Source organism: Nonomuraea sp. NPDC004702 (assembly GCF_053601695.1).
On record NZ_JBSGCE010000028.1, the window covers coordinates 57,672 to 138,528 of the forward strand.

General features: G+C 70.5%; 75 protein-coding genes (1 of these 75 running past the window's edge). 26 read left to right on the top strand and 49 right to left on the bottom strand.

Going from position 1 to position 80,857, the window contains the following annotated elements:
* Positions 1 to 94 carry the beginning of an agmatinase gene (gene speB, locus ACWEJ6_RS30195; RefSeq protein ID WP_358283807.1) on the bottom strand. It extends 839 nt beyond the left edge of the window, so only the first 94 of its 933 coding nucleotides appear in the window; its start codon is at positions 92 to 94; the stop codon falls past the left edge of the window.
* A gap of 70 nt (positions 95 to 164) precedes the next feature.
* On the opposite strand from speB, the gene ACWEJ6_RS30200 reads away from it, so the two are divergent.
* Entirely contained in the window at positions 165 to 1,619 is a 1,455-nt protein-coding gene (locus tag ACWEJ6_RS30200) for a PucR family transcriptional regulator (RefSeq protein ID WP_364324372.1), read from the top strand.
* 10 nt (positions 1,620 to 1,629) lie between these two features.
* Here ACWEJ6_RS30200 and ACWEJ6_RS30205 read toward each other — a convergent pair whose 3' ends face one another.
* The 4 genes from ACWEJ6_RS30205 to ACWEJ6_RS30220 are packed head-to-tail and all read right to left on the bottom strand — an operon-like array spanning position 1,630 to position 7,500.
* Positions 1,630 to 4,356: a glycoside hydrolase family 38 N-terminal domain-containing protein gene (locus ACWEJ6_RS30205; RefSeq protein ID WP_452428116.1), complete on the bottom strand. Its 2,727-nt coding sequence runs from the start codon at positions 4,354 to 4,356 to the stop codon at positions 1,630 to 1,632.
* Positions 4,347 to 5,435 carry a Gfo/Idh/MocA family protein gene (locus ACWEJ6_RS30210; RefSeq protein WP_397162563.1) on the bottom strand — a complete coding sequence of 363 codons (1,089 nt, stop codon included), beginning with the start codon at positions 5,433 to 5,435 and terminating at the stop codon, positions 4,347 to 4,349. Before ACWEJ6_RS30210 ends, ACWEJ6_RS30205 begins: the two co-directional genes overlap by 10 nt.
* Positions 5,432 to 6,331, bottom strand: a complete 900-nt coding sequence (locus tag ACWEJ6_RS30215) for a TIM barrel protein (protein WP_452428119.1) — start codon at positions 6,329 to 6,331, stop codon at positions 5,432 to 5,434. Before ACWEJ6_RS30215 ends, ACWEJ6_RS30210 begins: the two co-directional genes overlap by 4 nt.
* The gene (locus ACWEJ6_RS30220; RefSeq protein WP_452428121.1) at positions 6,322 to 7,500 is read right to left on the bottom strand and encodes a CehA/McbA family metallohydrolase; all 1,179 of its coding nucleotides are present in this window, start codon (positions 7,498 to 7,500) and stop codon (positions 6,322 to 6,324) included. The genes ACWEJ6_RS30215 and ACWEJ6_RS30220 overlap by 10 nt, the downstream gene beginning before the upstream one ends.
* A gap of 225 nt (positions 7,501 to 7,725) precedes the next feature.
* Between ACWEJ6_RS30220 and iolC the strand changes: the two genes are divergently transcribed.
* From iolC to ACWEJ6_RS30245, 5 genes are all read left to right on the top strand, one after another.
* Positions 7,726 to 8,664, top strand: coding sequence for a 5-dehydro-2-deoxygluconokinase (gene iolC, locus ACWEJ6_RS30225; protein ID WP_387667613.1), 939 nt, complete (start codon positions 7,726 to 7,728; stop codon positions 8,662 to 8,664).
* Complete coding sequence (locus ACWEJ6_RS30230) at positions 8,661 to 9,566, top strand: Cgl0159 family (beta/alpha)8-fold protein (protein WP_358283793.1); 906 nt, start codon at positions 8,661 to 8,663, stop codon at positions 9,564 to 9,566. Before iolC ends, ACWEJ6_RS30230 begins: the two co-directional genes overlap by 4 nt.
* Positions 9,563 to 10,402, top strand: coding sequence for a 5-deoxy-glucuronate isomerase (iolB, locus tag ACWEJ6_RS30235; RefSeq protein WP_452428124.1), 840 nt, complete (start codon positions 9,563 to 9,565; stop codon positions 10,400 to 10,402). The genes ACWEJ6_RS30230 and iolB overlap by 4 nt, the downstream gene beginning before the upstream one ends.
* A complete protein-coding gene (gene iolD / locus ACWEJ6_RS30240) occupies positions 10,399 to 12,234 on the top strand; it encodes a 3D-(3,5/4)-trihydroxycyclohexane-1,2-dione acylhydrolase (decyclizing) (RefSeq protein ID WP_452428126.1) in 1,836 nt (611 codons plus the stop codon). The genes iolB and iolD overlap by 4 nt, the downstream gene beginning before the upstream one ends.
* Before the next feature lie 61 nt (positions 12,235 to 12,295).
* The gene (locus tag ACWEJ6_RS30245) at positions 12,296 to 13,300 is read left to right on the top strand and encodes an AI-2E family transporter (protein ID WP_397218698.1); all 1,005 of its coding nucleotides are present in this window, start codon (positions 12,296 to 12,298) and stop codon (positions 13,298 to 13,300) included.
* On the opposite strand, the gene ACWEJ6_RS30250 is transcribed toward ACWEJ6_RS30245, so the two are convergent.
* Positions 13,281 to 13,877 (bottom strand): PadR family transcriptional regulator, encoded by a 597-nt coding sequence (locus ACWEJ6_RS30250; protein WP_358283787.1) that lies wholly within the window; start codon positions 13,875 to 13,877, stop codon positions 13,281 to 13,283. The two genes, ACWEJ6_RS30245 and ACWEJ6_RS30250, sit on opposite strands and share 20 nt — an antisense overlap.
* Positions 13,878 to 13,942: 65 nt before the next feature.
* Between ACWEJ6_RS30250 and ACWEJ6_RS30255 the strand changes: the two genes are divergently transcribed.
* Positions 13,943 to 15,514 (top strand): FAD-dependent monooxygenase, encoded by a 1,572-nt coding sequence (locus tag ACWEJ6_RS30255; RefSeq protein ID WP_452428128.1) that lies wholly within the window; start codon positions 13,943 to 13,945, stop codon positions 15,512 to 15,514.
* A 3-nt stretch (positions 15,515 to 15,517) separates the two neighbouring features.
* Entirely contained in the window at positions 15,518 to 16,165 is a 648-nt protein-coding gene (locus tag ACWEJ6_RS30260) for an HAD family hydrolase (RefSeq protein WP_452428130.1), read from the top strand.
* A gap of 17 nt (positions 16,166 to 16,182) precedes the next feature.
* Here ACWEJ6_RS30260 and ACWEJ6_RS30265 read toward each other — a convergent pair whose 3' ends face one another.
* Entirely contained in the window at positions 16,183 to 16,683 is a 501-nt protein-coding gene (locus ACWEJ6_RS30265) for a DivIVA domain-containing protein (protein ID WP_358283780.1), read from the bottom strand.
* 191 nt (positions 16,684 to 16,874) lie between these two features.
* Between ACWEJ6_RS30265 and ACWEJ6_RS30270 the strand changes: the two genes are divergently transcribed.
* The 3 genes from ACWEJ6_RS30270 (at position 16,875) to ACWEJ6_RS30280 (ending at position 19,268) form a co-directional block, all read left to right on the top strand.
* Entirely contained in the window at positions 16,875 to 17,744 is an 870-nt protein-coding gene (locus ACWEJ6_RS30270) for an ABC transporter ATP-binding protein (protein ID WP_452428132.1), read from the top strand.
* Between the two features lie 113 nt (positions 17,745 to 17,857).
* A complete protein-coding gene (locus ACWEJ6_RS30275) occupies positions 17,858 to 18,529 on the top strand; it encodes a hypothetical protein (protein ID WP_452428134.1) in 672 nt (223 codons plus the stop codon).
* A gap of 31 nt (positions 18,530 to 18,560) precedes the next feature.
* On the top strand, positions 18,561 to 19,268 hold the full coding sequence (locus ACWEJ6_RS30280; protein WP_452428136.1) for an SGNH/GDSL hydrolase family protein: 708 nt from the start codon (positions 18,561 to 18,563) through the stop codon (positions 19,266 to 19,268).
* Positions 19,269 to 19,374: 106 nt separating this feature from the next.
* On the opposite strand, the gene rlmN is transcribed toward ACWEJ6_RS30280, so the two are convergent.
* Positions 19,375 to 20,475: a 23S rRNA (adenine(2503)-C(2))-methyltransferase RlmN gene (gene rlmN / locus ACWEJ6_RS30285; protein ID WP_352350343.1), complete on the bottom strand. Its 1,101-nt coding sequence runs from the start codon at positions 20,473 to 20,475 to the stop codon at positions 19,375 to 19,377.
* Between the two features lie 153 nt (positions 20,476 to 20,628).
* Between rlmN and ACWEJ6_RS30290 the strand changes: the two genes are divergently transcribed.
* The gene (locus ACWEJ6_RS30290) at positions 20,629 to 21,651 is read left to right on the top strand and encodes a suppressor of fused domain protein (protein WP_358283771.1); all 1,023 of its coding nucleotides are present in this window, start codon (positions 20,629 to 20,631) and stop codon (positions 21,649 to 21,651) included.
* Here the strand turns inward: ACWEJ6_RS30290 and ACWEJ6_RS30295 are convergent.
* The 6 genes from ACWEJ6_RS30295 to ACWEJ6_RS30320 form a co-directional block, all read right to left on the bottom strand.
* Positions 21,631 to 22,470 carry a phosphatidate cytidylyltransferase gene (locus ACWEJ6_RS30295; RefSeq protein ID WP_352323802.1) on the bottom strand — a complete coding sequence of 280 codons (840 nt, stop codon included), beginning with the start codon at positions 22,468 to 22,470 and terminating at the stop codon, positions 21,631 to 21,633. The genes ACWEJ6_RS30290 and ACWEJ6_RS30295 overlap by 21 nt on opposite strands.
* 57 nt (positions 22,471 to 22,527) lie before the next feature.
* Positions 22,528 to 23,085 (bottom strand): ribosome recycling factor, encoded by a 558-nt coding sequence (gene frr / locus ACWEJ6_RS30300; protein WP_352350337.1) that lies wholly within the window; start codon positions 23,083 to 23,085, stop codon positions 22,528 to 22,530.
* Positions 23,086 to 23,128: 43 nt separating this feature from the next.
* Positions 23,129 to 23,827 carry a UMP kinase gene (gene pyrH / locus ACWEJ6_RS30305; RefSeq protein WP_352323800.1) on the bottom strand — a complete coding sequence of 233 codons (699 nt, stop codon included), beginning with the start codon at positions 23,825 to 23,827 and terminating at the stop codon, positions 23,129 to 23,131.
* Positions 23,828 to 23,972: 145 nt separating this feature from the next.
* Positions 23,973 to 24,806, bottom strand: coding sequence for a translation elongation factor Ts (tsf, locus tag ACWEJ6_RS30310; RefSeq protein ID WP_452428139.1), 834 nt, complete (start codon positions 24,804 to 24,806; stop codon positions 23,973 to 23,975).
* A gap of 868 nt (positions 24,807 to 25,674) precedes the next feature.
* Complete coding sequence (rpsB, locus tag ACWEJ6_RS30315; RefSeq protein ID WP_452428141.1) at positions 25,675 to 26,595, bottom strand: 30S ribosomal protein S2; 921 nt, start codon at positions 26,593 to 26,595, stop codon at positions 25,675 to 25,677.
* Positions 26,596 to 26,837: 242 nt separating this feature from the next.
* Positions 26,838 to 27,452 carry an ArsR/SmtB family transcription factor gene (locus ACWEJ6_RS30320; protein ID WP_452428143.1) on the bottom strand — a complete coding sequence of 205 codons (615 nt, stop codon included), beginning with the start codon at positions 27,450 to 27,452 and terminating at the stop codon, positions 26,838 to 26,840.
* A 155-nt stretch (positions 27,453 to 27,607) separates the two neighbouring features.
* Between ACWEJ6_RS30320 and ACWEJ6_RS30325 the strand changes: the two genes are divergently transcribed.
* Positions 27,608 to 28,930 carry an MFS transporter gene (locus ACWEJ6_RS30325; RefSeq protein ID WP_452428145.1) on the top strand — a complete coding sequence of 441 codons (1,323 nt, stop codon included), beginning with the start codon at positions 27,608 to 27,610 and terminating at the stop codon, positions 28,928 to 28,930.
* 222 nt (positions 28,931 to 29,152) lie between these two features.
* Here the strand turns inward: ACWEJ6_RS30325 and ACWEJ6_RS30330 are convergent, their stop codons facing one another.
* Entirely contained in the window at positions 29,153 to 29,293 is a 141-nt protein-coding gene (locus ACWEJ6_RS30330) for a hypothetical protein (protein WP_452428147.1), read from the bottom strand.
* Between the two features lie 120 nt (positions 29,294 to 29,413).
* On the bottom strand, positions 29,414 to 30,652 hold the full coding sequence (locus tag ACWEJ6_RS30335; RefSeq protein ID WP_452428149.1) for a GNAT family N-acetyltransferase: 1,239 nt from the start codon (positions 30,650 to 30,652) through the stop codon (positions 29,414 to 29,416).
* A 175-nt stretch (positions 30,653 to 30,827) separates the two neighbouring features.
* Between ACWEJ6_RS30335 and ACWEJ6_RS30340 the strand changes: the two genes are divergently transcribed.
* Entirely contained in the window at positions 30,828 to 32,258 is a 1,431-nt protein-coding gene (locus ACWEJ6_RS30340; RefSeq protein ID WP_452428151.1) for a M23 family metallopeptidase, read from the top strand.
* A 1,609-nt stretch (positions 32,259 to 33,867) separates the two neighbouring features.
* Here ACWEJ6_RS30340 and ACWEJ6_RS30345 read toward each other — a convergent pair.
* The 13 genes from ACWEJ6_RS30345 to rpsP all read right to left on the bottom strand — a co-directional run bounded on the left by ACWEJ6_RS30345 (position 33,868) and on the right by rpsP (position 44,953).
* On the bottom strand, positions 33,868 to 34,980 hold the full coding sequence (locus ACWEJ6_RS30345) for a tyrosine-type recombinase/integrase (RefSeq protein ID WP_452428153.1): 1,113 nt from the start codon (positions 34,978 to 34,980) through the stop codon (positions 33,868 to 33,870).
* A 368-nt stretch (positions 34,981 to 35,348) separates the two neighbouring features.
* Positions 35,349 to 36,602, bottom strand: a complete 1,254-nt coding sequence (dprA, locus tag ACWEJ6_RS30350) for a DNA-processing protein DprA (protein ID WP_452428155.1) — start codon at positions 36,600 to 36,602, stop codon at positions 35,349 to 35,351.
* Positions 36,603 to 36,693: 91 nt separating this feature from the next.
* Positions 36,694 to 38,235 carry a YifB family Mg chelatase-like AAA ATPase gene (locus tag ACWEJ6_RS30355; RefSeq protein ID WP_452428157.1) on the bottom strand — a complete coding sequence of 514 codons (1,542 nt, stop codon included), beginning with the start codon at positions 38,233 to 38,235 and terminating at the stop codon, positions 36,694 to 36,696.
* Positions 38,236 to 38,589: a YraN family protein gene (locus ACWEJ6_RS30360; RefSeq protein WP_352350319.1), complete on the bottom strand. Its 354-nt coding sequence runs from the start codon at positions 38,587 to 38,589 to the stop codon at positions 38,236 to 38,238. It abuts the gene before it with no gap.
* A gap of 1,135 nt (positions 38,590 to 39,724) precedes the next feature.
* Positions 39,725 to 40,048 (bottom strand): DUF2469 domain-containing protein, encoded by a 324-nt coding sequence (locus tag ACWEJ6_RS30365; protein WP_026215037.1) that lies wholly within the window; start codon positions 40,046 to 40,048, stop codon positions 39,725 to 39,727.
* 39 nt (positions 40,049 to 40,087) lie between these two features.
* The gene (locus ACWEJ6_RS30370; protein ID WP_452428160.1) at positions 40,088 to 40,756 is read right to left on the bottom strand and encodes a ribonuclease HII; all 669 of its coding nucleotides are present in this window, start codon (positions 40,754 to 40,756) and stop codon (positions 40,088 to 40,090) included.
* Between the two features lie 50 nt (positions 40,757 to 40,806).
* Positions 40,807 to 41,403 (bottom strand): signal peptidase I, encoded by a 597-nt coding sequence (gene lepB / locus ACWEJ6_RS30375; RefSeq protein WP_352330985.1) that lies wholly within the window; start codon positions 41,401 to 41,403, stop codon positions 40,807 to 40,809.
* Positions 41,403 to 42,260, bottom strand: coding sequence for a signal peptidase I (lepB, locus tag ACWEJ6_RS30380; protein ID WP_387667740.1), 858 nt, complete (start codon positions 42,258 to 42,260; stop codon positions 41,403 to 41,405). The genes lepB (ACWEJ6_RS30375) and lepB (ACWEJ6_RS30380) overlap by 1 nt, the downstream gene beginning before the upstream one ends.
* A gap of 142 nt (positions 42,261 to 42,402) precedes the next feature.
* Positions 42,403 to 42,765: a 50S ribosomal protein L19 gene (gene rplS / locus ACWEJ6_RS30385; RefSeq protein WP_352350313.1), complete on the bottom strand. Its 363-nt coding sequence runs from the start codon at positions 42,763 to 42,765 to the stop codon at positions 42,403 to 42,405.
* A gap of 137 nt (positions 42,766 to 42,902) precedes the next feature.
* Positions 42,903 to 43,682 (bottom strand): tRNA (guanosine(37)-N1)-methyltransferase TrmD, encoded by a 780-nt coding sequence (trmD, locus tag ACWEJ6_RS30390; RefSeq protein ID WP_364389021.1) that lies wholly within the window; start codon positions 43,680 to 43,682, stop codon positions 42,903 to 42,905.
* Positions 43,682 to 44,182, bottom strand: coding sequence for a ribosome maturation factor RimM (gene rimM / locus ACWEJ6_RS30395; protein WP_358283744.1), 501 nt, complete (start codon positions 44,180 to 44,182; stop codon positions 43,682 to 43,684). The genes trmD and rimM overlap by 1 nt, the downstream gene beginning before the upstream one ends.
* Positions 44,183 to 44,256: 74 nt before the next feature.
* Entirely contained in the window at positions 44,257 to 44,502 is a 246-nt protein-coding gene (locus ACWEJ6_RS30400; RefSeq protein WP_020546537.1) for an RNA-binding protein, read from the bottom strand.
* A 1-nt stretch (position 44,503) separates the two neighbouring features.
* The gene (gene rpsP, locus ACWEJ6_RS30405; RefSeq protein ID WP_352329496.1) at positions 44,504 to 44,953 is read right to left on the bottom strand and encodes a 30S ribosomal protein S16; all 450 of its coding nucleotides are present in this window, start codon (positions 44,951 to 44,953) and stop codon (positions 44,504 to 44,506) included.
* Between the two features lie 254 nt (positions 44,954 to 45,207).
* Between rpsP and ACWEJ6_RS30410 the strand changes: the two genes are divergently transcribed.
* Positions 45,208 to 46,596 (top strand): hypothetical protein, encoded by a 1,389-nt coding sequence (locus tag ACWEJ6_RS30410; protein ID WP_452428164.1) that lies wholly within the window; start codon positions 45,208 to 45,210, stop codon positions 46,594 to 46,596.
* Between the two features lie 852 nt (positions 46,597 to 47,448).
* Here the strand turns inward: ACWEJ6_RS30410 and ffh are convergent.
* Genes ffh through ACWEJ6_RS30435 form a run of 5 tightly spaced genes read right to left on the bottom strand, consistent with a single transcriptional unit; the run spans position 47,449 to position 53,306 of the window.
* Positions 47,449 to 49,002, bottom strand: a complete 1,554-nt coding sequence (ffh, locus tag ACWEJ6_RS30415; protein WP_358283740.1) for a signal recognition particle protein — start codon at positions 49,000 to 49,002, stop codon at positions 47,449 to 47,451.
* A 57-nt stretch (positions 49,003 to 49,059) separates the two neighbouring features.
* On the bottom strand, positions 49,060 to 49,620 hold the full coding sequence (locus ACWEJ6_RS30420; RefSeq protein ID WP_352350493.1) for a GTP-binding protein: 561 nt from the start codon (positions 49,618 to 49,620) through the stop codon (positions 49,060 to 49,062).
* Positions 49,621 to 49,627: 7 nt separating this feature from the next.
* The gene (locus ACWEJ6_RS30425) at positions 49,628 to 50,020 is read right to left on the bottom strand and encodes a DUF742 domain-containing protein (protein ID WP_352350303.1); all 393 of its coding nucleotides are present in this window, start codon (positions 50,018 to 50,020) and stop codon (positions 49,628 to 49,630) included.
* A 5-nt stretch (positions 50,021 to 50,025) separates the two neighbouring features.
* A complete protein-coding gene (locus ACWEJ6_RS30430) occupies positions 50,026 to 50,448 on the bottom strand; it encodes a roadblock/LC7 domain-containing protein (RefSeq protein ID WP_352350301.1) in 423 nt (140 codons plus the stop codon).
* Entirely contained in the window at positions 50,445 to 53,306 is a 2,862-nt protein-coding gene (locus ACWEJ6_RS30435) for a nitrate- and nitrite sensing domain-containing protein (protein ID WP_452428167.1), read from the bottom strand. The genes ACWEJ6_RS30430 and ACWEJ6_RS30435 overlap by 4 nt, the downstream gene beginning before the upstream one ends.
* A gap of 390 nt (positions 53,307 to 53,696) precedes the next feature.
* Between ACWEJ6_RS30435 and ACWEJ6_RS30440 the strand changes: the two genes are divergently transcribed.
* The 4 genes from ACWEJ6_RS30440 to ACWEJ6_RS30455 are packed head-to-tail and all read left to right on the top strand — an operon-like array spanning position 53,697 to position 57,268.
* On the top strand, positions 53,697 to 54,683 hold the full coding sequence (locus ACWEJ6_RS30440) for an ABC transporter substrate-binding protein (RefSeq protein WP_358283734.1): 987 nt from the start codon (positions 53,697 to 53,699) through the stop codon (positions 54,681 to 54,683).
* A complete protein-coding gene (locus ACWEJ6_RS30445) occupies positions 54,683 to 55,459 on the top strand; it encodes an ABC transporter permease (RefSeq protein ID WP_358283732.1) in 777 nt (258 codons plus the stop codon). The genes ACWEJ6_RS30440 and ACWEJ6_RS30445 overlap by 1 nt, the downstream gene beginning before the upstream one ends.
* Positions 55,456 to 56,247, top strand: coding sequence for an ABC transporter permease (locus ACWEJ6_RS30450; protein ID WP_452428170.1), 792 nt, complete (start codon positions 55,456 to 55,458; stop codon positions 56,245 to 56,247). The genes ACWEJ6_RS30445 and ACWEJ6_RS30450 overlap by 4 nt, the downstream gene beginning before the upstream one ends.
* A gap of 16 nt (positions 56,248 to 56,263) precedes the next feature.
* On the top strand, positions 56,264 to 57,268 hold the full coding sequence (locus ACWEJ6_RS30455) for a methyltransferase (protein WP_358283726.1): 1,005 nt from the start codon (positions 56,264 to 56,266) through the stop codon (positions 57,266 to 57,268).
* 25 nt (positions 57,269 to 57,293) lie between these two features.
* Here the strand turns inward: ACWEJ6_RS30455 and ACWEJ6_RS30460 are convergent, their stop codons facing one another.
* From ACWEJ6_RS30460 to ACWEJ6_RS30475, 4 genes are all read right to left on the bottom strand, one after another.
* Positions 57,294 to 57,860 (bottom strand): GTP-binding protein, encoded by a 567-nt coding sequence (locus tag ACWEJ6_RS30460; RefSeq protein ID WP_352350291.1) that lies wholly within the window; start codon positions 57,858 to 57,860, stop codon positions 57,294 to 57,296.
* 7 nt (positions 57,861 to 57,867) lie between these two features.
* Positions 57,868 to 58,215, bottom strand: a complete 348-nt coding sequence (locus tag ACWEJ6_RS30465) for a DUF742 domain-containing protein (protein ID WP_352350491.1) — start codon at positions 58,213 to 58,215, stop codon at positions 57,868 to 57,870.
* A 71-nt stretch (positions 58,216 to 58,286) separates the two neighbouring features.
* Entirely contained in the window at positions 58,287 to 58,709 is a 423-nt protein-coding gene (locus ACWEJ6_RS30470; RefSeq protein ID WP_020546542.1) for a roadblock/LC7 domain-containing protein, read from the bottom strand.
* Entirely contained in the window at positions 58,706 to 61,528 is a 2,823-nt protein-coding gene (locus ACWEJ6_RS30475; RefSeq protein WP_387667756.1) for a sensor histidine kinase, read from the bottom strand. The genes ACWEJ6_RS30470 and ACWEJ6_RS30475 overlap by 4 nt, the downstream gene beginning before the upstream one ends.
* Before the next feature lie 630 nt (positions 61,529 to 62,158).
* On the opposite strand from ACWEJ6_RS30475, the gene ACWEJ6_RS30480 reads away from it, so the two are divergent.
* From ACWEJ6_RS30480 to ACWEJ6_RS30490, 3 genes are read left to right on the top strand one after another with little or no spacing between them, the layout of a single operon-like run.
* Positions 62,159 to 63,169, top strand: coding sequence for an ABC transporter substrate-binding protein (locus ACWEJ6_RS30480; protein WP_452428172.1), 1,011 nt, complete (start codon positions 62,159 to 62,161; stop codon positions 63,167 to 63,169).
* Positions 63,166 to 63,984 (top strand): ABC transporter permease, encoded by an 819-nt coding sequence (locus ACWEJ6_RS30485; protein WP_358283717.1) that lies wholly within the window; start codon positions 63,166 to 63,168, stop codon positions 63,982 to 63,984. Before ACWEJ6_RS30480 ends, ACWEJ6_RS30485 begins: the two co-directional genes overlap by 4 nt.
* On the top strand, positions 63,981 to 64,811 hold the full coding sequence (locus ACWEJ6_RS30490; RefSeq protein ID WP_452428174.1) for an ABC transporter permease: 831 nt from the start codon (positions 63,981 to 63,983) through the stop codon (positions 64,809 to 64,811). The genes ACWEJ6_RS30485 and ACWEJ6_RS30490 overlap by 4 nt, the downstream gene beginning before the upstream one ends.
* On the opposite strand, the gene ACWEJ6_RS30495 is transcribed toward ACWEJ6_RS30490, so the two are convergent.
* Positions 64,798 to 65,232, bottom strand: coding sequence for a pyridoxamine 5'-phosphate oxidase family protein (locus ACWEJ6_RS30495; protein WP_364324477.1), 435 nt, complete (start codon positions 65,230 to 65,232; stop codon positions 64,798 to 64,800). The genes ACWEJ6_RS30490 and ACWEJ6_RS30495 overlap by 14 nt on opposite strands.
* A gap of 82 nt (positions 65,233 to 65,314) precedes the next feature.
* On the opposite strand from ACWEJ6_RS30495, the gene ACWEJ6_RS30500 reads away from it, so the two are divergent.
* Both ACWEJ6_RS30500 and ACWEJ6_RS30505 read left to right on the top strand, forming a co-directional pair.
* The gene (locus ACWEJ6_RS30500) at positions 65,315 to 66,607 is read left to right on the top strand and encodes a flavin-dependent oxidoreductase (RefSeq protein WP_452428176.1); all 1,293 of its coding nucleotides are present in this window, start codon (positions 65,315 to 65,317) and stop codon (positions 66,605 to 66,607) included.
* A gap of 105 nt (positions 66,608 to 66,712) precedes the next feature.
* Complete coding sequence (locus tag ACWEJ6_RS30505; RefSeq protein ID WP_358283706.1) at positions 66,713 to 67,486, top strand: ABC transporter ATP-binding protein; 774 nt, start codon at positions 66,713 to 66,715, stop codon at positions 67,484 to 67,486.
* A gap of 48 nt (positions 67,487 to 67,534) precedes the next feature.
* Here ACWEJ6_RS30505 and ACWEJ6_RS30510 read toward each other — a convergent pair whose 3' ends face one another.
* From ACWEJ6_RS30510 to ACWEJ6_RS30535, 6 genes are all read right to left on the bottom strand, one after another.
* Positions 67,535 to 68,086, bottom strand: coding sequence for a GTP-binding protein (locus ACWEJ6_RS30510; protein ID WP_352350489.1), 552 nt, complete (start codon positions 68,084 to 68,086; stop codon positions 67,535 to 67,537).
* A gap of 7 nt (positions 68,087 to 68,093) precedes the next feature.
* Positions 68,094 to 68,498 (bottom strand): DUF742 domain-containing protein, encoded by a 405-nt coding sequence (locus ACWEJ6_RS30515; protein ID WP_055507219.1) that lies wholly within the window; start codon positions 68,496 to 68,498, stop codon positions 68,094 to 68,096.
* Positions 68,499 to 68,517: 19 nt separating this feature from the next.
* Entirely contained in the window at positions 68,518 to 68,940 is a 423-nt protein-coding gene (locus tag ACWEJ6_RS30520; protein WP_090935862.1) for a roadblock/LC7 domain-containing protein, read from the bottom strand.
* Positions 68,937 to 72,224 carry a sensor histidine kinase gene (locus ACWEJ6_RS30525; RefSeq protein ID WP_452428178.1) on the bottom strand — a complete coding sequence of 1,096 codons (3,288 nt, stop codon included), beginning with the start codon at positions 72,222 to 72,224 and terminating at the stop codon, positions 68,937 to 68,939. The genes ACWEJ6_RS30520 and ACWEJ6_RS30525 overlap by 4 nt, the downstream gene beginning before the upstream one ends.
* Positions 72,225 to 72,475: 251 nt before the next feature.
* A complete protein-coding gene (locus ACWEJ6_RS30530) occupies positions 72,476 to 73,873 on the bottom strand; it encodes an aminobutyraldehyde dehydrogenase (RefSeq protein ID WP_452428180.1) in 1,398 nt (465 codons plus the stop codon).
* Between the two features lie 18 nt (positions 73,874 to 73,891).
* The gene (locus ACWEJ6_RS30535) at positions 73,892 to 75,163 is read right to left on the bottom strand and encodes a glycosyltransferase (RefSeq protein WP_387667774.1); all 1,272 of its coding nucleotides are present in this window, start codon (positions 75,161 to 75,163) and stop codon (positions 73,892 to 73,894) included.
* 128 nt (positions 75,164 to 75,291) lie between these two features.
* Here ACWEJ6_RS30535 and ACWEJ6_RS30540 point away from each other — a divergent pair, with 128 nt between their 5' ends.
* Complete coding sequence (locus ACWEJ6_RS30540) at positions 75,292 to 75,897, top strand: TetR/AcrR family transcriptional regulator (protein WP_352350268.1); 606 nt, start codon at positions 75,292 to 75,294, stop codon at positions 75,895 to 75,897.
* Here the strand turns inward: ACWEJ6_RS30540 and ACWEJ6_RS30545 are convergent.
* The 4 genes from ACWEJ6_RS30545 to ACWEJ6_RS30560 form a co-directional block, all read right to left on the bottom strand.
* Positions 75,891 to 76,940, bottom strand: coding sequence for an ABC transporter ATP-binding protein (locus tag ACWEJ6_RS30545; RefSeq protein WP_364324487.1), 1,050 nt, complete (start codon positions 76,938 to 76,940; stop codon positions 75,891 to 75,893). The two genes, ACWEJ6_RS30540 and ACWEJ6_RS30545, sit on opposite strands and share 7 nt — an antisense overlap.
* Positions 76,927 to 77,733, bottom strand: coding sequence for an ABC transporter permease (locus ACWEJ6_RS30550; protein ID WP_357971186.1), 807 nt, complete (start codon positions 77,731 to 77,733; stop codon positions 76,927 to 76,929). Before ACWEJ6_RS30550 ends, ACWEJ6_RS30545 begins: the two co-directional genes overlap by 14 nt.
* Positions 77,726 to 78,484: an ABC transporter permease gene (locus ACWEJ6_RS30555; RefSeq protein ID WP_352350262.1), complete on the bottom strand. Its 759-nt coding sequence runs from the start codon at positions 78,482 to 78,484 to the stop codon at positions 77,726 to 77,728. Before ACWEJ6_RS30555 ends, ACWEJ6_RS30550 begins: the two co-directional genes overlap by 8 nt.
* Positions 78,485 to 78,591: 107 nt before the next feature.
* On the bottom strand, positions 78,592 to 79,713 hold the full coding sequence (locus tag ACWEJ6_RS30560) for a polyamine ABC transporter substrate-binding protein (RefSeq protein ID WP_357971184.1): 1,122 nt from the start codon (positions 79,711 to 79,713) through the stop codon (positions 78,592 to 78,594).
* Between the two features lie 545 nt (positions 79,714 to 80,258).
* On the opposite strand from ACWEJ6_RS30560, the gene ACWEJ6_RS30565 reads away from it, so the two are divergent.
* Positions 80,259 to 80,857, top strand: a 599-nt coding sequence (locus tag ACWEJ6_RS30565) for a hypothetical protein (RefSeq protein WP_452428183.1), incomplete at its 3' end; no start/stop codon positions are given.

Sequence of the window (80,857 nt, forward strand, 5' to 3'; positions counted from 1 at the left end):
CCCGCTCGACCTGGTCGAGCCGGGGCAGCCGGGCGAAGGTGGCGGGCCCGGCGAAACGCGGGACCCGAGAGGAGTCGACGGGACCGATATGCATGTTCGTCAGTGTTCGTCACGCTTCTGACCTGCGGCAATTGTTACTCTCACAAAGTAATACGGTGTGTGTTGTGGCTGACCACAAGCTGACGGTCGAAGACCTTCTCCGCTCCCCCGCTCTCCAGCTCCGCGTGCTCGCCGGCGAGGCCGGGCTGTCCCGCTCGGTCTCGTGGGCGCACGTCAGCGAGCTGGCCGACCCGACGCCCTGGCTGCTCGGCGCCGAGGTCATCATGACGACCGGGCTCGGCCTGCCGCGCTCGGCCGCCCGGCAGCGCGCCTACCTCGAACGGCTCGACGACGCGGGGGTCTCGGCGCTCGCCTTGTCGGCCCAGTTGCACGTCCCGCCGCTGCACCGGGCGTTCTTCGAGGCCGCCGAGGAGCGCGGCATGCCGGTGCTGGAGGTGCCGCTCGCGGTGCCGTTCATCGCCGTCTCGCAGGAGGTGGCGGCGGCGCTCCAGGAGGACGCCAGCCACCGGCTGGGCGCCCAGCTCCAGGTGTTCGGCGCGCTGCGCTGGCTGGCCGCCGAAGACCTCGACACCGTCACCCTGTTCAAGCGCCTGGAACGGCTGTCCGGCTACGACGTCTACCTGTGCACCCCGCAGGGCCGGCCGTTGCTGCCCGGCGTGCCGGTGCCCTCGCTCGACGTCCTGCCCGCCGAGCCCGACGCGCCGCCCACGATCCCGGGCGGCTTCGCGCTGCCGGTGCCGGCGCCCGGCGGCCCCGCCGGGTTCCTGGTGGCCTTCGAGCGGGAGGGCGCGCGGCCCGCCGGGCTGGCCGTGGTCCAGCACATCGCCACCGTGGCCGCCCTCCAGGTCGCCATGGCCAGGCACGAGCGCGAGACCCTGCGCCGGGAGGGCGCCGAGACGCTGGCCGAACTGCTCCAGGACGTGCTCGACCCGCCCGCGGCCCGGCGCCGGCTGGCCAGGATGGGCCTGCCCCTGGAGACCGGGTCGGTGCTGCTCGTCGTGCGGCACGCGCCCGACGACGCGCTGCGCCGGGCGGTGGGCGAGCTGCCGCACCTGCTGCTGCGCCGCGGCGACGACCACTACCTGCTGGGGCCGCCCGAGCTGGGGCCGGCGGTGGCCGCCGTGCCCGGGGTCAGCGCGGGGGTGAGCCGGCCGTTCCCGCCGGGCGAGTCGTTGCGGGTCGCCCAGCGTGAGGCCGTGTGGGCGGCCGCGCACGCCGCCGAGTCGGGCAAGGCGCTGGTCCACTACGGCGACGACACCACCGGCCGCTGGCTGCCCGACGACCCCTCCACGCTGTCGGCCCTGGTCGACCACGTGCTGGGCGAGGTGCTGGCCTACGACGAGGCCCACGACTCCCGGCTGCTGCTGTCGGTGCGCACGTGGATGGAGCGCAACCGCCACGTCGAGGACGCGGCGGCGGCGCTGCACGTCCACCCCAACACGCTGGCCTACCGGCTGCGCCGGTTCGCCGCGCTGAGCGGGCGCGACCTGTCGTCCAGCGCGGCGTTCGCGGAGGTCTGGCTGGCCGTGCGCGCGGCCCGCCAGCTCGGCCTGTGCTAGGGCTGCGGGGTCAGCGGAGCTGGACGGTGGCGATCTCCCACGGCCTCAGCGGCAGCCTGAGCGTGCCGTCCGCCGTCTCCAGCGGCTCGCCGGGGCCGCCGGTCAGGCCGGCCCGCCGGGCCCGGGTGAAGGCGCCCCGCACCACGGCCTCGGTGCCGGACGCGGTGAGCGCCACCAGGCGCAGCTCCTGCCAGTCGTCGCGGCGGCGCAGCGAGCTCATCGTCACGCCCTGACCGGACACCGACAACCCGTGCGCCGCCGGTGGCGGGGTCAGCTCGCGATCGCCGCCGCCCGGCACCACCAGCAGGTCGTGCCGGTACAGCTCCGCCTGCGGCGGCACGTCCCGCCAGTCCAGGTACGGCATCAGCGCCAGCGACACGGTGTGCGGGCCGCGTGACTGGGCGGCGGGGGTGGGCAGTTGCGGACCGGCCGGCTCGGGGCGCAGCCTGTTGTGGTTGCGCGACAGGTAGCCGACCGAGCGCAGCAGCGTGAGCGCCAGCTCGTAGCCGTCGTCCAGCAGCTCGTACTCGGTGACGTGCTCCAGCAGCGCGGCGACGCCGCCGGCGGCCACCCAGCCGGAGGCGGGGAAGGTGGGCAGCGGGGTCTCGCCGCAGCCGCCCTCGGCTTCGAGCTCCCGCCGCACGATCGCGAACTGCCCCTCGGCCAGCGAATGGTCGGCCCGCCTCGGCAGCGGCACGTGGAAGCGCACCCGGTGGTCCGCGCACCGGTTGTCGAACGACACCCGCAGCCGGACGAACGGCTCGCCCGCCCGCAGCTCGACCCGCATGGTGACCTCGACGTCCTCGGTCGCGCCGGTACGCGCGGGCGGCGGCAGCTCCGGCGTGTTCGGGACGGGCTCGCCCGCCGCCGGCCACAGGTAGACCCGGGTGATCTCCACGGAGGCGACGAGCGGGCCGCCTTCGATGATCTCCGTGTCGATCGAGATCGGCTCGGACACGACCAGGTCGTCGGCGGGGGGCGCGTGGTTGTAGGTGTCGCCGGAGTCGCCGCCGTCCTCGATGCGGCCCACGCCGGTGATCGTCCGGCCGTCCTCGCCGAACAGGCCGAGGGTGCCGTCGGGCTCGATCTCGACCCGCAGCAGCCCGTTGTCCAGCACCGTGGAGCTGGCCTTGATGGGCAGGACCCCGGTGTCGGAGGAGAGCCAGCAGTCCTGGTGGTGGCCGTTGTTGCGGATCTCCGCCCGCGGAGCGGGGTACGTGGGCTCGGGCGGGCCGGGGCGCAGGCTCGTGTGGCCGAGCGCGGGCACCTCGACGAAGGCGGCGACCGTGGACCGGGGCTCGGCCTCGACCCGGACCCAGGTCACGCCGTCGAGCGCGCGGCGCAGCTCGGCCTGGTCGAACGGCCCGCGCGGCTCCCTGCCCACGGTGATGAGGAGGATGTCGTCGAACACCCGCCAGTCGATGATGTGCTGGCCGTACAGCTCGGTGCCGTGCACGAAGCCGAGCACGGTGAGGGGGTCGATGCGCTCGTCCAGCAGCAGCACCGGCGCGCAGTCCAGGGGCTGGGTGGGCACCGCCGCGCCGGAGGGATCCACCAGCGGCCCGCTGCCGCCGGCCACGTCGGCGATCACCACGCCGCTGCGCACGGCCGGCGTCGGGTTGACGACGAGCACGCCGTCGGCCGGCACCGCCGCCGCCAGCCGCGTGGTCACCATGTCGCGGACGGCCTGCCCGAGCTGCTCGGCCTCGGCGATGCGGGCGGCGACCTGCTGGGCGGTCTCGTCCACGCCGCAGCCGGTGACCGAGTCGTGGCCGCTGGCCTCCACCAGCCGCCGCCAGGCCATGTCCAGGAACCGGCCGGGCCACGGGCCGCCCCAGAGCGTGGCCAGGGGCTCGGCGTAGCGCTCGACCATGCGCTCGGCCCGGCCCATGGCCTGCTTGACGGCGACGCGGGCGGAGATGACGCCGGGCAGGATGTTGGCGCGGGCGTGCGAGCGCAGCTCGCCGACGACCTGCGGCAACCCCGCGGTGTCACCCGAAAATTTCTCGATATATCCAGACAAGGTGTCCATGCGGGCGCCGACGGCCGCCACCATCTCCGGCAACCCGCGCACGGGGGCCGAGTGGTCGGCGCCGTACATGGCCAGCAGCTCGCCCTGCGGGCCGTGCCAGGCGCGCATGGTGGCGACGAACTCCGCCGCCCGCTCCTCCAGCCCCTTGACGTCGGAGAACAGGTGGGCGCCGTTGCCGTAGCCGCCCTCGGGCAGGTACTGGGTGCGGATCGCGGTGCCGTCGGGGGCCACCCAGGCGAAGGCGTCGGTCGTCACCGACGACGGCACCCCGCGGTAGACGCAGGCGTGCTCAAGCCCGGCCTGCCGCAGGATCTGCGGCATCTGGGCGGTGTGACCGAACATGTCCGGCAGGTAGCCCACCCGCATCGCGCCGCCGAGCGCGTCCGCGCCGGCCAGCCCGAGTTCGAGGTTGCGCACGATGTTCTCGCCCGAGCACAGGAACTCGTCGAGCAGGATCTGCCACGGCCCCACCGCCAGCCGCCCGGACTCGACGAGCGCCGCGACGCGGTCCCGGTTCTCCGGGCGCACCTCCAGGTAGTCGTCCACGCAGGCGAGCTGGCCGTCGAGGGTGAAGTGGTAGGCGGGCTCGCGTTCCATGGTGTCGAGCACCTCGTCGAGGAGGTCCACCAGCCGCAGCCTGAAGCGCTGGAAGGGCTCGTACCACTCCCTGTCCCAATGCGTGTGCGGTACGACCACTATGTCCATGCCGCCGCCTCCCCTCCGATGGGCAGCCGATGCTGGACGGCGTAGCGGGCGGCGATCCGCTGAGCCGTCACGATGTCCTCCAGTGCGCCGGCCGCGTCGGTGAGCGGCGGGCTGCCATCGTTCACATAAGCATGGAAGGCCGTCAGTTGTACCTCGAACGCCTCGGTCACCTGGCGGTGTTCGGCGCGGGTCTCGGCCCCGGAGACCACGGTGAGGGTGGTGGGCGCGTTCATCAGGTAGGGCGTGGGGAAGACCAGCTCCAGCGTGCCCCCGTCGTGGTGGATCGCGACGGTCTCGCGGTAGGCGGGGTAGCCGTCCAGGTAGTGCCAGCGGATGTGGAACCGGCCCGCCACGGGCAGCGGCCCGGAGATCTCCACGGAACCGGGCGCCGGCCCCCAGCTGTCCACGTACGTGATCTCCCGCGGCGCTCCGGTGAAGCGCCGCAGCAGCGACAGGTCGTGGCAGATCGAGCCCAGGGAGACCGCGTACACGTTGCGCAGCGACTCCGGGGCGGCCTGGCCCAGCGCCCGGGAGACGAGCGCGTCCTCGGCCTCGCGCAACGAGCCGAGCACGCCGGGATCGACGTCGCCGGCCCGCGCCAGGTTCGCGAACGCGAGCTGCGACTCCCCGCTGGGATGCAGCACGGTCACCTCGACCGACCGGACGGCCGCCGGGCCGCCCAGCTCCTCCAGCAGCGCGACGGCCCGGCGCACGGCCGGGTCGTACTGCTTCATGTAGCCGACCATCAGCCGCCCCGCGGGCAGCGCGGCCACCTCCGCCCTGGTCAGCGCGAGCGGCTTCTCGCACAGCACGGCGTACCCGGCGGCCAGCGCCCGGCGCACGGTCTCGCCGTGGGAGCCGGAGGCCAGCACCACCACGGCCTCGAAACCGCCGTCGGCCAGCATCTTCGCCAGGGAGGTGTAGCGCCGGGGCGCGCCCAGCCGGTCGCCGACGACGTCGGCCAGCGTGCGCGACAGGTCGCAGACGGCGCTCACCTCGAACAGGTCCCGCCGCCTGGACAGCAGCGGCACGTAGACCGCCTGGGTGACGGCCCCGCACCCGACCAGCGCGATCCTCACAGGCCCAGCTCCCTCAGCCGCTCGCGGTTGGCGGCCTGGTCGGCGATGTTCCGCCCGACCGGGCGGCGGCCCGGCATCGTGTCCTGCTCGACCACGATCCAGCCCTCGTAGCCGATGGCGTCGAGCGCCGCCACGACCGCGGGCAGGTCGAGCTCGCCGTCGCCCAGGCGGGTGAAGCCGCCCCTGGCCATCAGCTCGCGCAGGTCGGCGCCGTCGTCCAGGGCGGCGGCCAGGATCCTGGTGTCGCCGTCCTTGACGTGCACGTGCCCGACGCGGCCGGCCCACGCGCGCAGCGCCGCGACCGGGTCCCCGCCGGCCAGCAGCAGGTGACCGGTGTCCAGGCAGAGCTGGACGTCGGTCAGCTCCAGAAGGCGCTCGACGTCGTCGGGGGTCTCGACGTAGGTGCCGAGGTGGTGGTGGAAGGCGGGTTCCAGGCCGCGTTCGCGGCAGCGGTCGGCGGCCTCCTGGACGCGGGCGGCATACCCGGGCCAGTCGGCGGCGGGCAGCCCGGGGGCGCTGCCGCCGGGCCTGGCGAACCTCTCGGGCGAGCCCGAGCAGGCCAGCGTGGGCCGGGGCGCGAAGAGGGCGGGCGCCTGCGGCGCGGCGGCGAACACGTCGAGCGCGGCCTCCAGCGCGGGCAGCCCCCGCCGGTACGCCTCGGCGTCGCCGTAACGCAGGTCGACCCAGCCGCCGGCGAGCAGCAGGCCGTGCGCCGACAGCCGGGCGGCCAGGTCGGCGCCGGTGCCGAGGTAGCCGATGGGCCCGGAGTCGATGCCCGCGTAACCGGCCTCGGCCAGCGCGCGGACCATCTCGTCGGGGCCCAGGGGCGGCGGCGCGTCGCTGAGCTCGAACACGCCGAAGCTCACCGGCGCGTTCGCGACTCTCCTCACTCGCATAGGGCGATCACCTCGTTCTCGTAGGTCTCCAGGCGGTGGCGTCCCTCGGCCGCGGGAAGCAGCGCCCGCTCGCCGCGTACGACCTGGCGGGCGCCGCCGGGGCGGACCAGCACCAGGCCGTCGGCGTCGAGCGCGAGCAGCTCGTCGCCCAGCCGGAGCAGCAGCGGCGCGTCCGGCCCCGCCGAGACCGCGGTGCGCCCGGCGCGCACGCCGTCGAGCACCGCGCCCGGCTCCTCGGCCAGCACCCACGTGGTCGGCGCGCCCGGCAGGCCGTCGCTGCCGTGCCGGTGGAAGTCGCTGCCGCCGATCGCCACCACGTCGTCGCGCCAGGCGTCGGCCCAGGCCAGCGGCGCGCCCCAGCGGCGGTCCCACCACCCGGAGCTCCACACCTCGGCCACCCTCGGGCGTTCGCCGACCGGCAGCAGCCAGGCGCAGTCGCCGCCCAGCGGGTGATTGATCGAGATCAGGCCGCCGGCGCGCCCGGCGTGCTCGGTCCAGGAGCCCGCGGGCCGCCGGAAGTCCACCCAGCCGACCTCGCCGAACACGTTGGCGTGGCCGCGGTCGGTGGTGACCTCCTGGCCGGGGATGAGCGTGACGCCTCGGTCGGTCGCGCGCAGCCAGGGGTGGTGGCTGACGGTGTTGTGGTCGGTGACCGCCAGGAAGTCCAGGCCCCGGCCGCGGGCCAGCTCGGCCAGCTCGGCCACGGTGAGCGCGCCGTCGCTGTGGACGGTGTGCGCGTGGAAGTCGCCGGCGAACCAGCGCAGCCCGCCGACGTCGGGCACGTCCCGGCGCGGCGGCCGTTCGCCGGGCGGCGGCTCGGCGGTGACCGGCTCCGGCGGGGCCGTGCGCGCGGCCGAGATCTCCAGGGCGAAGTCGAGGCCCTGCGGCGGCACGCGGTGCAGCCCGAGCCACACGTGCCAGGTGCCGGGCTCGGGGACGCCGGGCAGGTAGCCGGGGGTGGCCCAGTCGCGGGCGATCGTGAACTCCGAGCGCGCCCCTCCCGACCAGCCGCGGAAGCCGCCGGGCGAGCCGCAGCCGAGGTCGAGCACGCCCCGCGACCGGTCGTAGTCGAGCCGCACGGTGACGGACTCCGACCCGGCGGGCACCTCGAAGGGGACCTCGCGCAACGACCGCTCCAGCCGGTCGTCGAGGCTCCAGTGGCCTTTCACGCCGGTCCGCCCTTGCCTGAGGCGGGGCGGAAGGAGAGCTTGGTGGTGTGCTGTTCGTGATGGACGCCGTTGGGGACGAACATGAGCGAACCTCCTCACCGCCCGACACTACAGAAGTGAGGTGACGGGGGCCCGTCCTGAAGGATCATCAACAACATAGCGGACATCCTTATGTCATGACAATATGCCATAGTGTCGAGGTAGGGTGCGTCCTCTGGAGGTGCGTTGTACGACCTGATCACGATCGGCCGCTGCGGCGTCGACGTCTATCCGCTGCAGACCGGCGTCGGGCTGGCCGACGTCGAGACCTTCGGCAAGTTCCTCGGCGGCAGCCCGACCAACGTCGCCGTCGCGGCGGCACGTCACGGGCTGCGCTCGGCGGTGATCACCGCGGTGGGCGCCGACCCCTTCGGCGCGTACGTCCGACGGGCCATCCGCGACTTCGGCGTGGACGACGCCTACGTGAGCGTCATCGAGGGCCCGGCCACCCCGGTCACGTTCTGCGAGATCTTCCCGCCCGACCACTTCCCCATCTGGTTCTACCGCGGCGAGCACCCGCCCGACCTGCGCCTCACCCCCGGCCACCTCGACCTCGACGCCATCCGCGCGACCGGCCTGTTCTGGTTCTCCCTCACCGGCCTGAGCAAGGAGCCGAGCCGCGCGGCGCACGCCGCCGCCCTGTCGGCCCGCACCTCCGGCTGGACCGTGTTCGACCTCGACCACCGTCCGGCGCTGTGGGAGTCACGTGCGGCCGCCCGCGCGGCGGCGCGCGAGGCGCTGCCGCACGCGAACGTGGCCGTCGGCAACCTGGACGAGGTGGAGACCGCCGTGGGCGTGCGCGAGCCGGAGGCGGCGGCGCAGGCGCTGCTCGACGCCGGGGTCGAGGTGGCGATCGTCAAGATGGGCCCGGCCGGGGTGCTCGCCCGCACCGCCACCGAGACCGTCGTGGCCGAGCCGGTCGAGGTGAAGGTGGTCAACGGCATCGGGGCCGGCGACGCGTTCGGCGGCGCGGTCTGCCTCGGGCTGCTGCGCGGCTGGCCGCTGGAGCGCACGATCCGCTTCGCGGGCGCCGCCGGCGCGTTCGTGGCCGCCCGGCTGGCCTGCGCCGACGCCATGCCCACCACCGACGAGGTGCACGAACTGCTGAACGAGGTGCCCACGTGAGCGACCTCACGCTGCCCAGGACCGCCCGCTACGAGTGGCTCACGCGGATCCGCGCGACCCGCCCCGAGGAGATCGCCGCGGCCGCCGCGCGCCGGCAGCGCCGCCGGATGCCGGGGCCGGACGAGCGGCTGCTGATCATCGCCGCCGACCACCCGGCCAGGGGAGCCTTGTCCGTACGCGACCGCCCGCTGGCCATGGGCAGCCGCCACGACCTGCTCGACCGCCTCCAGGCGGCCCTGGCCCGGCCCGGCGTGGACGGCATCCTCGCCTCCCCCGACGTCCTGGAGGACCTGCTGCTCCTGGGCGCGCTGGAGGGCAAGCTGGCCTTCGGCTCGATGAACCGGGGCGGCCTGCAAGGCTCGGTGTTCGAGCTGGACGACCGTTTCACCGGCTTCGACCCCGAGGCCATCGACACGATGCGCCTCGACGGCGGCAAGATGTTGTGCCGCATCGACCCCGGCGACCACGCGACGGCCGCCACCCTGGAGTCGTGCGCGCACGCGGTGACCGGGCTGGCCCGCAGGCGGCTGGTGGCCATGGTCGAGCCGTTCTGGGCGGCGCGCTCGGAGTCCGGCGTGCTGCGCAACGACCTGTCCCCCGACGCCGTGATCCGCTCGATCAGCGTCGCCCAGGCGCTCGGCGCCACCTCGGCCCACACCTGGCTGAAGATCCCCGTGGTGGCCGAGATGGACCGGGTGATGGCCGCGACCACACTGCCCACCCTGCTCCTCGGCGGCGACCCGCCCGACATCGGCACGGCCTACGCCGACTGGCACCGCGCGCTGGCCCTGCCCGGCGTGCTCGGCCTGGTCGTCGGCCGCGCCCTGCTCTACCCATCCGACGACGACGTGGCGACGGCGGTGGACGGCGCCGCCGCCCTGGTACGAGAGGCACACGCATGACCTACCTGCCCTACGGCAAGGCCGCCAACGGCCCCTGGTCGGTGGAGATCACCCCCTCGCTGGCCGGCTGGACCTACTCCGGGCTGCGCGTGGCGGACCTGACCGGCACGCCGCTGTCGTTCAGCACCGGAGAGGAGGAGATGATCGTCCTTCCGCTGTCGGGGTCGTGCACGGTCGAGGTCGGCGGTGAGACGTTCGTGCTGGCCGGGCGCGGGTCGGTGTTCGACGGGCCGAGCGACTTCGCGTACCTGCCGATCGGCGTCCAGGTCACGTTGAGCGGCGGCGGGCGCGTCGCGCTGCCGTCGGCCCGCGCGACCCGGTCGCTGCCGCCGCGGCACGTGCCCGCCTCCCGGGTGCCGGTGGAGATCAGGGGCGCGGGGCAGGCGAGCCGGCAGGTGAACAACTTCTGCGCCCCCGGCGTCTTCGACTGCGACAAGCTCATGGCCGTCGAGGTGCTGACCCCGGGCGGCAACTGGTCGTCCTACCCGCCGCACAAGCACGACACCCCCAACCCGGGCGAGGCCGTGCTGGAGGAGGTCTACTACTTCGAGGTCGCCGGCGACGGGCCCGGCTACCAGCGCGTCTACTCCTCCGAGCGGGGGCAGGTGGACACGCTGGCCGAGGTCTCCTCCGGCGACGTCGTCCTGGTGCCCTACGGCTACCACGGGCCGTCCATGGCCGCCCCGGGCTACGACCTGTACTACCTCAACGTGCTGGCGGGGCCGGCGGAGGAGCGTTCGATGGCGTTCTGCGACGATCCCCGTCACGCCTGGATCCGCTCGTCCTGGTCGGGCCAGGACGTCGACCCGAGACTGCCGTTCGGAGGGCACGCATGACCCGGTTGACCGTCGCGCAGGCCGTCGTGCGCTTCCTGGCCGCCCAGTGGAGCGAGCGCGACGGCGAGGAGCGCCGTTTCTTCGGCGGCTGCTTCGGCATCTTCGGCCACGGCAACGTCGCCGGGCTCGGCCAGGCCCTGGCCACCGCGGGCGACGACCTGCCCTACTACCTGGCCCGCAACGAGCAGGCCATGGTGCACACGGCCGCCGCCTACGCCCGAGCCGCCGACCGGCTGGCCACGCTGGCCTGCACGACCTCGATCGGACCCGGCGCGACCAACATGATCACCGGCGCGGCGGGCGCGACGATCAACCGGCTGCCCGTGCTGCTGCTGCCCGGCGACGTCTTCTCCACCCGTGCCGCCAACCCGGTGCTCCAGGAGCTGGAGGACCCGCGTTCGTACGACATCTCGGTCAACGACTGCTTCAAGCCGGTCTCGCGGTACTGGGACCGGATCAACCGGCCGGAACAGCTCCCGTCCGCGCTGACGGCGGCCATGCGGGTGCTCACCGACCCGGTCGAGACCGGCGCGGTGACGCTGGCGCTGCCGCAGGACGTGCAGGCCGAGGCGTACGACTGGCCCGAGGAGCTGTTCGCCCGCCGGGTGTGGCACGTGCCGCGCCCGCGCCCCGAACGCGCCGCACTGGCCAGGGCGGCCGAGGTGATCAGAACGGCGGCCCGCCCGCTGATCGTCTCGGGCGGCGGGACGATCTACAGCCGGGCCACCGCCGAACTGGCCGCCTTCGCCGAGGCGCACGGCATCCCGGTCGCCGAGACCCAGGCCGGCAAGGGGTCGCTGCCGCACGGCCATCCGCTGGCGGTGGGCGCGGTGGGCGCGACCGGCACCACCGCCGCCAACACGCTGGCCCGCGAGGCCGACGTGATCATCGGGGTCGGCACCCGCTACAGCGACTTCACCACGGCGTCGAGGTCGCTCTTCGCCGCGGACGCCCGGTTCGTCAACGTCAACGTCGCCGCCTTCGACGCCGCCAAGCTGTCGGGGCTGCACCTGGTCGCCGACGCCCGCGAATGCCTGACCGACCTGGTCTCGGCCATCGCCGGCCGGCGCCCCGACGACGCCTGGACGGCCAGGGCCGCCGCGCTCTCCCGGGACTGGGACGCGCAGGTGGACCGGGCGTACGCGCTCGACGGCTCCCCGTTGTCGCAGGCGGCGATCATCGGCGCCGTGAACGCGGCCGCGGGCCCGGACGGCGTCGTGGTGTGCGCGGCCGGTTCCATGCCGGGCGACCTGCACAAGCTGTGGCGGCCGAGCGGCCCCGGCGGCTACCACGTCGAGTACGGCAACTCCTGCATGGGCTACGAGATCGCGGGCGGCGTCGGCGTCAAGCTGGCCGCGCCGGAGCGCGAGGTGTTCGTCCTGGTGGGCGACGGGTCGTACCTGATGATGGCGCAGGAGCTGGTCACCGCGGTCGCCGAGGGTGTCAAGCTGGTCGTCGTCCTGGTGGACAACTCGGGCTTCGCCTCCATCGGGCGGCTGTCGGAGAGCGTGGGCGCGCGCCGCCTGGGCACGTCCTACCGGTCGCGTACGGGCGGCCCACTGCCGGTCGACCTGGCCGCCAACGCCGCCAGCCTGGGCGCGGTCGTGCTGCGTCCGGAGTCGCTCGCCGACCTGCGCAAGGCCCTGGAGGAGGCGCGCTCGTCCGGCGAGACGACCGTCGTGCACGTGCGCACCGACCCCATGGCCGACGACGTCCCCTCCTCGCAGGCGTGGTGGGACGTGCCCGTGGCCGGGGTGGGCGCGCCGGCCGAGCGGGCGGCGTACGAGGAGGCCAAACGGTCACAGCGCGCGCACCTGAGCCCGCCGTCCTGACCAGGGTTGCCCTCGATCACCGCCGGGAAGGCCACTGACCAGGCACGATCGGGGGTTGGACATGAGGCCGTGGCGGGTGCTGGGGTGGATCGCGATCATCGCGGTCGCCTTCTTCTGCCTCTATCACCTGCGCACGGTCGTCATGTCCGTGATCATCGGCGTCTTCCTCACGGCGCTGCTGCACCCGCCGGCCCGCTGGCTCACCGCCCGCGGGCTCGGCCCGGCGCTGGCCACCACGATCGTCTTCGTCGGCGGCCTGCTGCTGGCCGGCGCGCTGATCGCGCTGCTGGTGCCGCCCACGGTGGACAGCCTGAGCGAGATGCGCACCAGCCTGGGCAAGGCGCTCGGCGACCTGCACGGCCTGGCCGCCCGGTTCGGGCTCGACGACCAGCGGCTGCTCGCCCAGGCCAGGGACTACGTCTCCAAGCAGGGCAGGCAGATCACCAGCGGCGCCATCGCCGGGGTCAGGACGGCCGGCGAGATTGTCGTCGGCGCGGTGCTGGCGGTCATCCTGTCGGTGTACTTCGTGCACGGCGGCGAGCGGCTGTTCGCCTGGATCGTCGATCTGATGCCCGACGCGGCGAGAACGCGCTGCCACGACACCGGCGTGCTGATCTTCGGGGTGATCGGGCGCTACATCCGCGGCGTGGCGATCGTGGGCGTGGTCGACGGCTTCTTCATCGGGCTCGCGCTGTGGATCCTCGGCGTGCCGATCGCGCTGCCGCTGGCCGTGCTGACGTTCGTGGGGGCGTTCCTGCCGGTGGTGGGGGCGTTCATGGCCGGGCTGCTGGCGGCGGTGGTGGCGCTCGTGGCCAAGGGGTGGCTGGTGGCGCTGATCGTGGTCGCGGTGACGGTGGCGGTGCAGCAGCTCGAAGGGCACGTGCTGGCGCCGCAGGTCTACGGCAAGGCGCTCGACCTGCCGGGAGCGGTCATCCTGATCGCGATCACGGTGGGCAGCGTGATCGCGGGCATCACCGGGGCGTTCCTGGCCGCGCCGGTGACCTCGGTGCTCGTCGCGCTGCTGCGGCGGCCGCGCCCGCACCTGATCACTCCCGGGCCGAGCTGACCGCCTCCAGCTGCTCGCGCGACCACTGGATGCGGCCTTCCCGCAGGTCGGCGATGACGGCGCGGAGCCAGCGGGCCTCGGCCGCCGTCACCTCGCGCAGGTACTCGGACTCCAGCATCGTGATGCGCGGCAGGTCCTGCTCGGCCGACAGGCTCGACTCCAGCTCGGCCAGCGTCTGCTCCACGGCCGCCGCCCGCCGCTCCAGCGCGTCGGCCAGCACGCCGGGCGGGAGCAGCATCGCGTTGGACAGCGCGGCGGGGAACTGCGGGAACTCCTGTTTGGGACGGCTGAGCATGTCGTCGAGCCACACGTCGAGCCGCTCGCGCCCGGCGTCGGTGAGCTCGTAGACCGTGCGCTCCGGGTACTGCTGATCGCGGCCGGTCTCCCTGACCCTGAGCAGCCCGGCCTCCCCCAGCCGCTCGATCGTGCGGTAGAGCCCGGCCCGCTGGCCGACGTTGACGACCTGGTCCTTGCCCCACTGCTTGAGCAGGCGCTGCATGCCGTACGCGTGCAGAGGCCGGGACCGCAGCAGGGCCAGCACGGTGAGGGCGAGCGGTGAGCCGCGGTCGAGAGCCATGGCCCTCATCGTAGCCGCACAGCAACTAGTTGACTTGAGACTAGTTGCAATGCAACTATTTCCGCATGACCACAGCAGACCGCCCTGAGGGCGTCATGACCGAGATTCCCGTGCTGATCGTCGGCGGCGGCTACGCCGGTCTCACCTCCGCCCTGTTCCTGTCGCACCACGGCGTGCCCTGTGTGCTCGTCGACCGCCACCCCGGCGTGTCGCTCCTGGGCAGGGCGCGCGGCATCACCCCGCGCACGATGGAGATCTACCGGCCGCTCGGCCTGGAGCAGGCCGTCAAGGACGCCGGGCGGCCCTTCGACGAGGAAGGGGGCGTGGCCCGCTGCGAGACGCTGGCCGGCGAATGGCAGTGGCTCTTCGAGGGCGGCTCCTCCCGGGCGCTGCCCGAGCTGACCGCGGGCGAGTACGGCATGGCCGACCAGAGCACGGTCGAGCCGATCCTCGCCGAGGCCGCCCGCGCCCGGGGCGCCGACCTGCGCTTCGACACCATATGCAGGTCGATCGAGCCCGACGCGGACGGCGTCACGGTGGTGACCGAGGACGCCCGCACCGGCGAGCGCCGGACCCTGCGCGCCCGCTACCTGATCGCCGCCGACGGCTACCGCGGCACGATCAGGGAGCGGCTGGGCATCGCCCGCGAAGGGCTCGGCGTCCTGCGCGCCTACCAGTCCTTCGTCTTCAGGGCCGACCTGTCGGAGCTGGTCACCAAGCGGGCGCTGTTCTGGATCCTCGGCGCGCCCGGCGGGACGGCCTCGGGCGCGATGGTCTCCCACGCGCTGCCGGGCCATTGGGGCATGGCCCTGACGTACGACCCCGCCGCCGAGTCGCCGGACGACTTCACCGACGAGCGGCTGGTCGCCTCGGCCAAGGAGCTGATCGGCCGCGACCTGCCCGTGGAGATCGTCAGCAGGGCCGCGTGGGAGGAGGCGGTGGGCGTCGCCACGCGCTACCGCGAGGGACGGGTCTTCCTGGTCGGCGACGCGGCGCACGTCTGGCCGCCGGCCGGCGGGCTGGGCGCCAACTCGGCCGTCCAGGACACCCACAACCTGGCCTGGAAGCTGGCCGCCGTGCTGGCCGGCCGGGCCTCCGACGCGCTGCTCGACACCTACGAGGCCGAGCGCCGCCCGGTGGCCCTGGAGCTGGCCGACCTGACCGTACGCAGCCAGGCGGCCAGGTTCGGCCCCAACCCCGAGGACGACCCGCTGGACCACGTCGCGGCGATCCTGGGACAGCGTTACCGCTCGTCGGCCATGGTCGGCGCCACCCACGAGACGGTGCTCGGCGACCCGGCGGCCCAGGGCGCCCGTCCCGGCACCCGCGCCCCGCACCTCTGGCTCGACCGGGACGGCGACCGCATCGGCGTCCACGACCTGTTCCACGACGCCTTCGTCCTGCTGTGCGGCCCCGGCGGCGCGGACTGGGCGCGGGTCGCCGGGCCCGGCGTGCGGGTGCACCGGGTGGGTGGTGACGTGCTCGACGTCGAGGACGCCTGGGCCGAACGCTACGGCGACGCCACCGCCGTCCTGGTCCGCCCCGACGGCTACGTGGCCTGGCGGGCCGAAGGACCGGCGGTCGAGGGCGAGGTCGGCCGGGCGCTCGACCAGGTGCTCGGAAGGGTCATCATGTGACCTATGCGATGGATCACGTTCGACTGTTTCGGCACCCTCGTCGACTGGCGGCACGGCATCGGCACCAGCCTTGAGCTGATCGCGCCCGGCAGGGGGGACGAGCTGCTGACGGCGTACCTGCGGCACGAGAGCGCGGTCGAGGCCGAGACGCCACGGGCCCGCTACCGGGACGTCATGGCCGAGGCGCTGCGCCGCGCCTGCGCCGAGACCGGAGTCCCGCTGAACGACGACGACGCCTCGGTGCTGGCCGCCACGCTGCCCTACTGGCCGGTGTACGCCGAGGTCGGGGCGGAGCTGTCGGCCCTGCGCGCGGCGGGCCGGCGGCTGGCGCTGCTGACCAACTGCGACCGCGACCTGATCGCCCAGACGCTGCGGCGGCTGCCCGTGCCGTTCGACGCGGTGGTGACCGCCGAGGACGCCGGGGCCTACAAGCCGGACGAGGCGCACTTCGAGCACTTCAGCAGGGCCTACGAGCCGGCCGAATGGGTGCACGTGGCGCAGAGCCACTTCCACGACATGATCCCGGCCGAGCGGCTGGGCGTGCGCCGGGTGTGGATCAACCGGCACGGCGAGCGGCCCGCCGGGCCCGAGGTCGTCCGGGTGGTCCTGCCCGACCTCCGCGGCCTGCTCGCGGCCGTCGAACGGGCCTGACGGCGGCGCTCGGGCGCTTAGCGGGGTTTCTCCAGGATCTCGGCGACGCCTTCGAGGAAGGAGTCGACGTCGGCGATCAGGTAGCCGGCGCGCAGCAGCACGGTCGAGAAGCGGGCCTCGCGCACCTCCTGGGCGGTCACCGCGAACTCGGTCGTGCCGCGCAGGGTGGCCACGATGCGGTCGAGGAAGGCGTCGACCTCGTCCTCGTTGTAGCCGGTGCCCATGCGGCCGGGGCGGAAGGCCACCCGTTCGACGCGGGCCGCCTGGGTCTCGAACCACTCCTCGCGCAGCAGCTCCCCGGTGGGCTCGGCCATGGCGAGCCGCACCGGGCGCTTGGCCTGGGTCTCCAGGGCCACGACGAACGCCTCCAGCGCGAAGTCCACCGCGGTCTCGTGGTAGCCGCCGCGTTTGGCGCGGAAGGTCGCGGTGCGGACCTCGTCGGCGGTGACGGGCTCGACCGTGTGCGGCCCTCTGCCCAGGGTCGACTCGATGCGCGCGATCAGGGCGTCGACTTCCACGGGGTCATAGCCTGAACGCATACCCATGACGCGCGGAAAGCGGTTCAAGCCCACTCCTCCTGAGATGTGCCGGGGGCTTCTCCATTGTGAGGCCCTTCATCACGGTGAGGCCCTTTATAGCGGTGAGGCCCGTTATAGCAGTGCGGCCCTTTATCACGGCCCTGCGCCCTGACATATACCGTTACAGCACCATGCGACTGTTACAGGTCTCTTTTCGCTACCGAAGACGTCAGCCCTTCGTCCTCGAAGAGGCCGACGCGCAGCTCGCGCCGGGCGACGCGATCGAGCTGACCGGGGCCAACGGGGCGGGGAAGTCCACGCTGCTGCGGCTCCTCGCGGGGCTCGCGCGGCCGACGCGGGGCCACATCACCGACCGTCCCGGCGTCGTGGGCTTCGCCCCCGACCGCTTCCCGACGGCCCAGCCGTTCACGGTGACGTCCTACCTGACGCACATGGCGTCCGTACGGGGTGGCGCCCGATGGCGGCCCTGGGCCGAACGCCTGAACATGGGCCACCTTCTCAGCCTGCCGCTCGGCGAGCTGTCCAAGGGCAGCGCGCACAAGGTCGGCCTGGTCCAGGCCCTGATGGCCGACCCCGGCCTGCTGATCCTGGACGAGCCCTTCGCCGGCCTGGACGCCGACGCCCGCGAGACGCTGCCCGCCATCGTCACCGAGGTGGCCGGGCGCGGGGGCATCGTCGTCGCCAGCGACCACCAGGGCGGCCTGCGCGGCCTCCCCGGGCTGCGCTCATGGTCCCTCGTGGACGGCCACCTGAAGGAGTCCACCCCTGCGGCCCCTGGGCCTTCCGCGGCCCGGATCTCCGCCACCCCCGTCGCCCCTGAGCCCCCCGCGGCCCGGATCTCCGCCGCCGCCGTGGCCCAGGTGGCCCCGGCGGCTTCCGCGTCTCCTCCGGCTCGCACTCCGGAACGCCCGCTGACCACCGTGGCGGTCACCCTGCCCGCCGACGAGCTCCCGCTCTTCCTGACCAGGATGCACGACCAGGGCTACCGAACCTCCGACCTCGATCACCCCCACCCCCACCCGCCCGAGGAGCCCGGATGATCGCCCTGGCCCGCCTGACCGAGGAGTGCCGGTGATCGCCCTGACCGCCGTCCACCTGACCGAGGAGTGCCGGTGACCGCCCTGGCCGTCTTCCGCTCGCCTGAGGAGTGCCGGTGATCGCTCTGGCCGTCTTCCGGTTGGCCGCCTATGTGCGGTCGCACCGGGTCCATCAGGCGCTCCTGCTCACCCTCGCCATGCTCGCCATCGTCTACGGCAGCCGCGCGCCAAAGGGCACGGAGGCCGCCGTGCTGGCCGACGGCGCGGTCCTGATCATCCCCATCCTCGCCTGGGCCACGCGGAGCCTCCTGGACACCGAGCCCGACCGGCAGCGCGAGCTGTCGGCGGTCACCGCGGGCGGGCGCGGCAAGGAGGTGGCCGCGGGGCTCGTGGCGAGCCTGGTCGCCTGCGCCGCGCTGGCCGCCGTCGGCCTCACGTGGGCCGTCCTGCTCGGCCTGAGCGAGCGCCCCGGCCGGGACGTGCTCGGCGCGGCCCTCGTCCTGCACGCCCTGGCGGTGCTCGCCGGGACGGCGCTCGGCGCGCTCACCAGCCGGGCCGTGCTGCGCTCCCCCGCGGTCTCGATCATGTCGCTGGTGCTCGGCTACCTGGTGATGCTGCTGCTCAGCGCGTCCCCCGCGTACTGGCTGACGGTTCCGCTGGTGGTCTGGATGCGTACGGCCGGGGCCGGCGAGCTGCTCGACCAGCTGCCCCAACTGTCCGCGATCTCCTTGGTGTGGTGCCTGGCGGGACTCGCCCTGTATGCCTGGAGGCGCCGTAGGGTAGGTTAGTAAGCGTTCACTCACCCCTGAGGAGGCAACGGTGAAGGTGATCTGCCTGGGTGACAGCATCACCCGCGGACAGGTGAGCGTCGACTATGTGGCCATGCTGCGCGACCGGCTGCCCGGCGAGACGGTGATCAACGCGGGCGTCAACTACGAGCCGTCGTCCGAGCTGCTCAAGCGTCTCGACGACGTCGTACGGCAGGATCCGGACGTGGTCACCGTGCTCATCGGCACCAACGACGCCAACGCCACGTTGAGCGAGAAGCGGGCCAGGGCCCTGCGCAAGCGCTGGAAGCTCGCCGAGACCCCCACGCCCGCCGCGTACGCCGCCAACCTGACGGCCATCGCCGCCCGCCTGCAGAACGAGACCATGGCCCGCGTGGCACTGCTGTCCCCGCCGGTCATCGGCGAGGACCTGGACTCGGTCCCGGTGCGCCGCACCCAGGAGTTCGCCGAGATCGTCAGGACGGTCGCCGCCGAGCAGGGCGTGACCTACCTGCCGCTCAACGAGCGCATGACCGCCGACCTGGAGGGCACCTCGCCCCGCACCCACTACCGTCCCGAGAGCAACCAGGCGCAGACCGCCGCGATGCAGCACTTCCTGCTCGGCCGCAGCCTGGACGCCATCTCCGGCAGCCGCGGCCTGCGGCTCACCACCGACACCGTGCACCTCAACAGCCGGGGCGCGGCCATGATCGCGGACCTGATCGAGACCTTCGCCGCCCGCTCGCCCGCCACAAGATAGGCCGGCCGCCCTGCTCGGCGGCCGCCGGTCGGGGCCGGTCGCTTGCTCGAAGAGGGCCGGCTACCCACTCCGGTCGGGGCCGGCTACCCGCTCCGGCCGGGGCCGGTTACTCGGCCGCGGCGAGCTGGCCGCAGGCGCCGTCGATCTCGCGGCCCCTGGTGTCGCGCACGGTCACCGGCACCCCGTGGAACTCCAGCCGGCGCACGAACGCCCGCTCGTCCTCCGGCCGGGAGGCCGTCCACTTGGAGCCGGGCGTGGGGTTGAGCGGGATCAGGTTGACGTGCACGAGCTTGTTCCTGACCAGCTTGCCGAGCAGGTCGGCCCGCCACTCCTGGTCGTTGACGTCCTTGATCAGCGCGTACTCGATGGAGATGCGGCGCTTGGTCTTGGCCGCGTACGACCAGGCCGCGTCGAGGACCTCGGCCACCTTCCAGCGCGTGTTGATCGGGACGAGCGTGTCGCGCAGCTCGTCGTCGGGCGCGTGCAGCGACAGCGCGAGCGTGACCGGCAGCCCCTCGTCGGCGAGCTTGCCGATGGCGGGCACCAGCCCCACGGTGGAGACCGTGACCCCGCGCGCGGAGATGCCGAGACCGTGCGGCGCGGGCTCGACCATGCGGCGCACGGCGCCGATCACCTGCTTGTAGTTGGCCAGCGGCTCGCCCATGCCCATGAAGACGATGTTGCTCACCCGGCCGGGACCGCCCGGCACCTCGCCCGCCGCCAGCGCACGGGCGCCGGAGACCACCTGCTCGACGATCTCGGCGGTGGACATGTTCCGGGTCAGGCCCGCCTGTCCGGTGGCGCAGAACGGGCAGTTCATGCCACAACCGGCCTGCGACGACACACACATCGTGACCCGCTCGGGATAGCGCATGAGCACCGACTCGACCAGCGCGCCGTCGAACAGCCGCCACAGGGTCTTGCGGGTCGTGCCGCCGTCGGTGGTCAGCTCCTTGACCGGCGTGAGCAGCGTCGGCAGCAGCGCCGACAGCTTGTCGCGGGCCGCCGCGGACAGATCGGTCATCTCGGCGACGTCGGCGGTGTGGCGCTCGAAGTAGTGGCGCGAGAGCTGGTCGGCGCGGAACGCCTTCTCCCCCAGCTCGGTGACCGCGGCCCGGCGCTCGGCCATGGACAGGTCCGCCAGGTGCCGCGCGGGCTTGGCCCGTCGCGGTGCGACGAAGGTGAGCTGGCCTGGCTGCTGGGACACGTTCCTGCCTTTGCTTGGGGGACTTCCGGGACTCTGCTTGGGACTTCCGGGATTTCTCACCGGCCAGGTTAGTGAACGCCGGCCGCCGAGGAGGCATTCCTGATCACGGTACGGCTCGCGTCAGGGTCACCGCCCGATCTACAGTCATCTCGTATGGCGATTTTCCGGTCGGCATCTGGCGAGGGTGGCACCGAGGTCGTCCTCGCCGCCGGTAACCCCTACGGCAGCCGCACGCTCGTGGTCGAGCGGGACGAGGACTCCTCGGTAGCTTACCTGTGCTCGCCCGAGGGCGCCGTCCACGGAGCGGTCTGGCTGGCCAACCACCGGCCGGCCCCGGCCGTGGTCGACCTGGCCCGGATCAACTCCGGCCTGCCCCCGCTGATGCCGAGGGGCAACACGACGCACCCCGAGGGGCGCAGGCCGCTCGGCCAGTTGTCCGCCCTGTGGTTCGAGGAGGGCGACGGCGTCGCCCTCTACGAGGACGACGACCTGCTCGCGGTCATCCCCGGCTGGGCCGACATGAGCAGGGGCATGCCCGGCTACGCCCGTGACGCCGTGGGCGAGTCGCCGTTCGCGTGGGCGCTGTCGGAGGCGCTGGAGGGGCTGCGGCCGCGTATCTCCAACGCCACGTCCTACTGGCGCTGGCGGCACGGCGAGGGGTCGTGGCCGTCGTTCCAGCAGTTCGTCATGGGCCATCTGGACCGGGTGCTCGGCCCGGCCGGCCGCTACTGGGACGCCAGCGGTGAGCGCCTGCCGACCGTCGGCATCACCGAACGGCCGCCGTACGCGGGCCGCGAGCCGACCGTGCTGTCCACGGTGGGGATGAGCTGCCAGCGCATGCCGACGGTCGAGCAGTGGATCGACCGCCCCGACGCCTACGCCCGGATCGAGCTGGCCGTGGCCACCCACGACGACCCCAGGGACGCGGCGCTGCTGCTGGTGTGGCTGGCCCAGTATCCGTGGCACTCGGTGACCTGGCTCGGCCACGGGCACACGGCCAAGTGGTACCACGAGCCCTCGACGTTCCCGCTGGGGCCGCAGTACTCGGGGGTGCTCATGCGGGCCGACCCACCCGACATGCCGGACATGTCGGGGTTCGCGTTCGGCGGGGAGGCCGTACGGTGGTTGTGGCTCACGCCCGTCACGACGGAGGCGTTAGAGGAACAGCGTCAGTAGCAGCCAGACCGGCACCAGCGTGGTCACCAGCGAGTCGAGGCGGTCCATCAGGCCGCCGTGCCCCGGCAGGATCGTGCCGAGGTCCTTGATGCCGAGGTCCCGCTTGATCATCGACTCGATGAGGTCGCCCACGGTCGCCAGCAGCGCCGCCAGCGCCCCGATCAGCGCGCCCAGCCAGAGCGGGCCGTCCAGCAGCCAGGTCACCAGCCAGCCGCCGACCAGCGTGCAGGCGATCACCGACCCGGCGAAACCCTCCCAGGTCTTCTTCGGGCTGATGACCGTCATCTTGTGCCTGCCGAACAGCACACCCGCGACGTATCCGCCGATGTCGCTGGCCACGGTCACCGCGATGAAGATCAGCACCCGGTCGCGGCCGTCGTGCGGCGCCAGCAGCAACGCCGCGAACGCCGCCAGCATCGCCGGGTAGAACAACGTGAACACCGAGGCGGTGCCGTCGCGCACGTAGCCGTCGGTGCCGTCGCTGAACATGCGCCAGACCAGCAGCACGAACGCGAACACCGCGAACGTCCCCAGCAGCCAGAACGGCCCGCCCCAGTACGCCCCGGCCTGCATAGCCACCAGCCCCGCGAGCACGGGCACGGCCGGGACCTTGATCCCGCGCGTGGCGAACGCCTTGGTCAGCTCCAGCACGCCCACGCCGACGCACACCACGATCACCAGGAGGAAGAGCTCCTTGATCGTGTAGAGGGTACCGAGAACCAGCGCGCCCAGCCCCACACCCACCGCGATCGCGGCCGGCAGGTTCCTTCCGGTACGGCTGCCGCCGTCCGGGCCGGTGCCGGCCGTACGTTCTTCCACAGACACTCTCCATAGCCACGGCCCCCGCCTTCCGGCGAGGGCCGCGAGGCGTGCCGCTCAGACTTCGAGCAGCTCGGCTTCCTTGTGCTTGAGCAGCTCGTCGATCTTGGCGACGTGCTTCTGGGTGAGGTCGTCGAGTTCCTTCTCCGCGCGACGGACCTCGTCCTCGCCCGCCTCGCCGTCCTTGATCATCTTGTCGAGGGCCTCCTTGGCCGTACGACGGATGTTCCGGATCGACACCTTGGCGTGCTCGCCCTTGTTCTTGGCGACCTTGATGTACTCCTTGCGGCGCTCCTCGGACAGCTCCGGGAAGGTCACGCGGATCACGTCGCCGGTGTTGGTCGGGTTGACGCCGAGGTCGGAGTCGCGGATGGCCTTCTCGATCGCGCCCATCGCGCTCTTGTCGAAGGGCTGGATGATGACCATGCGCGCCTCGGGCAGGTGGAACGAGGCCAACTGCTGCACCGGAGTCGGAGTGCCGTAGTACTCCGCATTGATCTTGTTGAACATCGCGGGGGTGACCCGGCCGGTCCGGATGGTCGCGAAGTCTTCCTTCGCGACCGAGACGGCCTTGTCCATCTTTTCCTCGGCTTCGAGGAGGGTTTCGTCGATCACAGCGGCTCCCTGTCTACTAGCTGGCGGTGTCGGGCTAGCTCCCTCATTTGCCTGCGGGACTCACCAGCGTGCCGATTTTCTCACCGCGTACCGCTCGCAGGATGTTGCCCTCGCCCATCAGGTCGAAGACCACGATCGGCAGATCGTTGTCCTTGCACAGGCTGATCGCGGTCGCGTCCATGACCGCGAGGTCGCGCAGCAGCACCTCGCCGTAGTCAAGATGGTCGAACCGGACCGCGTCGGGGTTCTTGCGCGGGTCGGAGTCGTAGATCCCGTCGACCTGCGTGCCCTTGAGCAGCGCCTCGGCGCCGATCTCCAGGGCCCGCTGCGACGCCGCGGTGTCGGTGGAGAAGTACGGCGAGCCGAGACCCGCCCCGAAGATGACCACGCGGCCCTTCTCCAGGTGCCTGATCGCGCGGCGCGGCAGGAAGGGCTCGGCGACCTGCTGCATGGTGATGGCGGTCTGGACGCGGGTCTCGACGCCGCGCCGCTCCAGGAAGTCCTGGAGCGCCAGACAGTTGATCACCGTGCCGAGCATGCCCATGTAGTCGGCCCTGGCGCGGTCGATGCCGCCCTGGGACAGGGTGGCGCCGCGGAACATGTTCCCCCCGCCGACCACGACCGCGACCTGCACGCCCTCGCGCACGGCCTCGGTGATCGAGTCGGCCAGGTGGTCGACGACGGCCGGGTCGATGCCCAGCGGGTCGTCTCCGGCGAACGCCTCGCCTGACAGCTTCAACATCACCCGCTTCCACCTCAGTGGACCCTGCGGGCTGGGTGATGAGGAAGCCGCCGTCCGTGTGGATTCGTGGGCTGACTCCCGGTGGTCCTGCACGGCGGCGGCCTCCTTCATTGGGTGGAACTCTGGGCTGGCAGTTCGCTCAAGCCTAAGCCTGGCCGACCTTGAATCGGACGAAGGCGAGCACCTCGACGCCGTTCTCCTCGGCGTACTTGCCCACGCTCTTCTTGTTGTCCTTCACGAAGGCCTGCTGGACCAGGGTGAAGTCCTTGTACCAGCCGTTGACGCGACCCTCGACGATCTTGCCGATGGCGGCCTCGGGCTTGCCCTCCTCGCGGGTCATCTCCTCGAAGAGCTTGCGCTCCTTCTCGATGATCTCGGCGGGGACGGACTCGGCCTTGAGGTACTGCGGGGCCATCGCCGCGGCGTGCTGGGCGATGTCCTTGGCGACCTCGGCGTTCGGCTTGTCGAGCTGCACGAGCACGCCGACCGCCGGCGGCAGCGCCGGGTCCGTCTTGTGCATGTACGAGCCGATGTAGCCGCCCTCAAGCACGGCGAAGCGGCGGATCTCGATCTTCTCACCCAGCGCGGCGTTGGCCTCGTCCAGGTGCTCCTTGACGGTCTTGCCGTCGAAGGAGGAGTCGAGCAGCGTCGCCACGTCGGCGGGCTTGCTCGCCAGGATGTGGGCGACCACACCGGCGGCCAGCTCCTGGAAGCGCTCACCCTTGGCCACGAAGTCGGTCTCGCAGTTGAGCTCGAGAAGAGCGGCGGAGGAGTCGCTGTCCTGCTGGAGCGCGACGAGGCCGTTGGAGGCCGTACGGGCCTCGCGCTTGCCCACGTCCTTGGCGCCCTTGAGGCGCAGGAGCTCGATGGCGCGGTCGAAGTCGCCTTCGGACTCCTCAAGCGCCTTCTTGCAGTCCATCATGCCGGCAGCGGTGATCTCGCGAAGCCGCTTGACGTCGGCCATGTTCACGGAAGCCATTGCTCTTATTCCTTGTGGGATTTCGTCGTCGTCGTGGATCGGAGTGGACGCCCTGGGCGCCCGCCCCTGGTCGGTGCGGCAGGCGCGCGCCGCACCAGGGCCTTGTCGTGCGCGGGTCGTGCGCGGGTCGTGCGTTCTGCCTCGGTCGTGCGCGGTCTTGCCCAGGTCTTGCACGGGTCTTGCACGGTCTCAAGCGGTGGCGCCGGGTCGTGCCGGCTGGGCTTCCGCCCGGCCCCTTTGGCTTTCACCTGACTGGCCCGGCTTTCGCCTGGCCCGTCCGGCTGCCTCCGGAACCTTCGCTCGTACCTGGGCTCGGTCTGGGCTCGGTCTGGGCTCGGGCTTCGTCCGGCCTTGGCGCGGACTCCGCTCGGGCCCGGGTTTTCGCCCAGGTCTCCGCTCAGCAGGACGGGCTCCGCCGGTGGAGCTCCGCTCCGCCTCGCTCGGCATACTGCCCAGCCAGGCTCGGCTTATCGCTCCGGCCCGATGGTCATCCACCTCGGCTCATCGCCTCGGCTTCCGACGCCCGGCCCTGATCTACCGCCCGAACCTGATCGCCACCCTGCCCAGGCTCTCGCCTCGGCCTGATCGCCACCCTGCCTTGACCTATCGCCTCGGCCTGATCGCCACCCTGCCTTGACTTATCGCCTCGGCGGGGTGCCGTCCTGTCCGGCTTGCCGTCCCGGCTCGGCCGTTTGCCCAGTCGAGACGCGTACCTTGCCCTACCAAGCCTCAGCCCGTGCAGGACCTCGGTTCCGCTCACCCTCTATCGGCCGGCTGCCCGCCCCGCACCGCGGTCGATGACGACCTGCGGCGCGGAGCCGGCGCCTGTACCGTGCCCGGCCTCACGACCGGGCGCGGCGGCCGTGTCTCAGGCCTGCGGCTCGGACTCGGGGGTCGCGTCGGCAGCCGGAGCGGCCTCGGCGGCGGGCGCCTCCTCGGCCGGAGCCTCGGCAGCGGGGGCCTCCTCGGCGGCGGCCTCGGGAGCAGCCTCAGGGGCGGCCTCGGCGGCCTGCCCCTGGCCCTGCTCGATGAGCTCGCGCTCCCACTCGGCCAGCGGCTCGGCGGCGGCCGGCTTCTCGTCACCGCGGGCGGCGCCGGAGCGAGCCATCAGACCGGCGGCGACACCGTCGGCGACGACCCGGGTGAGCAGGCCGACGGCGCGGATGGCGTCGTCGTTGCCCGGGATCGGGTAGTCGACCTCGTCGGGGTCGCAGTTGGTGTCGAGGATCGCGACGACCGGGATGCCAAGCTTCTTGGCCTCGCTGATCGCGATGTGCTCCTTCTTCGTGTCCACGACCCACACCGCGCTGGGCACGCGGCCCATGTCACGGATGCCGCCGAGCGTGCGCTCGAGCTTGTCCTTCTCGCGACGGCGCATGAGGAGCTCCTTCTTGGTGAGCCCCGAGCCGGCGACGTTGTCGAAGTCGAGCTCATCGAGCTCCTTCAGACGCTGAAGCCTCTTGTGCACGGTGGAGAAGTTGGTGAGCATGCCGCCCAGCCAGCGCTGGTTCACGTACGGCATGCCGACCCGCGCGGCCTGCTCGGAGATGGCCTCCTGAGCCTGCTTCTTGGTGCCGATGAACAGGATCGTGCCGCCGTGGGCGACGGTCTCCTTGACGAAGTCGTAGGCACGGTCGATGTACGACAGCGACTTCTGCAGGTCGATGATGTAGATGCCGTTGCGCTCGGTGAAGATGAAGCGCTTCATCTTCGGGTTCCACCGGCGGGTCTGGTGGCCGAAGTGAACGCCGCTCTCGAGCAGCTGTCGCATGGTGACGACGGGGGCCATGTGATGGTCCTCCAGGTCTGGGCGCCCTGCGGATGGGCGCAGTTCTCGGTTGTGCCGCGGTAGCGCGTTGTCTACCGCCCTGATGCCCCAAAACCGCTCCAGCCGGGCCGGGGCCCGGACCGAGGGTGCGGTCCGCAACGGGGCATGCGAAGTCGGCCTGTTGCCACAGGCCATCGAAAAGTCTACCTCCCACACCGCCCCAGGCTGACCGCCGGAGGTCAAACCGACATGCCGGGTACGGCTCACCCCACATCGTGGTCCTCCGTGGGCAACCCGGGCGACGTCCTGGGGGCGACCGGGAAGAGGTTGATCTGCGCCTCCGCGATCCTGGCACCGCTCGGCGCGTCCTCCTTGCTGCGCTGGTGGGCGATGTACGGCTCCAGGAGCTTCTCGATCTCCGCGCTCAGCCGTCCCAGCTCGCTCGCGTCGACTCTGATCCGGGTGCGGCTGAAGCGCGTCGCGTCGCGCCATTCGTCCGTGTCGTGCTCGATGCTGGCCAGGGCCCGGTCGGCCTCGTCGCCGGCCTCCTTGCGGAACGCCTTGATCAACAGGGTCTTGGCGTCACGGACCTCCGGCTGGTCGTCCGGCAGCACCCCCACGCTGAACGGCTTGTGCGTCGATCTCCACAGCCGTTCGCGTCCGTCCCCTCTGGGCGGGGCGTCCTCGACGAAGCCGTACTTGGCCAGCATGCGCAGGTGATAGCTGGCGGCGCTGGGCGTGATCCCCGCGATCTCGGCCACCTCGGTCGCGGTGGCGCTGTCCTGCACGCCGAGCCGGTTGAGGATCAACAGCCTCGCCGGGTGAGCCAGCGCCCGCATCATCTTGGGATCGCTGAGCCCCTCCATGTCCTGCGTCATGTGCCAAAGGTACCCGGCGAGAGATGTGAAGCATTCCCTTTACAACTCTGAAGGGATCCCTTCATACTTATGAAGTCTTCCTTTCACATCTCTCCCCGCCCTGTCCGACCGGCCCCTCTTCACCTCCTCCCGAACTCGCCACCGGAGACCCCAGCATGGACACGACGCCCCCACTCCCCCTCCGCAAGCAGCGTGACTACCGCCTGCTGTGGAGTGCCCGCACGATCTCGATCACCGGCTCGGAGGTCTCCAAGCTGGCCGTCCCGCTGACCGCCATCACGCTGCTGACCGCCTCACCCGCCGAGATGGGGCTGCTGACCGCCGCCGCCCCGCTGCCCGCCCTGCTGTTCGGCCTCCAGTCGGGCGCCATCGCCGACCGTCTCACCCGGCACCGCCCGCTGATGATCGCCTGCGAGCTCGTCTCCTGCGCCGCCGCCGCCACCGTCCCGCTGGCCTGGCTGCTCGGCGTCCTCACCGTGCCCTGGCTGATCATCGTGGCCCTGGTCATCGGTACGGCCGGCGTCATCTTCAAATCCGCCAACTTCCCCTACATAGCCGCGGTCGTGGACCCGTCGCAGCGCACCGAGGCCATGGCCGGCTTCCATGCCTCGTACTCGGTGGCCTCCGTGAGCGGCCCCGGTCTGGCCGGCATCCTGGTCCAGACGCTCACGGCGCCGTTCGCCGTACTGGCCGAGGCGCTGTCGTTCCTCGCCTCCGCCATCCTGCTCCGCTCGATCCGCACCCCGGAGCACAACGAGCCCACCCGCTCGTCCAGCATGTGGCACGACATCGTCGAGGGCCTGCGAACCAGCCTCACCCACCCCACGCTCCGAGCCGTCCTGGGCGCCGGCGTGACGATCAACTTCTTCGCCATGGCGTACATCGCCGTCTACATGCTCTACATGGTCAACACGCTCGACATCCCCAAGGGAATGATCGGCCTCCTCACGGCGCTGAGCGGCGCGGGCGGCCTCCTGGGCGCCTGGCTCACCTCCCGCCTGTCCAAGCGCTACGGCGAGAACCGCATCCTGCTCGTCTCGGTCCTGTTCTTCCCGCTGGACATCCTCGCCGTCGGCCTCCTGACCGGCCCCCTCTGGGTGAAGCTCACCGTCCTCGGCCTGACGGGCGTCATGACCGGCGTCATCGTGGTCGCCTTCGCCACCTGCATGGGCGTGATCACACTCCGCGACACCCCCGCCGCCCTCCGAGGCCGCGTGAACGCCACCATGACCTTCGCCGTACAGGGCGTCCTGGCCGTCGGCGGCCTGGTGGGCGGCGTACTGGCGGAGTTCATGGGCCTGCGCCCGGTGATCCTGCTGAGCGCGGCGGGCATCGCCCTGAGCAGCCTCTGGATCTGGCTCTCCCCCCTACGTCCCAACCGCCCTCAGACCTCCCACACCCCACCCGCGCCCCCTCACAACCCCAGCCCCCAGACACTGAAGAACCTGATCGAATCCAAGCGCCACTCAGTCATCTAGCCACCTCCACTCCCCCAAATCCCGCACTCCGCCTACACCACGTCTCGCTCCCGCTGCCACTACACCCCGCCCCCCTCTCGGCCCCTTGCCATCTCGCCAACCGCACGTACACCCTCGGCGCCTGCACCGGTCGTACGGCACACAGCCAGAGCCCTCGCCTTCACGGCCTACGACGCCCCTCCCACGGTTAGTGCCTTCACCTCCCGGCGTCGGCGGTTACCGTCACCGGGGGCGGCCCGTTTCTTGGGCACAGCCTTTCTCCAGCTCTTGGCGCAGCTTTGGATCGATCGCCACACCGGCCGCATGTGGTGACGCAATGGTGTGCCCCATGCTGACCAGGCAGAAATCGACCTGCCACTTCATCGACGTCCTGAAGCCAATTTGAGCCGTCACCGCCGGAAGCGGCCATCAATGGCCGCCCAGGAGCCGCAGCACTCGGCCCTATCAAGCTCCGCCGAACAACGACCTGAAGCTGGAACGGGCCTAATACGGCAGGTAATAGCTGAGCAGATCCGCGGTGAGCGGCGGGAAGAGCGCCTGGAACAGCTCTTCCTCTCCGGTGTAGACGTCGGGCCGGATGCGGGTCAGCCCCTCGATCCCGTGCGGGCCGAACAACAGGGCGGGCAGGTGGTCGGGTGCCACTCCGATGCCCTTCACGGATCCAGGTCTCTGCATCGGCCCTCCTGTGACGACCTCGCCAAGGCCATCGGCGCCGACCGGGATCCGGTAATGGGCGCCGAAGGTGGAGATGACGATGTCATCGCCGGTGCGGTCCGTCCCCTCTGCGGTGAGGCGCTGCCAGAGCAGCGGCCGGAGCCGGTCGAGCAACACCGCGACGTCCGGAATGCGCACGTAGTACTGCTCCGCCCGCTTCCGCGGTTCGTGGTCGAGGAACTCCTGCCAGGCGGTGGCAGTCACGGATCCGGCCCGATGGACGACTTTCAGCTCACTCCCGGGGAACTGGGCGACGACGGCACTGAGCAGGTCGCGGGCCGCGTCCTCGTCGGCGGCGGCAGCCTCGGCCAGCAGCACCTCGTCGTCGTCGGGAGGCGTGGTGCGTCCGGTGGCGATGACGGTGCCGGCGCGCTCCAGGACCCAGGAGGTGCTCGCCTGGTGGTCCAGCAGCCATCGCCAGCATGCCGCCGAATGCGGCATGGCCACGTCGAACCGGTCCTGAGCCATGTCCTGCAGAGCTGCCATGGCGGGAATGTCGGCGGGCCGGGCGACGCGGAGTGCGGGCGTGCCCTCACCGGCCGGGGGCGTGTGCACGGTCAGCGCCGACGGGATGTCGATGGCGTACTCGTAGCCGAACAGCCGGTAGAAGTACGGGATCCCGATCATCACCTGAACGACGTGACCACGGGCGGCGGAGCGGTCGTGAGCCCATCGCATGAGCGCCCGTACGAGTCCTCTTCCTTCGTATTCGCGGTCGGTGGCGACCAGTTCGACCTGGCCGGCGGGTAGGCGGATGCCGCCGACGCGCACTTCCTCGTCGAGGAGCGTCGCCGTGGACACGACCCGCTCTCCATCCACGACCACGGCGCAGGCGGACCAGCCGACCTCCGGGTCCGAGACGACCAGCCGGTGGTCGAGGGCGTCGGCCGAGTCGCCACGTTCGGTGAGCAGCGCGCTGATCTGGTCGAGGTCCGCCGGCCGTGCCTGCCGCAGAACGAGGCCGTCGGCCAGCGGGACGGGTGCGGGGGACGCTGCAGTCGGGCTCACGGTGGGACTCTTGCATCGCCCGGATGACCTCGTCCATTGGATTTCCACTCGGCCGGGCGGGCGGCGGGCTCGGCACAGGGCAGGTTGTCCACAGGAGGCTCCCCACCGCTTCCTGTATCCACAGAATCCCGCTCGCCTCGACCTCCGCAGGCCGCTCCCGGCAAGACTCCCCGCCATGCCCCCTCGCCCACGCCTCCCCGCCCTGTCCTCTCGCTCAGCACCACCACCGCCGAGACCATGCACGCAGAACGTGGCCCGCCGTGCCGTGATCTCCCTGGTCGTGCTCGCGACGGTGATCACGCTCACGACCATTGCCACCCCGGCTCCGCTGGCGAAGGCCGCCCCACCCGCCTGGCGATGGCCACTCGACGGCAGCCCCCGCGTCCTGCGCCGCTTCGCCCCGCCCTTGGCTCCTTGGCTGGCCGGACACCGCGGCATAGACCTGGCCGCCTCCGCCGACACCCCCGTCCTGGCCGCAGGCTCAGGCACCGTCCGCTACGCAGGCCCAGTAGGCGGAAGGGGAGTCGTCACCATCGACCACCCAGGCGGCCTCCGAACGACGTACCTGCCGATCAGCGCATCGGTGAAGCAGGGTGAGCCGATCACGATGGGCAGCCGTCTGGGGGTCGTACAAGCCGTACACGGGCATTGCCAGGAGTCATGCCTGCACTGGGGCCTGATCCAGAGCGCCCGCTACCTGGACCCTCTTCTCCTCCTGGGCCACGCCCCCATCCGCCTCCTCCCCATCTGGCCCAAGACCGCCCCACCGCAGACCACCCCGCCCCTGCTCCCTCCGGCCCCCAAAACACCCTCCGAAGCACCCCTTACCTATCCCTCCGAGCCTTCCGAAGCGCCCCTTGCCGTCCCCGTCGAGCCCTCCGAAGCACCCGTTGCCGTCCCCCTTGAGCCCTCCGAAGCTCCGCTTGACGTCTCGTCCAACCCCTCGGAGGCATTCGCAAGCAGCACCTCAACCCCACGCACCCTCCCCCTGCTCACCAAGCTGTCCGCCGCTTTCTACCGCCCGAACCCGCCCCTGCTTCCACGCCTGAACCCGCCTGCTTCGCTCGCACGGAACCTGCTCCCCAACGCCCCCGTGCCTCCTCCGCCCCCGCTCCTCGTCCCTCTCCCCCCGTCCCTGCTCACAGTTCTCGCGCACCACGACTCATCCGCGAACCAACACAACGCGCTCCCATCCGCCTACTCCACCGTCCTGCAGGCGCTTGCCCTCACCGCAGAGCCCACCCCCGAGACCCCGCTCATCACCCCTGCGGTCACCCCCTCACGCCCGGAGATGCGTTCCAGCGACCTTCCCCTCCGCAACCAATCAGCCAGAACTCCCGAGCAGCGGCATGACCCAACTCACGCCCCCTCCAGATCCCTTGCAACCGTCCTCCGCCTCCTGACACATGCGGCTTCGCTGCCAGCAGCCCCAGCGATCGGACTGGGCACCATCCTCGGCGCCGCCCTCCTCATCACGGCCCTACGCCGCCGCCGACGCCCCCACAAGAAACACCACGGCTCAAGAAGCGGAAGCGGCCAACACCGCAAACCCCCAACAGAGGGACTCCACAGACGCCCCACCCCACCCTCACGACGCTCCTCCTGACCCCTCAAAACCGCCCTCAGAGACTCACTCTTCAAGCCCTAAACCCGACAGCTGCCGAGAACCTCCAAGCTCACAACGAGACCCCCACAACGGCCACCCGCATCAATCCAGAAATGCCTTCAAGGCAACCAAGATGCCCATCCATTCACCGCCGCTGGATGAACACGACCGTCAAACCTCATCGGGAAACGCGTGCGCCCTTGATCCGGACCAAGCCCCGCCTAATAAGAGCGCCTTGTTCGCCCTCCGGCCCCACGGCCCAGCCTCCGTCCACCGCCTCCGTCCACCGCCTCCGTCGCCATCCGCCCACCGCTGCCGGTCGACCGCTGTCGGTCCACCGCCGTCCGCCCACCACCCACCGCCGACGCCCGACACCGGCACCGGCCGGCACCGGCCAACCGTCTCTGAACCCTCCGCCCTCGTGCCCTCCGCCCTCGTGCCCTCTGCTCCTTGGCATCCTCACCGCCGAGCGAGGCACTGAATGCGGTGCACCAGGACCGCACTGCCAAGTTGCGGCCTACGTAGAGCGCACGGCACCAGCGCCGTGCGTGGTTATGGTTGCCTGTAGCGGCACAGGCCACTCGCGCCATGTGAATGGGGACCACCCATTTCTTGGCCGCCGCAGGTAAGCCCAGTCGCCACATGACCGCCGCTCGCCTGTATGCGAGACGCTTCTATGCGCCGTAAGGGAAGCTCGTCCAGCAGCAGACCGAACCAAGCCGGGACTCACTTGGGCGAGGGCTCGCCCCACGCCGGAGCCCGTACCCCCAGGGAGCGGCGTTCACCCGGACGATGACTAGACCCGCACCGGAGCCCGCACCCCCCAGGGAGCGGCGTTCACCCGGACGATGGCTAGACCCGCACCGGAGCCTGCACCCCAGTGGGGCGGGGACTCACCCAAGCGGTCGCTAGACCCGGGCTTAAGCCCCGCAACGCCATGCTGGGGTGAGAGACTCCCCGGCGATGGCTGGCCCCTGCTGGGGGACCATGCCCGCGAATACGCCTCCGACTCCGGTGTGGGCTTCTTCCTCTACCGTCCGCGCCGCTTTCGTGCGCGGTCCTTCGTTCCCAGTTCCTCCTTGGAGGGGGCTAGGTATAGACGCGTCCTGCTGTGGGCGGACGGCGCGTGATCTGGAACGTTCAGCAAGCCGGCGCCAGCCAGGAGTATCAGGTCCTCAATCAAGGCGCTGCACGTGACCCGCACCTCCGCGTGCTCGACTCCCGCGCGCCTATCCGGTAGAGCACCCGTCGGTTAGGTGGTCGCCGCCGGTCTTTCGCTCCACCCCGTGAATCCAGCACTGCCTGCACGTCAGGCACATGCTCCTCGCGTCATTGCCTCTCGCTCCTTCGGATCCCTCGCGGATTGACGGCACTGTCGTGTCGTCGCGCCGTCGGGTTCTCTGGCCGACGTGGCTACGGGTCTTGGGGCGTTGGCGTCGGTGTGGGAACTGCGCAGCACTCCCGAACGTGTCGTGCTGCGTCGCCTAGCTGCGGGTTCGGCCGGGCCCAATGCCTGCGTGGACGCTTGGTTCGACGTCTTATGGCCCTTGCCGCTCAGCCGGGGAGCGAGGGGTGGGTGAGAGAGGCAATGGCGTGCTGGTGTCTGTGGTCAGGCGCGGGGGTGTGCTTGGCGGTATGCGGTGCGGAGGCGGTCGATCGAGACGTGGGTGTAGATCTGGGTTGTGTTGAGGGAGGCGTGACCGAGTAGTTCCTGGACGCTACGCAGGTCTGCGCCCCCTTCGAGCAGGTGGGTTGCCGCGGTGTGCCGCAGTCCGTGTGGGCCCATGTCGGGGGCGCCCTCGGTCTGGGCCAGCCGCGCGTGCACCACCCGTCGTACGGTGCCGGCGTCGATCCGGCCGCCACGGACACCGAGGAAGAGGGCCGGCCCAGAGCGTTCCCGAACCCAGATGGGACGCCCGTTGATGCACCATCGGTCCAGAGCTCGAAGCGCTGGCAGCCCGAACGGCACGGAACGCTCCTTTCGTCCCTTGCCCAGGACCCTGATGACATGCCGGTCCCGGTCCACGTCATCGACGTCGAGCGCGCAGAGCTCGCCCACCCGCACACCCGTGGCGTAGAGGAGTTCCAGGAGGGCCTGGTCTCGAAGGTCTTTGGGATCGCCGGTGGACTGGGGCGCGCTCAGGACGGCCTGGGCCTGATCCTGGTCGAGCACGGCAGGCAAGGGACGGGGCGCCTTGGCACTGCCCAACAGCAGGCCGGGGTCGGCGGCCAGCCAACCCCGGCGGTGGCAGTACGCGGTGAAGGTACGGACGCACGCCGTTCTGCGAGCCAGCGTGGCTCTTGCCTTGCCTGCACTGTGCTGGTCGGCCAGCCAGCCCCTCAGCTCGCTGATGTCCAGGCCGTCAAGCCGTCCATGGAGGTGGTCGAGGAGGGCGGTGATGTCGGAGAGATAGGCGCGCACTGTATGTGGGGAAAGGTCTCGCTCGAACCGCAAATACCTCTCGAACTCGGCAAGCACTTCGTCGGCATTTACGTCACGGTGCAGACCAGGGTTCAGGTCACGATTCAGGTCCGCATTCACGTGGGGGTTCAAGTCAGCGTTCACGTGGGGGTCCGGGTCCGCGTTCACATCAAGGTTCAGGTCTGCGTTCACGCTGGGGTTCTGGTCTGCGTTCACGCTGGGGTTCTGGTCTGCGTTCACGTTGGGGTTCAGGTCGGGATTTGGGTCGCGGTTCAGGCTGTCGTTCAGGTCGCTGTTCAAGGCTTCACCTACTGTCCCCACGAACATTCGCCACTTCTGTCACTGCTGTGCCGCCTGATGCCTCGGGCTTCGCCATGGGAGCGGTGTGCAGCTCAACCGCTCGAGCGTCCGTCCGAGCGGCCGAGCAAGGCACGACGCGGCACGGCACGGCACGGCACGGCACGGCACGGCACGGCACGGCACGGCACGGCGCGGCACGGCGCGGACGTCGGCTGCGGCTTGGTTGCGCGTCTCATTGCCCACATGTCAGTCATTTTCAATCGCCCTCATGCCCCCTTCCTTCACCATCTCACCCGATGAACTCGCCACCTGGGTCATGGTGGCTGTCACATCGGCGGTGTCGCATGCCCCCACGTCACAACGATTGGTCAGGTAGGAGGTGCGAGTTCTTCGGGGTGGGGCGGGGGTGGGGTGTCGTCTTCCGCAGGTGGCGGAGGGTCTGTGGCTGGGGCTTCGTTGGCCGGGGGTGGGGTCAGGGCCATGGTTTCGGGGGCTTTCGGGTAGCTGGATGTGGTTTTGCGGAGGCGCCAGCCGCCGCCCGCTCGTTCTATGTATCCGGCTGCGGCCAAACCGCCGAGGGCACTCAGTGTGATGTCCATGCTGACGCCTGCTGAGACCGCTATCGAGGCTGGACCGGCGCCGCCGCGGGTGGGGATGGCGTCCAGGACTCTCTTGGTGGATTCGCTGAGACCGTCGCGGGGGACGATGGGCGTTCGGGTCTGCGGGGCCAGGTCGTCGCCCATGACGCCGACTAGTTCGATCATTTCCTCCGGAGTGGTGACACAGACCGCCTTGCGTTCGCGCAGGAGTTTGTGGCAGCCGGCCGACAACGCGGACGTGGTGGGCCCGGGCACCGCCCCCAGGTGACGGTTGAGAGTGAGCGCGTGGCCGGCGGTGTTCAGGGCACCGCTGCGGAGGGCTGCCTCCACGACGGCCGTGCCTCTGGTCAGGGCGGCGATGAGGCGGTTCCTGATCAAAAACCGGGCGCGGGTGGGATGGACGCCGGGCGGGCATTCGCTCACCACGACGCCCTGCTCGCGGGCCTGGGCGAAGAGCTCCTGATGGCCGCTCGGGTAGCAGATGTCCACTCCGCAGGCGAGAACGACCACCGTGGGTGAGCCGGCCAGCAGGGCGCCCTTGTGGGCCGCGCCGTCCACCCCGTAGGCGCCGCCGGAGACGACGGACCAGCCCGCTTCGCTGAGGCCGATGCCGAAGTCGGCCGCGATGTGCAGACCGTACTGGGTCGCGGCTCGGGCTCCTACGACGGCCACGGACTGCAGGCAGGCGAAGCGGAGATCGGCCGTGCCGTGCAACCAGAGGCCCAGGGGGCGGCTCGGGCCGAGATGGTCCAGTTGCGTGGGCCATTCGGGGTCGCCTGGGACGATCAGCCTGGCTCCGTGCTTCTCGCCGGCCTCCAGATCGGCGGCGGGCTTCGACGCAGCCAGCCGGAGGAACCAGGCGTTCAGCCGACCCGACAGGTCACACGGACGTTCCTGCCGGGACTCCTGGGCGGTGAAGGCCGGTGGAAGTGCGCGCTCGCGGATCGCCTCCACCGCTCCGGAGGCACCGAGGTGCGCCACCAGGCGGCCCATGGCCGTGTCGCCCACGTCGGCGGCTCGCATGAGGGCCGCACGTGCCTCATGCTCTGGACTAATCACAGGGACCTCCTGGTGATCTTCATGGGCGGGTTCGTGTGCAGGCGGACGGCCGGGGTCACGGTTGTACTCCGAGCCAGAAGCCGAGGGCTGCGGTGGTCTCGTCTTCTTCTGGGCGGTCTTTGCCGGCGAGGTCGGCGAGGGTCCAGGCGACGCGCAGCGTGCGGTCGAGGCCGCGGGCGGTGAGGGAGCCAGAGTCGAGGCAGGAGGTCATGGGCTTCATCGCCGCATCGGACGGACGGAGGTCGGAGTGGAGGACGGATGAGGGGATCTCGGCGTTCGTCCGCCAGGGGGTGTGGGCCAGGCGTTTGACGGCGCGCTCGCGGGCCAGCAGGACGCGTTCGGCCACTGTTTCGCTGGATTCGACGAAGTGGCGGTCGGCCAGGAGCTCGCGTCTGGACGAACGGGCGACCGTGACCTTCATGTCGATGCGGTCGAGGAGGGGACCGGACAGCCGGCCCAGATATCGACGTCTTGTGGTGGGCGAGCAGCGGCAGGTCGCGCCGGCCTGGTCGTCGGCCTGGGCGCAGGGGCACGGATTGGCGGCCAGCACCAGCATGAACCGGGCGGGGAACGTGACCGACGCCGCGGATCTGGACACCGTGACGCGCCCCGACTCCAGCGGTTGCCGCAACGAGTCGAGGACGTGACGAGGGAACTCGGGGGCCTCGTCCATGAACAGCACGCCCCTGTGCGCGAGGGAGACCGCTCCCGGACGGACGACCGTGCTGCCGCCACCGATGATGGCGGCCGCCGTCGCCGTGTGGTGGGGGCTGACGAACGGCGGACGGTTGATCATGGGACTGTCGGGTGGCAGCAACCCCGCGACGGAGTGGATGGCCGTGACCTCCAGGGCGTGGTCGAGCTCCAGGTCCGGCAGGAGGGTGGGAAGGCGTTCGGCCAGCAGGGTCTTGCCGGTGCCGGGCGGGCCCACCATCCACAGGTTGTGGCCGCCTGCGGCGCACACCTCCAACGCCCGGCGGGCCACGGGCTGGCCGACGACGTCCGCCAGGTCGACGGCGGGCTGGGCCACGGGCTTGGGCGTGTCGACGAGGCCAGCGACCTCGGGTTCGGGTGGCTTGTCGCCTTTGCGTAGCCACTCGACCAGCTGGCGCAGGTGAGCCACCGGGACCACGTTCACGTCGGGGACCAGGCCCGCTTCCCCCGAATTCTCCGACGGGACGATGATCGTGGCGTCTTCGTGCGCCGCCGCGGCACCGAGGATGGACGGGAGCACTCCGCGCACGGGCCTGATGCGGCCGTCGAGACCGAGCTCGCCCAGGAAGAAGGGCTCGGCGATGCGCTCCGCCGGGACGACTCCTGCGGCTCCCAGGATGGCCATGGCGATGGCGAGGTCGAACTGGGATCCGCGCTTGGGGAGGCTGGCGGGGAAGAGGCTGACGGTGATGCGGGCGTCCGGCCATGGGTAACTGCTGTTGACCACGGCGGATCGCACCCGGTCGCGGGCCTCGCTGAGCGCTGTGTCGGGCAGGCCGATGAGGTGGATGCCGGCCAGGCCGTTGCCCACGTCGGCCTCGACCTCGACGCTGCGGCCGCTCACACCGACCAGCGCGACGCTGCGGGTGCGGGCCACGGCCATCTAGATCGCCCCCCGTATGTGGCGCAGGGCGAAGTTGCCCGCGAAGCGCTCAAGGGCGATCACGTCTATGCGTACGGCTTCGAAGGACCGGGACTGCGCCGACAGCCATTTGGCGGCCAGCATGCGGAGCCGCGCCAGTTTGGTGTGGTTCACGGATTCCAGGGCTGTGCCGTGGGATCTGCTCGATCTGGTCTTGACCTCGACGACCACCAGGACCTGACCGTCCAGGGCGATGATGTCGATCTCGCCGCGACGGCAGCGCCAATTGCGTTCGAGGATCGTCATTCCCTTGGCTTCGAGGTAGATCGCGGCCAGGTGCTCGCCTTCTTTGCCGAGCTCGTCTTTCGGAGCCATGGGTGGCGTCCCTTCGTCCGTCGTCGGTGCTGTGTTCGGTCACCGACCTTGGCGGATGGCGGGGAGATCAGACGGAGGCGAACGGGATTCTGGGGATAGCGGGGAGAGCTGGGCGGTGGCTTGTGGATAACTCCACGCAACCGAGGCTCGTTGCCGGGCCATCGAGGGGCGTCATCTGTGCATCCAGCCGGGATGACGGAACGGGTCAGAGCCTTGTGTGATCAGGTGCGATGTGCGCTGTGACCGTCCTGCCCGAGGCGGCTAGCCATGGCACGACAGTCGGCCACTGCACAGCGCAGAGGCGGCGGAGGCGCATCATGAGCACTACGGCCCTGCGGCCCTCCACGGCTCCTGAAGCGATGCGGACCGCTGGCGGCGACGGTGTAGGTAGGACGCGGAACCCATCCCACGAGGCGGCACATGACGGGCAACACGTGGGAGGAGGCGGGCAGCGCGTGGCGGAGGCCGGCAGCGCGTGGCGGAGGCCGGCAGCGCGTGGCGGAGGCCGGCAGCGCGTGGCGGAGGCCGGCAGCGCGTGGCGGAGGCCGGCAGACGCCTGCATCGTGGGCCAAATGGCGCTCATCTTGAGCCGGCTGCCGACGCTCATCGCGGGCCAGGCGTCGCTAGTCTGAACTGGCTAATGCTTCCGCCTGCCCGGCGACCCTCACCCTGCGCTCGACGACGACCATCGCAGCCGGATGACGCCCCAGCATGCGCTCATGGCGCTCAGCGTGTGCCCGCAGCGCCCAACGTGTCCCGGCAGCGCCCAACGTCCTGCAGGGCCCAACATGTGCCGACAGCACCCAGCTGGCAGCAGGCGGGTGCTCAGCGTGCAGTATGGGGCCAGCGTGCAGGAGGCGGCGGTGCTCAGCAGGTGCAGGCGCATTGTGCAAGGCATCGGGGCCGATGAGGTCAGCGTTGGTCAACCAGCAACGAGACTTCCTGGGACCAATAGCCGCCTAGAGCGATGAGTCCCCCGATGCGGCGTGGCAGCCGCGCCGTCACGCCCACCCCCAGAACCCTGGAACTCCAGGTGCGAGCACAAGCTCAACCGAGCCCAACACACCCCCACCGCCGGACCCACCAGCAACACCCGCCGCCCCACCGGCCCCCGCCTCGACGGCGCCCCTTCGACCTACCCCGAGAACCCTTCCTTGGGCATCTCCAGGTCGGCCTTGGCCAGTTCCTCCACGTTCACATCCTTGAACGTGACCACCCGCACGTTCTTCACGAACCGCGCCGGCCGGTACATGTCCCACACCCAGGCGTCCTGCATCTTCACATCGAAGAAGACGTCGCCGTTCTCCGCCGTACGGACGTCGAGGTCGACCGAGTTGGTCAGGTAGAACCGACGCTCAGTCTCCACGACGTATGTGAACAAACCGACGACATCACGGTATTCGCGGTAAAGCTGCAGCTCCATCTCGGTTTCGTATTTTTCGAGATCCTCTGCGCTCATCGCGGTCCTCCTGTCGTACCGGTCCCCCGGTTCGCCTGCTCAGGCAACCCCGGCCCCCATCTCATTTTCACCCATCCCTCTGGCCACCGTGACGAAGGAGTAACGGTGTTCGGGGCACGGGCCGTGTCTCTCCAGTGCCAAACGGTGTCCTGGCGTGACATACCCCTTGTGCTCGGCAAAACCGTACTGAGGGAACCTTCGATCCAGCTCGACCATGAGGCGGTCCCTCGTCACCTTGGCCACGATCGACGCGGCCGCCACGCAGGCGGCCACCTGATCCCCCTTCCACACCGCCAGGGACGGCGCGGGCATTCCGGGCACCGGGAAGCCGTCCGTGAGGATGTACTCCGGATCACATGGCAACTGCGCCACAGCCCGCCGCATTCCGGAGATGTTGCTCCTGTGCAGCCCCCGGGCGTCGATCTCGGCGGCCGGGATCACCACGACGCCCACGTGGGCGGTGGCGACGACGCGGTCGTACATGCGCTCGCGCACCGGCGGGGACAGCACCTTGGAGTCACCGAGACCGTCGATCTCCCTGCGCAGGACGACGGCCGCGACGACCAGCGGCCCGGCGCAGGCGCCACGGCCCGCCTCGTCGACGCCCGCGATCGGGGTCAGCCCACGGCGGGCCAGCGCCCGCTCGTAGGCGTAGAGTCCGGAATCGCGCCGGACGACGCTTGGTCGAGGGCGGAACGCAACTGTCATGACACTCGAAGCGTACGCCCCATTCGCCGCAAACCGCGACCGAAAGCCCCTTACTTGACCTTGTCGAAAGTCTCGGGCGTGGAGAACAGGTAGCCGCGCGACAGCGGCCAGTAGCGGACGACCGCCTTGCCGATCACGTCGTCGACGGAGATGAAGCCGCCGCCGGGCTCGTCCATGTGGGCCCGCGAGTCCGCCGAGGCGGTGCGGTGGTCGCCCATCAGCCACAGTTTGCCGGCCGGGACGGTGACGCTGAACTTGTCGCCGCCGCCGAAGTCGCCGGGGTAGAGGTAGGACTCCTCGTCGAGCGGCGTGCCGTTGACGCTGATGCGATGCTTGGAGTCGCAGCACACCACCTTGTCGCCGCCGACGCCGATGACCCGCTTGATGGTGTCCTCGCCGGTGCGCCAGCCCTTGAAGACTACGATGTCGCCGCGCTCGGGATCGCCCGCCAGCTTGTTGACGAAGACCCGGTCGTTGATGAGCAGGGTGTTCTCCATCGACTCCGACGGGATGTAGAACGACCCGATCACGAACGCCTGGAGCAACAACGCGATGCCCACGCCGAGCACCAGCAGCAGGACGGTCTCCCGGAAGCCGCCCTTTTTCTTCTCTTTGGCCACGCCCTCCGCCTTCTTGGTGACGGCCATCAGCGCTTCCTCCCCAACCGGCGCCGACGAACCAGGACCAAGGGTACGGCCAGCCCGAACCCGGCCACCAGCGGTACGGCCCCTCCGAGTGCCTGGAGCGCGGGCTGCGCGAAGGTGTCGGGTATGGACAACACGCCCGCCCGGTTGAACGGCCAGACGATCACGAAGGCCCGGCCGATGACCTGACCTTCGGGGATCGAGCCGCCGCCCTGGTCGCCGGTGTGCGAGCGGGAGTCGAGCGAGACGGAACGGTGGTCGCCCATCACCCACAGCCGCCCGGGCGGCACGGTGATGTCGAAGAACCGGTCGGACGGCACATTGCCCGGATAGAGGTAGCTCTCCTCGTCGATGGCCGTGCCGTTGACCGTGATGCGCCCCTTGGAGTCGCAGCACTTGACGTGGTCGCCGCCCACGCCGATGACCCGCTTGATGTAGTCCTTCTCCCCGGGGACGACGCCGAAGGCCGTGCCGACCCAGCGGAAGAAGCCCGCGATCGGATTGGACGGCTCCTCGACCTCGAACTCGCCGTCCCAGGAGTCGACGCCGGAGAAGACGACCACGTCGCCGCGCTCGATGTCACGGGTGTGGTAGACGAGCTTGTTGACCAGGACCCTGTCGTTCTTGAGCAGGGTGTTCTCCATGGACTCCGACGGAATGTAGAAGGCCTGGATCACGAACGTCTTGATGATCAGGGCCAGCACGAGGGCCACAACGACAAGTACGGGGAGTTCTTTCCAGAACGACCCCTTCTTCTCCTTGTCGCCCTTTGCTGGCTTCTGAGTCTCTTCGGCGACCACGTCCACCTCGTCCTCGACAGGGCGGCGCGAGGCGCCGTGCTCCTGGTCTTCGCTTGTCATCGCTGACGAGCCTAGATGATGGAACGGCTCGACAAGCCTCGACCGACGTTACACCCACGCACGAGTCGCTCCACATAAAGGAAATGGCCCCGCAAAGCCGAAAGGCCCGTGCGGTGCACGGGCCTTTCGGAAAAGATTGGGGTTACTTCGCGGGCGTGGACTCACGCTTCTCGCGGATGCGGGCGGCCTTGCCGCGCAGGTCGCGCATGTAGTAGAGCTTGGCGCGACGCACGTCACCGCGGGTCACGAGCACGATCTTCTCGATGACCGGGCTGTGCACCGGGAAGGTGCGCTCGACGCCGACGCCGTAGCTGACCTTGCGGACCGTGAAGGTCTCGCGGGCGCCGCTGCCCTGCCGGCGCAGCACGAAACCCTTGAAGACCTGGATACGGGAGCGGTTGCCTTCGACGACTCGTACGTGGACCTCGAGCGTGTCACCGGGGCGGAACGCCGGGACGTCGCTCCGAAGGGTCGCCTTCTCGAGCTCCTGGATCTTCGTGTGCATGAGAGCTGTCCTCAAGTCCTCGCGAGCACGCGGAGGTCCACCCGGCCGGAGCTCGCGGCGGACACGCTTGCTGATTTGATGAACCCGGGACCGTTACCCGGGCATGACGGACCAACCGTGTGATGGTCGGCAGCGATTCAGTTTGCCACATCTTCCGGCCGGACGCGAAACGAGAGCTCGTCGAGCAGCTTCCTGTCGTGCTTGTCGAGCGTCTCTGGATCGAGCGCCGCGGCCAGTTCCGGCCGGTTCCGCACCGTACGCCGGAGCGCCTCGTCCCGTCGCCATCGGGCGACTTTTCCGTGATGCCCGGACAGCAGCACCGCGGGAACCTCGTGCCCGCGCCAGACCGGCGGCTTGGTGTAGACCGGGCCTTCCACCAGGTTCTGCATCGAACCCGGCGCGAAGGAGTCGTCCACGGCCGACTGGGCGTTGCCCAGCACGCCGGGCAGCAGCCTGCCGACGGCCTCGACCATCACCAGCACCGCGACCTCACCGCCGGCCAGCACGTAGTCGCCGATGCTGACCTCATCGACCCGCAGCCGGGCGCCGTACTCGGCCATGACGCGCGAGTCGATGCCCTCGTAGCGCCCGCAGGCGAACAGCAGCCACGGCTCGGCGGCCAGCTCCTGGGCCATTTCCTGGGTGAACGGCCGCCCGCTCGGCGTCGGCACGATGACCCGCGGAGCGCCGTCGCCGATCACCGAGTCGATGGCCTCGCCCCAGACCTCGGGCTTCATCACCATGCCGGGACCGCCGCCGTACGGCGTGTCGTCGACCGTCCTGTGCACGTCGTGCGCCCAGTCGCGGAGCTGGTGGACGCGTACGTCGAGGGTGCCGCGCTCGCGCGCCTTGCCGATCAGCGAGACGTCGAGCGGGGCGAAGTACTCGGGAAAGATGGAGATGATGTCGAGGCGCATCACAGCAGGCCCTCTGGCGGGTCGACGACCAGGCGCCCGCCCGTCAGATCGACCTCGGGCACCAGGGCCTTCACGAACGGGATGAGCGCGTCGTCCTGCCCGCGCCGGCGTACGACCAGCAGGTCCTGGCCGTGGTGCAGCACGTCGGTGACCTCGCCGACGGGCTCGCCCGACACGGTCTCCACCGCCAGCCCGACGAGCTGGTGGTCGTGGAACTCGTCCGGGTCGTCCGACGACTCCACGTCGGCGGAGTCGATGACCAGCATGGTGCCCCGGAGCTCCTCGGCGGCGTCGCGGCCGTGAACCCCCTCGAACGCGATCAGCAGCACGCCCTTGTGCCAGCGGCGGCTCTCGACCACGAGCGGCCCCGCGCTCGCCGGGTCGGTCGCGACTGCCACGCCCTCGGCGAAGCGCAGCTCGGGATCGTCGGTGCGCACCTCCACGGTGACCTCGCCGCGTACACCGTGCGGACGGCCTATCCGGCCGACGACCAGCTGCACGTAAACCCACCTTCTCCTAACGCAAGCGCCCCCATCAGCCCCTTCGGGACCGATGAGGGCGCGAATTCCTGACGCTAACGGACTGCTTCGTCCAGGTCGAGCAGATCGACCCGTACGTACTTCCCGTCGGCCAGGGCGTTCACAACGGTGCGCAGCGCCTTGGCGGTGCGCCCGCCGCGTCCGATGACCTTGCCCAGGTCCTCGGGGTGCACCCGGACCTCCAGGACGCGCCCGCTGCGAATGCGGCGAGCGCGGACCCGGACATCGTCGGGATGTTCGACGATGCCCTTAACGAGGTGCTCGAGAGCCTCCTCGAGCACGTCAGCCCTCGCCCTCGGTCGGGGTCTCGGCGGCGGGGGCGGCCTCAGCCTCTTCCTTCTTCTTGGCACGCTTGGGCGCCGTGGTGGCGGCCGTGCCGGTGTCGCCACCGGACAGCGCCTCCTTGGCCGCGGCCTCGTAGAGGGCGTGACGGTCGGGCGCGGGCTCGGCGACCAGCAGCGGCGCCGGGGCGGCCTCCCCCTTGAACTTCTGCCAGTCACCGGTGAGCTTGAGCAGCTTGAGCACCGGCTCGGTCGGCTGCGCGCCGACACCCAGCCAGTAGGCCGCACGCTCGGCGTTGACCTCGATGCGCGAAGGGTTTTCCTTCGGGTGGTACAGGCCGATCTCCTCGATCGCCCGGCCGTCACGCTTGGTGCGGCTGTCGGCGACGACGATTCGGTACTGAGCGTTGCGGATCATGCCGAGCCGCTTGAGCTTGATCTTGACTGCCACTGGTGTGGTCTCTCCTGCATTCGAGCGTGGGTGAACGGCACCTCATCGAGTGGGGCACGATGAGAGGACGTTCCAGGGACAGGCGTGGCCGGCAGGAGATGAGAGGGCACCCACCTGGTCACGATGTTCCAACATGTCATTCTGCCAGACCGCGGACAGTGCCTTCGACCTGTCCCGGCAGGCCGCGGCAAAGGCTCGGCAAGGGCCGCGTGTCACCTCGCCCGACTTGATCAACTTCCCTGCGGAATGGGTGGGTGACCACCACGACCAATCCGCTGTTCACGCGCGCGCGGCTGCTCACCGCCGGCGCGTCCGTCCTGCTCACCGGCGCCTTGTTCGGGCTTACGGCCACCGCCGCGGCGGGCGAGTTCGCCAACGCCAACGGTATCGGCCTGACCATCACCGAGATCCCGGAACTGGGCCAGCCGGGCTTCTCCGGCACCTGGGGCACGGCGTCCGTCGGGCCCGACCCCGGCACCGACACCGGCGACTGGAGCGACCCCGACGGGGTCACCGACTTCGTCAGCCTGGCCAACGAACAGATCCAGGCCGACGGCCTCGACGCGCCGGACGTCTGGGAGGCCAGCGCCCAACTGGTCGTCAACACCCTTCAGCTGAACCCGGACGCGTCCGAGCCGCTGCTGGTCACGGGCAATGTGGAGACGCACGCGCGGTGCACGCCGCCGGCTCCGGCGATGGCATCCGTGCAGGCGGCGCCGGGGACCATCACGGTGCTTGGCGTGCCCGTGGACCAGGGGACCACGGAGGTGCCCGCGACGGGCGCGCAGCTCGGGTACCCCGGCGTGTACGACGGGATCCTGACGGTGGTCAGGACCGACAACGCCACGACGAACGACGCGACCTCCGCCGAGGCGGACATGACGATCTCGATCTCGGCCAGCCTGCGGGACGCCGACGGGAACGTCGTCTACGAGGGGCCGCTCACGGAGGTGACCATCGGCCGGGTGGAGGTCAACTGCGTCCCCAACCAGCCCACCCCGACGCCCACGATCACCCCCACGGTGACCCCGACCCCCACGCCCACCGTCACCCCTACGCCCACCGTGACACCCACCCCCACGGTCACACCCACCGTGACACCGACGCCCACCGTCACGCCGACGCCGAACCCGACGCCCACCGTGACGCCGACGCCGACCGTCACTCCTACGCCCACCGTGACACCGACGCCCACGCCGACCGTGACGCCCACACCCACGGTGACGCCGACACCCACCGTGACACCCACACCCACGGTCACGCCGACACCCACCGTGACGCCGACGCCGAACCCGACGCCCACTGTGACGCCGACGCCCACTGTGACGCCGACGCCCGCGCCGAGCCCGACGCCCACGCATGACTGCACTCACAAGCCGCACAAGACTCACAAGCCGTACGAGAAGAGCCACTGGCCCCCTTGCGAGTGGCCGTACAACCCGCATGAGCCGCACCACCACGGCGACCCCAGCGGCCATCAATGGCCCGGCGATCATGGCGGCGAGTTCGGTCCGGCGCACGAAGACGCCTGGGTGACCCAGAGGTCGCCGCTCACCGGCCTGCCGATGTGGATGCCCGTAACGGCCGCCTCAGGGTGGCTCCTCATGGACCCCGCTCTTCAGTGGATGCTCCTCTGCCGTTAGAGCAGGCCGAACGGCCTCACATCCGCGCGCCCGGTGACCGACCACGGTCCCGGGCGCGCACCCGTTCGGGCGAGCGCGAACACACCGGCGAACAGCGACACAGCCCGACGCGCAAACCACCGTCATGAAGGCGGCGCGAGTAGGGGTAGTACGAGAAGAATCGGCGCGAAGGGGGCACCGGGGCGAGCAAGACCGGCGCCAAAACCCGCCGGCACAGCACCGACGACGCAAGGGCCACCAGCACAGGGACCGCCACCGCAAGGGCCGCCAGCACAGGGACCGCCAGCACAGGGGCGCCGGCGTAAGGGGCCGCCATCGCAAGGGGCCGCCGCCGCAAGGGACGCAGGTGTAAGGGCGCGCCTGGATGCCCAGAGCTTCCGGTGCGGGGCGAGGCCCGCCATGGCACGCGTAAGAGACACGGCTCCGAGTCGGGCGCCAGACAGGCGCGGCGGACAGACGGACGCGCCGGTCGGCCAGCCCAGGGTCGTGGTCAGGGACAGGCACGCGCCCGGCAAGGAGACGCGCGACAGAAGGCCACGCAATAGACAGCTACACGCCAGACAACACGTGAAAAGGACCTGCCCGACAAGCAGGCGCGAGAGGCGGACGCGGCAGGCCCCAGCAAACGCGCAGGCCGTGCAAACGCGCAGGCCGTGCAAACCCGCAGGCCCGGCAAAAGCGCAGGCCCAGCAGACGCACAGGCCGGGCAGGCCGGGCAGGCCGGGCAGGCCGCGCAGGCCGCGCAGGCCGGGCAGGCCGGGCAAATGTGCAGACCCGGCAAAAGTGCAGGCCGGGCAGACGTGCAGGCCGGGCAGGGGCGGGCGGAACGGGTGCCCGCCCCGGTCGGCGCGGTTACTGCCCGGGCAGCTTCAGCTTCGACGGGTCGAAGCCCGGCGGCAGTTCGAGCCCCGGCGGCAGCTTGCCGCCCAGGTTCCCCAGCACTCCCCCGGCCTTGGGCGCGCCGCCCTCACCGTCGGGCGACGGGGAAGCCGACTTCTCCAGGCCCGCCTTGCGCGGGTCGCCGCTGACGCGCCGCCCCTTCTTGGCCTTCTTCTGGGCCTTGGACGCCTTCCCGCGCCCCCCGGGCATGCCCGGCAGCCCCATGCCCCCGGCCACCCGCTTCATCATCTTCTGCGCCTCGAAGAAGCGCGTGACGAGGTTGCTCACGGCGCTGACCGTGACGCCGGAGCCGGCGGCGATGCGGGCGCGGCGGGAGCCGTTGATGATCTTCGGGTCCTGCCGCTCGCCGGGCGTCATCGAGCGGATGATGGCGGCGATGCGGTCGAGGTCGCGGTCGTCGATGGAGTTGAGCTGGTCGCGCATCTGCCCCATGCCGGGCATCATGCCGAGCAGGTTCTTGATGGGGCCCATCTTCTGGACCATCATCATCTGCTCGAGGAAGTCGTCGAGCGTGAAGTTCTCGCCCGAGGTGAGCTTGCCCGCCATCTTGGCGGCCTGCTCCTCGTCGAACGTCTTCTGCGCCTGCTCGATCAGGGTGAGGATGTCACCCATGTCGAGGATGCGGGAGGCCATCCGGTCGGGGTGGAAGGCGTCGAAGTCTTCCAGCTTCTCGCCGGTGGAGGCGAACATGATCGGGCGGCCGGTGATGTGCCGCACCGACAGCGCGGCGCCGCCGCGGGCGTCGCCGTCGAGCTTGGTCAGCACGACGCCGTCGAAGCCGACGCCGTCCATGAACGCCTGGGCCGTGGTGACGGCGTCCTGGCCGATCATGGCGTCGACCACGAACAGGACCTCGTCGGGGCGGACCGCGTCGCGGATGTCGGCGGCCTGCTTCATCATCTCCTGGTCGATGCCCAGGCGACCGGCGGTGTCGATGATGACGATGTCGTGGTTGAGCCGCCGGGCCTCGTCGATCGAGCGGCGGGCGACGTCGACCGGGTCGCCGACGCCGCTGCCCGGCTCGGGCGCGAAGACGGCGACCTGGGCGCGCTCGCCCACGACCTGGAGCTGCTGCACGGCGTTGGGCCGCTGGAGGTCGGCGGCGACCAGCAGGGGCGCGTGGCCCTGATCGCGCAGCCACCGGGCCAGCTTGCCGGCCAGGGTGGTCTTGCCGGCGCCCTGGAGACCCGCGAGCATGACGACGGTCGGCGCGGTCTTGGCGAAGCGGAGCCTGCGGGTCTCGCCGCCGAGGATCTCGATCAGCTCGTCATTGACGATCTTGACGACCTGCTGCGCCGGGTTGAGCGCCTGGGAGACCTCGGCGCCGCGGGCGCGCTCCTTGACCTGGGCGACGAACGCCTTGACCACCGGGAGCGCGACATCGGCCTCAAGCAGGGCGATGCGGATCTCGCGGGTGGTGGCGTCGATGTCGGCGTCGGACAACCGACCCTTGGATCGGAGGGAGGAGAAGACCGATGTCAGCCGGTCGGAAAGCGTCTCGAACACGTGGTTGGCCAGTCCTCGAAGCGAATGTACGTCTAAGACTTCAGCCTATCCGCTCTCCTAGCCGCTCCAGCCTGGCACGGCCATCCGGACGGTCAACGCGTGCTCGACGAGGTTGATCAGAGCGCTTTTGACCGAGTCCTTCTGGCGGGCGTCGAGACGCACCAGCGGGATGTGGGGGGCCAGCGTGAGGGCGTCACGGACCTCGGCGTCGCTGTGGGCGTACGTGCCGTCCCAGCCGTTGATCCCCACGATGAAGGGGAGCTGCGCCTCCTCGAAGTAGTCGATCGCGGGGAAGCTGTCGGCCAGGCGGCGGGTGTCGACCAGGACGACGGCGCCGATGGCGCCGCGCACGAGGTCGTCCCACATGAACCAGAACCGGTGCTGTCCGGGCGTGCCGAACAGGTACAGGATCAGGTCGCGGTCGAGCGAGACGCGGCCGAAGTCCATCGCGACGGTCGTGGTCGACTTCAGCGGCGTCATGCCCAGGTCGTCGATGCCCGCGGAGGCGTCCGTCATGACGGCCTCCGTCGTGAGCGGCATGATCTCCGAGACCGCGCCGACGAACGTCGTCTTGCCCACGCCGAAGCCGCCGGCCACCACGATCTTCGTCGAGGTCAGACCGGGGCTAGAGCCTGCGAAGTCCACTGAGCACCCTTTCCAGCAGGTTGACGTCCGGCCTACCCGCATCCAGCTGCGGCTGATGCACCCGTACCAGGCCCTCGGCCGCCATGTCAGCGATCAGAACACGCACCACACCGAGCGGGATCCGCAGCAGCGCCGACACCTCGGCGACCGACCGAACCTGACGGCAGAGCTGGCTGATCGCCTTGTACTCGGGGGTGATGTGGGAGAACTCCCGGTGTTCGGCCGTAGCCGACGAGACCAGGGCCTCCATGGCCAGCTTGACCTTGGGCGCGGTACGCCCGCCCGTCACCGCGTACGGGCGCACCGGCGAGGCCGGGTCCGAGCTGACCGGCGGCTGGGGCTCCCAACCACCGCTGTTCCAGGAATCCGTCACCTACATCACCTGGTCTGGCTGGCGCGCAGCTCCGCGCGCACCGCCGGGGTCAGCACCTGACCGGCGCGATCCACCATCAAGGTCATCTGGTACGCCACCAGTCCCATGTCGCAGTCGGGAGCCGCCAGGACCGCCAGGCACGAGCCGTCGCTGATCGACATGATCAGCATCAGCCCGCGCTGCATCTCCACGATCGTCTGGTTGACCGCACCACCCTCGAAGACCCTGGCCGCGCCCTGCGTGAGACTCACCAGTCCCGACGCGATGGCGGCCAGCTGATCAGCCCGGTCAGCCGGAAAACCCGACGAAGCCGCGAGCGGCAACCCGTCGGATGACACGACCACCGCGTGCGCGACCCCCGGGACGGTACTGACGAAGTCGGTGATCAACCAGTCGACTCCGCGCGCCGAGTGGCTCAGGTCATTCACGCGCCCTCCTCCCTACTGTCGTTCCTCGGGCCGGATTGGTATGTCCTGCCCTCGCTGATGTCGTCACGCGCTGCTCGGAAGCCCTGCTGGAAGCTCGACAACCTGCTGCGCACCCGGTCGGGCGAGACCGAGGGCATGGGAGCCACGCCCTTGGGCGCGGACGCCGTGTCCGCCGATCCGGGCACCAGGTTGGCCTTGGGCACCCGCTTGGGCAGCCCGGCCGCCGTCGAGCCGTCGCGTACGGGCTCCACCACGGACGCCGCCGCGTTCCAGCCGGCGTCGGCCTTGGCCGAGCCCCAGGTGGCGCTCGGCTCGCCCTGGTCGAACCAGGCCGACTCCACCGCGGCGAATATCGGCAGGTATTCGTCCCCGCCGGAGGCGGGCTTGACGACGGGGATCGGGCCGGTCGCCGCCGACTCGGTCTCGGGGTAGTCGTACTTGGACGCGGGCGACGTCTCCTGCGGCGGAGCCGACCAGGCGCGGGGCTCCTCGGGGGGCAGGCCGCGCTGCGGCGGCGCGTGCTCCCCGGTGACCGGCCCGCGCGAGGACACCCAGACGTCGGACGACGAGTCCGGCAGCCAGTCGGAGCCGGTGTTCGTCGACTCCGTCGAGGGCCACTGCGGCATCGAGGACGGCAGCGAGTTCGGCATCGACGGCCACGACCCGCCGGCCGGCTCGGACGGGTACGACGGGTAGGACGGGTGCCCGGGGGCGAGCCCGAAGCCCGAGGCGCCGGGCCACTGCTGGGCCCCGGCGGCGGGCTGGGAGGCGGCGAAGGCGTCCTCGCGGGCGGTCGTGGCGGCGGTGTTGCCGCCCGCGCCGGCGACCGCGGCGGGCTGCGCGCCGAGCAGCGTCTCGGGGATGAGGACCATGGCGGTCAGGCCGCCGGAGCCGTGCGGGCGGAGCTGCACCCTGATGCCGTGGCGGTGGGCCAGCCTGGCGACCACGAACAGGCCCATGCGGCGGGAGACCGACACGTCCACGGTGGGGGCGTCGGTCAGGCGCTCGTTGGCCTGGACCAGTTCCTCGCCGGTCATGCCGATGCCGGAGTCGCTGATGGAGAGCATGATCCCGCCGCCGTCGATCCTGCTGCCGGAGACGGGGACGCGGGTCTCGCGCGGGGAGAACGACAGCGCGTTCTCGATGAGCTCGGCCAGCAGGTGGATGACGTCGTTGACGGCCTGGCCGGCGATGGAGACGCCCTCGGGCACCTCCAGGACGACGCGCTCGTAGTTCTCGACCTCCGACAGGGAGGCGCGGGCGACGTCGACCAGCTTGACCGGCTGGCTCCAGCGCCGCGGCGGATCCTGGCCGGCCAGGACCAGCAGGTTCTCGCTGTTGCGCCGCATGCGCGTGGCCAGGTGGTCCAGCTTGAACAGGTTGCCGAGCCGCTGCTCGTCCTGCTCGCCTTGCTCCAGACCGTCGATCAGGGTGATCTGCCGCTCCACCAGGGTCTGACTGCGCCGCGACAGGTTCACGAACATCGCGTTGACGTTCGAGCGGAGCCTGGACTCCTCACCGGCCAGCCGGACGGCTTCGCGGTGGACCTCGTCGAAGGCGCGGGCGACTTCACCGATCTCGTCCTTGGAGTTGACCTCGATCGGCGGGACCTGGAGCTGTTCCGGGCTGACGTCGGTGTTGCGCAGCTGCCGGACCAGGTCGGGCAGCGTCTGGCCGGCGATCTTCAGGGCGTCCGAGCGCAGGCGGCGCAGCGGGCGCACCAGCGAGCCGGCCATCAGGGCGGTGATCGCGAGGACCAGGACGAGCAGGCCCACCACGATGCCGATGTTGATCGCCGCGAGCTGCCGGTCGCTGCTGGCGATGTCGGCGCTTCGGGTGGCGATCTGCTCCGACAGCGACTTCTGCACGGTGTGCAGGCGCTCGACGGTCTCGGTGATGGACTGGAACCACTGGTCGGTGTCGTCCCTGGTCGAGGTGTCGAGCCGGCGCAGGGACTGGTTGGCGTTGTGCAGCAGCACCGCGCGGCTGGCGTAGAACTCGGCGCGGCCGATCTTCAGGCTGGCGACGGTGTTGTCGTAGAACTGGCGCTGCGCGGGCGTGGCGACGGCGCGGAAGGAGTCCCGCTCGCTGTTGCGGCGGGAGCGGGCGTCGAGGAAGGCGTTGTACTCCGGCTCCTCGAACGAGCCTCTGATCAGGGCGCTGGTCAGCAGGCCGCGCTGCTTGGAGGCCTCCTCCTCGGCGCGGGCGACGGCACGCAGGGCCGCGCTGGTGGCGATGATCTCCTCGTCCGTGGAGCCCTGGCCGAGCTCGTCGTAGAGCTGCAGCAGTTCGGCGATGACCTCGGAGTACTTCTCGCTGGTGGGCAGCGGGCCGAGCTTGGTCTCGGCGACGGCCTTGCGCATCGTGGGGATCTGGCCGAGCCGGATCCGGATGTGGTCGAGGGACTTCCTGCCGAGGTCGGACAGCGACGTTTCGGACTTCTTCCCCACCTCAAGGGTGCTGGCGATGCGCTTGTCGACGATCTCGTGCTGGCTCTGCAACCGCTGCTCGTCGGAGGCTCCGCGGTTGGTGGCGACGTGGCGGGTGGCCAGGTCGCGTTCGAGCCCGAGGTCGCGGGCGAGCTCGCCGAGCTGTGCGACCAGGGTCCCCACGCTGCTGATGTCCTGGTACTGCTGGGCGCTGTTGATCGACGTCGTGACCCGCAGGGCGCCGAGGACGACGGCGACGAGCGTGGGAATGGCGATGAGGGCGATGAGGCGGGTACGCACGCGCCAGTTGCGCAGGGCGAACGGGCTGCCCGCCTTGGGCGGGTGGGCCTGCCGCACCTCGCCGTCCGCGGCCTTTTCCGGGGCGTCCGGAGCCCGGCCACGACCGGATCCGGTCGTTGTTGTCCTCACTGGTGGCAACCTCTCGCCATGGCCTGCTTCAGGGGGAATCAGCGGCTTCGTCACGCGGACGAGTGATCGCAGGCAAGTTCGAGGCCCAATTTGAGCACAAACCTCATACTTAGGCCAACGTTTCGGTGGTTTTCAACCGTTCCACATCGCACTCCCTTCACGTCGCATACCAGCGCACACGGAGCGCAACCACCGTCCCAATACGGACATATCACCACTAAACGTACTTAATCTTCAGATTTACATCTATAGCGCCGATTTGTCATATTTTCGCGATAAACCAACATATACGCGGCATAGCGCTGTAGATCCGAAGTCGGCTCCGGTACGCTTCACGCCCGGCATCCCGTGCCGATCTCCGGAACTTCCCCCTGGTAGGAGAACCCCCCCATGACACGCACTATGCGCGGTCACGCCATTGTCGTCGGCGTGGCTCTGGCGCTCACCCTTGCCGGCTGCGGCGGAGGCAGCGGCGAGACCGCGAAGAGCTCGGCCAACAGCAAGGGCCTGGAGAAGACCACCATCAAGGTCGGCGCCCTCCCCGTGCCCGACGTTGTGTCGGTCTATCTCGCCAACGAAAAGGGCTTCTTCAAGGAAGAGGGACTGACCGTCGAGCCGGTCACCATCACCGGTGGCGCGGCGGCGCTGCCGCAGATCGAGAGCGGCGCGCTCGACATCTCGCAGACCAACTACGTCTCGACCTTCCTCGCGGTGAGCAAGGGCAAGAAGATCAAGCTGGTCGCGGACATGTACCAGGCCGCGCCGAACACGTTCAACATCATGGTGCCCAAGGACTCCCCCATCAAGACGGTGGCGGACCTGAAGGACAAGACGATCTACGTCAACAACCTCAGGAACATCGCCACCCTGGCCGTGGAGACGCAGCTCAAGGTCGCCGGCCTGACCGAGTCCGACGTCAAGTTCGTGGAGAAGCCGTTCCCGGAGCAGGGCAACGCGATCAACTCCGCGCAGGCGGACGCGGGCTGGATGACCGAGCCGTTCATCACCGCCAACCAGAGCGCCTTCGGCTTCCGCAAGCTCGCCGACACCATGACCGGCCAGACGGAGGACTTCCCCATCGCCGGCTGGATGGCCACCGAGGACTGGGTGCAGAAGTACCCGAAGACGCTGGCCGCCTTCCAGCGGGCCATCGCCAAGGCGCAGCAGCTCGCCTCCAGTGACCGCAAGGTCATCGAGGAGACGCTGCCGAAGTACACCAAGATCGACGCCAAGACGGCCTCGGTGATCACGCTCGGCACGTACCCGAGCGAGCTGAACGAGAACCGGCTGCAGAAGGTCGCCGACCTGATGCTGGAGTACAAGTACCTCACCAGCCCGGTCGACGTGAAGTCGGTCATCGCCGCCCCTGCAAGCTGATGAACACCGCGCGTCTGCTCCGCGGCGCCGCCGGCGCCGCGGGGTTCCTCATCGCCGGTGAGCTGGTCATCCGCTTCGCGCTGAGCGACGGCGTGATCTTCCCGGCGCCCTCCGTCATCCTGTACGAAGCCGTGCGCCTGCTCGCCGACCCGGTGTTCACGGAGGGCCTGGTCACCACCCTCACCAACTGGGCGCTCGGCCTGCTCGCCGCCATCGTCGTGGCCGTGCCGCTGGGCGTGCTGCTGGGGGCGGTGCCGCCGGTGGAGCGGGCGATCCGGCCGCTGCTGGAGTTCATGCGCCCGATCCCCTCGGTGGCGATCATCCCGCTGGCGATCCTGCTGATCCCGGTGGACGGCCTGATGAAGGTCTCGGTCATCGTGTACGCGTCCATGTGGCCGATCCTGATCAACACCCTGTACGGCATGCAGGACGTGGACCCGCTGGCCAAGGAGTCGCTGCGCAGCTTCGGCTTCGGCCGCCTGGCCGTGCTGGCCCGGGTCAGCCTGCCGAGCGCCGCCCCCTTCGTCGCGACCGGCATCAGGATCGCGGCCGGCATCGCGCTCGTGCTCGCGGTCAGCGCCGAGCTGCTGGCCGGCGGCACGGCCGGGATCGGCGTCTACACGATCCAGGCGGGCAGCGGCAACCGGATGGACCTGATCATGGCGGCGACGTTCTGGGCCGGGGCGTTCGGGGTGTTCGCGAACCTCGTCCTGCTGGCCGGCGAGCGGCGGCTGTTCCGCTGGCACCGCGTCCGGATGGGAGCGTCGGAGTCGTGAGGCGGCTGTCCAGGCTGTGGGTGGTGCCGGTCGTGCTGGTCGTCTGGGAGCTGCTCGGGCGGCTCATCGACGACAGCGACTTCCCGCCGCCGCTCACCATCGTCACCAGCATGTACCAAATGTGGTTCTCCGGGCCCGCCTCCCACCTGTTCCTCACCGAGGACGCGATCGGCAACATCCTGCCCAGCCTCGGCCGCATGTTCAGCGGCTGGATCCTGGCCTCGCTGCTCGGGGTGCTGCTCGGCGTGGCGCTCGGCCGTTCCAAGACGGCCACCGACTACGTGGACGCGCTGTTCGAGTTCGGCCGGGCGATCCCGCCGCCGCTGCTGCTGCCGCTGTTCGTCGCGCTGTTCGCGCGCACCGAGTACGCGCAGCTCGGCATGCAGCTCGCCACGATCGTGTTCGGCGTGATCTGGCCGGTGCTGCTCAACACGATCGAGGGCGTCCGGGCCGTGGACCGCACCTACACCGAGACCGCCACCGTGTTCGGCCTGTCCAAGGCACAGCGCCTGCGCGTCGTCGTGCTCCCCGCCGCCTCGCCGAAGATCTTCGCCGGGCTGCGGCTGAGCCTGTCCCTGGCGCTGATCCTCATGGTGATCTCCGAGCTGTTCGGCAGCACGGACGGCATCGGCTACCAGCTCCTGCAGGCCCAGCGCAGCTTCGACGGGCCCGGCGTGTGGGCCGCGATCGCCCTGCTCGGCATCCTCGGCTACCTGGTGAACTCGCTGTTCGTGCTGGCCGAGCGCCGCCTGCTGGTGTGGCACCGGCAGGCCAACCGCAACGTCTGACTTCTGGAAGGACCCCATGCCCCACTCGGATGACCTCCTCTGGGGGGCCGTGGCCGACATCTCGCGCTTCGCCGCTCTGCTGACCATGGCGGAGCTCGGCCTGGCCGACCATCTCGCCCACGGTCCGCTCACCACCGCCGACCTGGCCGCCCGCTGCGAGGCCGACGCCCCCCGGCTGCGCCGCGTGCTGCGCGAGCTGGCCGGGATGGGCGTGGTCCGCGGCGCCGGGCCGGACACGTTCGACCTGACCGAGCGCGGCACGGCGCTGCGCTCGGACGTGCCCGACTCGGTGCGCTCGTCGATCAGGATGCTCGGCGAGGAGGGCTTCTGGCACGCCATGGGCAACCTGCCCGCGACCGTCCGCGACGGCGGCTCGGCCTTCGCCGCCCGCTACGGCCACCTGTACGACTACCTGGCGGCCAACCCCGGGGCGGGCAAGCTGTTCGACGACTACATGACCGCCCGCGCGATCCCCTTCACCGAGGGCCTGGCCAAGCGGTACGACTTCCCGGCCACCGCGACCATGGTGGACGTGGCCGGCGGCAAGGGCCACATCCTGGCCACGGTGCTGCACGCCAACCCGGACATGCGCGGCATCCTGTTCGACCTGGAGCACGTGGCCGACCGGGCCAGGGAGCTGCTGGCCGCCGAGGGGCTGGGCGAGCGGAGCGAGGTCGTCACCGGCGACTTCTTCACCGAGGTCCCGGCGGGCGGCGACGTCTACCTGCTGGCCAGCGTCCTGCACAACTGGGACGACGAGGACGCGGTCACGATCCTGCGCAACGTCCGCCGGGCGATGAACCCCGGCGGCCGCGTCCTGGTGCTGGAGGTGGTGCTGCCCGACGACGAGGCGCCGCACCTGGGCAAGGACATCGACATGCGGATGCTGGCGATCTTCGACGGCGGCGCCGAGCGCAGCCGGGAGCAGTACACGGCACTGCTCGACCGGGCGGACCTGCGCCTGGCCGAGGTCGTCGAGCTGGGCTCGGGAGCCAGCCTCATCGAGGCCCGGCCCCGCTGAGCGCGAGGGGCGGCGGCGGGCCGGATCAACTGCCGCCGCTCCAGCCCGGCACCGCCATCCTGATCGACAGGGCGTGCTCGACCAGCTGGATCAGCGCGCTCTTGACGGCGTCCTTGGAGCGCGCGTCCAGCCGGACGAGCGGGATGTGGGGGGCCAGCGTGAGGGCGTCGCGGACCTCGGCGTCGCTGTGCGGGTACTGGCCGTCCCAGCCGTTGACGCCCACCACGAACGGCAGCTGCGCCTCCTCGAAGTAGTCGATCGCGGGAAAGCTGTCGGCCAGCCGGCGGGTGTCCACCAGCACGACCGCGCCGATCGCGCCGCGCACCAGGTCGTCCCACATGAACCAGAACCGGTGCTGGCCCGGCGTGCCGAACAGATAGAGGATCAGGTCACGGTCGAGCGAGACGCGGCCGAAGTCCATCGCGACGGTCGTGGTCGACTTCAGGGGCGTCATGCCCAGGTCGTCGATCCCCGCGGAGGCGTCGGTCATCACCGCCTCGGTGGTCAACGGCATGATCTCCGAGACCGCGCCGACGAACGTCGTCTTGCCCACCCCGAAACCGCCGGCCACCACGATCTTCGTTGAAGTCAAGCCGGGGCTAGAGCCTGCGAAGTCCACTGAGCACCCTTTCGAGCAGATTAACGTCCGGCCTGCCGGCGTCCAGCTGTGGCTGATGCACGCGGACCAGGCCCTCGGCCGCCATGTCGGCGATCAGAACACGCACCACGCCCAGCGGGATCCGCAGCAGCGCCGACACCTCGGCCACGGACCTGACCTGCCTGCACAGCTGGCTGATCGCCTGGTACTCCGGCGTGATGTGCGAGAACTCCCGGTGCTCGGCCGTCGCCGACGACACCAGGGCCTCCATCGCCAGTTTGACCCTGGGCGCCGTCCGCCCACCCGTCACCGCGTACGGGCGGACGGGCGAGGCGGGGTCGGGGTGCAGCTGCGACTGGGGCTGTGGCCTGGGCGGAGGCGCCCAGCCGCCGCTGTTCCATCTCTGGTCCGTCACCTACATCACCTGGTCTGGCTGGCGCGCAACTCGGCCCGCACAGCCGGGGTCAGCACCTGACCGGCGCGATCCACCATCAGAGTCATCTGGTACGCCACCAGCCCCATGTCACAGTCCGGAGCCGCCAGCACCGCCAGGCACGAACCGTCGCTGATCGACATGATCAGCATCAGCCCGCGCTGCATCTCCACGATCGTCTGGTTGACCGCACCCCCCTCGAACACCCTGGCCGCACCCTGCGTCAGGCTCACCAGCCCCGACGCGATGGCGGCCAGCTGGTCGGCCCGGTCAGCCGGAAAACCCGACGAGGCCGCAAGCGGCAACCCGTCGGACGAGACGACCACCGCATGTGCCACACCGGGGACCGTGCTGACGAAGTCGGTGATCAACCAGTCGACTCCGCGCGCCGCGTGGCTCAGGTCGTTCATGCGCCCTCCTCTCTTTCACTGTTGTGGGCTTCACCGTTGTAGGAGCCGCGAGGGCCCGGCTGGAACGCCCTGCCCTCGGTGATGTCGTCGCGGGCCGCCCGGAAGCCCTGCTGGAAGCTGGACAACCTGTTCCGCACCCGGTCCGGCGAGACCGAGGGCATCGGGGACACGCCCTTGGGCGAGGCGGAGGTGTCGGCCGAGCCCGGCACCAGGTTCGCCTTGGGCACCCGTTTGGGCAGGCCGGCCGCGGTCGTGCCGTCGCGGGCCGGCTCGGCCGCCGCCTCGGCGGCGCTCCAGCCGGCGTCGGCCTTCGTCGAGCCCCAGCCGCCCTCGTCGCGTCCGAACCAGGCCGACTCGACGGCGGCGAAGATCGGCAGGTAGTCGTCCCCGGCGGAGGCGGGCGGCACGGGCGGGATCGGGCCGGTGGCCGCCGACTCGGTCTCGGGGAAGTCGGGCCGCGGGCGCTGGAGGCCGTCCTGCTTCCAGGGGGGCGGCGGCTCGGCCGGGGGACGCTTGGGCAGCCCGCGATCGCCGTTGTTGCGCGGCGGCGACCAGATGTCGTGGCTGTCGAAGCCGCCGCCGTGCGGGTCGGAGGGCCAGCCGTCGGACGAGGGCCACTGCGGCCAGTTGCCCCCCGCCTCCGGGTTCGACGGGTACGACGGGTGCGCGGGGCCCATCTGATAGGTGGGCCGCGGCCAGTCCTGTCCGGCGGCCGGAGGCGCCTGCGGCCAGTCGGCCGCCGGTGTGAGCGGCGCCTGCGGCCAGTCGGCTCCCGGCGCGGGCGGCGCGGGCGGCCAGTCGGCCCCGGCGGCGGAGGCGGCCGCGGGCCAGTCGGCCTCGGGCGGAGCCGAGATCGGCGGCCAGTCGGTGGCCGGGGGCGCCGCGTGCGGCCCCACGTACGGCTCGCTCCCGGACGTGCTCTCGGCCGCCGCCGGCTGCATGCCCGCGAACCCGGGCGGCTGCGTGCCGAGCATGTTCTCCGGGACGAGCACCATGGCGGTCAGCCCGCCAGAGCTGTGCGGACGGAGCTGCACCCTGATGCCGTGCCGGTGGGCCAGCCTGGCGACCACGAACAGGCCCATCCGCCGCGAGACCGACACGTCGACGCTGGGCGAGTCGGTGAGGCGGTCGTTGGCCTGGGCCAGCTCCTCGGGGGTCATGCCGATGCCGGAGTCGGTGATCGACAACATCACGCCGCCGCCGTCGATCCTGCTGCCCGACACCGCCACCCGGGTCTCGCGCGGCGAGAACGACAGCGCGTTCTCCACCAGCTCGGCCAGCAGGTGGATGACGTCGTTGACGGCCTGGCCGGCCACCGACACGCCGTCGGGCACCTGGAGCACGACGCGCTCGTAGCTCTCGACCTCCGACAGGGAGGCGCGGGCGACGTCGACCAGCTTGACCGGCTGGCTCCAGCGCCGCGGCGGGTCCTGACCGGCCAGCACCAGCAGGTTCTCGCTGTTGCGCCGCATACGCGTGGCCAGGTGGTCCAGCTTGAACAGGTTGCCGAGCCGCTGCTCGTCCTGCTCACCCTGCTCCAGACCGTCGATCAGGGTGATCTGCCGCTCCACCAGCGTCTGACTGCGCCGCGACAGGTTCACGAACATCGCGTTGACGTTCGAGCGCAGCCGCGCCTCCTCGCCGGCCAGCCGGACCGCCTCGCGGTGGACCTCGTCGAAGGCGCGCGCCACCTCGCCGATCTCGTCGTGGGTGTCCACCCCGATCGGCGGGACGGGCCCGACCTTGCCGTCACCCGCCTCGCGGAGCGCCCGCACGGTCTCCGGCAGGCGTTTGCCGGCGATGTCCAGGGCCTCGCCGCGCAGCCTGCGCAGCGGCCTGATGAGCGAGCGGGCGATGAAGGTGATGATGATCAGCACCACGATCAGCAGGATCATGATGAGCACGCCGGAGATCAGCGCCGACCGGTTGGCCGCCTCCTCCAGGGCGCGGGCCCGCAGGATGACCGAGGAGGCCAGCGACTTCTCCACGCTGCGCAGGGCGTCGATCTTGCCCGTGCTGACGTCGAACCAGGTTCCGACGTCCTTGTCCGGCCGTACGCCGATGCTCAGGGGCTTGGCCTCGACGGACTGGGCCATGGCCCGCAGCCGGAACAGGTCGGTCTGGTCGACGTCCCTGCCCACCACGGTGTCGCGGTAGAGCTCCAGCTGGTCGATGCTGGCGAGGGTGGCGAACAGGGTCTCCTCGCTCTCCTCCCGCGCCTTGGCGTCGGAGAGCGCGTCGAGCTCGCCGCTGTCGAAGCTCTTCTTGTCCAGGGCGCTGGCCAGGATGCCGCGCTGCTTGGACGCCTGCTCCTTCGCGCGCGCGATGGCCGCCATGGAGCTGGCGCTGTGGGAGATGTCGTCGTCCACCGCGACCTGTCCCACCTGGTCGTGGAACTGCAGGAGGGTGGAGATGATCTGGGAGTACTTCTGGATCATCGGCAGCGGCTGGATCTTGCCCTTGACGGCGGTGTCGCGCAGGGTCTGGATCTCCTCCAGGCGGCGCAGCACCGGGCGTACGGAGTCGGCGTGGGTGTCGGTGAGGGCGCCGGCCCGCACCTTGGCCTCGTCGATGAGGTTGTCGACCCCGCTGTAGGTGGTGCGGAGCTGGGCCGCGCGGCTCTCCGGACGGCCTTGGGCGATGTAGAGAGCGGTCTCGTCCCGTTCGAAGGCCAGTTCGTGCGTGACGGCGCCGAGCTGCTCGCTGAGCTCGGCCACCTCTCTGAGTGTCTGGTAGGTGTCGGCGTCCCTGAGGGAGGTGATCACGTTCAGCCCGCCCAGGCCCACCGCGACAGCCGTGGGTACGACGATCAACGCCACGAGGCGCGATCGTACGTGCCAATTGCCCAATCCGAACCTGTTAGAAGCAGGTTTGGGCAGCCGTCGCTTCTGGTGCCCGTGCGGCTCGCGGTCAGCGGAAGCTTCAGCGCTCTGCGTTCTCACTTGCCTCGCAACCTCTCGCCCCGGAGGGGAATTCTCGAAGACCATGCAGGTAAATGCACGTGGGGCAATATGTACAATCGAGATGAGGGCCATTTGAGCACAGGTACCGGTCAGGACCAACCACCTATAGTGCCCCTCTGAGGCTTATATCCCGGATTGTCCAAAAATTGTGACAAAATTGGTAGACCGCCGTTTACCTGCAAAAACGGGCAGCCGAAACGTGTTCCGCAAGCCCCCTTCCGCCCGCGGAACGATCCAGGTCAGCTAGTCCCACCAGTAACAGACGCCCCGGTCGCCACCCTCTTTCCCAAAACGGACAAAGACATCTCACGCCTCTATTTACGATAGAGCGGCAAACGGACATTGCAACCACAAGAGTCATTTTCTTGATAATGACTGCCAATGTGGTGCTACGGTCGATTCCTGCTTGTTCGTCAGGCACTCAGCCCCGGGGGCAGTTCAGCCACCCGGTCCCCCCGGCTCCACGTCTTGAAGGGAGTCCCTGACATGAGGCTTGGCCGCTCCGCCAAGGCCGCCATCATCGGGTTCGCTGTGACTTTAGGCGCCGTAGCGTGCAGCACCGGCGGCTCAACCACCGCCAGCGCACCACCCTCCGCCTCCGCGAACGGCGGCGGCGGCGCCTTGGAGAAGACGAAGCTCAAGATCGCCACCCTGCCCGCCATCGACAGTGCCGCCCTCTACGTCGCCATCGACCAGAAACTCTTCGAGCAGGAGGGTCTCGACGTCACCCCGCAGGTCGTCCAGGCCGCCCCCGAGGCGATCCCCATGCTGGTCAACGGCGAGATCGACGCCATGTTCGGCAACTACGTGTCGATGTTCCAGGCGCACGACAAGGGGGCGATCAAGATCCACGTGCTCGCCGAGGGCTCGCGGGCCGCCCCCGACTCGCTCAGCATCATGGCGCTGCCCAACTCCCCCATCAAGACGCCGAAGGACCTCGCGGGCAAGACGATCAACGTCAACGTCCTGCACAACTTCCAGGAGCTCGCGCTCACCCAGGTGCTCAAGGCCAACAACATCGACCCCGCCACGATCAAGTACGTCCCCGTGACGTTCCAGAACATCATGGCCTCGTGGAAGAGCGGCCAGATCGACGCCGCCTACCTGGGCGAGCCTCTGGTCACCGCGGCGACCTCGTCGATGGGCGCGCGCAAGATCCTCGACCCGGCCTCCGGGCCGGCGGCGGAGTTCCCGATCTCGGGATACATCAGCACCCAGGACTGGTACGACAAGAACCCGAGGACGGCGGCGGCCTTCCAGCGGGCCATCCACAACGCGGCCAAGCTGATGGAGAACAACCGTGAGGTGGTGGCCAAGGTGCTGCCGAACTTCACGCAGATCGACGCGTCCACGGCGGCGACGGTCACCTTCCCCTACTTCTCCAGCTCCGACAACCCGGTGCGGCTGCAGCGGGTGGCCGACTGGATGTGGGAGGCCAAGTGGCTGGGCAAGGAGATCGACGTCAAGACGTTGATGTCCCCGACGACGTCGGGGTGAGCAGCACCGCGACGGGCGTCGTCCGCCGTCCGGCCGGCGCCGCCACGCGGTGGTCGCGCCGGGCGGCGGGGGCGGCCGGCTTCGCCGTCCTCGTCGAGCTGCTGAGCCGGTCGGGGCTGGTGGACGCCGAGGTGCTGCCGCCGGCCACGCGGATCGTCGGGCGTGGCCTGGCGCTGCTCGCCGATCCGGCCTTCCTGACCCACGCCCGCACCAGCCTGCTGGCCTGGGCCTTCGGGCTCGGCCTCGCGGTGCTGGTGGCGGTGCCGCTCGGCCTGCTGCTCGGCAGCGTGCCGGTGATCGACGCCGCCACCCGCTCGGTGGTGGAGTTCCTGCGGCCGATCCCGTCGGTGGCGCTGATCCCGCTGGTCGCCCTCGTGATCGGCACCGGCCTGCAGCTCCGCGTCACGCTCGTGCTCTACGCCGCCATGTGGCCCATCCTCTACAACACCATGTACGGCCTGCGCGGCGTCGACCCCGTCGCCAAGGAGACCCTGCGCTCCTACGGCTTCGGCCCGCTGTCGGTGCTGCTGCGCGTCAGCCTGCCGTCGGCCGCGCCGTTCATCACCACGGGCGTGCGGCTGGCGGCGTCCGTGGCGCTCATCCTGACCGTCAGCACCGAGATCGTGGCCGGGCGCGGGGAGGGCATCGGCGTGTTCATCTTCTTCGCCGGCATCGCGGTCCCGGCCAGGATGACCGACATCCTGGCCGGGGTGTTCTGGGTGGGACTGTTCGGCGTGCTGGTCAACGCGCTGCTGGTGGCGGCCGAGCAGCGCGCCTTCCGCTGGCACCACGCCCGGCTGACGGAGGGGTCGTGACCGGGGCCCGGCGCGGGCCGTCGGCCCGCGACCGCACGCGCGGCACGGCGTTCCGGGTGGCCGTGCTGGCCGTGCTGGTCCTGACCTGGGAGGCGGGCACGCGGCTGGCGGGCAGCTCGTTCTTCCCGCCGCCGACGACGATCGTGGCCCGGATGCACCAGATGTGGTTCTCCGGCCCGCCCGGCAGCCTGTTCCTGACCGGCGCGGCGGTGGACGACGTCCTGCCGAGCCTGGGCCGGATGGCCGCCGGGTTCGCGGGCGGGGCGGTGGCCGGGGTGCTGCTCGGGCTGGCGTTCGGGCTGTCGGCGCGGGTCTACGACTATCTCGACGGCGTGCTGCAGTTCCTGCGCGCGATCCCGCCGCCCGCGCTGGTCACCGTGTTCCTGGTGGTGTTCGGCTTCGGGCTGCGCATGCAGCTGGCGTTCATCATGTTCAGCGTCGTGTGGCCGGTGCTGCTCAACACCGCCGACGGCGCGCGGGCGGTCGATCCGCTGCACCTGGACACCGGGCGGGTGTTCCGGCTGTCGGGGACCGAACGCCTGCTGCGGGTCGTCCTGCCGTCGGCGCTGCCGAAGATGTTCGCCGGGCTGCGGCTGTCGTTGTCGTTGTCGCTGATCGTCATGGTCTTCGCCGAGCTGCTGCCGGGGGCCTCCAACGGCATCGGGTTCCAGCTCACCACCGCGTACTCGACGTTCGACCTGCCCGCGATGTGGGCCGGGATCGTGCTGCTCGGCGTGCTGGGCTACCTGCTCAACGAGCTGTTCCTGGTGGCCGAGCGGCGGGTGCTGGCCTGGCACCTCGGCGCGCAGCGGCTCACGGAGCAGTGAACGTGCCGGCGGCGACCGGGCGGCTGCGCGGCGGCTCGTAAGCGCCCGAGTCGATGCCCCACGACGCGACGGCCAGCGGCATGATCTCCACCCATACGGGCTCGTACCCGGGTTTCAGCCGCTCGCCGCCCTTGGCGTGGACCCGCCCGACCCCCTGGACGAGGACGCCGCGCGGCCCGTCCTCGGTGAAGTCGTCCACGACGAGCGACACCTCGGGGTTGTCCCTGACGTCCCGGCGGTACCGCCGCGGACGCACGCCGCCGGGCAGCAGGCGGGAGCCGACCGCGATCATGCCGCGGTCCGGCTGGAGATGGATCCGCACGGGCACGACGTGCGGCGTTCCCCCGGCTCCCGCCGTGGCGAGCCGCGCCAGGTCGTGCTCAAGCAGGTAGGCGAACTCCCCGTCACTGAATCCGCGCATCACACACCTCACACCCAGATAGGAACGAGGTTAATGGGATAACTCTGGTCTTCGGCCTGCAAAGGGCGAGAAACTTATCGTCATGTTCCCCGTCAGGGACACGTGGGACCGGATCGAGACCACTGGGGGCGACGTGAGGACGATGGTCGTGGGCGCCGGGATCGGCGGGCTCACCACCGCGCTCAGCCTGGCGGCGGCCGGGCTGGAGTGCGTGGTCGTGGAGGCGGCCGCCACGCTGAGGCCGCTCGGCGTCGGGATCAACCTGCAACCGCACGCCGTACGGGAGCTGACCGAGCTGGGGCTGGCCGGCGAGCTGGCCGCGCTGGGCGTGGAGACGACCTTCATGACCTTCGCCGACCGGCACGGCAACGTGATCCTGGCGCTGCCGCGCGGGCGCTCGGCCGGCTACCGCTGGCCGCAGTACAGCATCCACCGGGGCGAGCTGCAGATGGCGTTGCTGGCCGCGGTCGAGGAACGGGCCGTCCCGGTGCGGACGGGCGTCCGCCTGGAGGGCTTCGAGCAGGACGGCGAGCAGGTCCTCGTCCGGCTCCGGCAGGGCGGCGAGCTCGTGGAGGAACGCGTGGACGTGCTCGTCGGCGCGGACGGCGTGCAGTCCACGGTGCGGGCGCTGCTGCACCCGTCGGACGACCCGCTGCTGTGGTCCGGCATCAGGATGTGGCGCGGGGTGGCCGAGGCCGACCGCGTCCTGGACGGCGCCACCGTGCTGGTGGGCGGCTCCAACCGGGCCGGGAAGTTCGTCACCTATCACATCTCGGCCCGCAACCCCCGGCTGGTCAACTGGGTGGCCGAGGTCAAGGTGGCCGAGCCCGGCGTCGCCGCGGAGGCCGACTGGTCGCGCGCGGGCCGGCTGGAGGAGGTGGCCGCGCACTTCGCCGACTGGCGGTACCGGCCGGCCGACGTCCAGGGGTTGCTCGCGGCCTCCCCGCGCATCCTGGAGTACCCGATGGTGGACCGGGACCCGCTGCCGGTCTGGGGAGAGGGCCGGGTGACGCTGCTGGGCGACGCCGCGCACCCGATGTACCCGATCGGCTCGAACGGCGGCTCGCAGGCGGTGCTCGACGCGCGGGTGCTGGCCCGGTGCCTGGCGACGTCCGGCGACCCGGTCACGGCGCTCAAGGCGTACGAGGAGGAACGGCGTCCGCCCACGTCGGCGCTGGTGATGGCGCATCGGGCGCTGCCCATCGAGGATACGATCGGCCTGGTGACCGAGCGCGCGCCCGACGGGTTCGCCGACATCGCCGACGTGCTGACGGAGGCCGAGCTGGCCGCCATGGCCGGGGCGCAGCGGCGCATCTCCGACGCCGACGTCCGGGCGCTGAACGAGCGGGAGTCGTGGAGCGTACGCATCCCATGACAGCCGCGAAGACTCAAGGGTAAGATCCGACACCGTAGAGCCATACCGACATTTCCGGCTTCCCGAGTCGGTCCTCCGCTCGCGGCCTCGCCCCCTAGGACATCCATGCTCGAGATAGAGAACCTCTCCCACGTGTACGGCGGCGGTGGCCCCAACGCTCACCACGCCATCGAAGGGCTCAACCTGAGCGTCGCCGCGGGCGAGCTGCTGTGCATCGTCGGGCCGTCGGGAGCCGGGAAGTCGACCCTGCTGCGCTCCATCGCCGGGCTGATCAGGCCGACCGGCGGCGAGGTCAGGGTCGAGGGCGAGCTGGTGCGGCAGACCCCCGACAACCTGGCGGTGGTCTTCCAGGACTACAGCCGCTCGCTGTTCCCGTGGATGTCGGTGGCCGACAACGTGGCCCTGCCGCTGCGCCGCCGGGGCATGGACAAGCAGCAGCGCCGCGAGGCCGCCCAGGAGGCGCTGGAGTCGGTCGGGCTCCAGGGCGCCGAGAAGAAGTACCCGTTCCAGCTCTCCGGCGGCATGCAGCAGCGGGTGGCGATCGCGCGGGCGCTGGCCTACCGGCCCTCGCTCATGCTCATGGACGAGCCGTTCGGCTCGGTCGACGCCCAGACCCGCGAAGACCTGGAAGACCTCGTGCTGAAGGTGCGCGGCCACCACCAGATGACGATCGTGCTCATCACCCACGACATCGACGAGAGCGTCTACGTCGGCGACCGCGTCGTGGTGTTGTCTAAGGCCCCCGCGCACGTGGTCGGCGACCTCAAGGTCGACCTGCCCGAGCCGCGCGACCAGATCACCACCCGCGAGCACCCCGACTTCGTGCACCTCCGCGCCGAGGTCGGCCGCCTGGTGCGCGGCCACGCCACCACCGTCTGACGCGCGGGCGGGCGCCCGGCCTCAGCCGGGCGCCCGGGGCGCGTCGGGCTATACCGGCGTGTGGGAGTGGCGGGTGAGCGCGTGCTCCACCAGCGTGATCAGGGTGGATTTCACCGCGTCGCGCTGACGGGCGTCGAGGCGGACGATCGGGATGTGCCCGCCGACGGACAGCGCCTCGCGGATCTCGTCCTCCGCGTGGGCGAACTGGCCGTCCCAGCCGTTGATGCCGATGACGAAGGGCAGCTTGGCCTCTTCGAAGTAGTCGATGGCGGGGAAGCTGTCCGCCAGACGGCGCGTGTCCACCAGGACGACGGCGCCGATCGCGCCGCGCACGAGGTCGTCCCACATGAACCAGAACCGGTGCTGTCCGGGGGTGCCGAACAGGTAGAGGATCAGGTCGCGATCCAGCGACACACGTCCGAAGTCCATCGCCACGGTCGTGGTCGTCTTGTTCGGCGTGAGCGAGACGTCGTCGACGTGGGCCGAGGCGTCCGTCATGACCGCTTCCGTGGTGAGCGGCAGGATCTCCGAGACCGCTCCCACGAACGTCGTCTTCCCCACGCCGAAGCCCCCGGCCACGACGATCTTCGTCGAGGTCAGACCGGGGCTAGAGCCTGCGAAGTCCACTGAGCACCCTTTCGAGCAAGTTGAGGTCCGGCTTTCCCGCGTCCAGCGCAGGCTGGTGCACGCGGATCAGGCCCTCCGACGCCATGTCGGCGATCAGCACCCGGACCACACCAAGGGGCTGGCGTAAAAGGGCGGAGATCTCGGCAACCGACCGGACGTTCCGGGTCAGCTGAATGATCGCCTGATACTCCGGACTCAGTAGGGAAATGTCTTGGTATTCCGACGTCACGGAGGACACCAAAGCCTCCATGGCGAACTTCATCCGCGGCGCGGTGCGCCCCCCGGTCACGGCATAGGGCCGTACCAGGGAACTCGGCTTCTGCGGACGAGGGGCCGCCGGATGCGGCGGAGTGCTATCACCAGCCCAACCCTGACCTGACACCATGATCTCCTGTCACCGCCCGCTAGCGGGGGCGGGCCGCTTGCAGCTCAGCGCGTACGGCCGGGGTGAGCACCTGACCGGCGCGCTCGACCAGCAGCGTCATCTGGTACGCCACGAGGCCCATGTCACAGTCGGGAGCCGCGAGGACGGCCAGACAGGACCCGTCGCTGATGGACATGATCATCAACAGCCCGCGCTGCATCTCGATGACGGTCTGGGTGACCATGCCGCCCTCGAAGACCCGCGCGGCGCCCTGCGTCAAACTGATCACGCCCGAGGCGACCGCGGCGAGCTGGTCGGCCCGGTCCTTGGGGAAACCCTCCGAGAAGGCCAGCGGCAGGCCGTCGGACGACACCACGACGGTGTGCGCGACGCCCGGCACGTTGTTCACGAAGTCGGTGATCAGCCAGCTGATGCCACGCGCTCCCTGGCTCATCTCTCTCATTTGTCCTCCTCATTCTCTTCTCCGCGGGTGAACGCGCGGCCTTGCCGCACTCCCTGCTGGAAGCTGGAGAGCCTGCTGCGCAACCGCTCGGGCGAGATCTGCGGCGGCGGTGACGTGGGCTGCGGCTCGGCGAGACTGGCCGTACCGGGCACGAGGTTGGCCTTGGGCACCCGGCGCGGCAGCCCCGAGGACGTCGTGCCGGCCTGGGCGGGCTGCGCGGCGGCCTGGGCCGCCTGGAAACCGGAGTCGGCGGGCGAGGACCACGACGCGCCGGCGCCCGACTGGCCGGGCCTGCGCTGCGGCAGCCCGGACCGGCCCACCGCCGGGGCGGCGGGCGGCGCGGCCGCCGGAGGGTCGGCGGGCACGGCCGGATGCACGGCGGTGATCTCGTGCTCGGGCTCCTGCTCCTGCTGGCGCAGCTGCTCGGGGTCGGGCCTGCGGAACCAGTCCGAGCCGACGGACGAGAAGATCGGCAGGAACTCCTCGCTCTGCTCCTCCAGGGGCGAGGTGCGCACCACGGGGAGCGGGCCGGTCAGGTCCTGGGAGGAGTAGTCGCCCTGGCCGAACGGGCCGTAGGCGCCCGGACGGCTCTGCTCGTACTGGTCGGCGGGCTTGGGCTCCTCCGCGCCGAACCCCGGCAGGTCGCCGAACGCCGCCCGGTAGGGCTCCTCGCCGAACGCCGAGGGGCGCGGCGGGTCGACCGACTCGAACAGGGACCGCCGCGGCGGCTCCTCGTTGAAGGCCGACTGGCCGAGCGAGGTGTCGCCGAAGGACGGCGAGCCGAAGGAGGACCAGCGGGGCTCCTCCGTCCCGCTCTGCGGCGGCTCGGTGGCGAAGGACGGCCAGCGGGGCTCGTCGTCCTGCAGCGGCGGCGGCTGCTCGGCGAAGGAGGGCCAGCGCTGCTCGCCCCACGGGGACTGCGCCTGCGGCTGCGGCTCGGGCTTGGCCGCGGGCGGCTCGTCGGCGAAGAACGGCTTGGGCTCGTCGCCGAAGAAGGGCTTGGGCTCGTCACCGAAGGACGGCTTCGGCTCATCGCTGAAGAACGGCTTCGGCTCGTCGGCGAAGAACGGCTTGGACTCGTCCCCGAAGGACGGCTTGGGCTCCTCGGCGAACGACGGCCAGCGCGGCTCGTCCCGGCCCGGCTCCTCGCCGAAGGATCCCCAGCGGGTCTCCTCCTGGGCCGACTCGTCGGCGAAGGACGGCCAGTTGCCGGTGCCCGGCGCGGGCAGCGAGCCCGGCCACTGCGTGTCCAGCACCCGGTCGGCCGCGTCGGGCGCGGAGACGGGGGCGCCGTTCTGGCTCGCCTCGGCGGGCGCGGCGGCGACGCCGAACTGGCTCGGGTCGAACGTGGTGAACGCCTCGTACTGGCTGCCGGGCTGCTGCGGCATGCCGGCGCCGCCGCTGATGAGCATGTCGGGCATCATCACCAGCGCGCTCAGGCCGCCGGTCTCCCGCATGCTGAGCTGGACGCGGATGCCGTGGCGCAGCGCCAGGCGGCCGACCACGAACAGGCCCATGCGGCGGGAGACGCCGACGTCCACGACGGGCGGGTTGGCCAGGCGCCAGTTGGCCTCGGCGAGCTCCTCGGGGCTCATGCCGATGCCCAGGTCGTTGATGGAGATCATGACGCCGCCGTCGGCGGCCACGCTGGAGACCTCGACCTTGCTCTCGCGCGGCGAGAAGGAGATCGCGTTCTCGATCAGCTCGGCGAGCAGGTGGACGGCGTCGGTGACGGCCGGGCCGACGATCAGCGTGCCGGACGGGATCTTGATCTGGACCCGCTCGTAGTTCTCGACCTCCGACAGCGAGGCGCGGGCGATGTCGACCAGCGGCACCGGCTCGCTCCACTTGCGCGCGGCCTCCTGGCCGGCGAGGACCAGGAGGTTCTCGCTGTTGCGGCGCATGCGGGTGGCCAGGTGGTCGAGGCGGAAGAGGTTGGCGAGCCGCTGCTCGTCCTCCTCGCCCTGCTCCAGGCCCTCGATGAGCTGCAGCTGCCGTTCGACCAGCGTCTGGCTGCGGCGGGAGAGGTTGACGAACATGGCGTTGACGTTGGCGCGCAGCTTGGCCTCGTCGCCGGCCAGCCGGAGCGCCTCGCGGTGGACCTCGTCGAAGGCCCGCGCCACTTCACCGATCTCGTCGCGGGTGTTGACGCCGACCGAGGGCACTTCGGGCATCTGCGCGCCGTCGCCGGACTCGCGCAGGATGCGGACGGTCTCGGGCAGCCGGGTGGTGGCCACCTGGAGCGCCTCGGCGCGCAGCCGGCGCAGCGGGCGGACCAGCGAACCGGCCACCCGGGTGGTGATGATCAGGACCAGCAGCAGCAGGACGAGGATGGTCGCGCCGCTGATGATGGCGTTGCGCTGCTCGGTGTCGCTCAGCTCGCGGGCCCTGGTCACGATCTTGGTGGCCAGGGAGTCCTCGACCTTGCGCATGGTGTTGCCGGCCAGCGTGGTGCTGTCGTACCAGCGGCTCAGGTCGCGGGCGGAGGTGACGTCGAGGTCGCGGATCCGGTTGTACTCGCGGACCTGGGCCAGGGCGCGCTGCCGCATGGCGTCGGCGCGGTCGATGTCCGGCCCGCGCATGCTCTTCTGGTACGCGCGCAGGTCCGCCGGGTCGGCCTCCCGCTCGAAGGCGGTCAGCTCGGCCTGCTGGCGGCTCCACGAACCGAGGAACTCCGACAGGTCGTCGTAGTCCAGCTCACGCTCGATGAGCGCGATCATGAGAATGGCCTGCTGCCTGGAGACTTCTTCCTTGACCCGCTGCAGCGAGCCGAGGGCGGCCACGTCACCCTGGAGGTCGTCGTCGTTCACGCCGTCGCCCAGGTCGCCCTGGATCGCGGAGAAGACGCCGATCATGGTGGTGTACGTGGTGATCGCGGCTCGCGGGGGCGTGCCCTCGGCCACCATCGACGTGCGGAGGCTGTCGAGGCCGGTGAGCCACCGGCGCATGTTCTCCACACCGTCGCGGATACGGGCCGAGTGCGCGGCGTCGATGGCGTTGGCCGAGGCCAGCACCTTCTTCTTGGCCGCGTCGACGGCCGCGCGCTGGGTCTTGAGCTGGACGAACCGCCCCGCCTTCGACTGGTCGGTCACGTACCACGCGGTGAGCGTGCGTTCCTTGGCCAGCTCGTGGTTGAGCCCGCCGATGCGCTGCACCAGCTCGGCGACCTGGGTCAGCCGGCGGTACTCGGAGCTCGTCCCGATGGCGTTGGCGAGCTGCACGCCCGCGAGGAGCACGCCCACGATGGTGGGGATGAGGATCAGCGCGATCAACCTCGAGCGCACACGCCAGTTCCCCAGCCGGAACCTTCCGCCTGTGTACTCCCCTGACCTCGTGTGCCTGGGGTTTTCCGTCCTCACTGACTCTCGCTACCTCTCGCCGGTACGTGCTCGAAAGAAATCAGACACGCGTGTGGCGCATGGGATTCTGTCCGGCTGGGTAATTGGAACACAGTCCGTACCAGACGGCCAACCGTACATTTCCCACTAAATGCACCCAAAGCGACACTTTGGGCGTCATATCGCCGTACACGTTTTCAGGCGGGCCGGAACGAATCCCGCTCCACGGGCGCCGCGTGCTTGACCATGAGGTGACGCGTCACCGAATACTCCTGCACCGCCTCCTGGCTCATGTCCTTGCCGAACCCGCTGCCCTTCACGCCGCCGTGCGGCGCCTCGCTGGCGATCGGCAGATGATCGTTCACCCAGGTCACGCCCACGTCGAGCCGATGGGACACGCGCATCGCCCGCGCGACGTCGCGCGACCACACCGACGAGGCCAGCCCGTAGGGTGTGTCGTTGGCCAGCCGGACGGCCTCGCCCTCGCCGTCGAACGGCAGCGCCACAAGGACCGGTCCGAAAAGTTCACCTTGGACGATCTCGCTGTCCTGTGCGACATCGGTCACAAGCGTCGGCGGGTAGAAGAACCCGGGCCCCTCGACGGGCGCGCCGCCGTGCACGACTCGTCCGCCCGAGCGCGCGACGAAGCCGTGCACGCGCTCGCGGTGGGCGGCCGAGATCAGCGGGCCGATGTCCGTCGCCGGGTCCCAGGGGTCGCCCACGGTGATCTCGGCGAGGGTCGCCCGGATGGCCTCGACGGCGTCGTCGTAGATCTCGCGGGCGACGTAGACGCGGGTGGCCGCGGTGCAGTCCTGGCCGGTGTTGTACGTGGCGCCCATGGCCACGCCGCGGGCCATCTCGGCCAGGTCGGCGTCCTGGAAGACCAGGGCGGGCGCCTTGCCGCCGAGTTCGAGGTGCACCCGCTTGAGCGTGGCCGCCGCGCCGGTCATGACCGCCCGGCCGGTGCCGGTCGAGCCGGTGACGCTGACCATGTCCACGCCCGGGTCGGTGACCAGCGCCTGGCCGACCTCGGCGTCGCCGGTGACCGCCTGGACGAGCCCTTCGGGCGCGCCCGCCTTGGCGAACAGCTCGGCCAGGCGCAGCGTCGTGCGCGGCGTCTGCGGCGCCGGCTTGATGACCACGGCGTTCCCGGCGGCCACGGCCGGGCCGACCTTCCACACCGCCATGACGAACGGGAAGTTCCACGGCGCGATCGACCCCACCACCCCGACCGGACGGCGCAGCAGCACCGAGGTGTAACCGGCGCTGAACACCCCGGCCCCCGACCCTTCGAGCGAACGGGCGGCGCCGGCGAAGAAGCGCAGGTTGTCGACGGCGAAGGGCAGCTCGCCGTCCCTGAAGACGGCCGCCGGCTTGCCGGTCTCCTCCACCTCCAGCCGGGTCAGCTCCTCGGCGTCGGCCTCCACCAGGTCGGCCAGGCGCAGCAGCAGCCGCTGGCGCTCGGCGGGGGTGGTCTGCGCCCACTCCTCGAACGCGCCCCGGGCGGTCCGGACGGCCGCCGCCACGTCGGCCACCGGGGTGTCCGGGATCTCGGCGCACGGGAGGCCGGTGGCGGGGTTGATCAGTTCACGCATGGAAGGTCCTCGAAATCCCTACTGGCCGAGCTGTTCGATCAGGTCGGCGGCCTTGCGCAGGCCGTCGCGGCGGCGGATCTCCTCGCCCGCCGCGGCGAGCCTCGCGCGCATCTCGGTGTCGCCGAGCAGGCGCTCCACCGCGCCGGTCAGCTCCTCGTCGGTGAAGGTGTAGGTGGAGAGCCGGACGCCGTAGCCCAGCTCGTCCACCCGCTGGGCGTTGTCGTACTGGTCCCAGAACAGCGGCAGCACGATCATCGGCTTGCCGAAGTGCGCCGCCTCGGTGGTGGTGTTGTTGCCGCCGTGCGTGATGACCAGGTCGCACAGGGGGATGATCTTCGTCTGCGGCAGGAACTCGGCGCCGTACATGTTGTCGGCGAGCTTGATCTCCTCGTGCAGCGGGCCCTTGGAGACGATGTACTGGTGCCGCGTGCCGGCCAGGATGTCGATCACGCGCTGCATCAGCTCGACGTCGGAGGAGCCGAGCGAGCCGAGCGAGAAGTAGATCAGCGAGCCGTCGTTGCGCTGGAAGGGCAGCGTGAAGTCCTCGTCGGTCTCGCGCACCGAGGAGTCGAGCCGGTGCCAGCTCGGGCCGAGCGGGCGGGCGTCGGTGTAGTCGAGGATCTCGGGGAAGACGTAGAGGTTCAGGTCGCCCTCGTGGATGAAGTCCAGGTCGGGCAGCGGGGCGGTGCCCTGCTCGACGCACCACTCGTTGAAGGCGGTCCAGATCTCGCGGTGGGTGCGGTCGTACTCGGCGCGGAAGGCGTCCCAACCGGAGCGGTCGTCCGCGGGCAGGCCGGAGAAGACCGGCGCGACGTTCTCGCCGCGCACCTCCAGCGGGTTGCACGAGACGATCCGGACGAACTTCTTGCCCGCCGTGAGCAGCGCCGGGAACGTGATCACGTTGTCCTCGACGATCACGTCCGGGTTCACCCGCTCGATGATGGCCTTGAGCTGCGGCTCGCAGTACTTGGCGCCGTCGATGAGGGAGTCCCAGATGGGCTTGATGACGGTGTCGAGCTGCTCCAGCGTGCTCTTGCGGTACTCCGGCGCGGTCTCGCGGATGAAGTCCTTCCAGAACTGGCCGGCGTCCTGCTCCTCGGCGTTCTCGGGCGGCGGGGCCAGGTCGACGAGGTCCTCCTCGAAGCCGAGCGCTTCGAGCTTGCCCTTCCAGGACGACTCCGCGGCGAAGACGACGCGGTGCCCGCGACGGCGGAGAATGTCGCCGACGCCGATGCAGTTGTTCGTGGGGCCGTACGCGCTCTCTGGCATGAACAGGATGGTGAGGGACATCGTGAACTCCGGGGGAACTCGTCAAATTGAAGAGGAATTCAAATACTCATCTAGCGTGAAGCGCAAGTTAAGTGCACTATGGTCACGGCCGATCTGAATGGTGACCAAACGCACGGGGGGTGGTGGTCGTGGCCCAGCGCAAAAGCCGTAGTGACCGGCGCATCGACTTGATCGAGGCCGCGCGCCGAGCCATCATCCGCCACGGCATCGACGGAGTACAGCTCTCGCACGTCGCGGAGGAGGCCGGTCTGACCTCCGGCGCCGTGCTCTACCACTACCCCGACCTGGGCGAACTGCTGGTCGAGGCGCAGCACGCGGGCATGGAGCGGTTCTACGAGCTGCGCATGCGCCGCCTGGCCGACTTCACCGACCCGGTCGAGAAGCTGGTCGTCACGATCCGGTCGGGGTTGCCGACCGGGCCGCTCGACCCCGACGTCCGCCTGCTCAACGAGCTGGGCGGCGCCGCGGGCCGCAACCGGGTCTACGGCGTGCTGCTCACCTCGCTGTACGACCGCCAGGTGTCGATGTACCAGGCGATCCTGGACACCGGGGCCGCGCTCGGGGTCTTCCGGCTGACGGCCGACTCCGTGACCGTCGCGCGCAACCTGGTGGCCCTGGAGGACGCCTACGGCTACCGCATCACCGCCAGGCACCCGCTGATCGGCCCCGACGAGGCGGCCGAGCTGATCCTGTCGTACGCGCGGGCGGCGACGGGCAACGACCTGGCTCATTGATCGACCGCCATGATGACGGCGTCCTGGGCCTCCCAGCGCACCTTCACCTTGGCGCCGGGCTGCACCGTGCTCGCCCCCTGCACCGCGGCGAGCACGGGCTTGGCCCGTCCCGGCACGTCCACGGAGATGTGCGAGACGCCGCCGTAGAAGCTCACGTCCAGGACGCTGCCCTTCAGGCCCCGCGCCGCGTTCTCGTCGGCCAGCTCGATCTTCTCGGGCCGCACCGCGAGCAGCGCCTTGGAGTCGGCGGCCAGGTCTTCGAGCGGCGTGCCGGCCAGCATGCCGAACTCCTCGCTCTTGATCCCGTCCAGGCCGGTGCAGACGCCCTCGAACAGGTTGTTCGCCCCGACGAAGTCGGCCACGAACGGCGAGCGCGGGCGCTCGTACAGGGCCACGGGGGCGTCCACCTGGCGCACGCTGCCGCTGTCGAAGACCGCGATGCGGTCGGCCAGCGACATGGCCTCCTCCTGGTCGTGCGTGACGACCACGAAGGTGATGCCGACCTCGCTCTGCAGCCGCTTGAGCTCCAGCTGCATGTCCGCGCGGACCTTCTTGTCCAGGGCCGACAGCGGCTCGTCGAGCAGCAGCAGCCGCGGCCGCTTGACGATGGAGCGGGCCAGCGCGACCCGCTGCCGCTGGCCGCCGGACAGCTGCGCGGGCTTGCGCGAGGCGTGCGCCGACAGGCCCACGGTCTCCAGCACCTCGCCGACCCGCTGCTTGATCTCCTGCCGGGGCAGCTTCTCCCGCTCCAGGCCGTAGGCCACGTTCTTGGCCACGGTCATGTGCGGGAACAGCGCGTACGACTGGAACATGAGGCTGATCGGCCGCCGGTTGGGCTGCTTGGACAGCAGGTCCTCGCCGTCGAGCGTGACCGTGCCGGCGTCCGGCGTCTCGAACCCGGCGATGATGCGCAGCAGGGTGGTCTTGCCGCAGCCGGAGGGCCCGAGCAGGGCGAAGAACTCGCCCTGCTCGATCTCCAGCGAGACGCCGTCGAGCGCGGTGACGTCACCGAACCTGCGGGTGACCCCGTCAATCCTGAGCACGTGATTTCCCGATCTTGGTCATCCGCTGCCCGGCGATCACCGCCGTGAAGCTCACGAGGAGCAGGATCGCGGCCAGCGCGTTGATCTTCGGGGTCACCCCGAAACGAACCATTGAGTAGATGACGATCGGCAGCGTCGGCTCGGCGTTGCCGATCGTGAAGAAGGCGATCACGAACTCGTCCAGCGACAGCGTGAACGCCAGCAGCGCCCCGGCGACGATCCCGGGCACCAGCTGCGGCAGCGTGACCTTCATGAACGTGACCACCGGCCCGGCCCCCAGGTCGCGCGAGGCCTCCTCCAGCGAGGTGTCGGCGTTGGTGAGCCGGGTGCGCACCACCGCCGCGACGAACGCCATCGAGAACACGGCATGCGCGATGGTCACCGTGGGCAGGCCCAGCGCGAACTGGGCGTCCCACTGGGCCAGGAAGGTGTTGATCAGGGCGTACAGGACCAGCAGCCCGATCCCGAGCACCAGGTCGGGCAGCACGGCCGGCATGAGCGAGATCGCGTCGAGCAGCTTCGACTTGGTGTACCGGGCCAGGCCGACGGCCAGCAGCGTGCCGAGCACGGTGGCGATCGCCGTCGAGCCCAGGGCCACGATCAGGGTGTTGACCAGGCCCTCTCTGATCTTCTCGTCGGCGGCCAGCTCGCCGTACCACTTGAGGCTGAAGCCCTCGTAGGTGTAGGCCGACTTGCCGGAGTTGAACGACATGACGACCAGGACGATGATCGGCACGTACAGGAAGGCGTAGGTCGCCCAGAACGGCACGTACAGCAGCTTGGGTCTACGCACGGCGGGCCGCCCACGCCTGCACGAGCAGCAGCAGGATCAGCACCGCGATCAGCGCCAGCACCAGCGCCGAGCCGAACGGCCAGTCGCGCGCGACCAGGAACTGGTTGCGGATCAGGTTCCCCACCATGATGGACTTGTTGCCGCCGAGCATCTCGGGGATGACGAAGTTGCCGAAGCTCGGCACGAACACGAACATCGCCCCGGTCAGCGCGCCGGGCAGGGTGAGCGGCAGCGTCACCTTCCGGAACGTGGTGAACGCCGAGGCCCCGAGGTTCGCCGACGCCTCGCGCAACTGCGGGTCGAGCTTCTCGATCGAGGAGTACAACGGCAGCACCATGAGCGGCAGGTACGAGTAGAGCAGCCCGGTGACGATCGCGCCCTGGGTGTAGAGCAGCTCCATCTCCTTGCCCAGCAGGGAGCTGAGCAGCCCCTGACTGCTGAGCATGATGATCCACGCGTAGACGCGGATGATGAAGTTCGTCCAGAAGGGCAGCACGACCGCCACCAGGGCGATCGTCTTCCACTTGGACGGGAGCTGGGCGATCAGGTACGCCGTCGGGTAGCCGAGCAGCAACGCGATCAGCGTGGCGATCGTCGCCATCTTCAGCGAGTCGCCGACGACGTTCAGGTAGAGGGAGTCGAACAGGCGCTGGAAGTTCTCCAGCGTGAACTCGTAGACGATGCCCCCGAAGCGCCCCCGCTGGAAGACGGTGTAGCTCAGCACCAGCGCCAGCGGCACGAGGAGGAGCACGACCAGGTACGTCAGACCTGGCGAAAGGAAAACGAACGCGCCCAGCCGGCGACCCCGCTTACGGGACACCGGCCGGGCCTTGACCTCGGATCTCACTGCACCAACGACTATCCGGCCGTGACTTCCTGCGACAGGCGGCTGAACTTGGTCGACGCCTGTCCCAGGTCGATGATCGACTCACCGTTGAGCAGTTCCGCCGGCTTGATGTCCAGCAGCGAGCCCTTGGGGATGGTCACCTTGTCCATGGCGGCCTTGTTGGGGACCTTGTAGTTGATGTTCTCGGCCGCCCAGCGGTGGATCTCCGGGTCGAGGATCATGTTGATGAAGGCGTGGGCCGCCTCCTTGTTCTTGGAGGACTTCATGATCACCATGGTGTCCACCCAGAGGTCGCTGCCCTCCTTCGGCACCACGAACTTGATGTTCTGCTTCTCGTCCGTGGTCGGGCACCAGCCGTCCCACGCCTCGACCATGATGGCCTCGCCGGACTTCAGCCGGTCGCCGAAGGTGGTGTCGTCGTAGCGCAGCAGGTGCGGCTTCTGCGAGACCAGGAGCTCCTTGGCCTTGGCGATCTCCTCGTCCTTCTCGGTGTTGACCGAGTAGCCGAGCGCCTTGAGCGCGGGCAGGACCAGCCAGCGCTCGGTGGTCATCATGGTGACCTTCTTCTCGGCCCAGGAGGCGGGCTTGAGGATGTCGTTCCAGCTCGTCGGCGGCGTCTTCACCAGGTCGCTGCGGTAGCAGATGCCGGTGGTGCCCCAGGTGTAGGGCACCGAGTACTTGTTGCCCTTGTCGTAGGAGAGCTGCGTGGCCTCGGGGTAGAGATTGGCCAGGTTGGGGATCAGCTCGGCGTGGATGGGCTCCAGCAGGCCCTGGGCGTTGAGCGCCTGGGCGTACTGGCCGGACACGAAGGCCACGTCGATGCCGCTGTCGCCGGAGGCGGTCAGCTTGGCCATCGCCAGCTCGTTCGTGTCGTGGTTGGTGATCCCCATCTCCTTGACCTTGAGCTGCTGCTTGACCTTCTCGGGCAGCTCCTCCGGGGTGTAGCCCGGCCAGACGGTCACCTGGAGCGACTGCTTGGTCAGGTCGGCGTTGGGCTGGAGCTGTTCGGCCTTGGCCGCGGTCGTGCCGTCTGAGCTGCTCGACGACCCACCGCCGCACGCCGCGACGGCTAGCGCGAGGCCGGCCACCGCCACGGCGGCCGGAAGACGACGGGTGAACCGGTTACGGGACACGGCCGCTACTCCTTCTGGTGCTGAGGATTGAGGGGTCGCGCGACCTTACTGGACACGGCAGACCAGAGCAGGAGTGTTGCAGCAGAAATCAACATGAGCAAGACTTTTCCCGACATTGCTACCAGGAAGTTTGATCAGAGTGTTGAATCGAGATTCAATAACGGAGTCGCCTCATCCCGGTCCGTGAGGGACCTCTCACCTCGCGTACGGACCGCCTTTGGGCCGCGCTCTTCGCACCATCTCTCCCAGCCGTAATCTATCGGCTCGGGAGCGTGCGATCCCTGGCGGGTGCTCAGCGAACGGGTGAACGATCCGGATCCGCTGAGAGCGGGTTATCGGTCGCGGCGACACCGCGCGGACCCCGCCGGCGCATGGAGGCAGGGGCGGCCCGGAGCGAGCACCGCGGGCGGGACCGTACCCTCCTGACCGGCGCAGGCGCTTTTCCTCTAATGCGCGGACGGGCTCCGAAGAGGGCGAAGTTGCAGCGGATATCAACATGAGCGAGACTTCCTTCCACACGTCGATCGGGAACGATGGTCAATCTGTTGAACTGGGATTCAATTGCGATCCGGCTCGCCGCCCTCGCGGCGGAGCCCGTCTCCGACCGGGATCACGGCCTGTCCACGAGCCTGCTGCGGGCGCTGGCGCACGACCCGCCGCCCCCGTTCGCCGTCCGCCGGTTCCATGACCTTCCCGTCCTCGCGGCGACGGCCGCCGAGCGCGGCTTCGGGCCGCACGTCGACCAGACCAACCACTCGGTCGTGGTGGACGAGCGCATGGTCGTGAAGTGGCTGGCCCCGCCGGTCCCGCTGCCCCACCCGACGCCCGAGATCTTCGCTCACCTCGTCGAGGTCGGCTTCACCGGCACCGCGCCCCCGTACCTGGCGCTGACCCGCGCGTCGGACGCCGGCGAGGAGCTGCTCGCGCTGGTGACCGGCTACCTGCCCGAGGCGCGCGACGGCTGGGAGTGGTGCGTGGACGAGGCCGAGTCCGGCGGCACGCGGTTCGCCGGCGAGCTCGGCCGGCTGGCCGCCGAGCTGCACGTCGCGCTGTCCACCCTGCCCGGCGGCTCGTCCGCGCGGCAGGCGGACCCGGCGGCGCGGGCCGCGGACGCGCTGGCCGAGGCGCTCGCCCTCACCGGCGG

Excerpts from the sequence above, each read along its gene's own strand:
- ACWEJ6_RS30290 (WP_358283771.1), top strand. The coding sequence starts at position 20,629 with ATGGCGATTTTCCGGTCGGCATCTGGCGAGGGTGGCACCGAGGTCGTC.
- ACWEJ6_RS30320 (WP_452428143.1), bottom strand. The coding sequence starts at position 27,452 with ATGACGCAGGACATGGAGGGGCTCAGCGATCCCAAGATGATGCGGGCG.
- ACWEJ6_RS30340 (WP_452428151.1), top strand. The coding sequence starts at position 30,828 with ATGCCCCCTCGCCCACGCCTCCCCGCCCTGTCCTCTCGCTCAGCACCA.
- ACWEJ6_RS30530 (WP_452428180.1), bottom strand. The coding sequence starts at position 73,873 with ATGCGTGAACTGATCAACCCCGCCACCGGCCTCCCGTGCGCCGAGATC.
- lepB (WP_352330985.1), bottom strand. The coding sequence starts at position 41,403 with ATGGCCGTCACCAAGAAGGCGGAGGGCGTGGCCAAAGAGAAGAAAAAG.
- ACWEJ6_RS30365 (WP_026215037.1), bottom strand. The coding sequence starts at position 40,048 with ATGAGCGCAGAGGATCTCGAAAAATACGAAACCGAGATGGAGCTGCAG.
- iolB (WP_452428124.1), top strand. The coding sequence starts at position 9,563 with ATGACCTACCTGCCCTACGGCAAGGCCGCCAACGGCCCCTGGTCGGTG.
- ACWEJ6_RS30505 (WP_358283706.1), top strand. The coding sequence starts at position 66,713 with ATGCTCGAGATAGAGAACCTCTCCCACGTGTACGGCGGCGGTGGCCCC.
- ACWEJ6_RS30520 (WP_090935862.1), bottom strand. The coding sequence starts at position 68,940 with ATGAGAGAGATGAGCCAGGGAGCGCGTGGCATCAGCTGGCTGATCACC.
- ACWEJ6_RS30355 (WP_452428157.1), bottom strand. The coding sequence starts at position 38,235 with ATGGCCGTGGCCCGCACCCGCAGCGTCGCGCTGGTCGGTGTGAGCGGC.
- trmD (WP_364389021.1), bottom strand. The coding sequence starts at position 43,682 with ATGCGCCTCGACATCATCTCCATCTTTCCCGAGTACTTCGCCCCGCTC.
- ACWEJ6_RS30205 (WP_452428116.1), bottom strand. The coding sequence starts at position 4,356 with ATGGACATAGTGGTCGTACCGCACACGCATTGGGACAGGGAGTGGTAC.
- ACWEJ6_RS30360 (WP_352350319.1), bottom strand. The coding sequence starts at position 38,589 with ATGGCTCCGAAAGACGAGCTCGGCAAAGAAGGCGAGCACCTGGCCGCG.
- ACWEJ6_RS30245 (WP_397218698.1), top strand. The coding sequence starts at position 12,296 with ATGAGGCCGTGGCGGGTGCTGGGGTGGATCGCGATCATCGCGGTCGCC.
- ACWEJ6_RS30255 (WP_452428128.1), top strand. The coding sequence starts at position 13,943 with ATGACCACAGCAGACCGCCCTGAGGGCGTCATGACCGAGATTCCCGTG.
- ACWEJ6_RS30470 (WP_020546542.1), bottom strand. The coding sequence starts at position 58,709 with ATGAACGACCTGAGCCACGCGGCGCGCGGAGTCGACTGGTTGATCACC.
- rpsB (WP_452428141.1), bottom strand. The coding sequence starts at position 26,595 with ATGGCCCCCGTCGTCACCATGCGACAGCTGCTCGAGAGCGGCGTTCAC.
- pyrH (WP_352323800.1), bottom strand. The coding sequence starts at position 23,827 with ATGTTGAAGCTGTCAGGCGAGGCGTTCGCCGGAGACGACCCGCTGGGC.
- ACWEJ6_RS30445 (WP_358283732.1), top strand. The coding sequence starts at position 54,683 with ATGAACACCGCGCGTCTGCTCCGCGGCGCCGCCGGCGCCGCGGGGTTC.
- ACWEJ6_RS30535 (WP_387667774.1), bottom strand. The coding sequence starts at position 75,163 with ATGTCCCTCACCATCCTGTTCATGCCAGAGAGCGCGTACGGCCCCACG.
- ACWEJ6_RS30515 (WP_055507219.1), bottom strand. The coding sequence starts at position 68,498 with ATGGTGTCAGGTCAGGGTTGGGCTGGTGATAGCACTCCGCCGCATCCG.
- lepB (WP_387667740.1), bottom strand. The coding sequence starts at position 42,260 with ATGACAAGCGAAGACCAGGAGCACGGCGCCTCGCGCCGCCCTGTCGAG.
- ACWEJ6_RS30480 (WP_452428172.1), top strand. The coding sequence starts at position 62,159 with ATGAGGCTTGGCCGCTCCGCCAAGGCCGCCATCATCGGGTTCGCTGTG.
- dprA (WP_452428155.1), bottom strand. The coding sequence starts at position 36,602 with ATGCGAGCCGCCGACGTGGGCGACACGGCCATGGGCCGCCTGGTGGCG.
- ACWEJ6_RS30325 (WP_452428145.1), top strand. The coding sequence starts at position 27,608 with ATGGACACGACGCCCCCACTCCCCCTCCGCAAGCAGCGTGACTACCGC.
- ACWEJ6_RS30260 (WP_452428130.1), top strand. The coding sequence starts at position 15,518 with ATGCGATGGATCACGTTCGACTGTTTCGGCACCCTCGTCGACTGGCGG.
- iolD (WP_452428126.1), top strand. The coding sequence starts at position 10,399 with ATGACCCGGTTGACCGTCGCGCAGGCCGTCGTGCGCTTCCTGGCCGCC.
- ACWEJ6_RS30270 (WP_452428132.1), top strand. The coding sequence starts at position 16,875 with ATGCGACTGTTACAGGTCTCTTTTCGCTACCGAAGACGTCAGCCCTTC.
- ACWEJ6_RS30215 (WP_452428119.1), bottom strand. The coding sequence starts at position 6,331 with ATGCGAGTGAGGAGAGTCGCGAACGCGCCGGTGAGCTTCGGCGTGTTC.
- ACWEJ6_RS30500 (WP_452428176.1), top strand. The coding sequence starts at position 65,315 with ATGTTCCCCGTCAGGGACACGTGGGACCGGATCGAGACCACTGGGGGC.
- ACWEJ6_RS30370 (WP_452428160.1), bottom strand. The coding sequence starts at position 40,756 with ATGACAGTTGCGTTCCGCCCTCGACCAAGCGTCGTCCGGCGCGATTCC.
- ACWEJ6_RS30330 (WP_452428147.1), bottom strand. The coding sequence starts at position 29,293 with ATGAAGTGGCAGGTCGATTTCTGCCTGGTCAGCATGGGGCACACCATT.
- ACWEJ6_RS30495 (WP_364324477.1), bottom strand. The coding sequence starts at position 65,232 with ATGCGCGGATTCAGTGACGGGGAGTTCGCCTACCTGCTTGAGCACGAC.
- ACWEJ6_RS30455 (WP_358283726.1), top strand. The coding sequence starts at position 56,264 with ATGCCCCACTCGGATGACCTCCTCTGGGGGGCCGTGGCCGACATCTCG.
- tsf (WP_452428139.1), bottom strand. The coding sequence starts at position 24,806 with ATGGCTTCCGTGAACATGGCCGACGTCAAGCGGCTTCGCGAGATCACC.
- ACWEJ6_RS30250 (WP_358283787.1), bottom strand. The coding sequence starts at position 13,877 with ATGGCTCTCGACCGCGGCTCACCGCTCGCCCTCACCGTGCTGGCCCTG.
- rplS (WP_352350313.1), bottom strand. The coding sequence starts at position 42,765 with ATGCACACGAAGATCCAGGAGCTCGAGAAGGCGACCCTTCGGAGCGAC.
- ACWEJ6_RS30440 (WP_358283734.1), top strand. The coding sequence starts at position 53,697 with ATGACACGCACTATGCGCGGTCACGCCATTGTCGTCGGCGTGGCTCTG.